The 110,425-nt window shown below is 72.3% G+C and carries 120 protein-coding genes, 2 tRNA genes and 1 pseudogene (2 of these 123 running past the window's edge); 77 read left to right on the plus strand and 46 right to left on the minus strand.

Translation table 11 applies throughout. The features are described 5' to 3' along the window. Both QQZ14_RS22410 and QQZ14_RS22415 read left to right on the plus strand, forming a co-directional pair. Positions 1–203, plus strand: the end of a protein-coding gene (locus QQZ14_RS22410) for a kynureninase (protein WP_284536645.1). Its footprint begins 1,018 nt before the window's first position; the window shows 203 of its 1,221 coding nt (coding positions 1,019–1,221); its start codon lies off the left edge, out of view; the stop codon is at positions 201–203. 5 nt (positions 204–208) lie between these two features. After that, positions 209–1,222 (plus strand): S66 family peptidase, encoded by a 1,014-nt coding sequence (locus QQZ14_RS22415; protein WP_284536646.1) that lies wholly within the window; start codon positions 209–211, stop codon positions 1,220–1,222. Positions 1,223–1,404: 182 nt separating this feature from the next. On the opposite strand, the gene QQZ14_RS22420 is transcribed toward QQZ14_RS22415, so the two are convergent. After that, positions 1,405–1,755 (minus strand): UBP-type zinc finger domain-containing protein, encoded by a 351-nt coding sequence (locus tag QQZ14_RS22420; RefSeq protein ID WP_284536647.1) that lies wholly within the window; start codon positions 1,753–1,755, stop codon positions 1,405–1,407. 22 nt (positions 1,756–1,777) lie between these two features. On the opposite strand from QQZ14_RS22420, the gene QQZ14_RS22425 reads away from it, so the two are divergent. The 10 genes from QQZ14_RS22425 to efeB all read left to right on the plus strand — a co-directional run bounded on the left by QQZ14_RS22425 (position 1,778) and on the right by efeB (position 12,105). After that, a complete protein-coding gene (locus QQZ14_RS22425; protein ID WP_284536648.1) occupies positions 1,778–2,488 on the plus strand; it encodes a GNAT family N-acetyltransferase in 711 nt (236 codons plus the stop codon). 388 nt (positions 2,489–2,876) lie between these two features. Then, entirely contained in the window at positions 2,877–3,293 is a 417-nt protein-coding gene (locus tag QQZ14_RS22430) for a VOC family protein (protein WP_284536649.1), read from the plus strand. Next, positions 3,290–3,988 (plus strand): VOC family protein, encoded by a 699-nt coding sequence (locus QQZ14_RS22435; RefSeq protein ID WP_284536650.1) that lies wholly within the window; start codon positions 3,290–3,292, stop codon positions 3,986–3,988. The genes QQZ14_RS22430 and QQZ14_RS22435 overlap by 4 nt, the downstream gene beginning before the upstream one ends. A 234-nt stretch (positions 3,989–4,222) precedes the next feature. After that, entirely contained in the window at positions 4,223–5,980 is a 1,758-nt protein-coding gene (locus QQZ14_RS22440) for an acetolactate synthase large subunit (protein WP_446740516.1), read from the plus strand. Next, on the plus strand, positions 5,977–6,534 hold the full coding sequence (gene ilvN / locus QQZ14_RS22445; RefSeq protein ID WP_284536652.1) for an acetolactate synthase small subunit: 558 nt from the start codon (positions 5,977–5,979) through the stop codon (positions 6,532–6,534). The genes QQZ14_RS22440 and ilvN overlap by 4 nt, the downstream gene beginning before the upstream one ends. A gap of 65 nt (positions 6,535–6,599) precedes the next feature. Further along, complete coding sequence (ilvC, locus tag QQZ14_RS22450) at positions 6,600–7,628, plus strand: ketol-acid reductoisomerase (protein WP_284536653.1); 1,029 nt, start codon at positions 6,600–6,602, stop codon at positions 7,626–7,628. 309 nt (positions 7,629–7,937) lie between these two features. After that, a complete protein-coding gene (locus QQZ14_RS22455; protein ID WP_284536654.1) occupies positions 7,938–8,645 on the plus strand; it encodes a DsbA family oxidoreductase in 708 nt (235 codons plus the stop codon). Positions 8,646–8,726: 81 nt separating this feature from the next. Continuing rightward, entirely contained in the window at positions 8,727–9,587 is an 861-nt protein-coding gene (gene efeU / locus QQZ14_RS22460; RefSeq protein ID WP_284536655.1) for an iron uptake transporter permease EfeU, read from the plus strand. Positions 9,588–9,625: 38 nt separating this feature from the next. Then, positions 9,626–10,792: an iron uptake system protein EfeO gene (gene efeO / locus QQZ14_RS22465; protein WP_284536656.1), complete on the plus strand. Its 1,167-nt coding sequence runs from the start codon at positions 9,626–9,628 to the stop codon at positions 10,790–10,792. Further along, positions 10,789–12,105 (plus strand): iron uptake transporter deferrochelatase/peroxidase subunit, encoded by a 1,317-nt coding sequence (gene efeB, locus QQZ14_RS22470; protein WP_284536806.1) that lies wholly within the window; start codon positions 10,789–10,791, stop codon positions 12,103–12,105. The genes efeO and efeB overlap by 4 nt, the downstream gene beginning before the upstream one ends. Positions 12,106–12,112: 7 nt before the next feature. Here the strand turns inward: efeB and QQZ14_RS22475 are convergent, their stop codons facing one another. Genes QQZ14_RS22475 through QQZ14_RS22490 form a run of 4 tightly spaced genes read right to left on the minus strand, consistent with a single transcriptional unit; the run spans position 12,113 to position 14,955 of the window. Further along, positions 12,113–12,463 carry a hypothetical protein gene (locus QQZ14_RS22475; RefSeq protein WP_284536657.1) on the minus strand — a complete coding sequence of 117 codons (351 nt, stop codon included), beginning with the start codon at positions 12,461–12,463 and terminating at the stop codon, positions 12,113–12,115. Positions 12,464–12,474: 11 nt separating this feature from the next. Continuing rightward, positions 12,475–12,855 (minus strand): class I SAM-dependent methyltransferase, encoded by a 381-nt coding sequence (locus QQZ14_RS22480; protein ID WP_284536658.1) that lies wholly within the window; start codon positions 12,853–12,855, stop codon positions 12,475–12,477. Then, complete coding sequence (locus QQZ14_RS22485; protein WP_284536659.1) at positions 12,852–13,382, minus strand: GNAT family N-acetyltransferase; 531 nt, start codon at positions 13,380–13,382, stop codon at positions 12,852–12,854. The genes QQZ14_RS22480 and QQZ14_RS22485 overlap by 4 nt, the downstream gene beginning before the upstream one ends. Positions 13,383–13,395: 13 nt before the next feature. Then, a complete protein-coding gene (locus QQZ14_RS22490; RefSeq protein WP_284536660.1) occupies positions 13,396–14,955 on the minus strand; it encodes an ABC-F family ATP-binding cassette domain-containing protein in 1,560 nt (519 codons plus the stop codon). Positions 14,956–15,172: 217 nt separating this feature from the next. On the opposite strand from QQZ14_RS22490, the gene serA reads away from it, so the two are divergent. Continuing rightward, positions 15,173–16,765 carry a phosphoglycerate dehydrogenase gene (gene serA / locus QQZ14_RS22495; RefSeq protein ID WP_284536807.1) on the plus strand — a complete coding sequence of 531 codons (1,593 nt, stop codon included), beginning with the start codon at positions 15,173–15,175 and terminating at the stop codon, positions 16,763–16,765. Positions 16,766–16,772: 7 nt separating this feature from the next. Here serA and QQZ14_RS22500 read toward each other — a convergent pair whose 3' ends face one another. Continuing rightward, positions 16,773–17,915: an epoxide hydrolase family protein gene (locus tag QQZ14_RS22500; protein WP_284536661.1), complete on the minus strand. Its 1,143-nt coding sequence runs from the start codon at positions 17,913–17,915 to the stop codon at positions 16,773–16,775. Positions 17,916–17,980: 65 nt separating this feature from the next. On the opposite strand from QQZ14_RS22500, the gene QQZ14_RS22505 reads away from it, so the two are divergent. The 3 genes from QQZ14_RS22505 (at position 17,981) to QQZ14_RS22515 (ending at position 20,878) form a co-directional block, all read left to right on the plus strand. Continuing rightward, on the plus strand, positions 17,981–18,970 hold the full coding sequence (locus tag QQZ14_RS22505) for a helix-turn-helix transcriptional regulator (protein WP_284536662.1): 990 nt from the start codon (positions 17,981–17,983) through the stop codon (positions 18,968–18,970). 29 nt (positions 18,971–18,999) lie between these two features. Then, a complete protein-coding gene (locus QQZ14_RS22510) occupies positions 19,000–19,125 on the plus strand; it encodes a hypothetical protein (protein ID WP_284536663.1) in 126 nt (41 codons plus the stop codon). A gap of 73 nt (positions 19,126–19,198) precedes the next feature. After that, complete coding sequence (locus QQZ14_RS22515; RefSeq protein WP_284536664.1) at positions 19,199–20,878, plus strand: formate--tetrahydrofolate ligase; 1,680 nt, start codon at positions 19,199–19,201, stop codon at positions 20,876–20,878. Between the two features lie 11 nt (positions 20,879–20,889). On the opposite strand, the gene QQZ14_RS22520 is transcribed toward QQZ14_RS22515, so the two are convergent. From QQZ14_RS22520 to yczR, 4 genes are all read right to left on the minus strand, one after another. Further along, the gene (locus QQZ14_RS22520; RefSeq protein ID WP_284536665.1) at positions 20,890–21,240 is read right to left on the minus strand and encodes an MmcQ/YjbR family DNA-binding protein; all 351 of its coding nucleotides are present in this window, start codon (positions 21,238–21,240) and stop codon (positions 20,890–20,892) included. Positions 21,241–21,645: 405 nt separating this feature from the next. Further along, positions 21,646–21,819, minus strand: coding sequence for a hypothetical protein (locus QQZ14_RS22525; RefSeq protein ID WP_284536666.1), 174 nt, complete (start codon positions 21,817–21,819; stop codon positions 21,646–21,648). Positions 21,820–21,928: 109 nt separating this feature from the next. After that, positions 21,929–23,017 (minus strand): saccharopine dehydrogenase, encoded by a 1,089-nt coding sequence (locus QQZ14_RS22530; RefSeq protein ID WP_284536667.1) that lies wholly within the window; start codon positions 23,015–23,017, stop codon positions 21,929–21,931. Between the two features lie 64 nt (positions 23,018–23,081). Further along, a complete protein-coding gene (gene yczR, locus QQZ14_RS22535) occupies positions 23,082–24,518 on the minus strand; it encodes a MocR-like transcription factor YczR (protein WP_284536668.1) in 1,437 nt (478 codons plus the stop codon). A 61-nt stretch (positions 24,519–24,579) separates the two neighbouring features. Between yczR and yczE the strand changes: the two genes are divergently transcribed. Both yczE and QQZ14_RS22545 read left to right on the plus strand, forming a co-directional pair. Beyond that, positions 24,580–25,281, plus strand: coding sequence for a membrane protein YczE (yczE, locus tag QQZ14_RS22540; RefSeq protein ID WP_284536669.1), 702 nt, complete (start codon positions 24,580–24,582; stop codon positions 25,279–25,281). Positions 25,282–25,330: 49 nt separating this feature from the next. Next, positions 25,331–25,774 carry an iron chaperone gene (locus QQZ14_RS22545; protein ID WP_284536670.1) on the plus strand — a complete coding sequence of 148 codons (444 nt, stop codon included), beginning with the start codon at positions 25,331–25,333 and terminating at the stop codon, positions 25,772–25,774. 1 nt (position 25,775) lies between these two features. Here QQZ14_RS22545 and QQZ14_RS22550 read toward each other — a convergent pair whose 3' ends face one another. Beyond that, positions 25,776–26,342, minus strand: coding sequence for an O-methyltransferase (locus QQZ14_RS22550; protein ID WP_284536671.1), 567 nt, complete (start codon positions 26,340–26,342; stop codon positions 25,776–25,778). A 384-nt stretch (positions 26,343–26,726) separates the two neighbouring features. Here QQZ14_RS22550 and QQZ14_RS22555 point away from each other — a divergent pair, with 384 nt between their 5' ends. The 9 genes from QQZ14_RS22555 (at position 26,727) to QQZ14_RS22595 (ending at position 35,343) form a co-directional block, all read left to right on the plus strand. Then, positions 26,727–26,864, plus strand: coding sequence for a hypothetical protein (locus QQZ14_RS22555; RefSeq protein ID WP_284536672.1), 138 nt, complete (start codon positions 26,727–26,729; stop codon positions 26,862–26,864). Between the two features lie 10 nt (positions 26,865–26,874). Continuing rightward, positions 26,875–27,951, plus strand: a complete 1,077-nt coding sequence (locus QQZ14_RS22560) for a 3-isopropylmalate dehydrogenase (RefSeq protein WP_284536673.1) — start codon at positions 26,875–26,877, stop codon at positions 27,949–27,951. A gap of 163 nt (positions 27,952–28,114) precedes the next feature. After that, positions 28,115–29,200, plus strand: coding sequence for a branched-chain amino acid aminotransferase (locus tag QQZ14_RS22565; protein WP_284536674.1), 1,086 nt, complete (start codon positions 28,115–28,117; stop codon positions 29,198–29,200). A 51-nt stretch (positions 29,201–29,251) separates the two neighbouring features. Next, on the plus strand, positions 29,252–29,611 hold the full coding sequence (locus tag QQZ14_RS22570; RefSeq protein WP_284536675.1) for a cupin domain-containing protein: 360 nt from the start codon (positions 29,252–29,254) through the stop codon (positions 29,609–29,611). Positions 29,612–29,630: 19 nt separating this feature from the next. Then, positions 29,631–30,692, plus strand: a complete 1,062-nt coding sequence (locus QQZ14_RS22575; protein WP_284536676.1) for a FecCD family ABC transporter permease — start codon at positions 29,631–29,633, stop codon at positions 30,690–30,692. Further along, entirely contained in the window at positions 30,689–31,747 is a 1,059-nt protein-coding gene (locus QQZ14_RS22580; RefSeq protein ID WP_284536677.1) for a FecCD family ABC transporter permease, read from the plus strand. Before QQZ14_RS22575 ends, QQZ14_RS22580 begins: the two co-directional genes overlap by 4 nt. Beyond that, entirely contained in the window at positions 31,744–32,580 is an 837-nt protein-coding gene (locus QQZ14_RS22585) for an ABC transporter ATP-binding protein (RefSeq protein ID WP_284536678.1), read from the plus strand. The genes QQZ14_RS22580 and QQZ14_RS22585 overlap by 4 nt, the downstream gene beginning before the upstream one ends. 100 nt (positions 32,581–32,680) lie before the next feature. Further along, positions 32,681–33,685 carry an iron-siderophore ABC transporter substrate-binding protein gene (locus QQZ14_RS22590; RefSeq protein ID WP_284536679.1) on the plus strand — a complete coding sequence of 335 codons (1,005 nt, stop codon included), beginning with the start codon at positions 32,681–32,683 and terminating at the stop codon, positions 33,683–33,685. A 71-nt stretch (positions 33,686–33,756) separates the two neighbouring features. Then, positions 33,757–35,343, plus strand: a complete 1,587-nt coding sequence (locus QQZ14_RS22595; RefSeq protein ID WP_284536680.1) for a serine/threonine-protein kinase — start codon at positions 33,757–33,759, stop codon at positions 35,341–35,343. Here QQZ14_RS22595 and QQZ14_RS22600 read toward each other — a convergent pair. Beyond that, complete coding sequence (locus tag QQZ14_RS22600; protein WP_284536681.1) at positions 35,328–37,421, minus strand: GH92 family glycosyl hydrolase; 2,094 nt, start codon at positions 37,419–37,421, stop codon at positions 35,328–35,330. The two genes, QQZ14_RS22595 and QQZ14_RS22600, sit on opposite strands and share 16 nt — an antisense overlap. 195 nt (positions 37,422–37,616) lie before the next feature. On the opposite strand from QQZ14_RS22600, the gene cimA reads away from it, so the two are divergent. The 3 genes from cimA to QQZ14_RS22615 all read left to right on the plus strand — a co-directional run bounded on the left by cimA (position 37,617) and on the right by QQZ14_RS22615 (position 40,843). Then, entirely contained in the window at positions 37,617–39,221 is a 1,605-nt protein-coding gene (cimA, locus tag QQZ14_RS22605; RefSeq protein WP_284536682.1) for a citramalate synthase, read from the plus strand. 235 nt (positions 39,222–39,456) lie between these two features. Then, positions 39,457–40,272 (plus strand): phosphatase PAP2 family protein, encoded by an 816-nt coding sequence (locus tag QQZ14_RS22610; protein WP_284536683.1) that lies wholly within the window; start codon positions 39,457–39,459, stop codon positions 40,270–40,272. Between the two features lie 139 nt (positions 40,273–40,411). Further along, the gene (locus tag QQZ14_RS22615; protein ID WP_284536684.1) at positions 40,412–40,843 is read left to right on the plus strand and encodes an NUDIX domain-containing protein; all 432 of its coding nucleotides are present in this window, start codon (positions 40,412–40,414) and stop codon (positions 40,841–40,843) included. A gap of 10 nt (positions 40,844–40,853) precedes the next feature. On the opposite strand, the gene QQZ14_RS22620 is transcribed toward QQZ14_RS22615, so the two are convergent. Then, positions 40,854–41,507, minus strand: a complete 654-nt coding sequence (locus tag QQZ14_RS22620) for a hypothetical protein (RefSeq protein ID WP_284536685.1) — start codon at positions 41,505–41,507, stop codon at positions 40,854–40,856. Between the two features lie 100 nt (positions 41,508–41,607). Then, complete coding sequence (locus tag QQZ14_RS22625) at positions 41,608–41,919, minus strand: DUF6054 family protein (RefSeq protein WP_284536686.1); 312 nt, start codon at positions 41,917–41,919, stop codon at positions 41,608–41,610. Between the two features lie 95 nt (positions 41,920–42,014). Here QQZ14_RS22625 and QQZ14_RS22630 point away from each other — a divergent pair, with 95 nt between their 5' ends. After that, the gene (locus tag QQZ14_RS22630; RefSeq protein WP_284536687.1) at positions 42,015–42,716 is read left to right on the plus strand and encodes a VOC family protein; all 702 of its coding nucleotides are present in this window, start codon (positions 42,015–42,017) and stop codon (positions 42,714–42,716) included. Between the two features lie 25 nt (positions 42,717–42,741). Beyond that, positions 42,742–45,108, plus strand: coding sequence for an excinuclease ABC subunit UvrA (gene uvrA / locus QQZ14_RS22635; RefSeq protein WP_284536688.1), 2,367 nt, complete (start codon positions 42,742–42,744; stop codon positions 45,106–45,108). 3 nt (positions 45,109–45,111) lie between these two features. Here the strand turns inward: uvrA and QQZ14_RS22640 are convergent, their stop codons facing one another. Continuing rightward, positions 45,112–45,723 (minus strand): TetR/AcrR family transcriptional regulator, encoded by a 612-nt coding sequence (locus tag QQZ14_RS22640; protein ID WP_284536689.1) that lies wholly within the window; start codon positions 45,721–45,723, stop codon positions 45,112–45,114. 75 nt (positions 45,724–45,798) lie between these two features. Here QQZ14_RS22640 and QQZ14_RS22645 point away from each other — a divergent pair, with 75 nt between their 5' ends. Both QQZ14_RS22645 and QQZ14_RS22650 read left to right on the plus strand, forming a co-directional pair. Beyond that, on the plus strand, positions 45,799–46,347 hold the full coding sequence (locus tag QQZ14_RS22645; RefSeq protein ID WP_284536690.1) for an NAD(P)H-dependent oxidoreductase: 549 nt from the start codon (positions 45,799–45,801) through the stop codon (positions 46,345–46,347). Between the two features lie 28 nt (positions 46,348–46,375). Next, complete coding sequence (locus QQZ14_RS22650) at positions 46,376–47,776, plus strand: amidase (RefSeq protein WP_284536691.1); 1,401 nt, start codon at positions 46,376–46,378, stop codon at positions 47,774–47,776. A gap of 4 nt (positions 47,777–47,780) precedes the next feature. On the opposite strand, the gene QQZ14_RS22655 is transcribed toward QQZ14_RS22650, so the two are convergent. Then, the gene (locus QQZ14_RS22655; RefSeq protein ID WP_284536692.1) at positions 47,781–48,929 is read right to left on the minus strand and encodes an ROK family transcriptional regulator; all 1,149 of its coding nucleotides are present in this window, start codon (positions 48,927–48,929) and stop codon (positions 47,781–47,783) included. Between the two features lie 85 nt (positions 48,930–49,014). Here QQZ14_RS22655 and QQZ14_RS22660 point away from each other — a divergent pair, with 85 nt between their 5' ends. The 7 genes from QQZ14_RS22660 (at position 49,015) to QQZ14_RS22690 (ending at position 55,462) form a co-directional block, all read left to right on the plus strand. Then, the gene (locus QQZ14_RS22660) at positions 49,015–50,349 is read left to right on the plus strand and encodes an extracellular solute-binding protein (RefSeq protein ID WP_284536693.1); all 1,335 of its coding nucleotides are present in this window, start codon (positions 49,015–49,017) and stop codon (positions 50,347–50,349) included. Between the two features lie 2 nt (positions 50,350–50,351). After that, positions 50,352–51,287 (plus strand): carbohydrate ABC transporter permease, encoded by a 936-nt coding sequence (locus tag QQZ14_RS22665; RefSeq protein WP_284536694.1) that lies wholly within the window; start codon positions 50,352–50,354, stop codon positions 51,285–51,287. After that, on the plus strand, positions 51,284–52,138 hold the full coding sequence (locus QQZ14_RS22670; RefSeq protein ID WP_284536695.1) for a carbohydrate ABC transporter permease: 855 nt from the start codon (positions 51,284–51,286) through the stop codon (positions 52,136–52,138). The genes QQZ14_RS22665 and QQZ14_RS22670 overlap by 4 nt, the downstream gene beginning before the upstream one ends. 5 nt (positions 52,139–52,143) lie before the next feature. Then, on the plus strand, positions 52,144–53,133 hold the full coding sequence (locus QQZ14_RS22675) for an SIS domain-containing protein (RefSeq protein WP_284536696.1): 990 nt from the start codon (positions 52,144–52,146) through the stop codon (positions 53,131–53,133). Next, positions 53,130–54,077 (plus strand): carbohydrate kinase family protein, encoded by a 948-nt coding sequence (locus QQZ14_RS22680; RefSeq protein WP_284536697.1) that lies wholly within the window; start codon positions 53,130–53,132, stop codon positions 54,075–54,077. Before QQZ14_RS22675 ends, QQZ14_RS22680 begins: the two co-directional genes overlap by 4 nt. Positions 54,078–54,261: 184 nt before the next feature. Beyond that, positions 54,262–54,786, plus strand: a complete 525-nt coding sequence (locus QQZ14_RS22685) for a GNAT family N-acetyltransferase (RefSeq protein WP_446740517.1) — start codon at positions 54,262–54,264, stop codon at positions 54,784–54,786. A gap of 19 nt (positions 54,787–54,805) precedes the next feature. Then, complete coding sequence (locus QQZ14_RS22690) at positions 54,806–55,462, plus strand: SDR family oxidoreductase (protein ID WP_284536699.1); 657 nt, start codon at positions 54,806–54,808, stop codon at positions 55,460–55,462. Between the two features lie 34 nt (positions 55,463–55,496). On the opposite strand, the gene QQZ14_RS22695 is transcribed toward QQZ14_RS22690, so the two are convergent. From QQZ14_RS22695 to QQZ14_RS22705, 3 genes are read right to left on the minus strand one after another with little or no spacing between them, the layout of a single operon-like run. Continuing rightward, the gene (locus QQZ14_RS22695; protein ID WP_284536700.1) at positions 55,497–56,669 is read right to left on the minus strand and encodes an NAD(P)/FAD-dependent oxidoreductase; all 1,173 of its coding nucleotides are present in this window, start codon (positions 56,667–56,669) and stop codon (positions 55,497–55,499) included. Then, a complete protein-coding gene (folE, locus tag QQZ14_RS22700) occupies positions 56,666–57,301 on the minus strand; it encodes a GTP cyclohydrolase I FolE (protein WP_284536701.1) in 636 nt (211 codons plus the stop codon). The genes QQZ14_RS22695 and folE overlap by 4 nt, the downstream gene beginning before the upstream one ends. Before the next feature lie 8 nt (positions 57,302–57,309). Further along, a complete protein-coding gene (locus QQZ14_RS22705) occupies positions 57,310–57,756 on the minus strand; it encodes a hypothetical protein (protein ID WP_284536702.1) in 447 nt (148 codons plus the stop codon). Positions 57,757–57,850: 94 nt separating this feature from the next. On the opposite strand from QQZ14_RS22705, the gene QQZ14_RS22710 reads away from it, so the two are divergent. Next, a complete protein-coding gene (locus QQZ14_RS22710; protein ID WP_284536703.1) occupies positions 57,851–58,531 on the plus strand; it encodes a helix-turn-helix transcriptional regulator in 681 nt (226 codons plus the stop codon). Between the two features lie 116 nt (positions 58,532–58,647). Here the strand turns inward: QQZ14_RS22710 and QQZ14_RS22715 are convergent, their stop codons facing one another. Genes QQZ14_RS22715 through QQZ14_RS22725 form a run of 3 tightly spaced genes read right to left on the minus strand, consistent with a single transcriptional unit; the run spans position 58,648 to position 60,576 of the window. Continuing rightward, on the minus strand, positions 58,648–59,262 hold the full coding sequence (locus QQZ14_RS22715) for an energy-coupling factor transporter transmembrane component T family protein (protein ID WP_284536704.1): 615 nt from the start codon (positions 59,260–59,262) through the stop codon (positions 58,648–58,650). After that, positions 59,259–59,951: an energy-coupling factor ABC transporter ATP-binding protein gene (locus QQZ14_RS22720; RefSeq protein ID WP_284536705.1), complete on the minus strand. Its 693-nt coding sequence runs from the start codon at positions 59,949–59,951 to the stop codon at positions 59,259–59,261. Before QQZ14_RS22720 ends, QQZ14_RS22715 begins: the two co-directional genes overlap by 4 nt. Positions 59,952–59,958: 7 nt before the next feature. After that, positions 59,959–60,576, minus strand: a complete 618-nt coding sequence (locus QQZ14_RS22725; RefSeq protein ID WP_284536706.1) for a biotin transporter BioY — start codon at positions 60,574–60,576, stop codon at positions 59,959–59,961. Between the two features lie 125 nt (positions 60,577–60,701). On the opposite strand from QQZ14_RS22725, the gene QQZ14_RS22730 reads away from it, so the two are divergent. Continuing rightward, positions 60,702–61,259: a TetR/AcrR family transcriptional regulator C-terminal domain-containing protein gene (locus QQZ14_RS22730; protein ID WP_284536707.1), complete on the plus strand. Its 558-nt coding sequence runs from the start codon at positions 60,702–60,704 to the stop codon at positions 61,257–61,259. Positions 61,260–61,320: 61 nt separating this feature from the next. Here the strand turns inward: QQZ14_RS22730 and QQZ14_RS22735 are convergent, their stop codons facing one another. From QQZ14_RS22735 to QQZ14_RS22770, 8 genes and pseudogenes are all read right to left on the minus strand, one after another. Then, the gene (locus QQZ14_RS22735; RefSeq protein WP_284536708.1) at positions 61,321–61,923 is read right to left on the minus strand and encodes a pentapeptide repeat-containing protein; all 603 of its coding nucleotides are present in this window, start codon (positions 61,921–61,923) and stop codon (positions 61,321–61,323) included. Next, on the minus strand, positions 61,920–62,189 hold the full coding sequence (locus tag QQZ14_RS22740; RefSeq protein WP_284536709.1) for a DUF2087 domain-containing protein: 270 nt from the start codon (positions 62,187–62,189) through the stop codon (positions 61,920–61,922). The genes QQZ14_RS22735 and QQZ14_RS22740 overlap by 4 nt, the downstream gene beginning before the upstream one ends. After that, complete coding sequence (locus tag QQZ14_RS22745) at positions 62,186–62,755, minus strand: M23 family metallopeptidase (RefSeq protein ID WP_284536710.1); 570 nt, start codon at positions 62,753–62,755, stop codon at positions 62,186–62,188. The genes QQZ14_RS22740 and QQZ14_RS22745 overlap by 4 nt, the downstream gene beginning before the upstream one ends. Positions 62,756–62,759: 4 nt before the next feature. After that, positions 62,760–63,281, minus strand: a complete 522-nt coding sequence (locus tag QQZ14_RS22750; RefSeq protein ID WP_284536711.1) for a 2'-5' RNA ligase family protein — start codon at positions 63,279–63,281, stop codon at positions 62,760–62,762. Between the two features lie 34 nt (positions 63,282–63,315). Further along, on the minus strand, positions 63,316–64,041 hold the full coding sequence (locus QQZ14_RS22755) for a peroxiredoxin (protein WP_284536712.1): 726 nt from the start codon (positions 64,039–64,041) through the stop codon (positions 63,316–63,318). A gap of 80 nt (positions 64,042–64,121) precedes the next feature. After that, positions 64,122–65,161: pseudogene (locus QQZ14_RS22760) on the minus strand (SLAC1 anion channel family protein). Between the two features lie 98 nt (positions 65,162–65,259). Beyond that, the gene (locus QQZ14_RS22765; RefSeq protein ID WP_284536713.1) at positions 65,260–65,934 is read right to left on the minus strand and encodes a DUF6518 family protein; all 675 of its coding nucleotides are present in this window, start codon (positions 65,932–65,934) and stop codon (positions 65,260–65,262) included. Positions 65,935–66,012: 78 nt separating this feature from the next. Beyond that, positions 66,013–66,183, minus strand: coding sequence for a DUF6767 domain-containing protein (locus QQZ14_RS22770; protein WP_284536714.1), 171 nt, complete (start codon positions 66,181–66,183; stop codon positions 66,013–66,015). Positions 66,184–66,359: 176 nt separating this feature from the next. Here QQZ14_RS22770 and QQZ14_RS22775 point away from each other — a divergent pair, with 176 nt between their 5' ends. Further along, positions 66,360–66,827, plus strand: a complete 468-nt coding sequence (locus QQZ14_RS22775) for a CoA-binding protein (RefSeq protein WP_284536715.1) — start codon at positions 66,360–66,362, stop codon at positions 66,825–66,827. Positions 66,828–66,833: 6 nt separating this feature from the next. Here the strand turns inward: QQZ14_RS22775 and QQZ14_RS22780 are convergent, their stop codons facing one another. Both QQZ14_RS22780 and QQZ14_RS22785 read right to left on the minus strand, forming a co-directional pair. Continuing rightward, positions 66,834–67,685, minus strand: coding sequence for a 3-methyladenine DNA glycosylase (locus tag QQZ14_RS22780; RefSeq protein WP_284536716.1), 852 nt, complete (start codon positions 67,683–67,685; stop codon positions 66,834–66,836). 27 nt (positions 67,686–67,712) lie between these two features. Further along, positions 67,713–69,146, minus strand: a complete 1,434-nt coding sequence (locus tag QQZ14_RS22785; protein ID WP_284536717.1) for an MFS transporter — start codon at positions 69,144–69,146, stop codon at positions 67,713–67,715. Between the two features lie 47 nt (positions 69,147–69,193). Between QQZ14_RS22785 and soxR the strand changes: the two genes are divergently transcribed. Continuing rightward, on the plus strand, positions 69,194–69,634 hold the full coding sequence (soxR, locus tag QQZ14_RS22790; protein ID WP_284536718.1) for a redox-sensitive transcriptional activator SoxR: 441 nt from the start codon (positions 69,194–69,196) through the stop codon (positions 69,632–69,634). Between the two features lie 23 nt (positions 69,635–69,657). After that, complete coding sequence (locus QQZ14_RS22795; RefSeq protein WP_284536719.1) at positions 69,658–70,392, plus strand: MBL fold metallo-hydrolase; 735 nt, start codon at positions 69,658–69,660, stop codon at positions 70,390–70,392. Positions 70,393–70,404: 12 nt separating this feature from the next. Here QQZ14_RS22795 and QQZ14_RS22800 read toward each other — a convergent pair whose 3' ends face one another. Together QQZ14_RS22800 and QQZ14_RS22805 are read right to left on the minus strand one after the other, a co-directional pair. After that, the gene (locus QQZ14_RS22800) at positions 70,405–71,034 is read right to left on the minus strand and encodes a hypothetical protein (RefSeq protein WP_284536720.1); all 630 of its coding nucleotides are present in this window, start codon (positions 71,032–71,034) and stop codon (positions 70,405–70,407) included. Continuing rightward, positions 71,031–71,564, minus strand: coding sequence for a SigE family RNA polymerase sigma factor (locus QQZ14_RS22805; RefSeq protein ID WP_284536721.1), 534 nt, complete (start codon positions 71,562–71,564; stop codon positions 71,031–71,033). Before QQZ14_RS22805 ends, QQZ14_RS22800 begins: the two co-directional genes overlap by 4 nt. Positions 71,565–71,650: 86 nt before the next feature. Between QQZ14_RS22805 and QQZ14_RS22810 the strand changes: the two genes are divergently transcribed. From QQZ14_RS22810 to QQZ14_RS22845, 8 genes are all read left to right on the plus strand, one after another. After that, positions 71,651–72,418, plus strand: a complete 768-nt coding sequence (locus QQZ14_RS22810) for a M15 family metallopeptidase (RefSeq protein ID WP_284536722.1) — start codon at positions 71,651–71,653, stop codon at positions 72,416–72,418. Positions 72,419–72,445: 27 nt separating this feature from the next. Continuing rightward, on the plus strand, positions 72,446–74,830 hold the full coding sequence (locus QQZ14_RS22815) for a penicillin acylase family protein (protein ID WP_284536723.1): 2,385 nt from the start codon (positions 72,446–72,448) through the stop codon (positions 74,828–74,830). Between the two features lie 26 nt (positions 74,831–74,856). After that, positions 74,857–75,666 carry a fumarylacetoacetate hydrolase family protein gene (locus QQZ14_RS22820; protein WP_284536724.1) on the plus strand — a complete coding sequence of 270 codons (810 nt, stop codon included), beginning with the start codon at positions 74,857–74,859 and terminating at the stop codon, positions 75,664–75,666. Further along, the gene (gene gltX, locus QQZ14_RS22825; RefSeq protein ID WP_284536725.1) at positions 75,663–77,126 is read left to right on the plus strand and encodes a glutamate--tRNA ligase; all 1,464 of its coding nucleotides are present in this window, start codon (positions 75,663–75,665) and stop codon (positions 77,124–77,126) included. Before QQZ14_RS22820 ends, gltX begins: the two co-directional genes overlap by 4 nt. A gap of 16 nt (positions 77,127–77,142) precedes the next feature. Next, positions 77,143–78,099, plus strand: coding sequence for a CPBP family intramembrane glutamic endopeptidase (locus QQZ14_RS22830; protein WP_284536726.1), 957 nt, complete (start codon positions 77,143–77,145; stop codon positions 78,097–78,099). Between the two features lie 55 nt (positions 78,100–78,154). Beyond that, positions 78,155–78,226, plus strand: a tRNA-Gln gene (locus tag QQZ14_RS22835). Between the two features lie 104 nt (positions 78,227–78,330). Further along, positions 78,331–78,406: transfer RNA gene (locus QQZ14_RS22840), tRNA-Glu, on the plus strand. A 161-nt stretch (positions 78,407–78,567) separates the two neighbouring features. After that, positions 78,568–78,711, plus strand: coding sequence for a Wadjet anti-phage system protein JetD domain-containing protein (locus QQZ14_RS22845; protein WP_284536727.1), 144 nt, complete (start codon positions 78,568–78,570; stop codon positions 78,709–78,711). Positions 78,712–78,726: 15 nt separating this feature from the next. On the opposite strand, the gene QQZ14_RS22850 is transcribed toward QQZ14_RS22845, so the two are convergent. The 5 genes from QQZ14_RS22850 to QQZ14_RS22870 are packed head-to-tail and all read right to left on the minus strand — an operon-like array spanning position 78,727 to position 81,799. Then, a complete protein-coding gene (locus tag QQZ14_RS22850; protein ID WP_284536728.1) occupies positions 78,727–79,527 on the minus strand; it encodes a siderophore-interacting protein in 801 nt (266 codons plus the stop codon). A 56-nt stretch (positions 79,528–79,583) separates the two neighbouring features. Beyond that, positions 79,584–79,922 carry an ArsR/SmtB family transcription factor gene (locus QQZ14_RS22855; RefSeq protein WP_284536729.1) on the minus strand — a complete coding sequence of 113 codons (339 nt, stop codon included), beginning with the start codon at positions 79,920–79,922 and terminating at the stop codon, positions 79,584–79,586. Between the two features lie 53 nt (positions 79,923–79,975). Further along, entirely contained in the window at positions 79,976–80,284 is a 309-nt protein-coding gene (locus QQZ14_RS22860; protein WP_284536730.1) for a DUF202 domain-containing protein, read from the minus strand. Continuing rightward, a complete protein-coding gene (locus QQZ14_RS22865) occupies positions 80,284–80,658 on the minus strand; it encodes a YidH family protein (RefSeq protein ID WP_284536731.1) in 375 nt (124 codons plus the stop codon). Before QQZ14_RS22865 ends, QQZ14_RS22860 begins: the two co-directional genes overlap by 1 nt. 4 nt (positions 80,659–80,662) lie before the next feature. Further along, positions 80,663–81,799, minus strand: coding sequence for an MBL fold metallo-hydrolase (locus QQZ14_RS22870; RefSeq protein ID WP_284536732.1), 1,137 nt, complete (start codon positions 81,797–81,799; stop codon positions 80,663–80,665). 148 nt (positions 81,800–81,947) lie between these two features. On the opposite strand from QQZ14_RS22870, the gene QQZ14_RS22875 reads away from it, so the two are divergent. The 5 genes from QQZ14_RS22875 to QQZ14_RS22895 are packed head-to-tail and all read left to right on the plus strand — an operon-like array spanning position 81,948 to position 88,235. Next, on the plus strand, positions 81,948–82,412 hold the full coding sequence (locus QQZ14_RS22875) for a DsrE/DsrF/DrsH-like family protein (protein ID WP_284536733.1): 465 nt from the start codon (positions 81,948–81,950) through the stop codon (positions 82,410–82,412). A gap of 47 nt (positions 82,413–82,459) precedes the next feature. Beyond that, complete coding sequence (locus QQZ14_RS22880; RefSeq protein WP_284536734.1) at positions 82,460–82,705, plus strand: sulfurtransferase TusA family protein; 246 nt, start codon at positions 82,460–82,462, stop codon at positions 82,703–82,705. 6 nt (positions 82,706–82,711) lie between these two features. Continuing rightward, the gene (locus QQZ14_RS22885; protein WP_284536735.1) at positions 82,712–84,229 is read left to right on the plus strand and encodes a 4Fe-4S dicluster domain-containing protein; all 1,518 of its coding nucleotides are present in this window, start codon (positions 82,712–82,714) and stop codon (positions 84,227–84,229) included. Further along, a complete protein-coding gene (locus QQZ14_RS22890) occupies positions 84,226–87,105 on the plus strand; it encodes a molybdopterin-dependent oxidoreductase (protein ID WP_284536736.1) in 2,880 nt (959 codons plus the stop codon). The genes QQZ14_RS22885 and QQZ14_RS22890 overlap by 4 nt, the downstream gene beginning before the upstream one ends. Further along, on the plus strand, positions 87,102–88,235 hold the full coding sequence (locus QQZ14_RS22895; RefSeq protein ID WP_284536737.1) for an Mrp/NBP35 family ATP-binding protein: 1,134 nt from the start codon (positions 87,102–87,104) through the stop codon (positions 88,233–88,235). The genes QQZ14_RS22890 and QQZ14_RS22895 overlap by 4 nt, the downstream gene beginning before the upstream one ends. 22 nt (positions 88,236–88,257) lie before the next feature. Here QQZ14_RS22895 and QQZ14_RS22900 read toward each other — a convergent pair whose 3' ends face one another. Next, positions 88,258–89,334 carry an LCP family protein gene (locus QQZ14_RS22900; protein ID WP_284536738.1) on the minus strand — a complete coding sequence of 359 codons (1,077 nt, stop codon included), beginning with the start codon at positions 89,332–89,334 and terminating at the stop codon, positions 88,258–88,260. 138 nt (positions 89,335–89,472) lie between these two features. On the opposite strand from QQZ14_RS22900, the gene QQZ14_RS22905 reads away from it, so the two are divergent. Both QQZ14_RS22905 and QQZ14_RS22910 read left to right on the plus strand, forming a co-directional pair. Continuing rightward, complete coding sequence (locus QQZ14_RS22905) at positions 89,473–90,969, plus strand: DNA-3-methyladenine glycosylase 2 (RefSeq protein WP_284536739.1); 1,497 nt, start codon at positions 89,473–89,475, stop codon at positions 90,967–90,969. 1 nt (position 90,970) lies between these two features. Then, complete coding sequence (locus QQZ14_RS22910) at positions 90,971–91,450, plus strand: methylated-DNA--[protein]-cysteine S-methyltransferase (RefSeq protein ID WP_284536740.1); 480 nt, start codon at positions 90,971–90,973, stop codon at positions 91,448–91,450. Positions 91,451–91,529: 79 nt separating this feature from the next. On the opposite strand, the gene QQZ14_RS22915 is transcribed toward QQZ14_RS22910, so the two are convergent. Then, the gene (locus QQZ14_RS22915) at positions 91,530–92,252 is read right to left on the minus strand and encodes an IclR family transcriptional regulator (RefSeq protein WP_284536741.1); all 723 of its coding nucleotides are present in this window, start codon (positions 92,250–92,252) and stop codon (positions 91,530–91,532) included. A 111-nt stretch (positions 92,253–92,363) separates the two neighbouring features. Here QQZ14_RS22915 and leuC point away from each other — a divergent pair, with 111 nt between their 5' ends. From leuC to QQZ14_RS22930, 3 genes are all read left to right on the plus strand, one after another. Further along, entirely contained in the window at positions 92,364–93,764 is a 1,401-nt protein-coding gene (leuC, locus tag QQZ14_RS22920) for a 3-isopropylmalate dehydratase large subunit (protein ID WP_284536742.1), read from the plus strand. 26 nt (positions 93,765–93,790) lie between these two features. Continuing rightward, on the plus strand, positions 93,791–94,399 hold the full coding sequence (gene leuD / locus QQZ14_RS22925) for a 3-isopropylmalate dehydratase small subunit (RefSeq protein WP_284536743.1): 609 nt from the start codon (positions 93,791–93,793) through the stop codon (positions 94,397–94,399). 229 nt (positions 94,400–94,628) lie between these two features. Further along, on the plus strand, positions 94,629–95,255 hold the full coding sequence (locus QQZ14_RS22930; protein WP_284536744.1) for an HU family DNA-binding protein: 627 nt from the start codon (positions 94,629–94,631) through the stop codon (positions 95,253–95,255). A gap of 71 nt (positions 95,256–95,326) precedes the next feature. On the opposite strand, the gene cofC is transcribed toward QQZ14_RS22930, so the two are convergent. Continuing rightward, complete coding sequence (gene cofC, locus QQZ14_RS22935) at positions 95,327–95,950, minus strand: 2-phospho-L-lactate guanylyltransferase (RefSeq protein ID WP_284536745.1); 624 nt, start codon at positions 95,948–95,950, stop codon at positions 95,327–95,329. 92 nt (positions 95,951–96,042) lie between these two features. Between cofC and QQZ14_RS22940 the strand changes: the two genes are divergently transcribed. Together QQZ14_RS22940 and QQZ14_RS22945 are read left to right on the plus strand one after the other, a co-directional pair. Next, complete coding sequence (locus QQZ14_RS22940) at positions 96,043–96,801, plus strand: lysophospholipid acyltransferase family protein (protein ID WP_284536746.1); 759 nt, start codon at positions 96,043–96,045, stop codon at positions 96,799–96,801. After that, entirely contained in the window at positions 96,798–97,805 is a 1,008-nt protein-coding gene (locus QQZ14_RS22945) for an NAD(P)H-dependent glycerol-3-phosphate dehydrogenase (protein WP_284536747.1), read from the plus strand. Before QQZ14_RS22940 ends, QQZ14_RS22945 begins: the two co-directional genes overlap by 4 nt. Positions 97,806–97,997: 192 nt before the next feature. On the opposite strand, the gene QQZ14_RS22950 is transcribed toward QQZ14_RS22945, so the two are convergent. Further along, on the minus strand, positions 97,998–99,071 hold the full coding sequence (locus QQZ14_RS22950) for a trans-sulfuration enzyme family protein (protein WP_284536748.1): 1,074 nt from the start codon (positions 99,069–99,071) through the stop codon (positions 97,998–98,000). A 32-nt stretch (positions 99,072–99,103) separates the two neighbouring features. Between QQZ14_RS22950 and QQZ14_RS22955 the strand changes: the two genes are divergently transcribed. Continuing rightward, positions 99,104–100,225: a D-alanine--D-alanine ligase family protein gene (locus QQZ14_RS22955; protein ID WP_284536749.1), complete on the plus strand. Its 1,122-nt coding sequence runs from the start codon at positions 99,104–99,106 to the stop codon at positions 100,223–100,225. A gap of 7 nt (positions 100,226–100,232) precedes the next feature. Here the strand turns inward: QQZ14_RS22955 and QQZ14_RS22960 are convergent, their stop codons facing one another. Then, the gene (locus QQZ14_RS22960; RefSeq protein ID WP_284536750.1) at positions 100,233–100,685 is read right to left on the minus strand and encodes a DUF3515 domain-containing protein; all 453 of its coding nucleotides are present in this window, start codon (positions 100,683–100,685) and stop codon (positions 100,233–100,235) included. Positions 100,686–100,753: 68 nt separating this feature from the next. Continuing rightward, the gene (locus QQZ14_RS22965; protein WP_284536751.1) at positions 100,754–100,990 is read right to left on the minus strand and encodes an Lrp/AsnC family transcriptional regulator; all 237 of its coding nucleotides are present in this window, start codon (positions 100,988–100,990) and stop codon (positions 100,754–100,756) included. Positions 100,991–101,097: 107 nt separating this feature from the next. On the opposite strand from QQZ14_RS22965, the gene QQZ14_RS22970 reads away from it, so the two are divergent. Continuing rightward, on the plus strand, positions 101,098–102,048 hold the full coding sequence (locus tag QQZ14_RS22970; RefSeq protein ID WP_284536752.1) for a thiamine-phosphate kinase: 951 nt from the start codon (positions 101,098–101,100) through the stop codon (positions 102,046–102,048). Between the two features lie 206 nt (positions 102,049–102,254). Here the strand turns inward: QQZ14_RS22970 and rpmB are convergent, their stop codons facing one another. Further along, complete coding sequence (gene rpmB, locus QQZ14_RS22975; RefSeq protein WP_011756723.1) at positions 102,255–102,440, minus strand: 50S ribosomal protein L28; 186 nt, start codon at positions 102,438–102,440, stop codon at positions 102,255–102,257. Positions 102,441–102,624: 184 nt separating this feature from the next. On the opposite strand from rpmB, the gene QQZ14_RS22980 reads away from it, so the two are divergent. The 9 genes from QQZ14_RS22980 to QQZ14_RS23020 all read left to right on the plus strand — a co-directional run. Next, entirely contained in the window at positions 102,625–104,295 is a 1,671-nt protein-coding gene (locus QQZ14_RS22980; protein ID WP_284536753.1) for a DAK2 domain-containing protein, read from the plus strand. 18 nt (positions 104,296–104,313) lie between these two features. Next, positions 104,314–106,554: an ATP-dependent DNA helicase RecG gene (locus QQZ14_RS22985; RefSeq protein WP_284536754.1), complete on the plus strand. Its 2,241-nt coding sequence runs from the start codon at positions 104,314–104,316 to the stop codon at positions 106,552–106,554. A 10-nt stretch (positions 106,555–106,564) separates the two neighbouring features. After that, positions 106,565–107,137 (plus strand): 16S rRNA (guanine(966)-N(2))-methyltransferase RsmD, encoded by a 573-nt coding sequence (gene rsmD, locus QQZ14_RS22990; protein WP_284536755.1) that lies wholly within the window; start codon positions 106,565–106,567, stop codon positions 107,135–107,137. 42 nt (positions 107,138–107,179) lie between these two features. Beyond that, the gene (gene coaD, locus QQZ14_RS22995) at positions 107,180–107,677 is read left to right on the plus strand and encodes a pantetheine-phosphate adenylyltransferase (protein WP_284536756.1); all 498 of its coding nucleotides are present in this window, start codon (positions 107,180–107,182) and stop codon (positions 107,675–107,677) included. 108 nt (positions 107,678–107,785) lie between these two features. Next, the gene (locus tag QQZ14_RS23000; protein WP_284536757.1) at positions 107,786–108,310 is read left to right on the plus strand and encodes a YceD family protein; all 525 of its coding nucleotides are present in this window, start codon (positions 107,786–107,788) and stop codon (positions 108,308–108,310) included. Positions 108,311–108,358: 48 nt separating this feature from the next. Further along, complete coding sequence (rpmF, locus tag QQZ14_RS23005; protein WP_284536758.1) at positions 108,359–108,544, plus strand: 50S ribosomal protein L32; 186 nt, start codon at positions 108,359–108,361, stop codon at positions 108,542–108,544. Beyond that, the gene (gene rnc / locus QQZ14_RS23010; RefSeq protein ID WP_284536759.1) at positions 108,499–109,317 is read left to right on the plus strand and encodes a ribonuclease III; all 819 of its coding nucleotides are present in this window, start codon (positions 108,499–108,501) and stop codon (positions 109,315–109,317) included. The genes rpmF and rnc overlap by 46 nt, the downstream gene beginning before the upstream one ends. Before the next feature lie 13 nt (positions 109,318–109,330). Then, positions 109,331–110,215 carry a bifunctional DNA-formamidopyrimidine glycosylase/DNA-(apurinic or apyrimidinic site) lyase gene (gene mutM / locus QQZ14_RS23015; protein ID WP_284536760.1) on the plus strand — a complete coding sequence of 295 codons (885 nt, stop codon included), beginning with the start codon at positions 109,331–109,333 and terminating at the stop codon, positions 110,213–110,215. A gap of 76 nt (positions 110,216–110,291) precedes the next feature. Continuing rightward, positions 110,292–110,425, plus strand: partial view of a hypothetical protein gene (locus QQZ14_RS23020; protein ID WP_284536761.1) — the 5' portion only. 76 nt of this gene lie beyond the right edge of the window; the window shows 134 of its 210 coding nt (coding positions 1–134); its start codon is at positions 110,292–110,294; its stop codon lies off the right edge, out of view.

Here is a 110,425-nt window from a genome sequence, read left to right on the forward strand (position 1 = left end):
CCGCGCTGCGCGGCGGCCACGTGACGCTCAACCACCCGCTGATGCGCGAGGTGACCGCGGCCTTGTGGCAGCGCGACGTGATCCCCGACTACCGCGACCCGCACGGGCTGCGGATCGGCCTCTCGCCGCTGTCGACGTCGTTCGCGGAGGTGCGCCGCGGTCTCGAACTCGTTCGCGAGACCCTCGAGCAGATGACAGCCTGAGGGGCATGCGCTTCCCTCGGCCCCTCCGTCCCGGCGACACCATCGGCGTCACGGCGCCCTCGAGCGGGATCCGGCCGTCCTACCGTCCGCGGCTCGGCGCCGCCGTGCGCGCGCTGGAGGAGCGCGGGTACTCGGTGGTGCTCGGCGAGTGCCTCGGCACCGACGGCGTCGTGTCGGCGCCGAAGGGGCAGCGCGCCGCCGAGCTGACCGCGATGCTCGCCGACCCCGCGATCCGGGCGGTCGTGCCGCCCTGGGGCGGGGAGCTCGCGATCGACCTGCTCGACCGGATCGGCTGGTCCGAGCTCTCCGACGCCGAGCCCACCTGGTTGGTGGGCTTCAGCGACCTGACCACACTGATGGTGCCGGTGACGCTCGAGCTCGGCTGGGCGACCCTGCACGGCAGCAACCTGATGGACACCCCCTACGCCCCGCCCGAGGGCCTCCTGCACTGGACCGACGTCGCGTCCGCCACGGCGCCATTCACGCAGACCAGCCCGGGGCGCTACCGCGCGAGTGGCTGGGACGACTACGAGGCCGAGCCTGGCGTCTGCCGCTGGACGTTGGAGAGCGCCGGCACGTGGCGGGTGCTGGACGGGTCGGCGGTGGACGTGACGGGTCGGCTGATCGGCGGCTGCATCGAGACCGTGGGTCCGGTCGCGGCCACGCCCTGGGGTGACGTGCGGGCGTTCGGCCGGGAGCATGCGGCCGAGGGACTGGTCGTCTATCTCGAGGCCTGCGAGGACAACGCCTACACGATCGCGCGCACCTTGCACGCGCTGCGGCACGCCGGCTGGTTCGAGCACGCGAACGCCGTGCTGATCGGGCGGACGCACGCGCCCGACATGCCCGACCTGACCCAGACCGGCGCGGTTGCCGACGCACTCGGCGACCTTGGCATCCCGATCGTCCTCGACGTCGAGTGCGGGCACGTCGCGCCGTACCTGCCGCTGGTCAACGGCGCGCTCGCGCGGGTCGTGGCCGACGACGACACTCGGCAGATCACGCAGACGCTGGCGTAGGCCGGTCGCGCCCAGTGCCGACGCTCACCAGCCGTGACAAACGCGAGGCACCGCCCCGGGAAGGGGGACGGTGCCTCTGGAGACATCGGCTGTGGCTCAGACGCCGCGGCCTCCGCGGACGCGGCCGAGGATGAACAGCACGAGCGCGATGATGGCCAGGGTGCCGCCCCAGGTGGGAGGCGCTACGTGTGGAGGTGCGCCCGCCAGTCGGCGGGGACGCGGCCGGCGGGGCCTGGCGCCGGCTGGTCCTCGGGGTGGGAGCCGGGCGCGGCGAGGGCGAGGCCCTCGAAGCCCTCCGCCGTCGTGTAGTCCCAGAACCACTCCTCGCCCGGCTCGAAGCTCTGGATCACCGGGTGGCCGGTCTCGCGGAAGTGCGCGGTCGCGTGCTGGGCCGGCGAGGTGTCGCAACACCCGATGTGCCCGCACTGGGCACAGCGGCGGAGGTGCACCCACCAGCCGCCCGCGGCGTCGCACTCCACGCACCCGGTCCCACTGGGTGGCACCGTCGGATCGATCCCCGCGCGCTCGGTCATCCTCCGAGACTAGGGTCGCGGCGTGCCCTGGACCAACGACTACGGCCAGCAGGTGGGCGACCCGGTGCCGGCGTGGACGACCCGGCCGGCCCCGCAGCCGGTGCTCCTCGAGGGGCGCTACGTGCGCCTCGAGCCGCTCGCCGTCGACCACGCCGCCGACCTCCACGCAGCGCTGTGCAACCCGGGTGACGAGCCGCTGTGGACCTATCGGCCGACCGACCCGCCCGCCGACGTACCGGCCATGAAGGAGCTCGTCCGCGCCCACCTCGAGTCGCCCACCCTGGTGACGTTCGCGCTGGTGCCGAAGGGAGGTACGGCGCAGGGCATCGCGTCGTACCTGCGCATCGACCCGGCCACCGGGCAGGTCGAGATCGCCGGGGTGCTCTACTCCCGCGCGCTCCAGCGCACCCGGGCGGCGACCGAGGCGATCCACCTCGCGATGCGCCACGCGTTCGACGACCTCGGCTACCGCCGGTTCGAGTGGAAGTGCGACAGCCTGAACGAGCCGTCCCGGCGGGCCGCCATCCGGCTGGGCTTCACCTACGAGGGCCGGTTCCGCCACCACATGATCACCAAGGGGTTCAACCGCGACACCGACTGGTTCTCGGTCACCGACGCCGAGTGGCCACAGGTCAAGGCCGCCCACGAACGCTGGCTCGACCCCGCCAACTTCGCCCCCGACGGGCACCAGCTCACGGCCCTCTCCGAGCTCATCCGGAGCGGTACTCCCTGACGATCGGGCCCCTCGCCCGCCGGATTCGGGGCCCGATCGTCAGGGAGTACCCCACAGTCCTCACACCCCCAGTCGATCTGGCTCGATGCCTGGATCCCGACGACGCCGGCCAGGCCGGCCGCCGCGCCGACGAGTGCCCAAGGTCCGGCTGACGGCGGGAGGGATGCGCCACGGACGGGCCTCGACCTCGTCGCGGGCGGGGGAGCGGCCGGGAATGCTGGTGGTGCTCGCGGTGGATCTCCTCGGGATGCGTTCGATGACGGCACCAGGCTCGGACGCCCGGCGTCCCGGCCGTCAGGGCGGCGCGTCCCGACATCCCGGGAACCTTCCGCAGGGCCTCGTCCCCGCGTGGTGGAACGGTGTCGGTGGCCTGTGCCAAGGTTGCGGGATGGACCAGCGGATCAGCTTCGTCACCCTGGCGGTGCGCGACCTGGACGCCTGCCGGCGCTTCTACCTCGACGGTCTCGGCTGGACCGCCGCCCTGGACGTGCCCGGCGAGGTGCTGATGCTCCAGGTGGGTGAGCACGTCGTGCTGTCGCTCTGGGTCGACTCCGCGTTCGAGGCCGAGGTCGGCCCGATCGTGCGGGGTCCCGGCGTCGCCCCGATCACGCTCGCGCACAACGTCCCCACCCGCGAGGAGGTCGACGCCGTGCTCGCCACCGCGCGGGCCGCGGGCGCCGACCCGGTGCACGAGGCGGTCGAGCGCGATTGGGGCGGCTACACCGGTTACTTCGGCGACCCCGACGGCTACCGCTGGGAGGTCGCCTTCAATTCCGGACCGATCGGACAGGTGGTGCTGCCATGAGCGACCTCGGCAACAGCGAGCAGAACGACCAGACCGTGCTGAGCTACGAGCGGGTCAAGGAGGAGAAGCTCGGGCACTGGCGCTGGCTGGTCGGGGGCCTGCACGCGCGGTTCGCCACCGGCGACTTCAAGACCGGGCTCGCCCTCGTCGACGAGATCGGCGCCGCGGCCGAGGCGGCGGGCCACCACCCCGACCTCGACCTGCGCTACTCCTTCCTCGCGGTCAGGCTGGTCAGCCACGACGCCGGTGGCGTCACCGGGCGCGACCTGCGGCTGGCCGCGCGCATCAGCGAGCTGGCCGCCCGGGCCGGCGTCCGCGCGGCACCCGAGGACCTCCAGGTGCTCGAGCTCGGGCTCGACACCGCCGACCACACCCGGATCGTGCCGTTCTGGCGCGCGCTCCTCGGCTACGACGACAGCCCGGTCCACGGCGACAAGGAGGTCGTCGACGCCGGGGGTCGACAGATCACCCTGTGGTTCCAGGAGACCCAGCCGCACGAGACCCCGCGCCAGCGCTTCCACGTCGACGTCGTCGTCCCGATCGAGCAGGCCCGCGCCCGCATCGACGCGGCCCTCGAGGCGGGGGGCACGCTGGTGACCGACGAGCACGCGCCCGCGTTCTGGGTGCTGGCCGACGCCGACGGCAACCACGCCTGCGTCTGCACGCCGGAGGCGCGCTCGAAGCAGGGCAGCTGACCGGATGCCGGGACCACTGTCCCGGATGCTGGGACGCCTGTCACACTCGGATGCGGGCGGCAGGCCCTGCGGCTACGGTTGGCCCATGCGCATGGACATCCTTGTACGCACGCGACGTGTGAGCTGAGTCGACACCGACCACAGCGCGCACGTCACCCCTCGCCGCCCACCCGGGCCGAGGGGTTTTTTGTTGGGCAGGGCACGGCACCAGGTAGCGAGACAGGACAGACATCGATGAGCGAGCAGATGACAGGCGCCCAGAGCCTGGTCAGGTCGCTGGAGGCCGCGGGCACCGAGCACATCTTCGGGATCCCGGGCGGCGCGATCCTCCCGGCGTACGACCCCCTGATGGACTCCTCGATCCGGCACATCCTCGTGCGCCACGAGCAGGGCGCCGGCCACGCCGCCCAGGGGTACGCCGCCGCCACCGGCCGGGTGGGGGTCTGCATGGCCACGTCCGGCCCTGGCGCGACCAACCTGGTCACGCCGCTGGCCGACGCGCACATGGACTCCGTGCCGATCGTCGCGATCACCGGGCAGGTCGGGGCCGCACAGATCGGCACCGACGCGTTCCAGGAGGCCGACATCCGCGGCATCACGATGCCGATCACCAAGCACAACTTCCTGGTCACCGACCCCGCAGACATCCCGCGCACGGTGGCCGAGGCGTTCCACATCGCCTCCACCGGCCGCCCCGGCCCGGTGCTGGTCGACGTCGCGAAGTCCGCGCTCCAGGCGATGACGACCTACGCCTGGCCGACCGAGCTCAACCTGCCCGGCTACCGGCCGGTGACCCGGCCGCACTCGAAGCAGATCCGCGAGGCCGCCAGGCTCATCCTCGAGTCGCGCCGCCCGGTGCTGTACGTCGGCGGCGGCACGATCCGCGCCCGCGCCTCCCGTGAGCTGCGCGTGCTGGCCGAGCTGACCGGCATGCCCGTCGTCACCACGCTGATGGCGCGCGGCGCGTTCCCCGACAGCCACCCGCAGCACCTCGGCATGCCCGGCATGCACGGCACCGTGGCCGCGGTCATGGGGCTGCAGCGCAGCGACCTGATCATCAGCCTCGGCGCTCGCTTCGACGACCGGGTCACCGGCAACCTCGACTCGTTCGCGCCCGGGGCGCGGGTCATCCACGCCGACATCGACCCGGCCGAGATCGGCAAGAACCGCGCCGTCGACGTCCCGATCGTCGGCGACTGCCGCGAGGTGATCAGCGACCTGATCGTGGCGCTCAAGGCGGAGGCCGACGCCGGCCACACCGGCGACTACGAGGGCTGGGTCGACTTCCTCGCCGGGGTGAAGAAGAAGTACCCGCTCGGGTACGACACCCCCACCGACGGCGGACTGGCCCCGCAGTACGTGCTCGAGCGGCTCGGCGCGATCGCCGGCCCCGAGGCCATCTACTGCGCCGGCGTCGGCCAGCACCAGATGTGGGCGGCGCACTTCGTCGGCTACGAGAACCCCAACACCTGGATCAACTCCGGCGGCCTCGGCACGATGGGCTTCTCGGTGCCCGCGGCGATGGGCGCCAAGGTCGGCCGTCCCGACGCGACCGTGTGGTCGATCGACGGCGACGGCTGCTTCCAGATGACCAACCAGGAGCTCGCGACCTGCGCGATCAACGACATCCCGATCAAGGTCGCGATCATCAACAACGAGTCGCTGGGCATGGTCCGGCAGTGGCAGACGCTGTTCTACAACGAGCGCTACTCCAACACCGACCTGCACTCCAAGCGCATCCCCGACTTCGTCAAGCTCGCCGACGCCTACGGCTGCGTCGGCCTGGCCTGCGACAGCCCCGGGGAGGTCGACGCGACCATCCAGAAGGCGATGGAGATCAACGACCTCCCGGTCGTCGTCGACTTCCGGGTGCACCGCGACGCGATGGTGTGGCCGATGGTCGCCGCCGGCACCAGCAACGACGACATCAAGTACGCCCGGGACATGGCGCCCCGGTTCGACGACGACACCGAAGTGGACCTCCGAGCATGAGCATGCCCTCCAACAGCCGGCACACGCTGTCCGTCCTGGTCGAGAACAAGCCCGGCGTGCTCGCCCGGATCGCCGGACTGTTCAGCCGCCGCGGCTACAACATCGACTCCCTCGCCGTGGGCCCGACCGAGCACCCCGAGGTCTCGCGGATGACGATCGTCGTCAACGTCGAGGAGTCCCCGCTCGAGCAGGTCACCAAGCAGCTGAACAAGCTCGTCGAGGTGATCAAGATCGTCGAGCTCGACACCTCCGCCTCGGTCAACCGCGAGCTGTTGCTGGTCAAGGTCAAGGCCGACGTCGAGACCCGGGGCCAGGTGCTCGACACCGTGCAGCTGTTCCGTGCCAAGGTGGTCGACATCGCACCCGACGCGGTGACCATCCAGGCGGTCGGCAACGCCGCCAAGCTCTCCGACCTGCTGCGGGTGCTCGAGCCGTTCGGCATCCGCGAGCTCGTCCAGTCCGGCATGGTCGCGATCGGGCGCGGCTCCCGCTCCATCTCCGAGCGCAACCTGCGCCCGGTCACCATCCCTGCCCCGCCTGCCGTCGGTGGTTGAGGAGGGACGAAGTCCCGTCTCGAAACCACCAGGACTTAGGAAACCAACCAGAAGGAGAAGCCCCCGTGGCTGAGATGTTCTACGACGACGACGCCGACCTGTCCCTGATCCAGGGCAAGAACGTGGCGGTCATCGGCTACGGCAGCCAGGGCCACGCCCACGCGCTGTCGCTGCGGGACTCGGGCGTCGACGTCCGCGTCGGCCTGCAGCCCGACTCCAAGAGCCGCGCGAAGGCCGAGGCCGAGGGCCTGCGGGTCCTCACCCCCGCGGAGGCGGCCGAGGAGGCCGACGTCATCGTGATCCTCGCGCCCGACCAGCACCAGCGGAAGCTGTACGCCGAGGAGATCGAGCCGAACATCACCGAGGGCGACACCCTCGTCTTCGGCCACGGGTTCAACATCCGGTTCGGCTACATCACCCCGCCCGAGGGCGTGAACGTCTTCATGGTCGCCCCCAAGGGCCCGGGCCACCTGGTCCGCCGCGAGTACGTCGACGGCCGCGGCGTCCCGGTCCTCGTCGCCGTCGAGAAGGACCCCTCCGGCGACACCTGGGGCCTCGCGCTCTCCTACGCGAAGGCGATCGGCGGTCTGCGTGCCGGCGGCATCAAGACCACGTTCACCGAGGAGACCGAGACCGACCTGTTCGGCGAGCAGGCCGTGCTGTGCGGCGGCGCCTCGCAGCTGGTCATGTACGGCTTCGAGGTCCTCACCGAGGCCGGCTACCAGCCCGAGGTCGCCTACTTCGAGTGCCTGCACGAGCTGAAGCTGATCGTCGACCTCATGTACGAGGGCGGCATCGCCAAGCAGCGCTGGTCGGTCTCCGACACCGCGGAGTACGGCGACTACGTCTCCGGCCCGCGGGTGATCACCCCCGAGGTGAAGAAGAACATGGAGGCCGTCCTCGCCGACATCAAGAACGGCTCGTTCGCCAAGCGCTTCATCGACGACATGGACGCCGGCTCCCCGGAGTTCAACGAGCTGCGCAAGAAGGGCGAGCAGCACCCGATCGAGCAGACCGGCCGCGAGCTGCGCAAGCTCATGGCCTGGGTGAAGTCGCACGACTCGGACTACACCGAGGGCACCGCCACCCGCTGATCCACCTCCACGTCGACAAATGACGTTGACCCGCCCGAAACTTTCGGGCGGGTCAACGTCAATTCCAGGCTCCGTGAAGGGGGCGGCGGCCTCCCGGTGCTGGATTGTCCGTCCTGGGCGCCGGCCGTCAGGGTCCGCTTCGCCGGCTTCGCCGCCCTTGACCGCCGACGCCCAGGACAGGAAGGACGCACCTATCGGGATGCCGCCGAGGTCTGGTCACCGCGGGGCCTCGACTGACCCATCGACGACGAGTCCGGCCGCCCGGTCAGGGCTCGGGAATGGGGCAGTCTGGTGGCTGGTTCCAGCACCATGCGCATCGAGATCTGGAGTGACGTCGTCTGCCCGTGGTGCTACGTCGGCAAGCGCCGCCTGGAGAAGGCCCTGGCGGGCTTCGAGCACGCCGACGACGTCGAGGTCGTCTACCGCTCCTTCGAGCTCGACCCGACCGCTCCGAGGCACGGCCACGAGCTCTCCACCGGGGTGATCGCGCGCAAGTACGGCCGCACCGAGGACGAGATGCGCGACATGCAGCAGCAGCTGATCGACCTCGCCGCCCAGGACGGGCTGGACTTCAAGCTCTTCGAGACCGTGCACACCAACACCGTCGACGCCCACCGCGTGCTGCACCTCGCACTCGAGACCGGGGGACCGGCACTCCAGCGCGAGCTCAAGGAGGCGCTGCTCGCGGCGTACTTCCTCCAGGCCCGCAACGTCGGCGACCACGACGTGCTCACCGAGGTGGCCGCCGCGGCGGGGCTCGACGAGGCCCGGGTGCGCGAGGTCCTCGCCGGCACCGAGTACGCCGCCGACGTGGCGGCCGACATCGCCCAGGCGCGGGCCTACGGCGCGACCGGCGTGCCGTTCTTCGTCGTCGACCGCTTGTACGGCGTCTCCGGTGCCCAGCCCGCCGCGGTGTTCTCCCAGGTGCTCGAGCAGGCGTGGACCGAGTCCCACCCCGTGCTCCAGACCGTGGGCGGCGACGCCGAGGCGTGCGGACCGGACGGCTGCGCGATCTGACCGGCCGGCCCCCGGTCCGCCAGGTGAAATCCGCCAAGCATGGTTAGGCAAACCTAAGTAGGTGCGCGTAGCATCTGCTGCGTGTTCGCGAACTACCTGATCGGCCTGCGTGAGGGCCTCGAGGCGGCGCTCGTCGTCAGCATCCTCGTGGCGTACCTGGTCAAGTCCCAGCGCCGGGAGCTGCTGCCCCGCATCTGGGCGGGCGTCGCGCTCGCCGTCGGAGTCTCGCTGGCCTTCGGCTTCGCGCTGTTCTACGGCCCCCGCGGGCTGACCTTCGAGGCCCAGGAGGCGATCGGCGGCACGCTGTCGATCGTCGCGGTCGCGCTGGTCACCTGGATGATCTTCTGGATGGCGCGTGCGGCGCGCACGCTCAGCGGCGAGCTGCGCGGCCAGATCGACAAGGCCGCCGAGGGCGGCTGGTTCGCGCTGGTGCTGGTCGCGGTCCTCGCGGTCGGCCGTGAGGGCCTCGAGACCGCGCTGTTCCTGTGGTCGGCGACCGAGGCGGTCACCCGCGACAGCGGCGGGACCTGGCAGCCGCTGGTCGGCGCCGCGCTCGGCATCGCGACCGCGGTGGCTCTCGGCTACCTGCTCTACCGGGGCGCGATCACGATCAACCTCAGCAAGTTCTTCGCCTGGACCGGAGGCTTCCTGATCGTCGTCGCCGCCGGCGTGCTGTCCTACGGCGTCCACGACCTGCAGGAGGCCGGCATCCTGCCCGGCCTGCACACCATCGCCTGGGACGTGTCCGGCGTGATCGACCCGTCGACCTGGTACGCCACCCTCCTCAAGGGCGTCTTCAACTTCTCGCCGGTCACCACGGTCCTCGAGGCCGTCGCCTGGCTGCTGTACGTCGTCCCCACGATGACGCTGTTCGTCCGCGGCGTCCGCCGCCGGAGCGTGGCCCCGGCGCGGGCCGCCGCCCCCACCCCTGTCAGCCACTGAGCCTCCCCAGGCCGTCTGCGAAGGATCACTCGACAGCGATGCGCACCCCCTTGCTCGTGACCCTGCTCCTGGCGACGCCGTTCGTCGCCGCGTGCACCGAGAACACCGACGGCGACACCGCCGGCGACTCCGGCGACGCCCGCACGATCAAGGTGAGCTCCACCGCCGACGCGTGCGACCTGTCCGCCAGCGAGGCGCCGGCCGGCCACCTCACCTTCGAGGTCACCAACGACGGCTCGCAGATCACGGAGTTCTACCTCCTCGGCGAGGACGGGCTGCGGATCGTGGGCGAGGTCGAGAACATCGGCCCGGACCTCTCGCGCCAGCTCGTGGTCAACGCCCCGGCCGGCTCCTACGTCGCGGCGTGCAAGCCGGGCATGAAGGGCGACGGCATCCGGTCGGACTTCACCGTCACCGAGTCCAAGGACGCCCCGAGCACGTCGGCCGACGACCAGCAGCTGGTCGAGAGCGCGCTGGACAACTACGGCGCCTACGTCCAGGAGCAGTCCGACCAGCTGCTCGACAAGACCCGCCAGTTCGTCGAGCTCTACCAGGCCGGCAAGGACGACGAGGCGCGGGCGATGTACCCCGAGGCCCGCACCCACTGGGAGCGGATCGAGACGGTGGCGGAGTCGTTCGGCGACCTCGACCCCAAGATGGACGCCCGCGAGGCCGACCTCGAGCCCGGCCAGAAGTGGACCGGCTGGCACCGCATCGAGAAGGACCTCTGGCCGGAGGAGGCCGAGGACTACACGCCGCTCACCGCCAAGCAGCGCGCGACGTACGCCGACGACCTGCTGAAGAACACCGAGGTCCTCGACGGCCGGGTGCAGAAGCTCACCTACACCATCGACCAGGTCGCCAACGGCTCGCGCGGCCTGCTCGAGGAGGTCGCCAACGGCAAGGTCACCGGCGAGGAGGAGTTCTGGTCGCACACCGACCTGTGGGACTTCCAGGCGAACGTCGACGGCGCCCGGGTGGCGTTCGAGGGCGTCGAGCCGATCGTCGCGCAGAACGACCCCGAGCTCGCCGAGACCCTGGAGACCCGGTTCGCCGACCTGCAGGGGCTCCTCGACGAGCAGAAGACCGCCACCGGCTTCACGTTCTACGACGACCTCGCCCAAAACGAGATCAAGGCCCTGGCGAACGCCGTCAACGCGCTCGCCGAGCCCCTGTCCCGGCTCACCGCGGCGGTCGTGTCCTGACCGAGCAGCCCACCACCCAGCACTCCGTCCCGGACGAGCCGACCGGGCGGCGCGGCCTCTCGCGCCGCGGACTGGTCGGCGGCGGCGTCGCAGCCGCCGGCCTCGCGGCCGGTGCGTTCGCCGCGGGCCGCGCCACGGCCGCGGACGCCGACCCGCCCGCACGCGGGCGTGACGCGTTCGCGTTCCGCGGCCCGCACCAGGCCGGCATCGTCACCCCCGCCCAGGACCGGCTGCACTTCGCGGCCTTCGACGTCACGACCGGCTCCCGGGCCCAGCTGATCGCGCTGCTCAAGGCCTGGACCGAGGCGGCCGACCGGATGACCCGCGGCCTCCCCGCCGGCGAGGTCGGCCCGACCGAGGGTGCGAGCGTGCTGCCCCCCGACGACACCGGCGAGGCGATCGACCTCCCCGCCAGTGGCCTGACGATCACCTTCGGCTTCGGGCCGACGCTGTTCCGCGACGCCGACGGACGCGACCGGTTCGGCCTGGCCGGCCGGCAGCCCGACGCGCTGCGGACCCTCCCGCACTTCCCGGGCGACCTGCTCGACCCCGAGCGCTCGCACGGCGACCTGTGCGTCCAGGCGTGCGCGGACGACCCGCAGGTCGCCGTGCACGCGATCCGCAACCTCGCCCGCATCGGCTTCGGCACGGTCGCGGTCCGCTGGTCCCAGCTCGGCTTCGGACGTACGTCGACGACCTCGACGTCGCAGTCGACGCCACGCAACCTGTTCGGCTTCAAGGACGGCACCGCCAACGTCAAGGCCGAGGAGCCCGAGGCCCTCGACGACCACATCTGGGTCGGTGCCGACGACGGCGACGCCACCTCCAGCTGGCTCACCGGTGGGTCCTACCTGGTGACCCGGCGGATCAACATGACGATCGAGGTCTGGGACCGCCAGCCCCTGGGCGACCAGGAGGCCTTCGTCGGCCGCACCAAGGGCAGCGGCGCGCCGCTCTCGGGCGGCGACGAGTTCACCGAGCCGGACTTCTCCATGCCCGGCAGCGACGGGCCGGTCATCCCGCGCGACTCCCACGTCCGGGTCGTCCACCCCGACTTCAACGGTGGCGCCCGGATGCTCCGCCGCGGCTACAACTTCGTCGACGGCAGCGACCCCCTGGGCGGGCTGAACGCGGGCCTGTTCTTCATCGCGTTCGTCCGCGACCCCGACACCCACTTCATCCCCATCCAGAACAAGATGGCCAAGTCCGACGCGATGATGGAGTACCTCAAGGTCACCGGCTCGGCGCTGTTCGCCGTACCCCCCGGCATCGCAGAGGGCGAGTACGTCGGTCAGGCGCTGTTCGAGGCCTGAGAGAGGTTCAGACCCGGCGGGCCAGGTGGACGCCGACGTCCTGGGCCAGCTCGACCGAGGGCGGGAGCGCGGCCCGCACCCGCCGCAGGGTCTCGGTGCGCACGGCCGGGTCGAGCACGAGGTAGGCCGACACGGTCGCGAGGTGGCGCACGAAGTGCTCGGTGCCGTGCGTCGAACGCCGGGGGAGCACCAGGTGGCGGACCTCGGTGAGCTCGGGCACCTCGTCGATCTCCGTGTACGTCGTCGAGAGCTGCGGCGGGTCCGCGACCGTGCCGAGGAGCTCGTCCTCGATCGCCTGGACCCGGGCGGCCAGGTCCGCGTCGGCGAGCACCGTCTGCGATCCGAAGACCGCGGCCACACCGCCCGGCCTCAGCACCCCGCCACCCGCTGCCAGCGGGTCGCCGGGTCGGTCCAGTGGAAGGACGCCGCCGCGAAGCACAGGTCGACCGGCGCGACGCCGGCCAGGTCGACCGTCTCCCACGTCCCGGCAACCACCTCCACGGGCAGGTCGCGCGTCTCCTCGGTGAGCACGGCGCGCATGCCGGCGTCCGGCTCGACGGCCACGACCTCGATGCGTCGCCGGGCGAACAGCGTGGTGGCCTTGCCGGTCCCGGCGCCGACCTCGACCGCCCGCCGGACCGGCCCGGTGGCGTGGCCGAGGACGACGTCGACCAGCTCGTCGGGGTACCCGGCGCGGTAGCGGTGGTAGTCGCCGGCCGCGGCCCCGAAGCTCAGTGCCCGCTCGGTCACGACTGCGCTGCCCACCGCTCCGCGGTCATCACGAACAACGCCGACTCCTCCTCGTACCACCTGTCGGTGATGCCCCGGTCCTCCATGCCGAGCCGGCGCATCACCGCCTGCGAGGCCCCGTTGTCGGTGTGGCTGACCGCGATCACCTCGGGCAGCCCGGCCGCGAACGCGTGGCCGAGCACCGCCCGCGCCGCCTCGGTCGCGTAGCCCCGGCCCCACGAGTCGGGGTGCAGGTGCCAGCCGATCTCGACCTCGCCGTGCTCGGCGTTCGGCAGCGTCATCAGCAGCACGGTGCCGACGACCACGCCGTCCTCGACCCGCTCGACCGCCCACATGCCGAGCGGCGGCACGTCGCGCTCGACGTACTTGTCGATGCGCTCGTGCGCCTCGTCGAGGTCCCTCATCAGCTCCGGCTCGCCGTCGCCGAGCCACGTCACGACCTCGAGCCGGCTCAGCAGGTCGAGCAGCCGGGGCGCCTCCTCGTGGCGCCAGGGGCGGATCAGCAGGCGGTCGGTCGCGAGGTGCACGAGCGCCAGCCTCTCAGTCGCCCTGGTCGTCCGCACCGGGGTTTGCGAGGTCCAGGACGCGCTCCACGCCGATGTCCTCCAGGAAGCCCCCGTCGTGGCTGGCCACGAGGAGCGCGCCGCGGTACGACGCCAGCGCCGAGACCAGCGCGTCGTACGACGCGAAGTCGAGGTTGTTGGTCGGCTCGTCGAGCAGCAGGAGCTGTGGGGCCGGGTCGGCCAGCAGCAGGGTGGCCAGCGTCGCGCGGAACCGCTCGCCGCCGGACAGGTCGCCGGCCCGCCGGTCCGCCGCCGAGCCGCGGAACAGGAACCGCGCGAGCCGGGCGCGCACCGCGTTGGCGTCGGCACCCGGGGCCCGCCGCCTGACGTTCTCGTAGACGGTGGCGTCGTCGTCGAGCACGTCGAGCCGCTGGGGGAGCAGCCCGACCGGGACCTGCGCGTGGTCGACGAGCGCGTGCAGCAGCGTGGTCTTGCCCGAGCCGTTGGGCCCGACCAGCCCGATCCGGTCGGGTCCGCTGATCGCGAGGCCGCCCGCGGCGCCGGCCTCGAGCACCACCCGGCCGCGTGGGACCTCGGTGCCGGGCAGGTCGATGCGGATCTCCCGGTCCTCGCGCAGCCGGGTCTCGGCCTCGCTGAGCCGCTCGCGGGCGACGGCCAGCCGGGAGTCGTGCACCCGGCGGTACTTCGCCGCCGACTCCTCCGCGGCGCGCTTCTTCGCGCCGATCACGATCCTCGGCAGCCCCCGCGTCTCGGCGGCCTTCGCGCCCTGCCGCCGGCGCTGAGCGAGCACCCGCTCGGCCTCGACCCGGTCGTTGCGCTGCCGGCGTACGTCGGAGCGCGCGCTGGTCACCGCCTGTCGCGCGGCCTCCTGCTCGGCGGCGACCTGGGCGGCGTACGCCGAGTAGCCGCCGCCGTACCAGCGGACCCCGCCGTCGCGCAGGTCGCCGATCCGGTCCATCCGCTCGAGCAGCTCCCGGTCGTGGCTGACCACGAGGAGCGACCGGGTCCAGCCCGCGACCACGTCGTAGAGCCGCTCGCGGGCCCGGGCGTCGAGGTTGTTGGTGGGCTCGTCGAGCAGCAGCACGTCGGGGCGCCGCAGCAGCAGCCGCGCGAGCCCGAGCTGGGTGACCTCGCCGCCGGAGAGCTGCCCGAGGCGGCGGTCGAGGACGTCGGTGGGCAGGCCGAGCCGTCCGAGCTCGGCGACGGCACGGTCCTCGACGTCCCAGTCGTCGCCGATGGTGTCGAAGAGCGCCTCGTCGACCGCGCCGTCCTCGACCGCGCGGATCGCGCGGCGGACGGGGCCGATGCCGAGGAAGTCCTCGACGGGCTGGTGCACGTCGAGGGTGAGGTCCTGGGGGAGGTAGCCGACCTCGCCGGAGACCTGGACGTGCCCGGCGGTGGGCCGCAGGTCGCCGGCGACGACGCGCAGCAGCGTCGACTTGCCGGCGCCGTTGAGGCCGACCAGGCCGGACCGGCCCGGGCCGACGAGCAGGTCGAGGCCGTCGAGGACGGGGGTGCCGTCGGGCCAGGTGAAACCGAGGCCGGACGCGCTGATGACAGGGGTGGGTGCAGGCATGGCGAGCTCCGTACGAGGTGGCGGGATGGGGCGGCGACCTCAGAGCTTCAAGTGGACCTGCCTGCGGGAGGGGGTAGGACGGCTCCCAGCGTAGGTCGGTCGCTGGCGCGGACGCGAGCGATTAGTTCATCGCGGTCGGGTAGAGTGCCCGCGCAGCACAGCGTCGTGCGCCCACCGACACATCGCACACCCCCCGCAAGGACCCCCCGCTGTGACCATGCCCGTCAGCCGGCCCGTCGTCCTCATCGCCGAAGAGCTCAGCCCGGCGACCGTCGAGGCGCTCGGCCCGGACTTCGAGATCCGGTACTGCGACGGTGCCGACCGCGGCGAGCTGCTCGCCGCGATCGCCGACGCCGACGCGCTCCTGGTCCGCTCCGCCACCAAGGTCGACGCCGAGGCGCTCGCGGCCGCCCGCCGGCTCAAGGTGGTCGCCCGCGCTGGGGTGGGCCTCGACAACGTCGACGTGCGCGCCGCGACCCAGTCCGGCGTGATGGTGGTCAACGCGCCGACGTCCAACATCGTGTCCGCCGCCGAGCTCGCCGTCGCGCTGATGCTCGCCGCCGCGCGGCACGTCTCGCCGGCCCACGCGGCGCTCAAGAACGGCGAGTGGAAGCGCGCCCGCTACACCGGCACCGAGCTGTACGAGAAGACCGTCGGCATCGTCGGCCTGGGCCGCATCGGTGTACTCGTGGCCCAGCGGCTCAGTGCGTTCGGCATGAACGTCATCGCCTACGACCCCTACGTGCAGGCCGGCCGGGCCGCGCAGATGGGCGTGCGGCTCGTCGACCTCGACACGCTGCTCACCGAGGCGGACTTTATGTCCGTGCACCTGCCCAAGACCCCCGAGACCGTCGGCCTGATCGGCACCGAGCAGCTTGCGAAGGTCAAGCCGTCGCTGGTGCTCGTCAACGCCGCCCGCGGCGGCATCGTCGACGAGCCCGCGCTCTACGCCGCCCTCAAGGAGGGCCGGGTCGCGGCCGCGGGCCTGGACGTGTTCGCCCAGGAGCCGTGCACCGACAGCCCGCTGTTCGAGCTCGAGAACGTCGTCGCCACGCCGCACCTCGGCGCCTCGACCGACGAGGCCCAGGAGAAGGCCGGCATCGCGGTCGCCAAGTCGGTGCGCCTCGCGCTCTCCGGCGAGCTGGTCCCCGACGCGGTCAACGTCCAGGGCGGTCTGATCGCCGAGGACGTCCGTCCCGGGATCCCGCTCACCGAGAAGCTCGGCCGGGTCTTCACCGGCCTGGCGGGCGAGGTCGCGCTCTCGATCGACGTCGAGGTCCGCGGCGAGATCACCGACTACGACGTCAAGGTGCTCGAGCTGGCCGCCCTCAAGGGCATCTTCACCGACATCGTCGAGGACCAGGTCTCCTACGTGAACGCGCCGCTGCTCGCCTCGGAGCGGGGCATCGCCGTCCGCCTCGTCTCCGACCCGGAGAGCCCCGACCACCGCAACCTGATCACGATCCGCGGCACCCTCGCCGACGGCTCGCAGGTCTCGGTGAGCGGCACGCTGATCGGGATCAACCAGAAGGAGCGGCTGGTCGAGGTCAACGGCTTCGACGTCGACCTCGAGCCCACCGAGCACCTCGCGTTCCTCACGTACGGCGACCGCCCCGGCATGGTCGGCACGGTCGGGGTGATCCTGGGCGACGCCGGCATCAACATCGCCGGCATGCAGGTCTCCCGCGATGCCAAGGGCGGCCGCGCCCTGGTCGCGCTCTCCGTGGACACCGCGATCCCCGGCGACGTGCTGGCCGACCTGCAGCACGCGATCTCCGCGGTCTCCGCCCGCGCGGTCAACCTGGTCTGACTGCGGCTCAGCCCGCGGCGCCGAAGAACGCCCGCAGGTCGGCGACCACCGCGCCGGGGTTCTCCAGCACGGCGAAGTGCCCGCCGCCGTCCAGCTCCGACCAGTGCTGGATGTTCGCGTTGTCGCGCTCGGCCAGCGACCGGATCGTCTGGAAGTCGTGCTCGAAGACCGCCACGCCGAGCCGTCCGGTGCTCACCACGGGCTCGCGCTGGGCGTGCGCCTCCTCGTAGTGGTAGCGCACCGACCCGGCCGAGGTGTTGGTCAGCCAGTACAGCGTCACCTGCTCCAGCACCTGCTCGGGCGTGACCAGCGAGGTGCCGTTGCCGAAGCTCTCGAACAGCTCGGAGTAGGCGAGCTGGCCGACCGGGCTGTCGGAGAGCCCGGCGGCGATCGTCTGTGGCCGCGAGCCGTTCATCGCGTTGTAGCCGCCGACCGACTGGAACCACTGCAGGTGCTCGAGGGCGGCGTACTCCTTGGGGCCGAAGCCCTCGAACTCGGCCGGGTCGCCGGAGGGGAACGAGAAGAGCTGCAGCACGTGGGCGCCGAGGAATCCCTCCGGGTCGAGGATCGCCAGCTCGCGGCCGACCATCGCGCCGCCGTCCGAGCCATGCACGCCGTACGACGAGTAGCCGAGCCGGCGCATCAGCGTGTCCCAGGCGCGGGCGGTGCGGGCCATCGTCCAGCCACCCTCGGCGACCGGCGTGGAGAACCCGAAGCCGGGCATCGAGGGGATCACGACGTGGAAGGCGTCCTCGGCCCGGCCGCCGTACGCCTCGGGGTCGGTGAGCGGACCGATGAGAGGCAGGAACTCCAGGAACGACCCCGGGTAGGTGTGCGACAGCACCAGCGCCCGCGCGCCCGGCACCGCCGAGCGGGCGTGCACGAAGTGGATCGTCTGGCCGTCGATCTCGGTCGTGAAGTTCGGGTGCGCGTTGATCCGCGCCTCGACCGTGCGCCAGTCGAAGCGCTGCCAGCGCTCGACCATCTCGCGCAGGTAGGAGTCCGGCGTGCCGTACTCCCAGGAGTCGCCGGGCGCGGGCCGGGCGAACCGGGTGGAGGCGAGCCGGCGGCTCAGGTCGTCGAGGTCGGCCTGCGCGACCTCGACGGTGAACGGGTGGAGGGCGGTGGGGGAGGCGGGGTTCGTGGTCATGTCCCTGACGCTAGGGTGGGTTGCGGAAGATATGGTTCCTGAATCGCAACCCGGGAGAGATGCTCATGGGAGAGACCGCGACCCGCACCCTCGCCCTCCTCTCGCTGCTCCAGAGCCGCTCGGACTGGTCCGGCGCCGACCTCGCCGAGCGGCTCGGCGTCTCGGACCGGACGATCCGGCACGACGTGGCGCGGCTCCGCGACCTCGGCTACCCGGTCGACGCCGTCCGCGGCCCGGGAGGTCGCTACCGCCTCGGCGTCGGCGCCAAGCTGCCGCCGCTCCTGCTCGACGACGAGGAGGCCGTCGCGGTGGCGGTCGGCCTGCGCGCCGCCACCGGTGTCGCGGGGGTCGAGGAGACCAGCGCCCGGGCGCTCGCGAAGCTCGAGCAGGTGCTGCCCGACCGGCTGCGGCGCAAGCTCAACGCCCTGGTCCGGGCCACCTCGGCCGGTCCGGTCAACACCGACAGCAACGTCGAGGACCCCGAGGTCGACGCCGAGGTCCTCCAGACCGTCTCGGTCGCGATCCGCGACCACGAGGGCCTGCGCTGCGACTACCGCGGCGAGCCGCGCGAGCTCGAGCCCTACCACCTGGTCGCCTGGCAGCGGCGGTGGTACCTCGTCGCCCGCGACCCGCGGACCGACACCTGGGATCCGTACCGGGTCGACTGGCTGCGGCTCAAGACGCCGGGCGGGCGGCGGTTCACCCCGGTCGACCTCCCCGAGGACCTCACCGAGCTCGTGGTGCGCGAGGTCGCCCGCACCGGCTGGGCCGTGCACGCGCGGATCCTGGTCGACGCCCCGGCCGAGGCGGTGGTCGCCCGCATCAACCCCGCCGTCGGCACGGTCGAGTCCCACCCGGACGGCGGCAGCGTCCTGGTCACCGGCGGCGACAGCCTCGAGGTGGTCGCCGTCTGGATCTCGATGCTCGGCCTCCAGTTCCACGTCACCGACCCGCCCGAACTGGTCGAGCACGTCCGCGAGCTGGCCCGGCGGTACGCCGCCGCGCTGCCGGCACCGTTCCCAGGATCGACCTCCACGGCGGCCGCACCGCGCTAGCGTCGCCCGATGCGCGCCCGATGCGCCCGATGCGCGCCCGATCCGTCTGCGACCCGTTCGGCCGGCTGCCGGCGTCGATCCCGCGTCCGGGCGGCACCGGCGAGCTGTTCGACCTCGGCCACGGACCGGGCGTCGGACGGGACGATCAGCGCTGAGGAGAGGCCGTTTGGCACTTTTCTGCGGTGAACGCCGCGTTAGCGTGCAAAGAGGTACGAAGGGAGGCCGACAGTGTTGTCGGACATCGAGATCGCCAACGCCGCCACGTTGCGGCCCATCACCGAGGTGGCCGTCGAGTCACTCGGCATCGACGCGGAGCACCTGGTGCCGTACGGCCACGACAAGGCGAAGGTGGACCCGGTCTACCTGACCTCGTTGGCCGACCGGCCGCTCGGGAAGCTGATCCTGGTCACCGCGCTGTCGCCGACGCCACCGGGGGAGGGCAAGACGACCACGTCGGTCGGCCTGACCGACGCCCTGCACGGGATGGGCCACCGCGCCATCGCCTGCCTGCGCGAGCCCTCGATGGGCCCGGTCTTCGGGATGAAGGGCGGCGCCGCCGGCGGCGGCTACAGCCAGGTGGTGCCGATGACCGACATCAACCTGCACTTCACCGGCGACTTCGCGGCGATCGCCGCGGCCAACAACCTGCTCGCGGCGCTGATCGACAACCACGTCCACCACGGCAACGAGCTCGACATCGACGTGCGCACCGTGACCTGGAAGCGGGTGCTCGACACCAACGACCGCGCGCTCCGCGAGGTCGTCGTCGGTCTCGGCGGCCCGATCAACGGCTTCCCGCGCGAGGACGGGTTCGACATCGTGGTCGCCTCGGAGCTGATGGCGATCTTCTGCCTGACCGAGTCGTGGGCCGACCTCAAGCGCCGCATCGGCGACATCGTCATCGGCTACTCCCGCGCGGGTGCCCCCGTGACCGCGCGTGACCTCGGCGCCACCGGCGCGATGGCGGTCCTGCTGCGTGACGCGATCGCGCCCAACCTCGTGCAGACGCTCGAGGGTGCGCCGGCGTTCGTGCACGGCGGGCCGTTCGCGAACATCGCGCACGGCTGCAGCTCGGTGATGGCCACCCGCGCCGGCCTGCGGCTGGCCGACTACGTCGTCACCGAGGCGGGCTTCGGCGCCGACCTGGGCGCGGAGAAGTTCGTCGACATCAAGTGCCGCATGTCCGGCCTGCGCCCCGACGTCGCCGTCGTGGTCGCGACCGTGCGCGCCCTGAAGTACCACGGTGGCGTGGCGCTCGCCGACCTCGACACCGAGGACCTCGACGCGGTCGAGGCCGGCATGGACAACCTGCGCCGCCATCTGCACAACCTCCGCGAGGTGCACGGCATCCCGTGCGTCGTCGCGGTCAACCGGTTCCCGAGCGACACCGACGCCGAGGTGACGCGCGTCGTGGAGCTCAGCGAGGCGGCCGGCGCCACGGCGTACCCCGCCACGCACTTCACCGACGGCGGCATCGGCGCCCAGGACCTCGCCAAGGGCGTGCTGCAGGTGCTCGACGAGCCGCCCTCGTCGACGTTCGCGTTCACCTACCCCGACGAGCTGTCGCTCACCGAGAAGGTCGAGGCGGTCGCGACCCGCATCTACGGCGCCGGCCGGGTCACCTGGGACGGCAAGGCGAGCAAGCGGCTCGCCCGCATCGAGCGGGACGGGTACGCCGGGCTCCCGGTGTGCATCGCCAAGACGCAGTACTCCTTCTCCACCGACCCGACCGTCCTCGGCGCCCCCACCGGCCACGAGCTGCGGGTCCGTGAGGTGCGGCTGTCCGCGGGCGCCGGCTTCGTGGTCGTGGTCTGTGGCGACATGATGACGATGCCGGGGCTCCCCAGCCACCCGGCCGCGCAACGGATCGACCTCGCCGACGACGGGACGATCATCGGGCTGTCGTAGCCATCGGGTTCTCAGCCCAGGTGCTCGGCGACCAGTCGCTTCGGCGCCTGGGCCGCCCACGCCTCCCGGACGAGGGCCTCGAGCCGGTCGTCGGGCACACCCGCCAGCTGGACCTCGAGGCCGAGGAAGCTGCGTGGGGGATCGGAGCGGCGCACCGCTGTTGCGTGCTCCGGGTCGGCGGTCGCCGCTGCCTGCGCCGACTCCTCGGAGACGCAGAACACGGCCGTGGTCTCGTCTCGACCCATGCCCAGGAAGGTCGTGCCGCGGACCTGCCACAGCGGGACCCTGAACCGGAAGTGCTGCTTCTCGGTGACCTCGGGGAACTCCATCGCCCAGGCCCGGATCTGATCGGTGGTCGCCATGGCACCAGGTAGCCACACGGGACCCGGCGTCGTCCAGGACGACGCCGCTCAGGTCCGTGACCTCCACGTCGCTCGGTGCCGCGTCGCGCCTGACGGAGACTGTCGGTCCGCGCGCCTAGAGTTCGTCGGGTGAACGAGCGATGAGCAAGGAAGCAGCGGTCCGGGCGATGCGAGAGGCCAGGTACAACGAGAGGTCGGCTGCGCCGACCGCCGCCGCGACGCCGGCCAGGCCGGCGGCGCGACGCCCGAAGGCGACTCCGACGACGGCTGCTGCGGCTGCCCCGGGCCCGTCCGTCGATGGCCTGTGTGGTCACCGTTCGATGAACGGACGCAGCTGCACCCGCGAGCTGGGCCACGCGGCGAAGAGTCACCGCTACTCGTGACGCGCTCGGGCAGCCGTCGAGGTCAGTCGCGGGTCGGGGAGGTGCTGGCGAAGGTCGGCGGCCGCAGCTTCGCCAGCGCCGAGAGCTCGCTGGCCGTGAGCATGGGGGTCCGGGAGAAGTCCCCGGCGTAGTACCCGTTGTGCCGGCGGCGGCGAGGTCCGGTGTAGGTGCCGCTCTCTTCCTCGATCGTGAGCATCTCGGTGATCTCCTGTGGTCTGGGGCGACCGCCGGGGATGGCGGTCTGCTGTACCTGGTCTCACCAAGACCACGAACGGCACCGACCGAGATCGACAGCCCAGGTCCGGTCAGCTCCGCGACCCTCTCGGCGCCTCGAGTCTCTCGACCGCCTGCTCGAAGGCGCGGCCCGCCGCCGCCCACGGCCCCGCGGGTTCGCCGTCGCGGACCAGCGTCAGCAGGTGCGGCGTCAGGTCGGCGCTGAAGCTCTCGCTGGCCTCGCGGGGGAGCAGCGAGGGCAGGTTGTCGATGGCGATGACGTCGAGCGGCGCGCTGCCGTGCTCCGGATCGCCCGCGTGCAGGCGCCGTACCGGCTCCTCCCAGGTGGTGATCCTGTTGTTCACCGGGAGCATGTTGGTGGGACCGGTGACGTCGCAGGTGACGTCGGCGAGCACCCGGAGCCGGCGCTCGCGGTCCAGGTCCTCCGGCTCCACGAACGGCGTCGTCGGGGTGTGCGTGACCACGCAGTTCACCAGCAGGTCGTGGCCGAGGAGCGCCTGCTTGTGCAGGTCCTGCGTCTCCTGGCGATCCCACCGGGTCGTCGGCACGCCGGCGGTCGTCAGCGCGTCCTGGGCGCCGCGACCGGACCGGCCGAGCGCGCCCGTGACCAGCGCCAGCAGCCGGTCCGCTCCGGCCCTCCCGGCGCGCTCCAGCTCGGCGTCGAGCTCGGGCCTGGCCATCGGAGCGAGCGGCGCGGTCAACGAGCCGGCGAGGTGCAGCAGCCCGAGACCGGCGCCCACGTAGCCCGCCCAGTAGCCGAACGCGACAACGCGCCTGCCGCTCTCGTCGACGAGGTACTCGATGTCGAGCAGCCGACCGCCGCCCCGGACGAAGCGCTCCAGGGTGCGCCGAGCGTCCGCCTGACCCTTGAACGCGTGGGCGAAGTAGATGTGCCGGTGGCGCAGCGACTCCGGCTCGTCGGGCAGCTCCTTGATCCCCAGGACGTAGGCGTCGTCGGGCGCGTCGACCCAGCTGCCCTCGGCGGCGACGGACGCCCCTGCCGCGACGTATTCCTCGGTGGGGAAGATCCGCTGGGCCGACGCCTCGACGGTCACCTGCAGCCCCGCGTCCAGCAACGGCCGGACATCGGCAGGTACGACGGGCGCACGCCGCTCGGTGCCGCGGGACTCGGATCGGATCCAGACGTGGACGGGCTGCATGCGGTCAGGATGTCACCGACGCCGCGGTGCTCGGGCGGAGCCGGGCCTGCGCGCTGACGGGCTGTCAGGCCACCATCACCCGACCGGACGAGCCGGCCGACGACGTGGGCCGCTCCCGCACGACCGCCCAGGCCGCGGCGATCCGGCGTACGCCCTCGGCCAGCTCGTCGGGCCGCCGGCCCCAGGGGATGCGGACGAACGAGTCGAGGCCGCCCTCGGCGGCGAACATCGGGCCGGGCACGATCGCGACCCCCTGGCGCTCGGCCTCGGCGGCGAGCGCGGAGCCCAGCGGCGCTGGCAGCCGGCACCAGAGAGCGAGTCCTCCGGACGGCACCCGGAACGTCCATTCGGGCAGCTGCTCGCGGACCGCGGCGACGAGAGTGTCCCGCTGGGTGCGGAGCGTCTCGCGGTTGGCCGGGAGGATCTCGTCGGCCTCGGCCAGGAGCCGGACGAGCACGAGCTGCTCCATCACGGGGGCGCCGAGCTCGAGCGAGACCCGCGCCTTCGTGAGCCGCTCCATCTGCGAGCGCGGGGCCCGGATCCAGCCGAGCCGCAGGCCGCCCCAGAACGCCTTGCTCGCGCTCCCGATCGTGATCGTGTCGGGGGCGTACGACGCGAACGGCCGCGGCATCTCCTGCCCCTCGAGTGCCAGTGCCTGGTGGGACTCGTCGACGATCGGGGTCGCGTGTGCCCGGCGCAGGCAGCCGGCGTACTCCTCGCGCTGCGCGTCGCTCATCAGGTGCCCGGTGGGGTTCTGGAAGTCCGGGATCAGATAGGCCAGCCGCGGCGCGGTCTGGCGGATCGTGGCCGCGACGGCGTCGAGATCCCATGCCTCGGGATCGACCGGCACCGGGATCAGTCGCGCTCCCGCGTGCCGCAGCGCGTCGGTGGCGTTGGGATAGACCGGCGACTCGACCAGCAGCCGGTCACCGGGCCGGGTGAACGCCTGCGCGACGATCGAGGCGGCGGCCAGGGCGCCCGACGTCACCATGATCTGGTCGGGCTCGGTGCTCAGCCCGCGCGCGTCGTACGTCGTGGCGATCGCGCGCTGCAGGTCGGGCAGTCCGACGGGGAAGTAGCCGTGTCCACCGAGGTACGCCGGCAGGTCGGCCGCGGCCTCGGCGTAGGCCTTCGCGATGCCGACCGGGGCTCCCGGAGCCGCGCAGCCGAGGTCGATCACGTCGTCGTCACCGGACCGCGGGAACAGTGCCCGGTCGTGTGCGCGCGCCCGGCCGCCGGGCACCCGCGTGAACGTGCCGGCGCCGCGCCTGGCCTCGGCGTACCCCGCCTCGCGCAGCGCGGCGTAGGCGCGGGTCACCGTGGTGCGCGAGACGGCGAGCGCCTCGGTCAGCTCCCGCTCGCTCGGCAGTCGGGTGTCGAACGCGATCCGCCCGTCGCCGATCAGCAGCGTCAGCGCGCGGGCCAGCCCGGCGTAGGCAGGGGCGCGGTCGAAGTCGCCGACCAGGGTGGCCACGCGGGCGGCACTCACGATGCGCGTCATGCAGGCCACTCTTCCACGATTGGCTATTTCCGAGAAGGCCAATCGCCGCCACCATGGTGGGGTGACCCTGACCGCCGCCCGTCCCGGGCTCACCGACCTCGGCCCGATCGCCCAGCTCCGCGCCGGGCGTCTCGCCCGCCGGCTGCCCCAGCTCTTCCTCGGCCTGGTGCTGTACGGCGTGTCCCTGGCGATGATGTTCCGCGGCCACCTCGGGCTCGCCCCCTGGGACGTGCTCCACTCCGGCCTGATCCGCCACGTGCCGATCACGATCGGCCAGGCCGTGGTCGTGATGAGCTTCGTGGTGCTGATCGCGTGGATCCCGCTGCGCGAGACCCCTGGCATCGGCACGATCTCCAACGCCTTGGTCGTCGGGTTCTCCGCGGACGCCACGCTGGCCGTGCTCGACCGGGCCGACGGGCTGCCGCTGCGGATCGCGCTGATGGTCGGCGGCGTGCTGCTGTGCGGGCTGGCCAGCGCGCTCTACATCGGCGCCCAGCTCGGCCGGGGCCCGCGCGACGGCCTGATGACCGGCCTGGCCCGGCGTACCGGCCGCTCGCTGCGCCTGGTCCGCACCGGCCTCGAGGTGGTCGTCGTGCTGATCGGGCTGCTGCTCGGCGGCACCCTCGGCCTCGGCACCGTGCTGTACGCGCTCGCGATCGGGCCCCTGACCCAGCTCTGGCTGCCGGCATTCACCGTCGACGTGCGCGCGCCCGCCTCCCGATCGATCAGGAATCGAGAAGCACGGGTGTCGGAGCCGAACTAGGTTCGGTCCTGCCCGGCGGCGAGCCGGGGACGAGCTTCCAGGAGGAACCATGACCACGACGCAGACCGGCAGCGACGGCTTCACCGAGGCGGAGCGCGCCGCGATCAAGTCCCGTGCGGCGGAGCTGCGCGCCGAGGGCAAGAAGGGCGCGAAGCGGGCCGACGGGCTCGAGCAGCTCCTCGAGTCGACCGAGAAGATGGCGCCCGAGGACCGCGCGCTCGCCGAGCGCGTGCACGTCACCGTGACCGAGCACGCGCCCCAGCTCGAGCCGAAGACCTGGTACGGCATGCCGGCCTACGCCAACGCGGACGGCAAGGTCGTGCTGTTCTTCAAGAACGCCGGCAAGTTCAAGGAGCGCTACTGCACGCTGGGCTTCGAGGGTGCAGCGAACCTCGACGACGGCGACATGTGGCCGACCGTCTTCGCCCTCACCGCGTGGAACGACGTCGTCGCCGACCAGGTCGCCGCCTTGGTGCGCCGGGCGGTGTCCTGACTCAGCGCTTGGTGGCGATCAGCGCGGAGGCGTCCGGGGCGACCATCACCTCGACCGAGGTGAACCGCTCGTCGGTCAGCCACTGCTCGCGCAGGGTGTCGACCCGTCCGTAGGCGATCGGCGGCCACACCTCGCACGGGGTGAAGTCGTCGAGCACCACGATGCCGCCGGCCTCGACGAGGTCAGCGATCGAGTCGACGCCCACGTCGCCCGGCTCGCCCGAGTCGAGGAACAGCAGCGAGAACGGGCCCTTGTCCAGCAGCGTCGACCAGTCCGCGGAGAGCACCTCGACCTGCGGGTCGTCGACGAAGATCTCGGCCGCGGCGTCGGCGAGCTTGGCGTCGAGCTCGGCGGTGATGATGCGTGCGTTGCCGCGGACCCCCGAGCGCAGCCAGGCGGTGCCGACCCCGCATCCGGTGCCGAACTCCGCCATCACGCCCTCCCGGGTGGCGGCCAGGGCCGCCAGGAGGCGTCCGGTCTCGTTGCGGCAGAACGACACGTATCCCGCCTTGCGGGAGACGGCGAACGCACGGGACACGACGTCGGGGAGGTCGGGCGGGGCGCTCATGGGGCGAGTCTCTCATTGCGGGACTTCCGTCTCGCATCGCGAACAGTCTGTGGAATGTCGTCGCGCGGACGCACGTGCTGTCGTACGGTGAGCGCACCATGCGGAACGTCTTCGTACTTATTGACTGCCGCGGCGAGGCTTCTTAAGAGAGGCCACCTCGCCGCGGTGTTCGGCGTTGACGGTCTCTCGGTACATCTGAGTCGAAGATGTCTCCGCGCGAGACCCGCCGCCAGCAGCACGGCGTGATCCGCATCCTGATGGTTCTCTCCCTCGCTCGTGCGATCCACGAGCGATCGCGTATCCCGCGCCGGGCCATCTTCGTCTCAGGTGTATCGGGGCCGCACGGCCAACCGCACCCGACACGACACCAGAGAGAACACCGCCATGTACGACATGTATCCCGACTGGGGACCCGCCAGCCACCACCCGGACAACCCCCGCAGCTACGAGAACGTCAGCGCGGCGCTGCAGGCCTCGCTCGACCTGCGGGACAACGGCGGCCAGCGTCCCGACGACAACTAGCCTCGGACGCATGACCACCGACTCTCCTGCCACGTCCGGATCCCTGCGCCTAGCCGTCATCCCTGGCGACGGCATCGGGCCGGAGGTGACCGCCGAGGCCCTCAAGGTCCTCGAGGTCGCGTCCCCCGCGGGCGTGAAGTTCGAGCAGACGCGCTACGACCTCGGCGCCGAGCGCTACCTCGCCACCGGCGAGGTGCTGCCCGACTCGGTGCTCGACGAGGTCCGCGCGCACGACGCGATCCTGCTCGGCGCCGTCGGTGGCAAGCCCAACGACCCGAACCTGCCTCCGGGCATCCTCGAGCGCGGGCTGCTGCTGCGGCTGCGCTTCGAGCTCGACCACTACGTGAACCTCCGCCCGTCCCGGATCTTCCCGGGCGTCGCGTCGCCCCTCGCCAACCCGGGAGAGGTGGACTTCGTGGTGGTCCGCGAGGGCACCGAGGGCCCCTACACGGGCAACGGCGGAGCTCTCCGCGTCGGCACGCCGCACGAGGTCGCCACCGAGGTCTCGGTCAACACCGCGTTCGGGGTGGAGCGCGTCGTCCGCGACGCCTTCGCCCGCGCCCAGCGGCGTCCCCGGAAGAAGCTCACGCTGGTCCACAAGACCAACGTGCTCGTCAACGCCGGCTCGGTGTGGTGGCGGCTGTTCCAGGACGTGGCCCGGGAGTACCCCGAGGTCACGACCGACTACATGCACATCGACGCGGCGATGATCTTCATGACCACCGACCCCGCGCGCTTCGACGTGATCGTCACCGACAACCTGTTCGGTGACATCATCACCGACCTCGCCGCCGCCATCACCGGCGGCATCGGCCTGGCGGCCTCCGGCAACGTCAACCCCGACCGGACCACGCCGTCCATGTTCGAGCCCGTCCACGGCTCGGCGCCCGACATCGCGGGCCAGCAGAAGGCCGACCCCACCGCCGCGATCCTCTCCGCGTCCCTGCTGCTCGACCACCTCGGGTACGCCGACGCCGCCGCGGCCATCGAGACCGCCGCCATCGCCGACCTCGCCGCGCGCGAGCCGGGCGCGACGCGCCGTACCGCCGAGGTCGGCGACGTCATCGCCGCGCGAGTAGCCGGCTAGCCGGCGGGCTGCGGGGTTCGGCTGTCAGCAGCCGAAACCCGCACGACACGCCGGCGGCCCTCGGCGTGTCGTGCGGGTTTGGGCTGCCAGCAGCCGAACCCGACGACGCTCCGAGGCCTCCGACCGACTGCAACTACCTGGAAGGCCTACTAAGTTGTCCCCCATGGAGATCAGCACCACCCCGTCGACCACCGCAGTCTCCGACGAGCGCCTGGCGGAGATCCTCGCCAATCCGGGCTTCGGTGTGCACTTCACCGACCACATGCTCACGGTCGAGTGGACGCCCGACGCGGGCTGGCATGCGGCGCGTGTCGAGCCCTACGGGCCGCTGACGCTGGACCCGGCGACGGCCGTCCTGCACTACGCGCAGGAGATCTTCGAGGGGATGAAGGCCTACCGCCACGAGGACGGGTCGATCTGGTCGTTCCGCCCCGAGGAGAACGCCGCGCGGATGGTGCGCTCGAGCAAGCGGCTCGCGCTGCCCGAGCTCGACGTCGCCGACTTCGTCCAGGCCGTCGACGCGCTGGTGGCCGTCGACCAGCGGTGGGTCCCCGACAGCACTGAGCCGGGGGCGGGGGAGAAGAGCCTCTACCTGCGGCCGTTCATGTTCGCCTCCGAGGCGTTCCTGGGCGTCCGGCCCGCGCAGCACGTCACGTTCATGGTGATCGCCAGCCCCGCCGGCGCCTACTTCAAGGGCGGCGTCAAGCCGGTCACGCTGTGGCTGACCGAGGAGTACACCCGGGCCGGCCGCGGCGGCATGGGCGCGGCGAAGACCGGCGGCAACTACGCCAGCTCGCTGGTCGCCCAGCAGGAGGCGACCGCCAACGGGTGCGACCAGGTCGTGTTCCTCGACGCCCAGGAGGGCAGGTACGTCGAGGAGCTCGGCGGCATGAACATGTACTTCGTCCACGACGACGGCACCATCGTGACCCCCGAGATCGGCACGATCCTCGAGGGCATCACCCGATCGAGCATCATCGAGCTCGCCGGCAAGCTCGGCCACCAGGTCGAGGAGCGGAAGTTCTCCATCGACGAGTGGCGCGAGGGCGTCACGAGCGGCCGGATCACCGAGGTCTTCGCGTGCGGCACCGCCGCGGTCGTCACCCCGGTCGGCGCACTCAAGTGGGACGGGGGAGAGGTGCCCGCGCCCGCGAGCACCGACCTCACCATGCGCATCCGCCAGGCCCTCGTCGACATCCAGTACGGTCGCGCCGAGGACACCTTCGGCTGGATGCACCGCATCGTCTGACCGAAGGGCCGTGCTCGGCCGGCCGCGCACGGATCGCCGTAGTCTCACCACATGGCGAAGCCGTCTCCTGTCTCAGATTCCTCCGCTCATCTGGAGCTGATCGACGCGCTGCCGGTCGTGGCGGAGTCGACCACCTCGCGGGTCCTGGTCACGAACGACGTGATGCGGATCGTGCAGTTCACCTTCGACGCGGGGGAGATGCTCACCGAGCACACGTCACCGCGCGCCGTGGCAGTCCAGCTGGTCAGCGGCCGGATGCGGTTCACGGTCGACGGCACGGAGCACGTGATGGGGGATGGTGACGTCATCTACCTCGCGCCCGGTGCCACCCACGCGGTGGTCGCCGAGACGGCGTGCCGGATGACCCTGGTGATGGTGGACCTCCCGGCCTGGTCACCGACCAAAGGATAGGTGAGGCTACCCTAAGTGAGTGGCCCTTCTCCTGTGCGCGCAACCGACGTCCACCGCCGCGGCGGCCGGGTCGGAGCGGGCCACGTCGAGGCGAGGGCTCGCCGCGGTCGTCGCGCTGCTCGGGCTCCTCGCGCTGGCCCTGCTGGCCAGCCTGATGTGGGGCGCCCGCGAGATCGCGCCGGGCCAGGTCTGGGCGGCGCTGGTCGACCCGGTGTCGGGTGACGCCGACCACCACGTCGTCCGCGACCTGCGGGTGCCGCGCACGCTGATCGGCCTGGTCGGGGGCGCCGCCCTGGGTGCCGCGGGCGCACTGATGCAGGGGGTGACCCGGAACCCGATCGCCGACCCGGGTCTGCTCGGCATCAACTCCGGCGCCTCCCTGGCCGTCCTGGTGGCGATCTCGGCGCTCGGCGTGACGTCGGTGTCGGGCTACGTCTGGTTCGCGTTCGCCGGTGCCGCGGTCGCCGCCGTGGTCGTGTACGGCGCCGCCTCGCTCGGCTGGGAGGGCGTCACCCCGGTCAAGCTCGCCCTGGTCGGCGCCGCGTTCACCGCGACCGCGACCTCGGTGATCACCGTCGTGCTGCTCACCGACCAGCGGGCCCTGGACGACTACCGCTTCTGGCAGGTCGGCTCGCTCGCCAACCGGCCGATCGGCGTGCTGACGGCGGTGCTGCCGTTCGTGGCGCTCGGCCTGGTGCTCGCCCTGGCGGCCGGCCGGGTGCTCAACGCGCTGGCGCTCGGCGACGACGTGGCTCGCGGGCTCGGCCAGGACGTGGTCCGCGGGCGGCTGCTGGTGGTGGCCGCCGTCGTGCTGCTGTGCGGGTCGGCCGTCTCGATGGTCGGGCCGATCGCCTTCGTCGGGCTCGCGGTGCCGCACCTGGCGCGGGTCCTCGTGGGCCCCGACTACCGCTGGATCGTCGTGCTCTCGATGCTGCTCGGGCCGGTGCTGCTGCTGACCGCCGACATCGCCGGGCGCCTGGTGGCCCGGCCGGGCGAGCTCGAGGCCGGCCTGGTGGTCGCGGTGGTCGGTGCCCCGGTGCTGCTCGCGATCGTGCGCCGCTCACGCGGGATCGCCGCATGAGCGGCGCCGTCGCGGAGGCCGGGTACGCCGTCGCCGCGTCCGGGCTGCGCCGGGCCCGCCGGCGCCGGCGGGCCCGGCGCACGGCCGTGCTCGTGGTGCTCGCCGGGCTGGCCACCGTCCTGTCGGTCGCGGCCCTGATGATGGGGGAGTTCCGGCTCTCGGCCGGGCAGGTGCTGGGTGCCCTGGCCGGGTCGGACGACCCGTCGGCCCACTTCGTCGTCGTCGAGCTCCGCCTGCCCCGGCTGCTGCTCGGTGTCCTGGTGGGGATCGCCTTCGGCCTGGCCGGCGCGCTGTTCCAGTCCGTCCTGCGCAACCCGCTGGCGAGCCCCGACATCATCGGCATCTCCCAGGGCGCCAGCGCCGGTGCCGTCGCCGCGCTGCTGGTCGGCGGCGCGACCGGTGCGGTCGTGTCGGCGGCCGCCCTGGCCGGCGGGGCGGCGGTGGGCCTGCTGCTGTACGCCGTGGCCTGGCGCGGCGGCATGACCGGCCACCGCTTCGTGCTCTCCGGCATCGGCGTGGCCTACGTGGCCTCCGCGGTCGTGGGCTACCTGCTCACCCGCAGTGACGTGAAGCAGGCCCAGGTCGCGCTGCGCTGGATGACCGGCAGCCTCGCCCAGGCCGAGTGGTCGCTGGTGCGGGTCCTCGCGGTGGCCCTCGCGGTCCTGGTGCCCGCGGTCGCGCTGCTGGCCCGGGGGCTGGAACTGCTGCTGCTCGGCGACGACCAGGCCGGCAGCCTCGGGCTGCGTCCGGAGCTGGTGCGCGCCCTGGTGGTGGCGACCGGGGTCGCGCTGGCCTGCACCGCGACCGCGGCCGCGGGCCCGGTCGCCTTCGTCGCGTTCGTCGCCGCCCCCGTGGCGCGGCGGCTGCTCGGCGACGGCACGCTCGCGCTCGTCGAGGCCGCGCTGGTGGGCGTGGTCCTCGTCGTCGGCGCCGATCTCGTGGCCCAGCACCTGCTGCCCGCCGACCTGTCGGTGCCCGTCGGCGTCGTCACGGGGGCCGTCGGCGGCCCCTACCTGATCTGGCTGATGGCCACCGGAGGGAGAAGGACGACATGAGGGACGACAGCGGCCGGACGGGTACGACCTCGCTCGTGGCGCGCGGTGTGCACCTGGCCTACGACCAGCGGCGGGTCGTGCACGGCGTCGACCTCGCCGTACCGACCGGGCAGGTCACGGTGATCGTCGGTGCCAACGGGTGCGGCAAGTCCACGCTGCTGCGCGGGCTCGGGCGGATCCTGCGGCCGGTGGAGGGCTGCGTCGAGCTCGACGGCCGCGACCTGCAGAAGACCCGCCCCCGTGACGTGGCCGCGGTGCTGGGGCTGCTGCCCCAGCAGCCGGTCGCGCCCGAGGGCATCACGGTCGCCGACCTGGTCGGCCGCGGTCGCCACCCCCACCAGGGCGCCTTCCGCCGGTGGAGCGCCGGCGACGCCGACGCGGTCGCCCGGGCCCTGGCCCTCACCGACACCCAGGACCTCGTCGCCCGGCGGGTCGAGGAGCTCTCCGGCGGTCAGCGGCAGCGGGTCTGGGTGGCGATGATGCTCGCCCAGGACCCGCGCATCCTGCTGCTGGACGAGCCCACGACGTACCTCGACATCGCCCACCAGGTCGACCTCCTCGACCTGCTGGCCGAGCTCAACGAGCAGCGGGGGACCACCGTCGTGATGGTGCTGCACGACCTCAACCTCGCGGCCCGCTACGCCCACCACCTGGTGGTGATGGCAGAGGGACGGGTGATCCGCGAAGGTGCGCCCGCGGCGGTGCTCGACGCCGCCTGCGTGCGGGAGGCGTTCGGACTGGAGGCGCGGGTGATCGAGGATCCGGTCGCCGGCTGCCCGCTGGTCGTCCCGCTCGGACGGACCCGGGTGCGGCCGGCTGTTACGGCTGTGTAAGGTAAGGCTTACCTAACCAACGACCGCGTCGGCGGTCCCGCACCCCCGAGGAGTGGACGTGTCGTCCCTTCGCCCCCCGTCCCGGTCCACGCTGTCCCGCGTGGCCCTGCCCCTGGCCGTCGCCCTGCTCGCCCTGCCCCTGGCCGCCTGCGGCGCCGACGACTCCGCCGACGCCGCCACCGACACCGACGAGAGCACCGGCGAGGCGGCCTTCGAGCCGGTCACCGTCGAGCACGCCTTCGGCAGCACCGAGATCAGCGAGAAGCCGGAGCGGGTCGCGACCTGGGGCTGGGGCTCGCCCGACGCCGTGCTGGCCCTCGGGACGGTCCCGGTCGCGATGGAGGCGCTGACGTACGGCGCCGACGACGACGGCTTCATGCCGTGGCAGGTAGAGGCGTTCGAGGAGCTGGGGGAGACGCCGACGGCGCTGACGCCCGGCGAGGCGCCGCCGTTCGAGGAGATCGCCGCGGCCGCGCCCGACGTGATCCTGGCCAACTACTCCGGCATCACCGAGGCCGACTACCAGAAGCTGTCGAAGATCGCGCCCACCGTGGCCTACCCCGACCAGCCGTGGTCGACCCCGTGGCGCGACGTGATCACGACCGTGGGCGAGGTGCTCGGCGAGGCCGACGAGGCCGCGGAGGTGCTCGCGGAGATCGACGCCGAGGTGGCCGAGGCCGCCGCCGAGCACCCGGAGTTCGAGGGCAGGACGATCGCCGCGGTCGCGATCGACCCGAGTGCGTTCTACGTCTATCGCGGCGCCGACCCGCGGGTGCAGTTCCTCGAGGACCTCGGGTTCACGCTGGCGCCCAGCGTGGACGCGCTCGACACCGAGGAGAGCACGTTCTACTACACGATCAGCACCGAGAACGTCGACAAGCTCACCTCCGACGTGCTGCTCTCGTACGCCGCCGACCAGGCGCGGGCCGACGAGATCGCGGCGGACCCGACGTACCAGGCCATGGAGCAGTTCGCCGACGGCCGGGTCGCCAGCGTGGTCGGCGAGGACATCGTCTCCTCGGTCTCGCCGCCGACGGCGCTGTCGCTGACCTACAGCCTCGACACGTTCGTCGACGCGCTCGCCGAGGCCGTGCCCGCCTCCTGACGTCCACGTCCGTGGCGACCCTTCGACCGAGCCTCTCGGTCGGAGGGTCGCCGCACTTGTAGCCTCGCTACGTGACGACCTCGCCCCGTGACGACGCCGTGGCCACCGTCGGCGGCTACACGCTGCTCGCGCGGCTCGGCGAGGGCGGCATGGGCGTGGTGCACCTGGCTCGCCGCGGCCCCGCCGGCCAGCGGGTCGCGCTCAAGGTGCTACGCCCGCACATCGTCGGCGACGAGGAGGCACGCCGGCGGCTGGCCCGCGAGGTCGGGTCGCTGACCCGGGTCCGCAGCCAGTGGGTCGCCGAGATCGTCGACGCCGACCCGTGGGCGGAGGTGCCGTACGTCGCGACCCGCTACGTGCCCGGTCTCTCGCTGCACGACCTCGTGGTCGAGGAGGGCCCGGTTACCGGCGCCGACCTGCTCTGGCTGGCGTCCTGCCTGGCCGAGGGCATCGCGTCGGTGCACGCCGTCGGCGTGCTGCACCGCGACGTCAAGCCCTCCAACGTGCTGATGGAGGGACGCACCCCGATCCTCATCGACTTCGGGCTGGCCCGGGTCGCCGACGACCCCAAGCTCACCCACACCGGCTGGCTGCTCGGCACGCCGGGCTACCTCGCGCCCGAGATCCTGTACGGCGACGACGCGACGCCCGCCACCGACGTCCACTCCTGGGCGGCGACGGTCGCGTACGCCGGCACCGGCCACCCGCCGTTCGGCCGTGGCCCCTCGATGGCGATCATGGACCGGGTCCGGCGCGGCCAGTTCGACCTCGACGGTCTGCCCCCCGAGCTGCGCGAGGTGGTGGCCGCCGCGCTCGCCCCCGACCCGCTCGAGCGGCCCACGCTCGAGCAGCTCCTCGCCTGGCTGCGCCCGCTCACCACCCGGCCCGGCGAGCGGCGCACCCCGCCCCCGACCGCCCCGCCGCACGACCCCTACACCGTGCCGCTCGCGCTGGCCTCGCAGGCCGCCGCCGACGACACCACCGACGTGTGGCCCGGCCACGGCACCGCCGAGCCGCACACGCTCGCGCTCACCTCCTACCAACCGGGCTACCAACCGGGCGAGCCCGGCGAGCAGGCCCCGGCGCGCGTCCCCTGGGGGGAGCGGCTGCGCCGCGGCACCCTGCTGGCCGGCCTGGCGCTGGTGGCCGGCGCCGGGTGCGCGGCGTACCCCTGGATCGCCGTCATCCTGCTGCTCGTCCTGGTGTGGCTGCTGCGCAGTGGCTCGCTGGCCGGGTCCGCACGCGACCAGCGCCGCGACCTGCGCGGCCGCAAGTGGTACGACGGGGTGCAGCTGCTCGTCGCCACCCCGTGGCACCTCGTGCAGTCCGTGCCGGGCACGCTGCTGCTCGCGCTGTGGAGCGTCGGGCTGGCCCTGGCCGCGGCCCTCGTCTGCTACGCGGTCGCCGCCGGCCTCTCGCTGGCGCTGTTCGTGTGCGGGACCGCGCTGACGGTCTCGCTCTGGCTCGGGCCGGGTGGCTCGCGGGTCCGCGGACCGGTCTCGCGGGTGGTGAACCCGCTCGCCGCCGACCCGCGGCGCTGGATCGTCGCGCTCCTCCTCGTGGTCGCCGCCGCCGTCGGGCTGGGCCTGCGCGCCGACCTCTCCGGCACCACCTGGACGCCGGCCGACGGCCGGCCCAGCGCTCAGCTGCCGGGATAGGACGGGGGGCGGTCCGCCGGAGCCGTCCCCCACGAGGGCTCGACGTCGTCACTCGTGACGACCTCGATCAGCCGGGGGCGGGTGCCGAGCCACGACGACGTCCGCGGGACGCCGTCGACCAGCAGGGCCGCGGCGTGGCGTCCCGGGCCGGACCGGACGATCCGGGTCGCGTGGCCACCCCGGGGACGAAGCACCACGGAGTCGAACGCCGGCACCCCGGCGGCGAGGTTCGGCGTCCCCGGGGTGAGCGGGTAGAGCCCGATGGAGGACCACACGTACCAGGCCGACAGGCTCCCGAGGTCGTCGTTGCCCGGCAGGCCGTCGGCTGCCGGAGACCACAACTCCGCGCGGGCGCGGTCGACGACGTCCTGGGTGCGGGCGGGCTGGCCGAGCCACTGGTAGGCCCACGGGGTCAGGAAGGAGGGCTGGTTGCCGAGCCAGGCGTGGGGGCCGTCGCCGGCGTTGAGCTCGGTGAAGAACTCGTCGAGCCGCGCGGCGACCTCGTCGGCCGGGCCGAGGGAGCCGAGCAGTCCGGCCATGTCCTGGGGCACTCCGCCGAACGTGTACTGCACCGGGCTGCCCTCCTCGAAGCCTCCGACGACCGAGGACCCGTCGGCGTCGCGGGCACGGAGCAGGTCGCCGTCGAGCAGTGAGCGCCAGGTCGTGCTCCGGTCGACCAGGCGCTGGGCGAGGTCGCGGTGGCCGGCGGCCGCGGCGAGCCGGGAGATCGCGAAGTCGGCGGCGGCGTACTCCAGCGTGGTCGAGGCCCCGAACCGCTCGCCGGGCGTCGGGACCCAGCCGAGGCGGAGGTAGTCATCGAGCCCCGTCCGTGGCTGGCGTGCGAGGCGCTCGACGACCTCGTCGAGCGGGAAGTCACGAGCGCCGAAGGCCCAGGCGGCTGCGGCGATCGGGCCGGCGGGGTCGCCGCCCATCACCCCGCTGTCCTCCGCGACGACCGGCCACCGCGGGAACGCGCCGCCCTGCCGCGCGTCGCGCAGCAGCGACCGCACGACCTGGGACGCGACGTCGGGGCGCAGCCAGGCCAGCAGCGGGACCTGGGTGCGGTAGACGTCCCACCCCGAGATCGAGCTCAACTGGACGTCACCCGCGGCGAGTCGGTGCACCCGGCCGTCGAAGCCGGGGTAGCGCCCGTCGGCGTCGCTGACCGGCGTCGGGTGCAGGAACGCGTGGTAGACGGCCGTCCGCAGCAGCGCCCGGTCGGTCGCGTCGCCTCCGGTCGCCGCGACCCGGTCGAGCTCGGTGTCCCAGGCGGCGGCCGCGGAGCCGGCCAGCCGGTCGACCGACCAGCCGATGCCGGAGCGGTCGAGGTTGCGCCGGGCGCCCGCGGCGTCGACGAAGGAGATCGCCACCTGCGCCCGGACCCTGCGCTCGCGCCCGAACCCGACGCCGGCGCCGCCGTCCCACCTCGCGCGGGAGCGGATCGGCCGGTCGAAGCGGTAGAGCACGTTCACGACGTACTCGCCCGGCCGGTCGCAGAAGCCGCCGCTGCGCACGCGCACCGCGACCTCGCGGTCGCCCGGGAACCACACGCCGTGGCCGCGGGTGCCGTTCAGGCTGCCGTCGGCCTTGACCAGGACGGTCGCGCGCCGGCCGGCGGGGTAGGTGAAGCGCATCAGGCCGGCCCGCGTCGCCGCCGCGAGGTCGACCCCGACCGCGCCGGCCCGGACGGAGTAGCGCCCGGGCACCGCCCGCTCGGTGTCGGCGCGGATCGGGACGGTCGCCGTCGCCGGGTCGCGGGGGGCGGTCCCCGCGATGGGCAGGAGCGGTGCGTCGCCGAAGACCGGGCAGCCGGCGCCGGAGAGGTGGGTGGGGGAGAAGCCCCGGACCGCCGGCTCGCCTGCGGCATACCCGGACGAAGCGCCGCCGGTCGTGTCCGGGCCGAGCTGGACCATCCCGACCGGCACCGTCGCCGCGGGCGTGGTGTTGCCGCTGAACCACGGGCGCGGCCCGCCGGTGCCGACGAACGGGTCGGCGGGCTCGGCCGCGACCGGCGCGATGGTGCCCCCGATCCCGGTGAGCAGCCCGAGGCCGAGGAGGACGAGACGGCCGGGGCGCATCAGCCCAATCTAGGCGCAGCCCGTGATCCGGATGTCGAGATCGCTCGCTCGCGATGTGGTCGCCGTGGCACCATGAGTCCGTGCACCACCAGCAGATCATCATTTGCTAGCGCGTCGAGCCTCCCGCCCGACGCGCCGACCTCTCGTACTCCGAGAGGTTTTTTCATGTCTGGCCCACCCAGCCGAGAGAGAACCATGGACCTGCACGGCGCCTTCCACGTCTACGACACCACCCTGCGCGACGGCGCCCAGCAGGAGGGGCTCAACCTCTCCGTCGCCGACAAGCTCTCGATCGCCCGGCAGCTCGACGGGCTCGGGGTGGGCTACATCGAGGGCGGCTGGCCGGGCGCGAACCCCAAGGACACCGAGTTCTTCCGCCGCGCCGCGCAGGAGCTGGACCTCGAGCACGCCCGGCTGGCTGCGTTCGGCGCCACCCGACGTGCCGGTGTGAAGGCGGCCGACGACCCGCTCGTGGCCGCGCTGCGCGACAGCGGCGCCTCGGTGGTGACGCTGGTCGCGAAGTCCCACGACCGCCACGTCGAGCTGGCGCTGCGCACCACGCTCGAGGAGAATCTCGCGATGGTCCGCGACACCGTGAGCCACCTGCGCGCCGAGGGGCAGACGGTGTTCCTCGACGCCGAGCACTTCTTCGACGGCTACCGGGCCAACCGGGCCTACGCGCTCGAGGTGTTACGCACGGCGTACGACGCGGGCGCCGAGGTGATCGCGCTGTGCGACACCAACGGCGGCATGCTGCCGGCCTGGGTCGCCGACGTCGTGCACGACGTGCGCGAGAACGCCGAGGTGCGGGTCGGCATCCACTGCCACAACGACACCGGCTGCGCGGTCGCCAACACGCTGGCGGCCGTGGACGCCGGCGCCACGCACGTCCAGGGCACGATCAACGGCTACGGCGAGCGCACCGGCAACGCCGACCTGATCGCGGTGGTCGCGAACCTCGAGCTCAAGCTGGACCGCCGGGTGCTGCCGCCCGGCCTGCTCACCGAGGCCACCCGGATCGCGCACGCGGTCGCCGAGGTGACGAACTTCCCGCCCGCATCGCGGCAGCCGTACGTCGGCAGCTCGGCCTTCACCCACAAGGCCGGCCTGCACGCGAGCGCGATCAAGGTCGACCCCGACCTCTACCAGCACATGGACCCCGCGGCCGTCGGCAACGACATGAGGCTGCTGGTCTCCGACATGGCCGGGCGGGCCTCGATCGAGCTGAAGGGCCGCGAGCTCGGCTTCGACCTCTCGGGCGACTCGCCCGACGACAAGGCCCTCGTCACCAGGATCACCGAGCGGGTCAAGCGCCTGGAGAACCGCGGCTACACGTTCGAGGCCGCCGACGCGTCCTTCGAGCTGCTGCTGGCCGAGGAGGTCGAGGGGGTTCGCCCGTCGTACTTCGAGGTCGAGTCGTGGCGGGTGATCACCGAGACGCTCACCAAGCGGAGTGCGGACGAGGAGGCGGTCTCCGAGGCGACCGTGAAGCTCAAGGCCGGAGGCGTCCGCTACGTCGTCACCGGCGAAGGAAACGGGCCGGTCAACGCCCTCGACCACGCACTGCGTGAGGCGATCGTGCAGGCCTACCCGCAGGTCGCGAAGTTCGAGCTGATCGACTACAAGGTGCGCATCCTCGACCAGGGGCACGGCACCGACGCGATCACGCGGGTGCTGATCGAGACCAGCGACGGCGAGTCGTCCTGGGTCACCGTGGGCGTCGGCGCCAACGTGATCGAGGCGTCGTGGGGCGCGCTGGTCGACGGGCTGACGTTCGGGCTGCGCAAGCACGAGGTCTGAGCGCGTCCCCCTTCCTCTCCGACGAGCTCCGAGGTTCAGTCGTGACTTCTGACGCTCGAGTCCGGAGTCTTGTCCCGACTCAACCGTCAGAACTCCCGACTCAACCTGCCCGGCGGGGTCGTCCGCGTCAGCGGCCGGTCGAGCCGTCCGGTCGTCGACTGGGCAGGCGGGCTCGGTAGGGTCGGTGAGTGGCACGGTGGTTGCCGACTGGCGCCGCCTCCGCACCCTGATGACCATGCTCGACGACCCTGACAGCCCTCCGCGAACGGCCGACCCTGCGCCGTCGTACCGGCCCGCCGTCGCCCGTGCTGCCCGCGTCGCGCACGGCACCCGCGCGGCCCGAGCGGCGCGCGAGCTGATCCTGGTCGTCGCCCTGTTCGGCGTCTACAAGCTCGGCCGCGCGCTCGTCGCCGACCAGGAGGGCGTCGCCCTGCGCCACGCCGACCTGGTGCGTCGGCTCGAGGACGTCCTGCGGCTGCCCTCCGAGGCGGCCCTCCAGGCGGCCGTCGGCTCGGATGCCCTGTTCCGCGCCGCGAACGTCTACTACACCGGCGTTCACTTCCCGCTGATGGTGCTGTTCCTCGCCTGGGGCTTCGCCCGGCGCGCGCCGCACGAGTACGCGTGGGCCCGCAACCTGCTGGTCCTCCAGACCGGGTCCGCGCTGCTCATCCACCTCGCCTTCCCGCTCGCGCCGCCTCGGATGTTCCCCCAGTGGGGCTTCACCGACACCATGACGATCCTCGGACCCTCGCCGTACGACGGCGCCAGTGGTGCGATGGCCAACCAGTTCGCGGCGATGCCGAGCCTGCACGTCGGCTGGGCGGTCCTGATCGCCTACGTCGTCGCCCGCACCGGACCGCGCTGGCTGGCGGTGATCACCGCGGTGCACGCGGTGGTGACGGTGCTCGTCGTGGTCGTCACCGCCAACCACTGGTGGGTCGACGGCATCATCGGGGTGCTCCTGCTCGTGGTCGCCGACCTCGTGTTGAGCCGGGCCGGCCGAGGCCCGGAGCCGCTGCCGGCGGCGTCCACGCCGACACAGCCGCGCTAGGGACGCCGGGCCGTCGCCTGGCGGGCATCATCGCGGTGTGGAGACGCTGAGAAGCAGTGAGGTGTTCGCGAACCGGTGGTTGTCGGTCCGCGAGGACGCGGTCCGGCGACCGGACGGATCGACCGGTCACTACACAGTCGTGGACTCTCCCGACATCGCTCTGGTGATCCCCTCCGACGGAGACCGCCTGCACGTGGTCGAGCAATACCGCCATGCGGTCGCGGGCCGGCGGTGGGAGTTCCCATCCGGGAGCGTCGACGGCAACGATGCCGATGCGGAGACGTGCGCCGACCGAGAGCTGCGCGAGGAGACCGGTCTGTCGGCCGGTTCCCTGACGCTGCTCGGCACGCTCGATGCGGCGCCGGGGACCCTCCGCCAGCGCTGCAGCGTCTTCCTGGCCACGGAGCTCACGCCGGGCGTGCCGCGGCGGGACGCCGCGGAGCAGGACATGCGATCAGCGTGGTTCGGCGTCACGGACGTCGAGCGCATGCTCCGCGACGGGAGCATCACGGACGCGAAGTCCGCCGCGGCGTACGCGTTGCTGCTCGTGCATCAGCACGTCCGGCACTGACACGACGACCTCACAGCCGGTCCAGCCACGGGTGGTCGGGGACCATCGACCCCAGGGCGGTCCGCAGCCAGGCGCGGGCCCGGTCGTCCAGCACCGGCAGGGTCGCCGCGAAGTCGGGCTCGTCCTTCGGGCGGCGCAGGCGGGCCTTGTAGGCGAGCACGATCTCCGGCCGGAGGTAGTGGATGCCGTCGGCGGCCCGCCAGGTGACCTGCTCCCAGGGCGCGACGTGTCCGTCGAGGAACTTGTTGCTCCACAGCCCGTCCACATCCGGCGTCAGCGGGATGTCGACGACCCAGGGCGAGGTGGCATCAGCGCGCAGCCACAGCTGACTGGCCGGCTCGTCGACGGTGCGCCAACGGCCTCCCAGGGGGTGCAGGACCCCGCCGACGTTGTTCCAGACGTGCCACCGGTCGCGGACGAGCTCCACGAACGCAGGTACGTCGCACACGAGCAGCGAGATGTCGGTGTCCTCGTGCTCGCGCCGGTAGCCGGTCGCCGCCTCGATCGCCCAGCCGCCGACGACCCACCACGGCCGGTCGAAGCCGGCCAGCTCGCGTGCGAGCTCCGCGGGCCCCAGCGGTGCCCACGGTCCGTAGAGCGCGAGGAACGCCTCGTCCTCGGCGTGCTCCTCGGCGGTCTTCTCGAGCGGGACCCTGGTCGGCACGCGTCCACCCTGCCCCGGCTGCGCGTTCAGCGACCGTCCTCGTCCAGGTAGCTCGGCGCGGGCCTCGTGCCGGACCGGTCGATGAAGTCCTCGAGCCCCCTCAGTGCCAGGTCGAGGAACGTCTCCTCGCCGAGGGTGTTGAGCTTGAAGAGGAGCGCGTTGGCGCCACCGGCGGCCACGAGCGGACCGAGAGGTCGGTGCCGACGGCGAGCACGCTGATGGACAGGCTGAGCCGGTTGCCGCCGGCGGCGCTGTACCGCTCGTACACGCGCACCAGCATCCGGGCGTCGCCGATGGTGTGGTCGACGGCGTGCTCCAACGTGGCGGTCATGCTGCCGGAGACGATCGTCTCGTCGAGATGGGCGACGAGTGCGTCCGCGTCACCGGTCAGCCGCTGGTCGTGGTGTGCCATGGATCGTGTCCTTCCCCCGTGTCTCTCGGCACGCTAGCGCGACGGCACGCAGAAATGGGATGCGCCGTTCCGCGGCCCGTGCCTACGGTGCCGAGATGTCCTTGGAACTCGTGGCGGTGACGTACGACGCTCGGGACCCGGCCGGTGTGGCGGCGTTCTGGGGTGCCCTGCTCGGCCGGGAGGCCGTCGACGGTCCGGACGGGGTCCTGCTGCCCGGTGGCGGCGGCCAGGTCGGGCTCGAGTTCGTCGCCTCCGACTCGGTGAAGGCCGAGCCGGACCGCTACCACCTCCACGTGACCAGCGCCGCTCCCGGGGACCAGGAGCGGATGGTCGAGACGGCGCTCGGTCTCGGGGCCCAGCACCTGGACGTCGGCCAGCTGCCCGAGGAGCGCCACGTGGTGCTCCGCGATCCGGGCGGCAACGAGTTCTGCGTGATCGAGCACGGCAACAACTTCCTCGCCGGGTGTGGTCTGCTCGGCGAGGTCACCTGCGACGGCACCCGTGACGTCGGCCTGTTCTGGCACGAGGCCCTGGGATGGCCGCTGGTCTGGGACGAGAACGAGGAGACCGCGGTCCAATCGCCCGACGGTGGCACGAAGGTCTCCTGGGGTGGCCCGCCGGTGGCCCCGAAGCTCCGGCGCAACCGGCAGCGCTTCCACCTCGCGGCGACGGGCCTCGCGGCCGACATCGCCCGTCTGGTGGCACTCGGGGCGACCGAGGTCGGACCGGACCGGGGTGGCGTCGAGCTCATCGACCCGGACGGCAACGAGTTCCTCGTCACGTCGTCCGCTACGTAGCGCCCAGGCGGGGTACCGCTCACGAGTGACCTCCGACGCGCCCGACCAGATGGTCCGCGTCCGCGGCGCCAGCGAGCACAACCTGCGCAACGTCGACGTCGACATCCCCCGGGACGCGATGGTCGCGTTCACCGGGGTCTCCGGCTCGGGCAAGTCCTCGCTGGCCTTCGGCACGTTGTACGCCGAGGCGCAGCGACGGTACTTCGAGTCGGTGGCGCCGTACGCCCGACGGCTGCTCCAGCAGGTCGGCGCCCCGCACGTGCAGGAGATCACCGGCCTGCCCCCGGCCGTCGCCCTCCAGCAGCGGCGCGGCGCCGCGACATCGCGCTCGTCGGTCGGCACCATCACCACGCTGTCCAACCTGCTGCGGATGCTCTACTCGCGGGCGGGCGACTACCCGGCCGGTGCCGAGCACCTCGCCGCGGAGGCGTTCTCGCCCAACACCGTCGCGGGCGCGTGCCCGCGCTGCCACGGTCTGGGCGTCGTGCACGACGTCACCGAGGAGCTGCTCGTCCCCGACCCGTCGCTCAGCATCCGCGAGGGCGCGATCGCGGCCTGGCCCGGCGCCTGGCAGGGCGCCAACCTGCGCAGCATCGTCACGGGTCTGGGCATCGACGTCGACACGCCGTGGCGCGAGCTGCGCAAGAAGGACCGGGACTGGCTGCTGTTCACCGACGAGCAGCCCTCGGTGCTCATCAAGCCCGAGCGTGACCGCATCGACTACGGCTACTACGGCAAGTTCTGGAGCGCCCGCAAGCACGTCATGCACGTCCTGGCCGACTCCAAGAGCGAGCGGATGCGCGAGCGCGCGCTGCGGTTCGTCGAGGACGCGCCGTGCCCCGACTGCCACGGCAGCGGGCTGCGGCCGGAGGCGCTCGCGGTCACCTTCGCCGGGCACTCCATCGCGGAGGTCAACCAGCTCCCGTTCACCGAGGTCGTCGCGCTGCTGAGCCCGGTCGCGGACCTGCCCGAGGAGACCCACGAGGTCGCCGTGCGGATCTGTGCCGACCTGGTCGCCCGGGTCCGGGTGCTGCTCGACCTCGGCCTCGGCTACCTCAGCCTCGGTCGCAGCTCGACGACGCTCTCGCCCGGCGAGGCGCAGCGCCTGCGGATCGCGACCCAGCTGCGCTCCGGGCTCTTCGGTGTGGTCTACGTCCTCGACGAGCCCTCTGCGGGGCTGCACCCCGCCGACGCGGAGCCGCTGCTCGACGTGCTCGACCGCCTGAAGGCGTCCGGCAACTCGCTGTTCGTCGTGGAGCACGACCTCGACGTCGTACGGCGTGCCGACTGGGTCGTCGACATCGGCCCGGGCGCCGGCGAGGCGGGCGGCCGGGTGCTCTACAGCGGTCCGGTCGCGGGCCTCGAGGACGTCACGGAGTCGGCGACCGGTGCCTACCTGTTCGGTCGGGCCGAGCGGCTCGAGCACGACGTGCGCGACCCGCAGGGCTGGGTGAAGCTCGCCGGAGTGTCCCGGCACAACCTGCGCGACGTGTCGGTCGACGTCCCCCTGTGCGTGCTGACCGCGGTCACCGGCGTGTCCGGATCGGGCAAGTCGACCCTGGTCAGCCAGGTGCTCGCCGAGGACCCGACCGCGATGGAGTCGTTCGACCGTCTGGTGCTCGTCGACCAGCGGCCGATCGGGCGGACGCCGCGGTCCAACCTCGCGACCTACACCGGGCTGTTCGACGCGGTGCGCAAGGTGTACGCCGCGACCGACGAGGCGCAGGCGCGTGGGTACGGCGCCGGGCGCTTCTCATTCAACGTCGCCGAGGGTCGCTGCGAGACCTGCCAGGGTGAGGGCTTCGTCGCGGTCGAGCTGCTGTTCCTGCCCGGCACCTATGCGCCGTGCCCGGCCTGCCACGGCGCCCGCTACAACGACGAGACGCTCGAGGTCGCCTATCGCGGCAGGAACGTCGCGGAGGTCCTCGCACTGTCCGTCGACGAGGCCGCCGCGTTCCTCGCCGACGTCCCGGCCGCCGCCCGGAGCCTGGAGACGCTGCGCGACGTCGGCCTGGGCTACCTGCGGCTCGGGCAGCCGGCGACCGAGCTCAGCGGCGGTGAGGCCCAGCGGATCAAGCTCGCGACCGAGCTGCAGCGGGCGCGCCGCGGGCACGCGCTGTACCTGCTCGACGAGCCGACCTCGGGCCTGCATCCTGCGGACACCGCGCTGCTGCTGCGCCAGCTGCACCGGCTCGTCGACGCCGGCAACACGGTGGTCCTGGTGGAGCACGACCTCGACGCGATCGCCACCGCCGACTGGGTCATCGACCTGGGTCCGGGCGGGGGAGACGCGGGCGGCCGGGTAGTCGCGACCGGCACGCCGGTCGAGGTCGCGCGGGTCGAGGCGAGCGTGACCGCGCCGTACCTCGCGCGCCGGCTCGCCCGGGCCTGAGCGTCACCGCGGGGGAGCGGCGTCGCCGACGATCCGCCGGGCCAGGTCGACCCACCCCGCGTGGACCCGGTCGATCGGGAACCCGTCGTTGTGCAGCTGCTGGTCGAGGATCGGTATCTCCATCGGCGCCAGGAGCGCGGTCGCGAGCAGTGGCAGGTCGCCGGTGACGCCCAGCTCGGCGAGGAGGTAGCGCACGTGCATGGCGACCAGGGAGTACGCCGCCGAGGACCGGGTGCCGGCCGCTCCCGCGGCCCGGATGAGGTCCGCGTGCAGGAGCGTCGTCTCCAGCCGCGACCGCCCGAAGGCGACCAGCCGCTCCCACGGCGGCGCGCCCGGTCCGAGCGGCGGGGGGCCGAACAGCAGCAGGCGCTGCCACTCGGTCTCCGAGTGGTCGAGGACGGCCGCCATCAGGCCTTCCTTGGACCGGAAGCGACGGAAGACCGTGCCCTTGCCGACGCCGGCCGCCGCAGCCACCGCATCCATCGTCACGGCCTGCACGCCGTCGCGCTCGACCAGCTCCCGGGCCGCGACGAGCAGCGCCTCGCGGTTGCGCGCGGCGTCGCGCCGCTCCGGGGGCGGACCGGTGAGCAGGGGCAGCAGCTGGTGCTCGGACATGGCGGGCCCAGCCTAGGGAGCCACTCCTTGAGATGCCTGGGAATAGAAAACGGACCATGGTCCGTTTCGTCCGGCATGACCACAACCATCGCTGTCCTCGTCGGCAGCCTCCGCACCGACTCTGTCAACCGCCGCATCGCCCAGGTCCTGCGCGACCAGGCCCCCGAGGGCGTGACCGTCGATATCGTCGACGGCCTCGGAGAGGTCCCGTTCTACAACGAGGACATCGACAACCCCACGGCGATCCCGGCCTCGGCCGCCCGGCTGCGGGAGCGGGTCGGGGCCGCCGACCGCGTGCTCGCCGTGACCCCGGAGTACAACGGCACGATGCCGGCCGTTCTCAACAACGCCATCGACTGGCTCTCCCGCCCGTACGGCGCCGGCGCGATGGTCGGCAAGCCGTTCGGCGTCGTGGGCGCCACGCCCACGCCGTACGGCGGCAAGTGGGCGCACGCCGACGCGGCCCGGTCCGCGGGTGTCGCGGGCGCGGTCGTCGTCGAGGACGTGACCGTGTCCCAGTCGGCGGTCGACGTCGACCCGCTGACCGACGCGCACGTGCTGGAGAAGCTCCACCGCGCGGTGCGGACCCTCGCGGAGTACGACGTCGACGGCGCCGCTGCCTGACTCGCGCGAGGAGCGCTAGCGTCGGGTCGTGGCCGAACTCCATGACCTGACCGCCGTCGAGCAGGGCGGGCTCGTGCGACGCCGTGAGGTGTCGCCCCTCGAGCTCGTCGACCACTACCTCGAACGCGCCGACCGTCTCGACACGGTCGGCGCGTTCGTCACGCTCACGCCCGAACGGGCGCGTGAGCAGGCCCGGGCGCTGGGTGACGTGCCGGAGGGAGCGTCGCCTCTGTGGGGGGTGCCCACCGCGATCAAGGACCTCAACCTGACCGCGGGGGTGCGGACGATGTTCGGGTCTGCGGCGTTCGCGGACTTCGTGCCCGAGGTGTCCGACAACGTCACCCTCTCGGTCGAGGCCGCCGGGATGGTGAGCCTCGGCAAGACCAACACCCCCGAGTTCGGCTCGCCCTGCTACACCGAGCCGGACGTCGGGCCGCCCGCGGTCACGCCCTGGGACCGCACCCGGACCGCCGGCGGCTCCTCGGGCGGCGCCGCGGCCGCCGTGGCGGCCGGCCTGGTGCCGCTCGCCCCCGGCTCCGACGGCGGCGGGTCGATCCGGATCCCCGCCTCCTGCTGCGGGCTGGTCGGGCTCAAGCCGACTCGCGGCCGGATCAGCGGCTCCCCGATGTACGGCGACGCGGTGGGCCTGGCCACGGCCGGGCCGATCGCCCGGACCGTGCGCGACACCGCCGCACTGCTCGACGTGCTCGCCGGTCGTCGCGTGGGCGACCCGTTCTGGGCGCCACCTCCGTCGGAGACCTTCCTCGCCTCCTGCGACCGCGACCCGGGCCGGCTGCGGATCGCCCGCTTCGTCGAGCCGGTGATCACCGACACCGACGTCGACCCCGACTGCGTGCGCGCGTGGGAGGACGCCTCCCGGCTGCTCGAGTCGCTCGGCCACGAGGTCGTCGACGTCCCGGTGCCGCTGCCGCGCGAGGCGGTCGCGGACTTCGAGACCTGCTGGGCGGTGCTCACCGCGATGTCGGTCGTGCCGCCCGAGCGCGAGCACCTGCTGCGGCCGCTGACCCGGTGGCTGAGCGCCCGCGGCCGGGCCGTGGACGGACCCGACTTCGGCCTCACGGTCGGCGCGGTGCGGCGCCACGCCGCCGGTGCGCTGGCCGCGCTCGCGGCGTACGACGCCGTGCTCACGCCCACGCTCGCCAGCCCTCCGGTGCTGGTCGGGGCGATGCGCAACGATCAGGACCCGAACGCCGACTTCGAGGCACAGAAGGCCTTCACGCCGTGGACGTCGGCGTGGAACGTCACCGGCATGCCGGCGGTCTCTTTGCCGCTGCACTGGACCGAGAGCGGCCTGCCGGTCGGGGTGATGCTCGCCGCCCGGCCGGCGGAGGAGGAGCTGCTGCTCGCGCTCGCCGCGCAGATCGAGGCGGCCGCACCCTGGGCCGATCGGCGGCCGCCCGGCTGGTGACCGGTCAGCCGGTGACCTCCATCAGGGCGAGTCTCGCGGACTGTGCCGCCAGGTACACCGCGCCGATGACACTGGCCCGGTCTCCGAGGCCGGACCTGATCACCGAGGGCGGGAACGGGATCATCGCCTCCGCCAGGTGGGCGGCCCGCGCGATCAGCCGGTCGTTGTCGCCCACCCCGCCGGTGAGGACGACCGCCTCGGGGTCGATGACCGCGCAGATCGAGGCCACCACCGACGCGATCCGCGCACACTCCTCCTCGACGAGCGCCACCGCCGGCTTCTCGCCGGCCGCTGCTCGACGGAACAGGTCCTCGACCGTGGTGGGCGGCTCCCCGGCCCAGCCTGGGCGCGACCGGGCATCGTGCAGCAGGCTCAGGCCCCCAGCCTCGTCGTGGGCGCGCGCGTCCACCTTGCGGCGCTTCCCGAACGGAGGGAGGAACGCGACCTCGCCCGCCGCGCCGTGCGCCCCGCGCATGACCCGGCCCTCGTGCACGATGCCAGCGCCGATGCCGGCGCCGACGGCCACCACGGCGAACGTGCTGAGCTCGCGGGCGACGCCTCGCCAACGCTCGCCCATCGCGGCCAGGTTGACGTTGTTGTCCAAGACGACGGGGACGTGGAAGGCGTCCGCGAACGGCGTGTGGAAGTCGAAGGGCTCGAACTGGTCGATGTTCGAGGCATAGCTGACGGTGCGTCCGTCGTGGGACAGCACGCCCGGGACGGAGACGGCGATCGTGTGGAGCGGAACGGCGGCCAGCCGCGAGGCGAGCAGCGTGGAGCGGAGCAGCTCGGTCGCCTGGCCGACGATGGCCGGCCCGCCGGGGCGGGCGGTCGGCTGGTGCTGCTCGGCCACCAGCGTCCCGCGCAGGTCGGTGAGGACGACCCGGACGTTGCTGCCGCCGATGTCGACGGCCGCCAGCGCCCCGGCCTCCTCGGGGACCTCGTACAACGTGGCCGACCGCCCGGGTGCGCCGCTCTGCTGGCCGACCGCGTGCGCGAGCCCGCGTTTCTCCAGCTGCTGGATCGCGGTGAAGATCGTCGGACGGGACAGGCCGCACGCCGAGGCGAGGAACGGACGCGTCACCGGCTCCTCCTGGTCGAGAAGGAGCCCGAGCACCTGGTCGGTGCTCGATCCGTGTGCTGGTGCAGTCACAAATCTCCCCTGTCGCCCTTGACGCCCTCCTGGCACGCTGAGAATATCCATTCAATAAGCAACCTGCCTAACAAATGGAGACGTCATGAAGCCCACATCACCCTCCTCGGGCTCGATCGCCGGGATCATCGCGCCCCGGCCCACGCGACGCGGACTGCTCGTCGGCGGCAGTGCTCTCGGGCTCTCCGGCCTGCTCGTCGCCTGCGGGGTCGGCGGCGGGGGTGGGAAGAAGGGCGGCGGCGGCAGCGGCAGCGGCAGCATCCGGGCCCTGTTCATGCAGCAGGCCGGCTACTCCGAGGAGAACATCCAGGAGATGACCGCTGCCTTCATGAAGGCCAACTCGGGCATCAAGGTCACGGCGGACTTCGTCTCCTACGAGGCGCTGCACGACAAGACGGTGGCGGCGGCCCCGGCCGGGACCTACGACGTGGTGCTGATCGACGTGATCTGGCCGGCCGAGTTCGGCACGAAGAACATCGTCGCCGACGTCACGGACCGCTGGCCCGACGACTGGAAGCAGCAGATGCTCGGCGGCGCGGTCACGACGCCGCAGTACGACGGCAAGTTCTACGGGGTCCCGTGGATCCTCGACACCAAGTACCTCTTCTACAACACTGCCCAGCTCGAGAAGGCCAAGGTGGACGCCGCGGAGCTCGACACCTGGGACGGCGTGCTCACGGCCGCTCGTGCGCTCAAGGAGAGCGGGGTGAAGTACCCGCTGATCTGGTCCTGGCAGCAGGCAGAGGCGCTGATCTGCGACTACACCCAGCTCCTCGGTGCGTTCGGTGGCACCTTCCTCGACGACGCCGGGCAGCCGGCGTTCAACCAGGGCGGCGGCGTCGCGGCCCTGGAGTTCATGAGGCAGACCATCGTCGACGGCCTCACGAACCCGGCGTCGACGCAGTCGCTCGAGGAGGACGTGCGGCGGGTGTTCTCCTCGGGTCAGGCCAGCATCGCCCTGAACTGGACCTACATGTACGGGCTGGCGAACGACCCGAAGGAGAGCCAGATCCCGGGCGACGTCGCCGTGCTGCAGACGCCCGCCGGGCCGGTCGGCCGTCCAGGCGTCAACGGGAGCATGGCCCTCGCGCTCACCGCGACCAGCGAGAACCAGGACGCGGGCTGGAAGTACATCGAGTACCTCACCAGCCAGCCCGTGCAGGACAAGTACGCGCTGAGCTCCCTCCCGGTCTGGGAGAGCTCGTACGACGACCCCAAGGTCGTCGAGACGAACCCCGCCGTCGTGCCGCAGGCGAAGAAGCAGCTCGGCGACATGATCCTGAGGCCCCAGGTCGCGAGCTACAACGCGATGTCCCAGGTCCTCCAGGCCGAGATCCAGAAGGCGCTGCTGGGTGACAAGGAGCCCCAGCAGGCCCTCGACGACGCAGCCTCCGAGGCCGCCAAGCTGCTGGAGTCCTGACGGTGAGGTCGACCGTCCGGGAGGCCGACCGTCCCTGGGCACGCCAGGGCGCGGGACAGCACGAGGGGCGCTTCGCGCTCCTCCTGCTGCTGCCCGCGGCCGTCGTCGTGTTCGGGGTCGTGATCTGGCCGGTCGTCCGGACCCTGGTCGTCTCGCTGTACGACGTCGACAGCGCGATGCCGGGCTCCTACCCGTTCGTCGGTCTCGACAACTACGTCCGGGTGTTCCAGGACGACCGGTTCTACACCGTCCTCGGGCACACGATGTACTTCACGCTGGTGTCGACGTTCCTCGAGCTCGCCCTGGGGATCGCCGTGGCGCTGCTGCTCAACGCGCCGTTGCGGGCCCGGTGGCTGTGGCGCAGCATCGTGGTCCTGCCGTGGGCGCTGCCGACGATCGTCAACGGCGCCCTGTGGCGGTGGATCTACAACGGCCAGTACGGCGCGCTCAACGGCCTCCTGGACACGCTGGGCATCTCGGAGACCCCGACGCAGTGGCTCGGCGAGCCCTTCCTCGCGCTCAACATGGTGATCATCGCCGACGTCTGGAAGAACACCTCGATCGTCGTGTTCTTCATCCTCGCCGGCCTGCAGACCATCCCCAGCGACCTCTACGAGGCGGCCCGCGTCGACGGCGCGGGTCCCTGGCGGGCGTTCTGGCGACTCACGATCCCGATGCTGGCGCCCTCGATCGCGGTCGTGCTGATCCTGCGCACGATCGAGGCGTTCAAGGTCTTCGACATCATCTACGTGATGACCGGCGGTGGGCCGGCGAGCGGGACGCAGACGATCGCGTTCTACACCTACCTCCAGGCGTTCTCCAACCAGCTCTTCGGCTACGGCGCCGCGCTGGCGTACCTGATCGTGCTGGCCGTGTTCGCCCTCGCGATGGTCTATCTGCGGATCCTCAAGCAGAACCAGTTGGCGGGTGTCGAATGAGACCGAGTCGGGCCTACCTGATCTGGATCCACGTGGCGGCGGTGGTCATGGCCCTGGTGGTGCTGGCGCCGTTCGCCTGGTTGGTGATCTCCAGCATCTCGCCGCCCGCGGAGCTGCTCTCGCCGCACCCGCACTGGTGGCCGGACCACCCGACCCTCGAGAGGTACCGGGCGATCTTCGGCTCCGAGGGCGGCGGCGGCGACGTCGCCGCCAACTTCCGCAGCGCCATGCTCAACAGCTTCGTGGTCGCGTCGGCAACGACCGCCGTGTCGCTGGTCGTGGGGGTGCTCGGCGGATATGCGTTCGCGCGGTTGACGTTCCGCTTCCGGCGGACCTCGCTGTTCGGCTTCCTGGCGATCTACATGCTGCCGCCGATCGCCCTCGTGATCCCGCTGTACCTGGCGCTCGCCAACCTCGGGCTGCTCGACACGAAGATCGGCCTCATCGTCACCTACAGCTCGATCGTGACGCCGTTCTGCCTCTGGACGATGAGCAACTACTTCCTCAGCCTGCCTCGGGACCTCGAGGACGCGGCCCGGGTCGATGGCTGCAGCCGGATGGGCGCGCTCGTCTGGGTGATCCTCCCGCTCGCGAGGCCGGGCATCCTGACCACCGGCATGTTCGGGTTCCTGCTCGCCTGGGACGAGTTCCTCTACGCCCTGATCTTCACCTCCAGCACGCAGTCGAAGACCATCCCCGTCGCGATCGCCGAGTTCACCGGCAAGCACTCCTCGGACTTCGGGCTGATCGCCGCCGGCGGGGTGCTGGCGACGATCCCGCCCGTCCTCCTCGCGCTGGCCTTCCAGCGTTACATCGTCGGAGGCCTGACCTCCGGAGCAGTGAAAGGTTGATCGACATGCGATTCCCCGACGGCATCGAGGCACAGCCGGAGGTGCTGCGGACCAGTGCGGCGTCCGTGCGCGGCACGCTCGACCACATCGCGCCGCTCGACGAGGGTGCCGTGGTCGCGCTCGTGGGCATCGGCGCCAGCGAGCACGTGGCGAGGAGCGCTGCTCCGGTCTGGCGCAGGCTCGGCCTCAGGGCGTTCGCGCTCTCCGCCACCGAGCTCGCGGACGCGCCCGGTCGTGTCGCCGACGTCGTGGTCGCGATGAGCGAGTCCGGGCGTAGCACCGAGACCGTGGCGGCGCTCGAGAGCACGAGCGGCCGACGGATCGCGATCACGAACTTCGCCGACTCCCCGCTCGCCGGCCTGGTCGACGAGGTCATCGCCCTCGAGAGCGGGCCGGACAGCCCGGTGTACACGACCGGGTACACCGCGACCCTGCAGGCCATCGGGCTGCTCGGCGAGCACTGGGCGGGACGGGGATCCGACTGGTCCGCGCTGCCGGACCAGGCGGGGCGGGTGATCGCCGACGCGAGGCCGCTCGTCGACTCGGTCGTGCAGCGGTTCGACGAGGCCAGGATCATCGACGTCGTCGGGTCCGGCGCATCGCTGACGACGGCGGGCGAGGGCGCGCTGCTCCTGCGCGAGGCCGCTCGTGCCCTCACCGCTGCTCACGAGACCCACAACTACCTGCACGGGCCGATGGAGCCGCTCGACCCGAGCGTCGCCTGCGTCGTCGTCGGTGCAGGGCGGGAGCTCCGGCTTGCTCGAGAGGTGAGCGACCTCGGCTGCTGCACGCTCTTGGTCACGACCGACACCGACGTGGAGGGCGGCGACGGGCTCATCCCGATCCGGCTCCCCGAGCCGGCCTCGTCCCTCGCCCGCAGCGTGCTGGAGATCCTTCCGCTGCAGCTGCTCGGCTGGAGCCTGGCGAGTCGGCGAGGGCTGCGTGCGGACGGCTTCCGCTACCACCAGGACGACATCAAGCTGGGCAGCCGATGACCCGATCGGTCCATGTGCTCGGCAACGTCCAGCTCGACGTGATCGCCAGCCCGGTCACGCGGCTGCCGGACCCGGGGGGCGACGACGTCATCGACCACATCGCGGTCCGGCCGGCCGGGGCCGCCGGCAACGTCTCGCTCGCGCTGGCAGCGCTCGAGGTGCCGCACCGCCTGTTCGGTGCCGTCGGGGACGACCAGGCGGGACGCTGGGTCGCCGACGAGCTGCACCGGGCCGGCCTCGGGGGCGACCTGCAGGTGGTCGCCGGCCAGGAGACGGGCATCTCGATCGCCCTCGAGGCACCCGGTCGCGAGCGGGCCTTCCTCACTGCACACGGGGTGCTGGCGGGGTACACCCGAGACGACGTCCCGGCCGAGGCGACAGCGGCGGACATCGTGATGCTGACCGGCTACTTCTCGCTGCCGGGGCTTCGCGGTACGGGCACGCTCGACCTGCTCGGTCGCGCCCGCGCCGGCGGTGCGCTCACCGTCTTCGACACCGGCTGGGATCCCGACAACTGGAGTGGCGGCGCCGGGCAGGAGGTCCTGGCGATCCTGCCGTCGGTCGACATCTTCCTGCCGAACGAGCCCGAGGCCCAGGCCCTGACCGGTGAGCCCGACTCGGAGACGGCTGCGGAGTCCCTGCAGCGACGCTGCGGCGGATGGGTCGTCGTCAAGCTCGCCGAGCGCGGGCTGGTCGCCCGCGGACCGGAGGGGGCGCGGCTCCGGATCGCCGCGCCGCAGGTCGTCGCGAAGGACACCACCGGAGCCGGGGACAGCCTGGCCGCGGGGATGCTGGCCGAGCTCGTCGAGCATGACGACATGTCACGAGCGCTGGCGACCGGCGTACGCGTGGCGTCCACGGTGATCGGACGCGACTCGCTGGCGCGGTACCCCGCTCGCGACGAGCTCCTGCTCGGTGCCGGACCACTCACCGCACCGTCCTGACCCCACGACCGCAACCGACGTCGCGAGCCCGGTCGGGCCGGGTCCCGAGTCCTGAGGGTCGGGCCCTTGTGCCCTGCGCGCCGGGGCCGGTGGGCGGGACGCTGGCGGGTGGACCGGGTGTCGGGCCGGGGTCCGAGGCCGGCCCGCTGCCCGTCCGGTCCGTCGTCGTTGTGGCAGGGTCGGGATCGTGCTGCGTCGCTGTCACACCGCTGAGCTGACCGCGTCCGAGCTCGCCGGGGCCCGGGCGCTCCTGGACCTGGCCTTCCGCGACTTCACCGACCACGACTGGGCACACGCCCTCGGCGGCATGCACGCGCTGGTCGTCGAGGAGGGCCGCCTGCTCGCCCACGGATCCCTGGTGGCACGGCGGGTCCACCACGGCGGGTGGTCGCTGCGCTGCGGGTACGTCGAGGCCGTCGCCGTCCACCCCGACGCCCGCCGACGAGGGCTGGCGTCGCAGGTCATGGCCTCGCTGGAGGAGCTCGCGCCGGCGTACGACCTGCTGGCGCTGAGTGCCTCGGAGCTCGGCATCCCGCTCTACCTCTCCCGTGGCTGGCAGCGGTGGCGTGGGTCGTCGTACGTCCTGGCGGCCGACGGCCCGACGCCGACGCCCGAGGACGACGACTCGATCTACGTGCTGCCCGGCAGTGCTCGGCTCGACCTCGACGCGCCGATCGCCTGCGACTGGCGCGACGGCGACGTCTGGTGAACGGCCTAGGCTGAGCCGCATGAGCCGTCCCGTGATCGTGGTCGTCGGAGCAGGACCGGGCGTCAGCGGGTCGGTGGCCCGCGCGTTCGCCCGCGAGGGGTACGACGTGGCGCTGCTGGGCATCGACGAGGCCCAGCTCCTCACCCTGGCCGGCCAGTGCGAGCAGCTCGGCGCGACGGTCGGCCATGCGGTGGCCGACCTGACCGACGCCGCCGCGGCCACCGCCGCGATCCGCCGCTTTGGAGAGCACACGGAGCGGGTCGACGTCCTGCACTTCAACCCCAGCGCCTACCGCGAGAAGGACCCGCTCGAGCTCACCGTGCCCGAGCTGCTCGAGGACGTGACGCTCGGCGTCGGTGCGCTGCTGGTGGTGGTGCAGGCGGCCCGGCCGTTCATGTCCGCCGGCGGTCGGGTGACGGCGACCGGCAGCATGGCCGCCGACCAGCCCTCGCACCGCGCCGCGTCGCTCGGCGTGCAGAAGGCCGGCCTGCGCAACCTCGTGCAGAGCCTCGACGCGACGCTCGCGCCCGACGGCATCCGCGCGGTCTCGGTGACGGTCCGGGGCACGCTCGCCAAGGAGGGGCCGTTCACCCCCGACCGGGTCGCGGAGGCGATCCTTGCCGCCGCCCGGCAGGACGAGACCGACTGGCGCTCCGAGATCCCGTACACGGGCTGAGCCTCGACCTCGATTCGCCGACGAGGCTCAGGGGCTACCCCAGATCGGCCACCCGTGCCCCGACGGCCGTCCGCAGCGAGTCGCTCGCGGACCAGTCGTTGACGTGCATCGCGGCGACCACGGTGCCGCTCGCGACCCAGAACGCCCGGAAGACCCGGCCCGCGACGTCGCCGCGGAGCACGACCTCGTCGTAGCCGTCCGGGCCGACGGCGCCGACGTACTCCATGCCGAGGTCGTACTGGTCGGTGAAGAAGTACGGCAGGTCCCGCAGCTCGTCGTCGACGCCGGCCATCGTGTGCCCGGCGACCCGGCCCTGCCGGATCGCGTTGTCCCAGTGCTCGACCCGCAGCGACCGGCCGAGCACGGGGTGGCGGGCACGCGCGACATCGCCCGCGGCGAACACGTCGGGGTGGGAGGCGCGCATCCGCTCGTCGACCACGATCCCGTCGTCGACGGCGAGGCCGGCGGCCTCGGCGAGCGCGACGTCGGGGGCGGCCCCGATGCCCACCACCAGCAGGTCGGCGACGACGTCGCCGCCGGCGACCTCCATCCTGGCCCGGGGCCCGTCGGCCTCGATCGCGCCGACATGGGCGCCGAGGCGGAGGTCCACGCCGTGCTCGCGGTGCAGGTCGGCGAAGACCGCCCCCACCTCGGGTCCGAGCACGCGCAGCAGCGGCTGCTCCAGCGACTCGAGCACGGTGACCTCCGCTCCGGCGGTCCGGGCGGCGGCGGCGACCTCGAGGCCGAGGAAGCCGCCGCCGAGGATCGCGACCCGCCGGCCCGCGGCGAGCGCCGAGCGGATCCGGTCGCTGTCCTCGCGGGTGCGCAGGTACGCGATCGGGGCGCCGCTCTCGTCGGCGGACCGGAGGTGCCGCGGCGAGGCGCCGGTGGCGAGCAGCAGCCTGTCGTAGGGCTGGGTCGCGCCGCCGGCGGTGACCGTGTGCGCGTCCGGGTCCACCGACTCGACGCGACAGCTCGTGCGCACCTCGACATCGTGCTCGGCGTACCACGCCGGCGGGTGGACGAGCAGGCTGTCGGCGTCCTTCTCGCCGGCGAGGTAGCCCTTGGAGAGGGCGGGCCGCTCGTAGGGCAGGTGCGGCTCCGCGGCGTAGACGACCACCCCGCCGTCGTACGCCGAGTCGCGCAGCGCGGCCGCGGCCGTGGCCGCAGCCAGTCCGCCGCCGACGATCACGATGGGCGCGCTCATGGCCGACCGCCCTGCTCGCGCGCCAGCGAGAGGAACTCCGCGCGCGCGGCGGCGTCCCGCAGGCTGCCGCGGAGCGCCGAGGTGACCGTGCGGGTGCCGGGGGCGCGGGCACCCCGCAGGCTCATGCAGGTGTGCTCCGCCTCGATCACGACGCCCACGCCGCGCGGGTGCAGGTGGGTGGTCAGCTGCTCGGCGACCTGGGTGGTGAGCCGCTCCTGGGTCTGCGGGCGCCGGGCCACCAGGTCGACCAGTCGCGCGAACTTCGACAGGCCGAGGATCCGCTCGTCGGGCAGGTAGCCGACGTGCGCGACCCCCACGAACGGCAGCATGTGGTGCTCGCAGATCGACCGCACCGGGATGTTGGCCACGAGCACGAGCTCGTCGTACCCCTCGGTGTTGGGGAACGTCGTCAGGTCGACGTCCGGGCCGCTGGTCAGCTCGTGGTACGCCGCCGCCAGCCGTCGTGGCGTCTCCGCCATCCCGTCCGTGTCCAGGTCGAGGCCGAGGGCACGAAGCAGGTCGGCGGCGGCCTGCTCGGCCGCGGCCAGGTCGACCTCGCTCGCCGGCGGGGACACCCGCGGGCGCCAGCGGGCCGCGGCCTCGTGCGCGGCGTTGCTCATCGACAGGCTCATCGGTTGGCTCATCGAAGGGTCCAGCCGCGGCGGCCGGGGGTGGTGGCCAGCTGAGCGAGCGCGAGCGCCCCGACGAGCAGACCGAAGTCGCGCAGCGCGATGTCGTAGTAGTCGCCCATCGACACGAGATCGACGATGATGCCGGCCAGCCAGAGCGCGACGACGTACCCACCGATCCGCGGTGCGAGCGCCACCAGCACGCCGGCCACCACCTCGATCACTCCGACGAGCAGCATCGCGTCGTGGCCGGAGCCCGGGACGAGGTCGTTGATCCACGGCGCCAGGTAGTCGTCCCAGTCGGTGAGCAGGCCGGCGAACTTGTCCAGGCCGAAGGCGATCGGCGCGACGGTGAAGACCGTGTGCAGCAGCAGGTAGGCGCGCTGGGCGCCGGGGTCGGCGGCGGGGTCGGCCGTGGCTGCTCTCGATGAGGTGGTGGGGATGTGGGTGTCGGGCATCGGAGGCTCCGTCTCTAAAGGACTGTTGCTTTGACGTTAGAGATGCGATGCTTCTTTTGTCAATGGATCGTTCTCTTAGAGATAGGGTCGGCTCGTGAGCCAGGACTTCGAGGCCGCGGTGAGCGGGGTGGGTGCGCTGGTCGAGCCCGCCCGCCGGGCCCTCTACCTGTACGCCGCGGCGCAGCCGGAGCCGGTCAGCCGCGAGCAGGCCGCGGCCGCGTGCGAGCTGCCGCTGCACTCGGCGAAGTTCCACCTCGACCGGCTGGTCGCCGAGGGGCTGCTCGAGGTGGAGTACCGCCGGCTCTCCGGCCGCACCGGGCCGGGCGCGGGCCGCCCGTCGAAGCTCTACCGCCGGGCCGACCGCGAGGTCTCGGTCACGCTGCCGGAGCGCCACTACGACCTGGTCGGCGACGTCCTGGCCGCGGCGATCGACGAGTCGACCCGCAGCGGCGTCCCGGTCCAGCAGGCGGTGGTGACGGTCGCGGCGCAGCGCGGACGGGCGATGGCGGCGACGGCCGAGACCCGCGTCGGCGGAGATCTGGACCGGACGGCGGACGTGCTCGCCGGCCACGGCTACGAGCCGCAGCAGCGTGAAGACACCCTGTGTCTGTCCAACTGTCCCTTCGACCGGCTCGCCCGCGACCACGTCGAGCTGGTGTGCGGGATGAACCTCGGCCTGGTCGGCGGCGTGCTGGACGGCCTGGGCGCCGAGTCGCTCGACGCGGTGCTCGAGCCCGAGCCGGGGCTGTGCTGCGTGAAGGTCCGCCCGCGCTGACCATCCAGGTTGACCCGCCCGAAACTTTCGGGCGGGTCAACATGATTTGTCGACATCTTGCGTTGAGCCGTCGTGAACTTTCGGGCGGGTCAACGGTGTCGTTGGTCGGGCTCGGCTCAGTCGTCCCCGACGCCGCGGGCGGCGAGGGCGTCGCCGGTCTCGTGGGCGCGGGCGACCACCCGGATCACGAACGGCGTGAGGTAGGCCCGCGGGTGCCGGCCGAGCCCGCGGGCGCGGGCCGCGTCGCGGGTCTCGAGCGCGAGGGCGACCGTCCCGGGGAGCGCCTGGACGGCCAGCCCGATGGTCATCGCGACCCGGTCGGGGTCGACACCGATCCGGCGCAGCGGGGAGATCCAGCGCACCAGGGAGTCGAGGATCGCGTTGACCGGCGTCGTCGCCGAGACCGCGATCGCGGCGAGCGCGAGGGAGACCAGGTCGAGGAGGGTCTCGACGGCCTTCGCCGGTCCGCTGACCCACCACTGGACGGCGCCGGCGATGACGGCGATGAGGAGGACGCTGCGTGTGGTCCGCGCCAGCATCCGCAGGCCGATCCGGCCGACCAGGGCCAGCGCCACTGCGACCGCGAGGAACACGACGGCCGCTCGGGCGTCCCGCACGGCCACGATCGTGAGGGAGAGGACGCCGAGGCCGCCGAGCTTGGCGCCGACCGGCAGCCGGTGGAGCAGGGACGTCCCCGGCTGGTAGACCCCGACGAGCAGCGGGTTGCTCACGCGGTCACGCTCTGCAGGTAGTGGTCGACGGCCGCGTCGGCCGGACCGTCGTACCGCACCGCCGCGTCGGCGACCACGAGCACGCGGTCGCAGCGCCGGGCCAGGTCGAGGTCGTGGGTGACGAGCACGACCTGCTGGTCCAGGCCGAACAGCAGGTCGGCGACCCGCCTCGTGTTGGCCAGGTCGAGCAGCGTCGTCGGCTCGTCGGCGACCAGCACCGCCGGCTCGACGGCGAGCACGCCCGCCAGGGCCAGCAGCTGCTTCTGGCCGCCCGAGAGCGCGTGCACGCTGACGTCGGCGTGCTCGGCCAGACCGTGCCGGGTGAGCACGTCGAGGGCCCGCTGACGGCGCTGCCGGGCGTCCTTGACGGTCCGTCGCAGCGACAGCTCGACGTCCTCGACACAGGTCGGCATCACCAGCTGGGCCGCCGGATCGGTGAAGCAGAACCCGACCCGGCGGCGTACCTCGCGGCCCTGGCGAGTGACGTCGTACCCGTCGACCACCACCTGGCCGGTCGACGGTGTGACGAGGCCGTTGATCATCCGGGCGAGCGTGGACTTGCCAGATCCGTTCGCCCCGATCACGCCGATCCGTCGTTCGACGAGCTCGACCGTCGTGGGCTCGAGGATGACCCGAGGGCCGTCCGGAGCCTCGACGGTCAGGCCGGCAGCATCGAAGACGATCGGCACGGCGCGGTCAGCCGCGCCGCAGCAGCTGCGGGAACGCCTTGTGCACCTCGGAGGCCACCAGCGCGACGACGAGGATCTTCACGATGTCGCCCAGCCAGTACGGTGCGTCCCACGTGAAGGCCGTCTGCCACGAGATGTCGAAGAAGACCTTCATGCCGAACGCGCCCGCGAGGTGGTTGATCACCATCCCGGGCACGGCGCACAGGAACACCCAGAGCGCGACGGTGCGACGGGACCCGGCGACGTACTGCACGAGCAGCCCCGTCACGAGAGCGGCGACCGGGAAGGTCCAGAGGTAGCCCGCGCTCGCACTGGTGAAGGTGCCGAGACCCGAGCTGTGCTCGGCGAAGACCGGGAGCCCGGCAGCGCCGAGGCCGAGGTAGAGGCTCACGGCCAGGAATCCGCGCCACGGGCCCAGCAGCGCGCCGGCGAGCATCACGCCGAAGGTCTGGAGGGTGATCGGGACCTGCCCGCCGCCGGCCGGGATGCCGCCGATGTAGGCGCACGCGGCGATCAGCGCGGCGAAGGCCGAGATCAGGGCGATGTCGGTCGTCGAGGACCGCCGGCGCGCGGGCGCGTCCGTCGTGTCGGTGGTCGTGGGGTCGGTCGTCTCGGCCATGGCCATCGTGGGTTCCTTCGGTGTGCGGACACGCACCTGAACGGTGGTCAGGTGAACGGCGTTCAGGTTAGGCTGCGGGTCGCGGGTCGGTCAACGGACCATCGACCCCAGTGGACCAGGAGAGGTGTGACATGCGCTACCACCGCGCGGACGTGGTCGACCGGGCGGTCGGTGTGCTGGACGCCTACGGGCTCGCCGACCTGACCATGCGGCGCCTCGGCTCCGAGCTCGGCGTCCAGCCCAGCGCGCTCTACCACCACTTCGCCAACAAGCAGACCCTGCTGGCCGCCGTCGCCGACGAGGTGCTGGCGCGCGGCACGCACGCACCGCGCCCGGCCGCCTGGGACGACCGGGTCGCCGCCGTCTGTGGGGAGCTGCGCGACGCGATGCTGGCCTACCGCGACGGCGCCGAGCTGGTGGCCACGGCGTACTCCTTCGGGCTCGGCGCCGCCGGGCCGTACGACGAGCTGGTCGCCGCTCTCGCGGACGGTGGCCTGGACCCGGCGCTGGTGCCGACGGCGGCGCGCACGCTGCTGCACTTCGTGTTCGGTCACGTCACCGACGAGCAGACGCACCTGCAGGCGGGCTCGGCCGGTGCGATCGACGACCAGCCGCGGGAGTCGTCGGACTTCGCGCTCGGGCTCGGCCTCGTGCTCGACGGGATCAGGCTGCGCCAGCGGGTCGGCTGACCGCGGGACGTCATGCGGACGGAGCAAGCGGTAGCACCCTCCGTATGACCTCCTGGAGCAGCTATGGCTCCACGACCGCTCCGTGCAGTTCGGCGAGCTGCACCGCGCCGACCAGGTCGAGCCTGGTGTTCTTGAGCCGCGCGACCGTGAGGTCGACGCCGGCGAGGTCCGCGCCGCGCAGGTCGACGTCGGTCAGGACGGCCTCGCGCACCGTCGCCCCGGCGAGCCGGGCGCCGCGCAGCGAGGCGCCGGTGAGGTCGCACATCGAGAGGTCCGCCTCGCGCAGGTCGAGGTCCGTGAGGTCCAGGCCGGACAGGTTGGTCCCGCGCAGGCTCACGCCCAGCCACTGGCCGCCGCGCACCGCGAGCGGCCGCATCGTGCACTCCGAGAACACCGAGCCGGTGAGCTTGCAGCCGTCGAGCATCGCGTCGAAGAAGCTGGTGCGCCGGAAGTCGCACGCGACGAACGCCGTCGCCACATGGGTGGAGGAGTTGAAGCGGCAGTTGTGGAACGTGCAGCCCTCGAACGTCGCCCCCCTGGTGACCGTCTCGCTGAGGTCGACCTCGGTGAACGTGACGCCGACGTGCGACGCCGCGCCGAGGTCCTCGCCGTACCAGTCCAGGCTCTGCAGATGCTTGGGGAGGTGCTGTGGCTGCTCGGTCATACCTCGACCGTCCCGCCGCTGCGCCAGTAGACGCCGTCCTCGCGGGTCAGGAAGAGGTTCTCGACCAGGTAGCGGCGCAGTGCGGCGTGGTCGGGGTGGAACCGCTGGAGGATCTCGTTGACCTCGGCCTCGCGATAGCGCTGACCGGGCTCGAAGCTCTGGGCGAGGTGGTCGAGCACGACCAGCAGCTTGGCGTGCTTGGAGGGGATCGTGTGCAGCCGCCCCTCGTCGGTGAGGAACGCGCGCAGCACGCGGTCGTCGCTCACCGGGACTCCCGTCGCGGCGTCAGTGCCAGCAGCGCGCGCGGCTTGACCGCGGTCGAGAGCCCACCGCCGACCGCGCGCCTCTCGAAGTGGAGGTGGCAGCCGTCGGGCGCGCCGCGGTCGTTGGCGCGGGCGAACATCGTGCCCTTCGCGACCATGTCGCCCGGCTTCACGTAGACCTTGCGGGTGTGGCCGATGACGAGGTCGAAGCCCCGCTTGCGGTTGCGCAGCAGCACCGGATTGTCGCCGTACGCCGACCCCAGCGAGTCGTGCGGCATGGCCCGCAGCCGGACCGCGGCGTACAGCGGGGTGCCGCACGGCATCGCGACGTCGAGGCCGTGGTGGAAGCCGCGGTCGTTGCGGCAGCGCGGGTCGGGGGAGTAGTAGGGCGCGGTCGTGCAGCCGAACGGGATCATGATCCGGTGCGCGCCCTTGAACCACGGGGACGTGTAGTGCGTCTTGTCCGTGGTGTAGAAGACCCAGCGCGGGTCGCCCGCGGTGGCCGAGCCCGTCAGTGTGGCGACCAGTGCCAGAGCGAGCAGGAGCGGGGCGACACGTCCGAGGCGCATGGGGTCACGCTAACGGCCAGGACCGACGTACGCCGGTCGCGTGCGGCTCGTACCACGCGAGGTCGAGCCGGGTCGCCCGGCAGCGGGCCGGCAGCACGCCGTCGAGCAGTGCGCGCGTCGAGGCCTCGGTGACGTCCTCGGAGAGCAGGTCGAGGGTGAGGTGCGGCGCGACGTCGCCGTACCTGCCCTCGTACGGCGGGTGCTCGGGGAACTCCGCCGCGAGCCGCGCGGTCAGCTTGCGGAACGGCTCGTCCGGCTCCGGGACGAGGTGGATGATCCCGTCCCGGAACCGGCCGATCCGCTCGAGCACGAAGTCGAACGCCGGCGTCTCGGCCGCGACCGCCGCCACGCGGCGCTCGATGTCGGGCGTGAGCTCGCTCGCGAACGGCCCCAGCGCGGTCACGTGGGCGTGCACGTACGCCGAGTCCGTCGACAGGTACGTCGCGTCGTAGTGGACGGTCCGCGCACGGACGAACTCCTCCAGCGGCGGCACCGGCACCTGGAGCACGCTGTGGCCGGGGAACACCCGCCCACCGTAGGGCGACCCGCGTGCTGCCGCGTCAGCTGGTGCGGATCTTGGTGTCGATGTCGGCCTCGGAGATCTCCTTGGTGCAGAAGAACCAGTCGACGCACTCGACGCCCTCCTCGGTGCCCGCCATCCGGTCCTTGGCGGTGCCGCACGAGCCGGCCGGCGGGACGATGACCCGCTCGCCGGGCCGCCAGTCGGCGGGGGTCGCCACGCCGAAGGCGTCCGCGGTCTGGAGCGCCTTCACCACGCGCAGCAGCTCGTCGAAGTTCCGCCCGAGGCTGAGCGGGTAGTACAGCACCGTGCGGACGATGCCCTGGGGGTCGATCACGAACACGGCTCGCACGGCCTGGGTGGTGGCCTCGCCCGGCATGATCATGCCGTAGAGCGTGGCGACCTTCATGGACACGTCGTCGATGAGCGGGAAGGTCACCTCGACGTTCGATATGTCGCGGAAGGTGATCTTCTCCTTGATCGTGCGCAGCCAGGCGATGTGGCTGTAGAGCCCGTCCACGGAGAGCCCGACGAGCTCGGTGTTGTAGGCCTTGAACTCGTCCTGCATCGTCGCGAATGTCATGAACTCGCTGGTGCACACCGGTGTGAAGTCGGCGGGGTGGGAGAAGAGGATGACCCACGTGCCGGCGTAGTCGCCGGGGAAGTGGATCTCTCCCTGCGTGGTGACCGCGGTGAACTCGGGTGCGGGGTCGCCGATCCTCGGCATCGTGCTGACGGGTGCGGGCTCTGCCACGGGCTGGGTCATGTCTCTCTCTTCCTTCCGGAACGGGTCTGTCACCGCTCACGACCATACCCAGGGGGGTATATGGGCCGACCTGGCCGGGGCTACTCCGGCACGCAGATCTCGCCGCGGACCATGCCGGTCGCCGTCCGCGCGACCAGCAGGGCGACCAGAGCGCTGACGGCGACCAGGAACGCCCATGCGGCGGCGGTGAGGAACCAGCCGTCGATCACGTCGGCCATCACGGTGGTCGCGGCGCTGAGGGCCGCGAGCGGGAATGCGTAGGCCCACCAGGACAGGAAGAACGGCAGCCTGCGGAGCCGGTTCGCCTGTGCGGCGAAGAGCAGGGCGAAGAACAGCGCGGCGTAGTAGAGCACCCGCGGCACCGGGCCGTCGGTGCTCTCCGGGGCGAGCCGGAGGTAGGCGATCGCGGCGACCGCGGGCGGCGCGATCAGCACCGCGAGCGTCGGCAGCAGCCGGGGCGGCACCGGCCGCTCGTGCAGGAACAGCCGGACAGCACCACCGCCAGCAGGGGCAGCCAGAACGTCACCCCGACGGCGAAGAAGAACCACGACACCTCGTCGTCGGCGAACGAGACCCCGGCCAGCGGGACCACGATCATTCCGACGACGGGGATGAACCAGGCCGGGGTGACGTGGTCCGCCGTGAACGTCGGCCGGTTGATCCACGCCGACAGCACGTAGAGCGTCAGCGCCAGCTGCCCGCTCGCACCCACCCACCACAGCGCCTCGGCGAGCGTGGGCGAGATGTGCTGACCGGCGGTGGCGACCAGCAGCATGCCGATGGTGATGGTCGGCACGAACGACAGCCGCACCGGGTGTGCGAGCTCCTCCCGGACGGCGTCCGGGTGGCGGACGAGCTTGGCGAGGTAGGCCAGCAGCACGGCCCCGTAGACGACGAGCGAGAGCCAGAACAGCCCCTTGCCGACCCAGTCCGGGACGTCCAGCACCTCCGCGGCCCGCGCCCAGGCCAACGAGAGCCCGGCCAGACCCATGACCGTGGCGAAGAACGTCACCGGGAAGTGGGCGAGCCGCGGGCCGGTCCCGGTGTCGGGCTCGACGTACGCCGTCGGGGCGGTGCTCCGCTCGGGCGGGTGGCTCTCGGGGACGGTCGGAGTCCGCATGGGTCGACCGTCTCGCTGTGGTGCGAGACGCGGAAGGGTCAAATTGCCCAGGTGCGCGGTGATCGGAGTCTCATCCCACGTGTCCGCGCGCTCGGCGGTCAGAGCACGACGCCGGTCCCCACGAAGCACGCGGCGACCGCGACCGTGAGCGGCGCGCAGAGCACGAGCGCGCCGAGCGTCACCAGCGGGCGGCGCAGCGAGGCGAGGAGCACGGCCACCCCGAGGAGTGCCAGGATCCGGGCCTCGGGCTCGGTGCCGCCGTACGAGAGCTGCCAGAGCTGGAGCGCGTCGCCGAGCAGGAGTGCCGCGCCCAACGCGGTGCCGGGCGCGGCCAACCACGTTGACCGGCCCGCGGCCCAGGCGCCGGCCGCGCCGAGGGTCGACCCGACGAGGATCGCGAGCACCAGCCAGTAGTGCGCGACCGGCGAGGTGACGATGCTCGGATCGTCACCGAGCCAGACGACGCCCGCCACGTAGTAGGCCTCGACGGCCACGCCGAGCATCACCACGCCGCTGGCCGCGGCCGTGGCCGCGCCGGTGCGCAGGACCAGAGTGAGGAGCGCGCCGAGCACGAAGGGCGCGATCGCCCAGCCCGCGCAGGAGTTGGCGACCGTGGCCCATGGCCCGGGACTGTTGATGTTCCACCACAGGTCGCCCACGCCGAGCAGCACGCCCGCCGCGGCGGAGATGGGTACGGCGGCGGCCGCACGCGGCCACGAGACGGTGGGGGAGACGGGGGTGGTGGCGAGGCCGGGCGCCTGCATCGTGGTCATGGCCACGAGCCTGGTCCGCCGCGCGGCCGTGGACCTCCACCTGAGGTGCCGTCCTGGGCGCCTCGGGTGCCGCGTCGGTCAGCCGGCGGGCGCGTGCTCGCGCCAGATCTCGTCGAGCCGGGCCTTGAGGTCCGGGTCGCTGAGCACGAGCGCGACGAGCTGGCAGTCCTCGGGTCCGTGCGCCCCCGGCTGGCACATCCGGCACCAGTCACCTGGCCGGAGCAGGCACTGCGGTTCGGGTGCTCCCATGGCTGCGACGCTACGCCCGACACTTTGGTCTTTCTAGGGCCGAAGGTCACCCCGTGGGACATTCGACTCTGGTCCGCCACGAGGACGACGGCCAGCATCGAGAGCGGAGGCGGGAGAGCCGGCCCGGCCCCGTGCCGACGTGACCCGCCCTGTTCCGGAGGTGTCTCGTGGTCACGATGAAGGATGCGGCGACGGAGTTCCTGTCGCACAAGCGGATCGCCGTCACCGGCGTGTCCCACGCCGCGAAGGGCCATGGCGCGAACGCGGTCTACCAGCGGCTGCGCGACCGTGGATACGAGGTGTTCGCGATCAACCCGAACGCCGAGCGTGCCGAGGGCGACGTGTGCTACCCGGACCTCAAGTCCGTGCCGGGCGGCGTCGAGGCGGTCGTCATCGGCACCCGCCCGTCGATCGCCGAGTCGACCATGCACGAGTGCGTCGACCTCGGCATCAAGCACGTGTGGATGCACCGCGGTCCCGGCGCCGGCAGCGTCTCGGAGAAGGCCGCGGCGTACGGCCGAGAGAACGGCGTGTCCGTGATCCCCGGCGGCTGCCCGTGCATGTTCGACCCCACCGCGGACGGCGGCCACAAGGCGATGCGCTGGATGTTCGGGCTGACCGGGCACGTGCCGAAGCGGGTCTGACCGACCTCAGCCGACCAGCCGCTCGCACTCGGCGACGAGCCTGGCCCGCAGCGGAGCCCCGCGCTCGGCGAAGCCGCGCTGCGCCTCGACGTACTCCGCCTTGCCGGCGGCCGTCTCGACGCGCACCGGCTCGAACGCGCCGTCGTCCAGGCCGGAGAGGTCGTACGGCGCGGCGCGCATGTCGAGCACCCGGATGTCCCACGCCAGCTCGAAGCAGTCGGCCACCAGGTCGGAGCTGATCATCGGCGTGAGCCGGAAGGCGTGCTTGTAGAGGTCCATGCCCGCGTGCAGGCAGGCCGGCTGCTCGTACGCCGGCCGTTCGGCCGCCGTGGGACGCAGCGTGTTCATCGGGGCGGCGGCGGGGGTGAAGAACCGGTAGGCGTCGAAGTGCGAGCACGCGATCCGGTGCGACTCCACGACCGTGTCGGTGCCAGCCGCGCCGAGCCGCAGCGGCCAGGCGGAGTGGCGGGTCTCGTCCTCGGAGAGCCGGTAGACCATCGCCCACTCGTGCATGCCGAAGCAGCCGAAGTTCGCCGGCCGCTCCGCGGTCGCGCGAAGCAGTCGACGCAGCGACTCCAGCAGCGGCCGCTGGGACGCGACGAACTCGTCGGTGACCGTCCCGTCGGCGTACCCCTTGAGCCCGGCGTACTCCGGCGCATCGGCGAGCGCCACGCCGTACCCCGGATGCCAGAGCCGCAGCTGGGCGGGGCGGTGGGAGTAGTAGGTGAACAGGAAGTCGTGGACCGGGTGCCGGACGCCGCTGCGTCGTCGCTGTAGGTGCGGCCCGACATACGGGAGCAGGCGATCACCGTGGGCGGCTGCCTGCTGCTCCCACTCCTTGCGACTCAACCACTCCACGGGTCGAGCCTAGGCGTTCGCGGTGGCTCAGCCGGCGGTGCGGCCTCCCTCGTCGAGTGCGCGCAGTGACGCGCGCGCCGCGACAGTCCCGAGGGCGGCGACCATCCCGAGCCCGAGGAAGAGGTTGCGTGCGGCGTCGGTGGTCGAGGGCAGACCCGCGTTGACGAGGAGACCGCCGAACGCGGCGCCGACCGTCTGTGCGATGAGGCCAACGGTGGGGATCGCCGCGGCCGCCTTGCCGGCCTCGGTCTCGTCTCGGCTGCTGCTCATCGCGGCGACGGTCAGGTGCGGGAACGCGAGACCGATCCCGACGCCCGCGACGACCAGAGCGACACCCCAGCCCGCCACGGTGGAGGAGGAGTCACCGCCGACGACCTGAACGACGCAGGCGGCCAGCAGTCCGGCAGCGACGAGGGCGGCGCCGCCGCTGATCATCGAGCGCCGTGCTTTCACGGAGTCGGTGTGGGCACTGAACAGGCCGGTGAACGCCCAACCGGCGGAGATCGTCGCGCCGAGGAAACCGGCGGCAAGCGGGGGAAGGCCGGCGATGCGTTGGCCGAACATGGGGGTGAACGCCTCGGTCACCACGGCCACGGTCGTGAGCGCGTTGGCGAGGAGGACCCACCGCAGGCTTGAGGAGGAGAGATAGGTCGCCGCTGGGAGGATCCGTGCGTCAGTGCCGCGGTCCCACCGGAGGAACGCGACCAGCAGCACTCCCGAGAGGGCCAGGAGGGTCACCACCGCGCCCCTGCCGTCGACGATGCCGGCGAGGCTGAGCCCAGTCGTGGCGGCCAGCAAGAGCAGCAGCGAACCCGCCGGAAAGGGTTCGACTCGGAGTGCCGAACCGGCGCGAGGCAGGACCCGCGGCACCAACGTCGCCAGCGCGAGCGTCACCACGGCCATGGTGGCGAACGCACCGCGCCACGCGTCCCATTCGGCGAACAGTCCGCCGACGGCGGGGCCGACGAGGGTTCCGATGCCGAACATGGCGGAGATGACCGCGGAGCCGCGACCCCACAGCCGCTCCGGCAACGCGCTGCGCACGAGTGCGAAGGCGAGTCCCGCGAGCAGGCCGCCGCCGAGGCCTTGGAGGGCACGCCCGACCAGCATCGTGGCGATGTTCGGCGCGAGCGCGCAGACCAGCGAGCCCGCGGCGAAGCCGCCCAATCCGACCAGGTAGGCCCGCACGCCCCCGAGCCATGCCAGCACACGGCTCACCAAGGTCGCGGACACCACACTGCACAGCAGGTACGCCGTCGTCACCCAGGCGTAGACGTCCTGCCCGCCGATGTCGGACACGGTCGAGGGGAGCAGGCTCGCTGTCAGATAGATGGTCAGCGCCTGGGTCAGGATGCCGCCGGCCAGCACCGTGACCGAGCCGGCGTACGGGCGCAGCTCGGCCCAGCCTGTGGGGGGCGTGGGCGGCCGGGCGGACAGGTCGGTGTCGGTGTTCGTCGTCATAGCCGTGACGCTAGAATCTCAAGTGAACTTGAGGTCAAGGAGGCTGCGTGGTGGCGCACCCGGACGACGCGCTGTCCGTCGGCGAGGTGTCGCGGCGCACTGGCGTCGCCGCGTCGGCGCTGCACTACTACGAGTCGCTGGGCCTGATCTCGTCGCATCGGTCTCCGGGGAACCAGCGGAGATATGCCCGGCACATGGTGCGACGGATCTCGCTGATCCTGGTCGCCAAGCGGCTGGGCATCCCACTCTCCGACGTCCGGGACGCGTTCGAGCCGCTGCCGCACGACCGGCGACCGACGGCGCACGACTGGCGGCGCGTGTCGACCCGGTGGAAGCGGACGCTCGAGGAGCGCCGATCGCAGATCGAGCGACTCGAGAAGGAGCTCAACGGGTGCATCGGGTGCGGCTGTCTGTCGATGAAGGCCTGTCGACTGTTGAATCCCGAGGACGCGCTGGCCGACTACGGCCCCGGTCCGCAACGGCTCTGAGAGGGATGCGACAGGATCGGGGCATGGACACCCGCACCCAGCCGCCGACCCTGATCCACGTGGGCGGCCCGACCGTCCTGGTCGAGCTCGCCGGAGTCCGCTTCCTCGTGGACCCGACGTTCGACCCGCCCGGCGACTACCCGGTCGGCAGCCGGTCGCTGACCAAGACCCGCCCACCGCGGATGTCGGCCGAGGATCTCGGTCGGATCGACGCGGTCCTGCTCTCGCACGACCAACACCCCGACAACCTCGACACGTCGGGCCGGGCCCTGCTGACCACGGTGCCGCAGGTGCTCACCACCACCGTCGCGGCCGGTCGCCTCGAGGCCCCGGTCCGCGGGCTCGAGCCCTGGAGCGCGACCGAGGTCGGTCCGGTGACCGTGACCGCAGTTCCCGCCCAGCACGGTCCGGACGGGACCGAGCACCTGACGGGCCCGGTGATCGGCTTCGTACTCACCGCGCCGGGAGAGTCGACGGTCTACGTCAGCGGCGACAACGCCTCGCTCGACGTCGTCGCCGAGGTCGCCCGCCGGGTGCCGGCCGTCGACCTTGCGGTGCTGTTCGCGGGTGCGGCCCGCACCCCGCTCGTCGACGGCTTCCTCACGCTGACGGCTCCCCAGGTCGTCGAGGCCGCTCGGCTGCTCGGCGAACCCGAGGTCCTGGTCGTCCACGCCGACAGTTGGGCGCACTTCACGCAGGGCGAGGAGGACGTGCGCGCCGCGTTCGCCCGGAGCGGGCTCGAGCACCTGCTGGTGTGAGCCGAGGCGGCGTCAGCCCATGCCGAGCTGCGCGGTGTCGCCCACGTGCACGCTGGCCAGGAACGCCAGCATCGAGTCCTCGTCCCAGCCCGCGTCGCGCGGGTACTGGATGCGCACCACCCCGGCCGGCTCGTCGCCGCGGGTGCGGGTGGCCATCGTGGTGTAGCCGCCGCCTGAGTCCGACACCCAGAACGTGCGGCCGTCGTGCTCGACCTCCCGACCGTCCGGCGGGTTGGCGTCGAACATGATCACGAGCTTGCCGACGAAGTCGTCGGGGTGGCTGGACGTCGAGCCGTCGTCGGGTGCGATCGTCACCGTCTGCGGCCGCTGGCCCTGCACCGACCACCCGCGTGGTGTGAGGTCGAAGGAGTACGGCGCGGCGTCGAACCGCTCCGCGACGAGCTGGACACCTCCGGGCGAGACCTGGGTCGTCCGCTGGTCGGTGCCGTCCAGCAGGGTCGCGCTGCCGACGCCGAGCACCGAGACGACCGCGAGGCCGGCGAGGCCGACGCGGAACCGTCGCCGGGTGCGCGCGCGGGCCGCGCCCTGGGCGCGGGCGAGGTCGTCGCCGGGGTCGGGCACCGGCCGGCCGGTCTCGGCGACCAGCCCGAGCGCGTCCTTGAGGTCGTGGGTCGGGGTCATGGGGATACCTCCAGCAACAGGTGGTCTGCCGCGCCGAGCACGGCGCGCAGGTGGGCGAGGGCCCGGGCGTTCTGCGACTTCACAGTGCCGGGCGAGCAGCCGAGCACCCGGGCGGTCTCGGCGACGTCGAGGTCGTGCCAGTGCCGCAGCACCACGACGGCACGCTGGCGCGGGCCGAGCGAGGTGAGCGCCGCGAGCACGACCGCCCGGACGTCGGGATCCGCACCCGGTACGACGGGCTCGGTCACCAGCTCGCCCGCGGGGTCGGCCGAGGTGGTCTCCCGCCGCCGGTGCGCACGACGGGTCTCGTCGATGAACACGTGGGTGAGGCTGCGACGGGCGTAGGCCAGCGGGCTGTCGGCCCGGCGTACCCGTGCCCAGGAGAGGTAGAGACGGGTCAGCGTCGTCTGCACCAGATCCTCGGCCATCGCGTCGTCGCCGGCGCACAGCAGCGTCGCCGTCCGCATCAGGTCGCGGCGGTGGTCGCGGGTGAACGCGACGAACTCGGTGGTGCGATCAGCGGTGCGCACATGGGCCTCCCTTCACCCACCTGACGGGTGTCGGCCCACCAACGGTTGCATGCAACCGCCGGGGAGGCCGCACCGGTCAACCGAGCGTGGGGAACACCAAGCTCGCTGCGGCGGCCGTCGCGACCGTCGGTGCCGTCGTCGGCGCCGGTCTGCTCGTCCAGAGCCTGTCCGACGGTGCCGCACTGCCGACGCCACCGCCGGACCCTCCGGCGGCCGGATCCGCCGGCCGCGGCCACCACCGCTGCCCGCCCGACGACGGGGGGTTCGACACGGGCGCGCACTCGACCACCGACCCCGGCAGCATCTGGGTGGTCGTGAACAAGACCCACCCCGTCGACCCCTCGGACTTCCGGCCCGAGATCGCGCTGGTGCGCGGCTACCAGGTCGCGACCGCGGCCGCCGAGCCGCTCGAGCAGCTCCTCGCGGCGGCCGACCGCGAGGGCCTCGGGTTCAAGATCGCCAGCGCGTTCCGGTCCTACGACTACCAGCTCGCCGTCCATGCGGCGCACGTCGCGGAACGCGGGCAGGCCGAGGCGGACCGGGTCTCGGCCCGGGCCGGCTACAGCGAGCACCAGACCGGGCTCGCGGTCGACCTGGTGACGCCCGCCGACCCGGGGTGCGACTTCGACGAGTGCTTCGCGGACACGCCCGGCGGGCGGTGGCTTGCGGCCGAGGCGTGGCGCTACGGGTTCATCGTCCGCTACCAGGCAGGCGGCACCGACGTCACGGGCTATGCCCCCGAGCCCTGGCACCTGCGCTTCGTGGGCACCGAGCTGGCCGCCGAGCTGCACCGCACCGGGGTGACGACGCTGGAGGAGTTCTTCGGGGTGCCGGGAGGTGATTACCTGTCGTAGGGCCCCGTCGCGCACTAGGTTGCGCAGGTGCATCTTCCGTATGTCCGGCGTCACACCCGCGGACACCTCCTCCTCGCGACCCTGCTCCTGCTCCCGGTGGCCGTGGCAGCCGTGCCCGCGGACGCGGCGCCTCCGCCGCGGGCGGCGGCGCCGGCGCGGACCACGCCGTACGACGTCACGATCAAGATCACCGAGCACGGCATCCCGCACGTCCGCTCGGCCACATTCCCGGGCGTGGCGTACGGCGCCGGCTGGATCACCACCGCCGAGGCGACCTGCACCCTGATGGACACGCTGGTCACCGCGCGCGGGCAGCGGTCCCTGCACTACGGCTCGGACGCGACGTACCGGGACAACGTCGGCGGCTCCGCGACGAACCTCGAGTGGGACACGCTCGTCACCGACCTCCACGACCGCCGCGTCGTGGAGAAGCTCCTCGCCGACCCGGTCGCCGGGCCGAGCGCCCGGGCCAAGGCGATGGTCGTCGCCGAGACCGCCGGCATCAACGACTGGCTGCGCGACCACGAGGTCACCGACCCCGCCTGCGCGGACGAGGAGTGGATCAGGCCCGACGTCACCACCACCGACGTCTGGTACGCGTTCTACCTCGCGCAGCTGATCTCCTCGACGAGCCGGCTGCTGCCGCAGATCACCAGCGCCACGCCGCCCGCCGCCGGGGCGAGGCCCGCGCCGCGGCCGACCCGCGCCGAGGTCCGAGAGGCCCTCGAGCAGGATGACGCGTTCGGGTCGAACGCGACGGCCGTCGGCGGCGCCGACACCTCCACGCGCCGCGGGATGATCCTCGGCAACCCGCACTTCCCGTGGCTGGGCCGCTACCGCTTCACCCAGCTGCACCTGACCGTGCCGGGCAAGATGAACGTCGCAGGCGGGGCACTGACCGGCTTCCCGGCCGTCAACATCGGGTTCAACAAGGACGTGGCGTGGAGCCACACGGTCTCGACCGGCTACCGGTTCACGCCGTACCAGTACACGACCGCCGGCACGCCGACCAGCTATCGCACCGCCGGCGGGCAGACCGCCGAGCTCGAGCGCCGCGACGTGCAGGTCGACGTCGGCACCGACACCGGCGTCGAGACCGTGACCCGCACGCTCTGGCGCACGCCCGAGGGCTACGTGCTGAACGCACCCAGCCTGTTCATGGGCTGGACCAACGACAGCTTCTGGGCCTTCCGCGACGCCAACGTCGAGCACCTGCGCACGTTCGACACGTTCCTGTCGATGGACATGGCCAGCTCGGTGGGCAACCTGCTGCGCCGCCAGGACCGGGGCGGCGGCATGCCGTGGGTGAACACCATCGCCGCCGACCGCACGGGCGACGTCCTGTACGCCGACCACGCGGTCACCCCGAACGTCACCGACCAGCTCGCGGACCGGTGCATGACCGGCGCGGGCCGGCTGATCTTCGGCATCGCCGGCCTCCCGGGCCTCGACGGCACCCGGGCGGGCACCACCTGCGCATGGGGCACCGACAAGGACGCCCAGCGGCCCGGGATCCTCGGCCCCTCGCACCTTCCCGAGGTGGTCCGCCGCGACTGGGTGATGAACGCCAACGACTCCTACTGGATGCCGAACGACCGGGTGCGGCTCACCGGCTACCCGCGCATCATCGGCTGCGAGTCCTGCGAGCGCACGATGCGCACGAAGGTCGTGATGGCCTACGTCCGCGACCGGCTGAAGGTGGGCAAGGAGAACCCGGCGACGCTGGCCTCGCACGAGCACGCCAACCGCGTGTATGCGGCCGAGGTCGCCCGTGCCGGTGGCCGGCTCGACCAGGTCTGCGCCGCGACCGGCCTCGCGGAGGCCTGCCGGGTCCTGCACGACTGGGACGGCCACTCCGACGCGACCTCGTCGGCCGGGGCGGCGATCTTCCAGGAGTTCGTCGCGCTCGCGGACCAGCGCGACGTGCGCCTCTGGGAGGTGCCGTTCTCGGCCGCGCAGCCGCTGACCACGCCGCGCACGCTGTCCACCTCGCAGCCGGTCGTCGACGCGATGGCCGCCGCCATCGCACGCGTCACCGACCGCGACCCCGACCTGACCGCCACCTACGGCGAGCTGCACCGCTCGGGCGACCGCGGCTCCGCCGGCTGGCCACTCGGTGGCGGCCTCGGCGATCTCTCCGGAGACGCCAACGCGGTCAGCAGCACGCTCGGCGACCCCGTGCTCGACCCGGTCACCCGCGGGTCGTCGTACATCCAGGCGATCGCGTTCCGCGGGACCGAGGAGGTGGTGGCCCGCACGATCCTCACCTACAGCCAGTACGAGGACCCGGCGTCACCCTGGTCGGACGACCAGACGCGGATGTTCTCGCAGGAGCGGTGGGTCCGCTTCCCGTGGACGGCCGCCCAGATCAAGGAGCAGCTGGTGACGACGCTTCACCTCACCGGGGACTGAGCCGAGTCGCTGGGTAGGCTCGCCTGGTGCGCATCGCTAGGTTCACCACGGGAGAGGACCCGCTGTACGGCGTGGTCACGGGCGAGGTCGACGAGTACGGACAGCCTGATCCCGACAGCGTGATCGTCGCGCTCGCCGGCGACCCGCTGTACGTCGGCGTCAAGCTGCTCGAGCAGGAGCACCGGCTCGAGGACGTGCGGCTGCTCGCACCCGTGCTGCCGCGCAGCAAGGTCGTCGGGATCGGCCGCAACTACGCCGCCCACGCCGCGGAGATGGGCAGCGACGTCCCGACCGAGCCGCTGATGTTCCTCAAGCCGAACACCAGCGTGGTCGGCCCGGGGGACCCGATCTTCTACCCGCCGCAGACCCAGAACCTCCACTACGAGGGCGAGCTCGCGGTCGTGATCGGCCGGATCTGCCGCGACGTACCCCCCGAGCAGGCGACGGACGTCATCCACGGCTACACGATCGCCAACGACGTCACCGCCCGTGACCTGCAGAAGAGCGACGTGCAGTTCACCCGCGCCAAGGGCTTCGACTCCTTCTGCCCGCTCGGGCCGTGGATCGAGACCGACCTCGACCCGCACGACTTCGCCGTGGGCCGGCAGCTGCAGACCCACCTCAACGGCGAGCTCATGCAGGACGGCTCGACGAGTGATCTGATCTTCGACATCCCCACGCTGGTCGCCTATGTCTCCAGCGTGATGACGCTGCTCCCCGGCGACGTCATCCTCACCGGCACCCCCGAGGGTGTCGGACCCATGAACGTCGGCGACGAGGTCGAGGTCTCGATCGCCGGCATCGGCACCCTCACGAACAAGGTGGCATCCAGGTGACCAACGTCCGCGTCCGCTTCTGCCCGTCCCCGACGGGCTCGCCGCACGTCGGCTTCGCCCGCACGGCGCTCTACAACTGGGCGTTCGCGCGTCACCACAAGGGCACGTTCGTGTTCCGCGTCGAGGACACCGACCGTGAGCGCAGCACCCGGGAGTCCTACGACGCCATGATCGGCGCGATGCGCTGGCTGGGCCTCGACTGGGACGAGGGCCCCGAGGTCGGCGGCCCGCACGGGCCCTACCTCCAGTCCGAGCGCGGCGACATCTACCGCGACGTGCTCGCCCGGCTCGCGGAGTCGAAGTACACCTACGAGTGCTACTGCACCACCGACGAGGTCGACGCGCGGCGCAAGGCCTCCGGCTCCAAGGTGATGGGGTACGACGGCTTCTGCCGCGACCTGACCGACGAGCAGGTCGCGGCGTTCCGCACGCTCGGCCGCGAGCCCGTCGTCCGGTTCCGGATGCCCGACGGCTCGATCACCTGGCACGACCTGGTCCGCGGCGACATCACGTTCGAGACCCAGTTCGTGCCCGACTTCGCGCTCGCCCGTGCCAACGGCGACCCGCTCTACACGCTGGTCAACCCGGTCGACGACGCGCTGATGGAGATCACCCACGTGCTCCGCGGCGAGGACCTGCTCTCCAGCACGCCCCGCCAGATCCCGCTGCACGCGGCACTGGTCGAGCTCGGCATCGGCAAGGTGATGCCGGAGTTCGGCCACCTGCCGTTCGTGATGGGGGAGGGCAACAAGAAGCTCTCCAAGCGCGACCCCGAGTCCCACCTGTTCCTCTACCGCGACCAGGGCTTCCTGCCCGAGGGCCTGCTCAACTACCTCGCGCTGCTCGGCTGGGCGATCGCGGCGGACCGCGACGTGTTCGACCTCGAGGAGATGGTCGAGGCCTTCGACATCAAGGACGTCAACCCCAACCCGGCGCGCTTCGACCTCAAGAAGGCCGAGGCGATCAACGCCGCGCACATGCGGATGCTCTCGCTCGACGAGATCACCGAGCGGGTGCTGCCGTTCCTCAAGGACGCGGGCGTGCTGTCCGACCCGGTCAACGCCGCGGACACCCAGCTGCTCGAGCTCGCGATGCCGCTCGTGGCCGAGCGCATCAACAAGCTCACCGAGTCGGTGGACATGCTCGGCTTCCTGTTCGTCGACGAGGACGCGTTCACCCGCGACGAGGCCGACGTGGAGAAGCTGCTGAACGACGACGGCCGCGCCGTCGTACGCCGCTCGCTCGACGCGCTGGAGCACCTCGGCGAGTGGTCGGCCGGCGCGATCCAGGCGGCCCTCCAGGCCGAGCTGGTCGAGGGGATGGGACTCAAGCCGCGCAACGCGTTCGGCCCGGTCCGGGTCGCCGTGACCGGTCGTCGGGTCTCCCCGCCGCTGTTCGAGTCGATGGAGCTGCTGGGCCGCGAGCGATCGCTGCAGCGGCTGCAGAGCGCCCTTGCCTGAGGTTGGGGGACCGACGGTGCCGGACGTGCCCGGCCGGCCCTACCACCTGATCCACCGCGGGGGGTGGCGCGGCTCCTGGCGGCCGATCGTGGGCGTGCTGAGCCTGGGACTGGCGTTCCTGGTCGTGATCCCGGTGCTGGTCCAGCTGCCGTTCGCGCTGGGGCTGGCGCTCGCCGGCCGTGATGTCGTCGACGGCATCGACCGGCTGCTCGACCTCGACGACCCGACCCCGCTCGGGCTGGCGTACCTCAACGTGGTGCTGGCCTGCGCGATCCCGGCGGTGTGGCTGATCTCCCGGGTGCTGCACGGGTTGCGGCCCGGGTGGCTCGCGTCGGTACGGCCCCGGATGCGCTGGGGCTGGTTCCTCACCTGTTTCGGGTTGTCGATGATCGCGCTGGTGGCGACGCTCCTCGTGTCGGTGGTGGTGCCGTCCCAGGGCGAGGGGACCGAGGTCAGCGGTCAGCTCAACGACTTCACCTCGACGACCCGCGACTTCCTGCTCGTCGTGCTGCTGCTCACGCCGCTGCAGGCCGCGGGGGAGGAGTACATGTTCCGCGGCTACCTCACCCAGGCGTTCGGCGGGCTGTTCGGCCGCGCCTGGGCCGCCGTCCTCTTCCCGGCGCTGCTGTTCGCCCTCGCGCACGGCGCCCAGAGCGCGCCTGTGTTCTTCGACCGCTTCGCGTTCGGGCTCGTCGCGGGCCTGCTGGTGGTCCTGACCGGGGGCCTCGAGGCGGGCATCGCGATGCACGTGCTCAACAACTGGCTCGCCTTCGGCCTGGCGCTCGCGTACGGCGACATGGCGTCCACGCTGAACCCCACCGGCGACAGCTGGTGGTCGATCCCGGTGACGCTCACCCAGTCGCTCGTCTACCTCGCGCTGGTGCTGCTCGTGGCGCGGCGTATCGGCCTGCGCACGACCACCGAGACCCCTGCAGGGGCAGGCGAATTGGTCGCTCCGAGAGGTCGCGTGTAGTCTTCTCCACCGTGCCCAACCGCCTCGGCGGGACGGCATAAGACTGGTAAGTCAGTGGGATATGGTGTAATTGGCAGCACGACTGATTCTGGTTCAGTTAGTCTAGGTTCGAGTCCTAGTATCCCAGCGAGATCGCGGCCCGGAGTTCGCCACGGAGCCGCGATTTTGAGCGAGTAGCCCGGGTCCGATAAGGTCTCTCGGGTTGCTCGCAGAGCGACAACTGAAACACTTGCCCCGTTCGTCTAGCGGCCCAGGACGCTGGCCTCTCACGCCGGAAGCACGGGTTCGAATCCCGTACGGGGTACCACCGACGAAGGCCCGGTCGCCAGACCGGGCCTTCGTCGTCTTCGCGGTGTGCTGGCACGCCACCCTGCGCGGCAAGGCGGTAGCACCGATTCGGCATCTCGGCCCGAACCACGTGCGGGCACATTGCGGCAGCCTGTCTGAAGCCTGCCGACGAGGGCGAGGTTGACACGGCTGTCGGCGCAGGAGGTCGACCTCTACGACGACCTGGTCACCGACCGCCTCGGCGACCGGGTGCGGCTCGAGCAGGAGCGCATCGACTGGGCATGGGCCGAGGCGCGGATCAAGACGGCGGCGGCGGACCTGTAGCCCCCAGCACTGCCGTCAGGCGACGTCGGCCTCCATGGCGGCGACGTACTCGCGCTTGACCTCACGCCACACCTCGTCGGACATCGATCGCCGCCAGTACGGCGAACAGGACATGTCGGAGCGCGACAGTCCGCGGTCCGCGAGCAGGTGCCGCCGGAGGGCGCGGACCTCGTCCGCCTCGCCGTGGACGAACGCGTGCACCCGCCCGGCGGGGAACGCGAGGTCATGCACGCTGGCCGGCAGCAGGTCGGCGTCGCTGTCGGCGCCGGTGCGGTGCAGCCACACCCGGTCGACGGACGCTGGGGAGGGGAGCGACAGCTCGTGGGCGGGGCCGTCGCACACGAGACGCACGACGGCGACCGCGCCGCTCGGAAGCGCCTCGAGCGACGCGGCGATCGCCGGGACGGCCGACTCGTCGCCGAGCATCAGGTGCCAGTCCGCGGCGGGGTCGGGGCGGTACCCGCCGCTCGGTCCCTGGAGGACCAGCACGTCGCCGGGCCGCGCGGATGCGGCCCACGGGCCGGCGACGCCCGCGTCGCCGTGGACCACGAAGTCGAGCGTCAGCTCCCCGGCCGCCGGGTCCCAGCGGCGCACGGTGTACCGGCGCCGGACCGGCCAGAGCTCGCGGGGGTGCTCGTCGCGCACCCGGGCCGGGTCGAAGGCGCCGCCGTACGGCGCGTCCGGCGGCGCGAACGCCAGGTTGACGTAGGCGTCGGTGGCATCGGGTATCGAGAACCCCGCGAGACCGGGGCCGCCCAGCACCACCCGCACCAGCCCGGGCGTCAGCCGCTCGGTCCTCATGACCTGCCCGTGCATCCCTGCTCCTCGCGTCGTTGGTTAGGTGAGCCTAACCCAGAGCGGAAGGGCGGAGATCAGCCGCCGACCTCGCTCCCGAGGACGCGGCCGCGCTCGGCCAGGTCCTCGGCCAGGAACTCGCGCAGCAGGTCGACCGCCTGCAGGACCTTCTGCCCCCGCAGGCTGTAGAGCACGCTCGTGCCCACCCGCCGGGTGGACACGACCCCGCGCTCGCGCAGGATCGCCAGGTGCTGGCTGACGTTCGACTGGCTCAGGTCGAGCGCCTCGCACAGGTCGCCCACGCTGAGCTCCTGCTCGCGCAGCTCGTTGATGATCAGCAGCCGCTTGGGGTCGGCGATCGCCTTGCAGATCCGTGCGTGCAGCTCGTGCAGCTCGGCCGCTACCTGCCTGTCCACGCGTCCTCCGACCTCGGCGCCGTCCACACTGCGTCGTCGTCACGATTGTAGGTTCAACCCACCTGGCCCAGGACCACGGCGACCGACGCGAGCGAGAGCAGGACGGTGGCGGTGGAGAGGGCGCGCACCGCGCCGCGTCCCATCGGGCTGTTCTCCCGCTCGTCGCGGTGCCGTTCGTGGTGGACCTCCACGAGGACCAGGGTGACCAGCGCGACCAGCATGCCGACGACTCCCGGGATCGAGGCGCCGAGGCGCCCGTCCGCGTGGTGCAGGAGCATCGCAGAGACACCGCCGAGGCCGAGCACGGTGCGCTGCCAGGCCATCACCGTGCGCTCCGGCTGCAGGCCGCGGTCGTCGCTCATCACTCCACCAGGTCGACGATCGTGACCACGACGGCGACCGCAGCGGTCATCGTCAGTGCTGCGGCGACGAGCCTGGGGATGGGCGAGTGCGGCAGCCGCTCCCCGAGGCGCATGGCCCGCTCGTTGCGCTCCCAGTGCGCGTAGGAGACCCCGGCCAGCAGGCCGCCGAGCAGGATGAGGAGCACGCCGAGCACGTGCCGGACCAGGTCGAGGCCGGTGACGAACTGCACGACGGCCACGCCCGCGGCCATCATGGCCAGCGCGGTGCGCACCCAGGCGAGGAACGTGCGCTCGTTGGCCAGCGTGAACCGGTAGTCGGGCGCCTCGCCGACCTCGTGGAGGGGCGTGCGGCCCGGGCCTCGTGGAGCCAGCATCAGGTCACGCCAGCGAGGTCGACGCGGCGCACTGGTTGCGCCCGACGTCGAGGATGTCGATCTCGTCCTCGGGCGGCTCGAGCCGGCCGGAGTTGACGAGCCGGATGAGGTCGTAGCTCTCCGGCGCCGCCGGGAGCGAGGTGACGATCTCCTCCACGAACCTCTCCATCGCCCGCTCGTTGAGCAGGGTCGCGGTGAACACGTCGTCGAGCGTCGTGACGACGAGGCCGTCCCCGTTGATCTCCTCCGAGGTGGACCAGTGGGCCGGGGCGATGATCGTCCGGGGGTCGAGCGGGCGCAGTCGTTCGTGGACGCTGCGGAACAGGTCGCGGGCCAGCTCCTCCGCCTGGCCGGTGAGGTCCGGCCGGCCGAGCCCGCGCACGAACACGGTGTCGCCGACCAGCAGCACCGCCTCGCTGACGAGCAGGGCGATCGTGCCCGGGGTGTGACCCGGCAGGTGCATGCTCATCACCCGCACCTGGGCGGAGCCGAGGTCGAGCACGTCGCCGTCCTTGAGCGGCCGGTTGGGGAAGGGGACGATGCCTCCGCAGTCCTCGGGCGGCAGGTGGTACTCCACCCCCAGGTCGGCGGCCAGCGCCGGCCCGCCGCTGATGTGGTCGGCATGCACGTGGGTGTCGACGACGTGGCTCACGACCATCCCGTGCTCGGCGGCCAGGTCGAGGTAGGGCTGCGGCTGCCGGGTGGGGTCGATGACGATGCACTGCTCGCCGGGCACGCCGACGACGTACGACAGGCAGGCCTTGGCCGGGCGCTGGAACTGCCAGACCCGCACCGGCGCCGGCACGCCGCTGATCTCGAACGGCACCAGCAGCCGGTTCCAGGCGTCGGTCCCGCCCTCGAGGGACCGCACGGTGCGGCCCAGCTGCTCGAACTCCTCGGCGACCAGCTCCGAGCCGTTGCCCTGGCCGCAGATCACCACGGCGTCGTCGAGGGTGCGTGCGCACTCGTCCTCGAGATCCTCGAAGACCCGGTACACGGGCACGTTGCGGGTCGGTACGGGACGTGAGCCCTCGACCTGGCCGGCCTCGAACTCGTCGATGTTGCGGACGTCGAGGATCTCGGTGATCCGTCCCTCGGCGATCTCCTGGAACAGCTGAAGCGGTGTCACGGTCTGGGCCACGGCCCCTCCTCGAATTGGACTTAGGCAAGGCTCTTGTTATATGCGCAAATGCGAATGTAGTGTCCGAGATCACACATGGCAACGCCTGTCTCGAGCGAAGGGAATCCGTCCTGTGTCGGATCACGAAAGCCCGGATGCACCGCAGAGCATGACGATCATCGCCTGGAGCGGCGACCTGGACCGGATGTGGCCGACCCTCATCCTCGGGTCGACCGGAGCCGCCTACGGCATGCAGACGACGATCTTCTTCACGTTCTGGGGGCTCTTCCCCCTGGTGCGTGACGACGTCCGGATCACCGGCACCAACGCCATGACCAAGGCCCTGGCGGCGATGAACCGGCCGGGGATGAGCCACATGAAGCTCTCGAAGCTGCAGATGGCGGGCGCCGGCGCCTGGATGATGAAGAAGCTGGCTTCCGACCAGTCGGTCTCCAGCCCCACCGAGCTCATCGAGATGTGCCGTGACCTCGACGTGAACCTCTGGCCCTGCGAGATGACCATGGAGCTCCTGGGCCTCCGCCGTGACCAGCTCATCGAGGGGGTGGGCGAGCCGGTCGGCGCCGCCACCGCGCTCTCCGAGATGGGCAGGTCGCAGATCAACCTCTTCATCTAGGAGCGAGACCAGTGGACTCAGCAATGGAGCGAGCAATGGAGCGAGCAATGGAGCCGGCAGTGGAGTACGAGATCGACCTGACCATCGACGCCAAGGGCAAGAAGTGCCCGATGCCGGTGCTGATGACCTCCCAGGGGATCAAGAAGATCGAGTCGGGCCAGATCATGCTGGTGGAGGCCACCGACGGCGGCTCCCGCAGCGACATCCCGTCGTGGGCCAAGGACACGGGCAACGAGCTGCTGGACGCCTCCAGCGGCGACGGGTTCTACCGCTACGTCATCCGGAAGAAGTGAGGCCGGGTGCAGTACGGCTTCGCGATCGACCAGCGCACCTGCATCGGGTGCCACGCCTGCACCGTGGCGTGCAAGACCGAGCACGAGGTGCCCGTCGGCCAGTTCCGCACCTGGGTCAAGTACGTCGACTCCGGGTCGTTCCCGGACACCACCCGCTCGTTCGGGGTGATGCGGTGCAACCACTGCACCGACGCCCCGTGCGTCAAGATCTGTCCCACCCAGGCGCTCTACAAGCGTGAGGACGGCATCGTCGACTTCGACAACGAGCGCTGCATCGGCTGCAAGAGCTGCATGCAGGCCTGTCCGTACGACGCGATCTACATCGACGCGGACACCCACACGGCGGCGAAGTGCAACCTGTGCGCGCACCGGGTCGACGAGGGGCTCGAGCCCGCCTGCGTCGTGGTGTGCCCCACGCACTCCATCTGGGTGGGCGACCTCGAGGATCCCGAGAGCGGGATCGCCAAGCTGGTCGCCACCCAGCAGACCGCCGTACGCAGCCCGGAGCAGAACACCGGGCCCAACGTGTTCTACCTCGGGGCGGACCGCGCCGTCCTCGACCCGCTGGTCGCGCCGGTCGACGACACCTACATCTGGGCCAAGCCCGACGCGCAGCGGCTCCGCAACGCCGGCGACCTCACTCCGGACCCGGTGACCAACGCGCGCACCACGTTGAACACCGCCCACCCCCGGCCCTGGGGCTGGAAGGTCGTCACCTACCTGTGGACCAAGGGCGTCGGCGCCGGTGCTCTCGGACTCGCGCTGCTGGCCCACCTCATGGGCATCGGCCTCGGCGGGGTCGGTGACTACGTCGCCCCGGCGCTGGGCCTGTTCGGCGCCGCCACGACGGGCGCGCTCCTGGTGTGGGACCTCAAGCGCCCGGAGCGGTTCCTCTACATCTTCCTGAAGTCGAACTGGACCTCCTGGCTGGTGCTCGGCGCCTACGTCCTCACCGTGTTCTCCGGGGGTGCGATCCTCTGGATGCTCGCGGTCGCACTCGACATCGGCTGGGCGATGACCGTCCTGGCCTGGGTCGGGATCCCGGTCAGTGCCCTGATGGCGGCGTACACCGCGTTCCTCTTCGGCCAGGCCGAGGGCCGGGACCTGTGGCAGTCGCCGCTGCTCTTCTGGCACCTGATCGTGCAGGCCGTGATGGTCGGCAGCGGCGCGCTCGCGGTCGCCGGGCTCTTCGCCGACCTCTCCGACGACGCGTGGCGGCTGCTGGCCGTGGCGTTCGTCGTCTCCACGGTGGGGCACCTGCTGATGCTCGGCATCGAGTACGCCGGCAGGCACTCCAGCCGTCAGGCGACCATGGCCGCACACATCATCACGTCCGGCCGCTACTCGCGGCTGTTCTGGGTGGGCGCGGTCGGGCCCGCCGCCGCGGCGGCGGTCCTCGGTGCGCTCACCTGGGGCGGGCTGCCGGTCGCGCTGCTCGCGATGGCGGGCCTCGTCGTCCAGCCGGCGCTGGTCGCCTACGAAAGCGTCTTCGTCCGCGCTGGGCAGGACCCGCCTCTCTCATGACCACGAACGGAGCACCCGTGAACCCCGTGAACCCGCCCGTGAACATGCCCGGCGCCCGCCGGCACGAGGGCCTGCGCAACTACCCGCCCGTCGAGGACTGGGACCACCACGTCGAGTACGACGCCAAGGCGCACCCGCGCAAGGTGCCGCACACCTACTCGCTGATCCCGACGATCTGCTTCAACTGCGAGTCGTCGTGCGGGCTGTTGGCCTACGTCGACCACGAGGACCTCTCGATCAAGAAGTTCGAGGGCAACCCGGCCCATCCGGGGTCGCGTGGACGCAACTGCGCCAAGGGCCCGGCCACGATCAACCAGGTCCACGACCCGGAGCGGATCCTCCACCCCCTCAAGCGGGTCGGGGAGCGCGGGTCGGGCCGGTTCGAGCGGGTCGACTGGGACGAGGTGCTCGAGGACATCGCGGCCCGGGTCCGCGCGGCCATCGTCGAGGACCGCCGGGACGAGGTGATGTACCACGTCGGGCGCCCCGGGGAGGACGGGTTCGCCGAGCGGGTGCTGCAGGCGTGGGGGATCGACGGGCACAACAGCCACACCAACGTCTGCTCGTCGGGCGGCCGGAGCGGCTACACCCACTGGATGGGCTACGACCGGCCGTCGCCGGACTACGCCAACGCGAGGACGATCCTGCTGCTGTCCTCCCACCTCGAGACCGGGCACTACTTCAACCCGCACGCCCAGCGGATCATGGAGGCCAAGCAGAACGGCGCCAAGGTCGTCGTCCTCGACCTGCGGCTGTCCAACACGGCCTCGCACGCCGACCTCTGGATCTCGCCGTGGCCCGGCAGCGAGGGCGCGATCTTCCTCTCGGTGGCGTCGTACCTGCTGCGCACCGGCGCGATCGACCGGGCGTTCATCCGGCGCTGGGTGAACTGGGAGACCTACCTCCAGCGGCTGCACCCCGACGCCGAGCCCGAGTTCGAGGTGTTCCTGGAGCGTCTCACCGAGGACTACGCGCACTACTCCTTCGAGTTCGCGGCCCAGGAGGCCCACGTGCCGGTCGCGCAGATCGAGGAGCTCGCACGCCTGGTCGCCCAGGCCGGCACCAGCCTCGCCACCCACACGTGGCGCTCGGCCGCCGCCGGCAACCTCGGCGGCTGGCAGATCGCGCGCAGCCTCTTCTTCCTCAACGTCCTGACCGGCAGCGTCGGCACCGTCGGCGGCACCCACCCCAACGGCTGGGACAAGTTCATCGCGCACTTCCCGGACATGCCCGAGGCCAACGACAGCTGGAGCGAGAAGCTCTGGCCGATCGAATACCCGCTGACCACCAACGAGATGTCGATCCTCCTGCCGCACCTCCTCAAGGACGGCCGGGGCAAGCTGGACGTGTACTTCAGCCGGGTCTACAACCCGCTCTGGGTCAACCCCGACGGGTTCACCTGGATCGACGTGCTCAAGGACGCCAGCAAGATCGGCCTGCACGTCGCGCTCACCCCGACCTGGAGCGAGTCCGCCACGTTCGCCGACTACGTGCTGCCCATGGGGCACGCGTCGGAGCGCCACGACACCATGTCCTTCGAGACCCACACGTCGAAGTGGCTGGCGTTCCGCCAGCCGGTGACGCGGGTCGCGATGGAGCGCCGCGGCATCCCCTACCGGGACAGCCGGGACACCAACCCGGGCGAGGTCTGGGAGGAGAACGAGTTCTGGTTCGCGCTGTCCTGGAAGATCGATCCGGACGGCTCGCTCGGCATCCGTCGGTACTTCGAGTCGAAGGACCGACCCGGCGAGATGATGACGCAGGACGAGTACTACGAGACGCTCTTCGCCCACAGCGTCCCCGGCCTGCCCCAGGCGGCGGAGCAGCAGGGCCTGAGCCCACTGGCCTACATGCGGAAGTACGGCGTCTTCGAGATCGCCAAGGACGTCTACCGGCTCGACGAGCGCCCGCTCACCGAGGCGGAGCTGGACGGGGCGGTCGCCGACCAGAACGGCGTGCTTCGCAAGCCCGTCACCCTCGACTCCGCCCCGCCTCTCGTGGGCGAGGCCGGAGCGGTGGGGGTGGTGCACGCGGACGGCTCGAAGACGGCGGGCTGGCTCTCGCCGTCACGTAAGCTGGAGCTCTACTCCACGACGCTCGCGGACTGGGGCTGGCCGGAGCAGGCCACACCGGGCTACATCGAGTCCCACGTCTCGGCCCGGAAGATCGACCGGGCGAACGACGAGTTCGTGCTGATGCCGAACTTCCGGCTTCCGACGCTGATCCACACCCGGTCGGGCAACGCGAAGTACCTCAACGAGATCGCCAACACCCACCCCCTGTGGTTCAACCACGGGGACGCCGACGCGCTCGGCGTGGCGACCGGCGACCTGGTGCGCGTGACCACCGAGATCGGCCACTTCGTGGCCCGGGCGTGGGCGACCGAGGCGATCCGGCCCGGCGTGGTCGGGCTCTCCCACCACATGGGCCGGTGGATGCAGGAGGGCCACCCCGGCAGCCGCTGGGTGATGGGCAAGGTCGACCTGAACAGGTCGGACGACGGCATCTGGAGGCTCCGCTACCTCGAGGGGGTCAAGCCGTTCAAGAGCGACGACCCCGACTCCGAGCGCATCTACTGGGACGACCCGGGTGTGCACCAGAACCTCGCGTTCCCGGTCCAGCCGGACCCGATCTCGGGGATGCACTGCTGGCACCAGAAGGTGCGCATCGAGAAGGCGCACGAGGGTGACCAGTACGGCGACGTCGAGGTCGACGTGACCAGGTCGCGCGAGGTCTACCGGCGGTGGCTGGCGATGACCCGGCCGGGCCCGGGCCCCGACGGCCAGCGCCGCCCGGAGTTCATGATGCGGCACGTCACTCCGAAGCGGTCCGCCTACCGGATGGCTGCCGTCACCCCGAGCGGGGACGACCAGTGAGGGTCCTGCCGCGCCACCAGGTGTTCGCGACGGTCGACCTCGAGGCCGCGCGCAGCGCCGTCGGTGCCGTCCGAGACCCGGAGCTCGGCCTCACGCTGGCCGAGGCCGGCATGCTCGCCGACCTGCGGGTCGGCCGCGGCGGCGTCCTCCACGCCACGGTGCGGCTCACGACGCCGACCTGCCCGATGCGCGAGCAGATCGGCGGAGACGTCGCCACGGCCGCGGGCGCCGTGGCCGGCGTGACCCGGGTCGAGGTGCGGTTCGAGGCGATGACCGATCCCGAGCGGATGAGCCTGTCCGCGCGGCTGCGCGGAGGGCGCGAGTCAGGCCACCCGTTCGGGCCCGACTCCGGCACCCGCGTCTACGCGGTCGCCAGCGGGAAGGGCGGGGTCGGCAAGTCGACGGTGACGGCCAACCTCGCCGTGGCGCTCGCCCAGCAGGGCAAGCGGGTCGGTGTGCTCGACGCCGACGTGTGGGGCTGGTCGGTCCCGCAGCTCTTCGGCGTACGCCGGCCGCCGGTCGCGCTGAAGGGGTTGATGCTGCCGCTGCAGGCCCACGGCGTCGCGTTGATGTCGGTCGGCTTCCTCGTCGACGGCGACGAGCCGGTGGTCTGGCGCGGGCCGATGCTGCACAAGGCGATCGAGCAGTTCCTCGGTGACGTGCACTGGGGAGAGCTCGACGTGCTGCTGATCGACCTGCCTCCGGGCACCGGTGACGTCACGTTGACGCTGCTCGAGCTGCTCCCCGACGCGCAGCTGCTGGCCGTCACCACGCCGCAGGTGGCGGCGCAGACCGTGGCCGCGCGGGTGGGCCGGATGGCCCTGGACGCGCGGATGCCGGTGGCCGGGGTGATCGAGAACATGTCGGCGCTCGTCTGCTCCTCGTGCGACGCGCACACCCCGCTGTTCGGCGAGGGCGGTGGGGAGCGCCTCGCCGCCGGGCTGGGGACGGCGCTGCTCGGCCAGGTGCCCCTCGACCTCCCGCTCCGGACCGCCGGGGATCTCGGCACGCCGGCCATGGTGGCTGCCCCGGACGCCGCGTCCGTCGTGGAGCTGCGCAGGATCGCCGCAAGCCTGCCGGTGGTCCGCCGCAGCCTGGTCGGGCGTTCGCTGTCGCTGACCGTCGTGTGAGGACGGAGGTCGGGCGCAGCGGTCAGGCGCATAGCCCGTTGGCGGCGGCGGCGTCCTTGGAGCCGTTGGGGTTGCTGCCGCTGACGGCACCCTTGCCGAGCTTGCCCAGCGGCTCGTCGTCGGTCACCTTCTGCCACAGCTGCTCGGCGTCCGGGGTGAACCGCAGCCGGCCCCAGTTGGGGTCGCCGACCGGGAAGTCGGTCGTCGGCGCGGTGACGAACTTGATGTGCTGGAGGTCGGCGCCGTTGACCGACATCGCGAGCTTGACGAGCTTGCCGGCGCTGGCCAGGTCGGGGCTGGTCTCGATCGAGCCGGTGAGGGCCCGGGCGAAGCTGTAGAGGCGGTCCGGCCTGGTCAGTGTGTCGGCGGACTTCACCTTCCCGATCATCGAGGCGATGAACGCCTGCTGGCGCTTCATCCGGCCCAGGTCGGAGTTCGCCGTCGAGTGCCGCTCCCGCACGTACTGCAGGGCCCGGTCGCCGTCGAGGGTCTGGGTGCCCGCGTCGAAGTGGATGTGCGCCAACTCGTCGTCGATCGGCTCCGGGATGCAGACCTCGACGCCGTGGACGGCGTCCACCATGCCCTTGAAGCCGCCGAAGTTCAGCGTGATGTAGGAGTCGACGTAGATGCCGGTCACGGCCTCGAGCTGCTTGACCGTGCACTCCGGCCCGCCCAGGGCGAACGCCTCGTTCCACGGCACGTCCTGCGCGCCCGGCACGGTCTCGCTGCCGTTGGTGCAGTCCGGTCGGTCGACGAGGATGTCGCGCGCGATCGAGATGCCGTACGCCGACTTCCGGCCGTCCTCGACATGGATCAGCATCGTGGTGTCCGAGCCGCCCTCGCCCGCTTCCTTGTCGATGTCGCAGCCCTCGCAGTCGCGGGCGTCGCTGCCCATGACGAGGATGTTGAGCTCCGAGGTGTCCAGCACCGGCTTGGGGCGGCTCACCTCGTGGTCGATGGGCTCGCCGGCGGTGATCCCGCTGTCGATGCGGTTGTAGGCGAACACCACGGTCGCGGCGGTGACCATCGCGATCACGAGCTCGGCCACGACGATCACCCGCAGGGCGGTGCGGCGGTGGTGGCGAGCGACTTCGGGCACGTCGGGATCCTTCCAGAGGACTCCCGAGATCCGTGGGCTTCCAGCGTACGTGCCCACCGGAAGTCGACCCCGGGATAGGCTCGTGGTCGTGTCCGATTCCCGCCAGAGGATGTCGGCGGCGCCAGTCAGGATGGTGCCATGACCAGCACCGAGAGGCACGACGCGCGACTCGACCGCGAGTCCTGCTACCGCGCCGTCAAGTCGCGCGACCGGCGGTTCGACGGCGTCTTCTACACCGCGGTGAGCACCACCGGCATCTACTGCCGGCCCTCCTGCCCGGCGCGGACCCCGGCGTTCCACAACGTCACGTTCCACCCGAGCGCCGCCTCCGCGCAGGGCGCCGGCTACCGCGCCTGCAAGCGCTGCCTGCCCGACGCGACCCCGGGCAGCCCCGACTGGGACGTCGCCGCCACGGCAGCCGGCCGCGCGATGCGCCTAATCGCGGACGGCGTGGTGGACCGCGAGGGCGTCGAAGGCCTCGCCCGGCGGGTCGGCTACACCCCGCGCCACCTGACCCGCATCCTCACGTCCGAGCTCGGCGCGGGACCGCTCGCGCTCGCCCGGGCCAAGCGGGCGCAGACCGCGCGAGTGCTCATCGAGACCACCGAGCTCACCTACGCCGACGTCGCGTTCGCGTCCGGCTTCTCCAGCGTCCGGCAGTTCAACGACACCATCCGCGAGGTCTACGCCGCGTCACCCACCGACCTGCGCGGCCGCCGCGGCGGCCACGCCGCCACCACCGGCACGGTGACGATGCGGCTCGCGGTGCGCACGCCGTACCTTGGCTCCGCACTGCTGTCGTTCCTCGCCACCCGCGCGGTGCCGGGGGTCGAGGCCGCGGGGCCGGGCTGGTACGCCCGGACGCTCGCGCTCCCGCACGGGTCGGGCACGGTCCGGCTCGAGGTGCCCGACAGCAAGGAGCCCGGGCAGACCGCCTTCGCGGTCGCGACGTTCGCGCTCGACGACCTGCGCGACACCGCCGCGGCCACCGAACGGGTGCGCCGGATGCTCGACGCCGACTGCGACCCGCTGGCGGTCGCCGACGCGTTCGCCGGCGACCCGGTGGTCGGGCCGCTCGCGCGGACGTGGCCGGGGCTGCGCGTGCCGGGCCACGTCGACGGCCACGAGATCGCGGTCCGCGCCGTGCTCGGCCAGCAGGTCAGCGTCGCCGGGGCGCGCACGGTCGCGGCCCGGCTCGTCGAGACCCATGGCCGGCCGGTCGCCCACCCGACCGAGGGACTCACCCACCTGTTCCCCGACGCCGGGACGCTCGCCGGCCTGTCGCCCGAGGACCTGCCGATGCCGCGCGCCCGCGGGCGGGCGCTGATCGCCCTGTGCGAGGCACTGGCGAGTGGAGACCTCGCGCTCGACCGTGGGCCCGACCGCGACGACGTACGCCGGGCGCTGCTGGCGATCCCCGGCATCGGGCCGTGGACTGCCGACTACATCGCGCTGCGCGCGCTCGGCCATCCCGACGTGTTCCTGCCGACCGACGTCGGCATCCGCGACGCCCTGGCCGGCCTCGGCCACGACCCGTCGACCGCGGACGAGCTGGCCCGGGGCTGGTCGCCCTGGCGCTCGTACGCCCAGCTGTACCTCTGGCAGACCCTCGTGGCCCTCGGGAAGGAGAACTGAGATGTGGACCGTGATCGACTCGCCGATCGGCGAGCTGCGACTGGTCGAGCACAACGGCGCGATCACCGCGATCGAGTTCTCGCCGTTCCGTGACTCAGACGGGCGTCCCCGGGGCGACCGCGACGATGCCCACCCGCTGCTCGTCGAGGCGGCCCGCCAGCTGCGGGCCTACTTCGACCGCGACCTCAAGGAGTTCGACCTGCCGCTGGCCCCTGCCGGCAGCGCGTTCCAGCAGCGGGTGTGGGCCGAGCTGCTCGGCGTCGCGTGGGGCGAGACCGCGTCGTACGGCGAGGTCGCGCACCGCCTCGGCATGACCAACGCCGCCTCGCGGGCCGTCGGCCTGGCCAACGGCCGCAACCCGATCCCGATCGTGATCCCGTGCCACCGCATCATCGGCGCCAACGGCACCCTCACCGGCTACGCCGGCGGCCTCCCCCGCAAGCAGCTGCTCCTCGAGCTCGAGCAGGATGCTTTGTTCTGAAAGACGTTGACCCGCCCGAAACTTTCGGGCGGGTCAACGTCACGAGCTCGAGCCGCCCGAAAGTTTCGGGCGGGTCAACCTATTCGGCGGCAGCCCGCCGCAGTGACTCGCTGAGCCGCTCGGCGGCGGCGAGTACGGCGGGGGCGTGCATCCGGCCGGGCTGGCGCGAGAGCCGCTCGAGCGGGCCGGAGACCGACACGGCGGCGATCACCTTGCCGCCGGGGGAGCGGACCGGGGCGGACACCGAGGCGACGCCCTGCTCACGCTCACCGACGGACTGCGCCCAGCCACGGCGGCGGATGCCGGAGAGCGCGGCCGCGGAGAACGCGGCGTTCTGGAGGCCGCGGTGCATCCGCTCTGGGTCCTCCCAGGCCAGCAGGATCTGCGCGGCCGACCCGGCGCGCATGGTGAGCTGCGAGCCGACCGGGATCGTGTCGCGCAGGCCGCTGGGCCGCTCGGCGGCGGCGACGCAGACTCGGTGCTCGCCCTGGCGCCGCCACAGCTGGGCGGACTCGCCGGTGATGTCGCGCAGGCGGGCGAGCACGGGGCCCGCGGTCGCCAGCAGACGGTCCTCGCCGGCCGCGGCCGAGAGCTCCGCGAGCCGCGGCCCGAGCACGAAGCGGCCCTGCATGTCGCGGGCCACGAGACGGTGGTGCTCGAGGGCGACGGCCAGCCGGTGGGCGGTCGGCCGGGCCAGTCCGGTGCCGGCGACCAGGCCCGCGAGCGTCGCCGGACCCGCCTCGAGGGCGGTGAGCACGAGGGCGGCCTTGTCGAGGACGCCCACTCCGCTGGAATTGTCCATATGGCAATACTGGCGTCTCAGATCATGGGACGCAAGCGTTAGCATCTGTGATGTTGTCGAAGGAGGCGGCCCGATGAGTCGGGCCATCGCGAGCGCACGAGGGAGAGAGTCATGGGCAAGACCTTGGCCGAGAAGGTCTGGGACGAGCACGTCGTCCGGTCGACACCAGGGGAGCCGGACCTCCTCTACATCGACCTCCACCTGATCCACGAGGTCACCTCCCCGCAGGCGTTCGACGGGCTCCGTCTCGCCGGCCGCACGGTGCGCCGGCCCGACCTCACCATCGCGACCGAGGACCACAACGTCCCCACCCTCGACTGGGACAAGCCGATCGCCGACCCGGTGTCCAAGACCCAGGTCGACACGCTGCGCCGCAACTGCGAGGAGTTCGGGGTCCGGCTGCATCCGCTCGGCGACGTCGAGCAGGGCATCGTCCACGTCGTCGGTCCCCAGCTCGGGCTCACCCAGCCCGGCATGACGATCGTCTGCGGCGACAGCCACACCAGCACCCACGGTGCGTTCGGCGCGATCGCGTTCGGCATCGGCACGTCCGAGGTCGAGCACGTGCTCGCGACCCAGACGCTGATGCAGGCCAAGCCCAAGACCATGGCCGTGACCATCGAGGGCAGCCTGCCGCCGGGCGTCACCGCCAAGGACATGGTGCTGACGCTGATCGCGCACACCGGCACCGGCGGCGGCCAGGGCTACATCGTCGAGTACCGCGGCCAGGCCGTCGAGGAGCTCTCGATGGAGGCCCGGATGACGGTCTGCAACATGTCGATCGAGTGGGGCGCCAAGGCCGGCCTCATCGCGCCCGACCAGACGACCTTCGACTACATCGAGGGCCGGCCCGAGGCGCCGAAGGGCGCCGACTGGGACGCCGCCGTCGCCCACTGGAAGACGCTGGTCACCGACCCCGACGCTCACTTCGACAAGGAGATCGTGCTCGACGCGAGCACGATGACCCCGTTCGTCACCTGGGGCACCAACCCGGGACAGGGCGTGCCGCTGGGCGGTGCCGTCCCCGACCCTTCGCAGTACGACGACGACTCCGACCGCATCGCCGCCGAGAAGGCGTGCGAGTACATGGGCCTCGAGCCCGGCACGCCCATGCGCGACATCAAGGTCGACACGGTCTTCATCGGCTCGTGCACGAACGGCCGCATCGAGGACCTCCGCGCCGCCGCCGCGATCATCAAGGGCCGCCAGGTCGACAAGGACACCCGCCTGCTGGTGGTGCCCGGCTCGGTGCGGGTGCGCCTGCAGGCCGAGGAGGAGGGCCTCGACGTCATCTTCAAGGAGGCCGGCGCCGAGTGGCGTGGTGCCGGCTGCTCGATGTGCCTGGGCATGAACCCCGACACCCTGTCGCCGGGGGAGCGCAGCGCGTCGACCTCCAACCGCAACTTCGAGGGACGGCAGGGCAAGGGCGGCCGCACCCACCTGGTCTCGGTGCCGGTGGCCGCGGCGACCGCGATCCGCGGCACGCTCTCCTCGCCCGCCGACCTCGACTGACTCCTGCACCGAACGGAACAGCTGACATGGACAAGTTCACCACCCACACCGGCGTCGGCGTCCCGCTGCGCCGCAGCAACGTCGACACCGACCAGATCATCCCGGCGGTCTACCTCAAGCGCGTGACGCGCACCGGCTTCGAGGACGGGCTGTTCGCCGCCTGGCGCAACGACCCGGGTTTCGTGCTCAACAACGAGGCGTACGCCGGCGGTTCGGTCCTGGTGGCCGGTCCCGACTTCGGCACCGGCTCCTCGCGGGAGCACGCCGTCTGGGCCCTGCAGAACTACGGCTTCAAGGCCGTGATCTCGCCCCGGTTCGCCGACATCTTCCGCGGCAACTCCGGCAAGGCCGGCCTGCTCGCAGCGCAGGTCGACGAGAAGGTCGTCCAGAGGCTGTGGGACCTCCTCGAGGAGCACCCCGGCACCACGGTGACGGTCGACCTGGAGTCGCGCACGGTCCGCGCTGGTGAGGGAGCCGACGCGATCGAGGACTCCTTCGACATCGACGACTACACGCGCTGGCGGCTGCTCGAGGGCCTCGACGACATCGGCATCACCCTCGGGCACGCCGACGAGATCGCGTCCTACGAGTCGACGCGGCCCAGTTGGAAGCCCGCGACGATCCACGCGATCTAACGGTCGGCCAAGACGCTCCAAGAGGGCGGAATCCCAAGCAGGCTTGGGATTCCGCCCTCTCTGTTTGCCCAATCCCGCTCTGCTGACCGGATTCCGCGAAGAGAAGATTCAGAAAAACACGGGCGAAAACACCCTGTGGTGATTGTGAGTGAGGCCACGAATACCTAGCGTGCGTTGAAGAAAGTCGGGCACGAGCTCGACCACTTGTCGTTCATTGGAAGGGAAGACAGTGAACAAGTCAGAGTTCATCGACGCGCTGGCTGCGCGTTACGAGGGGAACCGCAAGGCTGCGGCGCACGCTCTCGAGTCCGTGCTGGACACGATCACGCGCGAGGTCGCGAAGGGCGAGAAGGTCGCCATCACGGGCTTCGGGTCCTTCGAGAAGCGGGTGCGTGAGGCTCGTTGGGTGCGTAATCCGCAGACCGGTGCGCGCATCAAGGCGAAGAAGACCGCCGTTCCGAAGTTCACCGCCGGCGCAGACCTCAAGAACGTCGTCTCGGGTGCCAAGAAGCTCCCGAAGCTGACGTTGGCTGCCGGTCCGGCCGCGGCGAAGAAGGCCTCGGCCGCCGCGAAGAAGGCGTCGCCGGTCAAGGCCTCCGCGTCGGCCAAGAAGGCCGCGCCGGCCAAGAAGGCCGCTCCGGCCAAGAAGGCTGCTCCGGCGAAGAAGGCGCCTGCTGCCAAGAAGGCTCCGGCCAAGAAGACGGCGGCGAAGTCGACGCCTGCCAAGAAGACGACGACCGCCAAGGCCGTCGCCAAGAAGACGCCCGCCAAGAAGGCGCCGGCCAAGAAGGCGCCTGCTGCGAAGAAGGCTCCGGCCAAGAAGGCCCCTGCCAAGAAGACGGCCAAGAAGGCCTGACGCTCAGCGCTCGACGGGCCGCCACCCTCGCGGGTGGCGGCCCGTCGTCATGTCCGGGTCGTGGAGCGGGGTCAGGTCGGGGGGACGACGGCCGCGGTGTAGCGGCCGACTCCGAGGGCGACGGCATCCCGCAGGTCGTCGAGGTCGTCCACGTCTCGTCGCAGCGAGGGCGCCACGTCGACCAGCTCCTGGGCCCCGGCGCGCCGGTGCTCCCGCCGCGAGGCCGGCCCGAAGCGTGGGTCGAACTCGTCGACGGCCGCGGCGTACATCGTGGTGCCGACTCCCGCGGCGTCCGGCACGAACCACGGGTGCGCGGTGAGGACCCGCGCCAGGGTGTCGTCGAGGTCGGCGACCCGCAACGCGGGCAGGTCGGCGCAGAGCGCCACCGGCCGCAGGTGCGGCCAGCGTCGTCCGGCCTCGGCCGCGGCCTGTCGCAGGGTGCCGTTGAGGTCGCCGCTCACCCCGTCGGGCAGCGACGCCGCGCCGAGCTCGCCGACCAGGGAGGCGACGTGCACGTCGTCGGTGACCACCAGCACCCGGGCGACCGCGACCGACGCCACGCAGGCCGCGACCGTGTCCAGGGCGAAGGCCTCCGCCAAGGCGCGTCGCGACCCCGGGCCCAGACCCACGAGCCGGGACTTGCCGACGGCGGGAGGCTTCACCGGGATGAGCGCGGCGTACTGCTGGTCGGACATCCCCACGATCCTGTCAGGTGCGTCCGGCCGGCCCGGCGCGGCGTCCCCGCGATGGGACGGGTGGCAGCGGGGCGACCGAGTAGCCTGCGTCCGTGACGGTACGCAAGCTCCAGCAGAGGCGCGGATGGGCGTGGAACCTCGCGGTTCCCATCATCAAGCCGCTGCTGCTGGCCACGACCACGCGTGAGTGGATCGGTGGCGAGAACATCCCCGAGTCGGGCGGGTTCATCCTCGCGCTCAACCACGTCTCGCACGTCGACCCGTTGACTGCTGCGCACATCGTCTACGACCACGGACGGCTGCCGCGCTACCTGGCCAAGTCCGGCCTGTTCAAGAGCCGCGCGGGCGCGTGGTTCTTCACCGCCGCCGGCCAGATCCCCGTCGAGCGGCTCACCAAGAACGCCGTGGGCGCCTACGACGCCGCGGTCGAGGCGGTCCGTCGCGGCGAGTGCGTGGTGGTCTACCCCGAGGGCACCATCACCCGCGACCCGGGCGGCTGGCCGATGACCGGCAAGTCTGGGGCTGCGCGGATCGCGCTCGCGACCGGCTGCCCGGTCATCCCGGTCGGGCAGTGGGGCGCGCAGCAGCTGCTGGCGCCGTACACGAAGAAGCCCGACCTGTTCCCGCGCAAGAAGATCACCATGAAGGTCGGCACGCCCGTCGACCTCTCCGACCTGGTCGACCAGCCGCGCACAGGCGCGGTGGTCCAGCAGGCGACCGACCGGATCATGGCCGCGATCACCGCGCTCGTCGAGGACGTGCGCGGCGAGACCGCGCCGGCCGAGCGCTTCGACATGAAGAAGGCCGGGGTGCGCCAGATCGGCAACCCGAACAAGAAGGACCGCGCATGAGCACGGGCAAGGTCGCGGTGTTCAGCGCCGGGTCGTGGGGCACCGCGTTCTCGCTAGTGCTCGCCGATGCCGGCAACGACGTGACGATGTGGGCCCGCCGCGAGGAGGTCGCCTCGGCGATCAACGAGCAGCGGGAGAACCCCGAGTACCTCCCCGGCGTCGAGCTCCCGCCGCACGTCTCCGCGACGCACGACGTCGAGAAGGCGCTGCACGGCGCAGACGTCGTCGTGCTCGCCACCCCGTCGCAGACGCTGCGGGGCAACCTCACCGAGTGGGCGCCGTACGTCGAGCAGGACGCGGTGTTCGTCTCGCTGATGAAGGGAGTCGAGCTCGGCACCCTGGAGCGGATGAGCCAGGTGATCGCCGAGGTGACCGGCGCCGGCCCGGAGCGGATCGCGGTCGTCAGCGGCCCCAACCTCGCCAAGGAGATCGCCCGTCGCGAGCCCGCGGCGTCGGTCGTCGCCTGCGAGGACGAGGCGGTCGCGAAGCTGCTCCAGGCGCGGATCCACTCACCGGCGTTCCGTCCCTACACCAGCGTCGACGTGCTCGGCTGCGAGCTCGGCGGTGCCTACAAGAACGTCGTCGCCCTCGCGGTCGGCATGGCCGTGGGGCTCGGGTTCGGCGACAACACGACCGCGTCGGTGATCACCCGGGGCCTCGCCGAGACCGCGCGGCTGGCGATGGCGCTCGGCGCCAACCCCCTCACGCTGATGGGCCTGGCGGGCCTGGGCGACCTGGTCGCCACCTGCTCCTCACCGCTCTCGCGCAACCGCACGTTCGGGGAGAAGCTCGGCCAGGGCTTGACGGCCGCGGAGATCTACGCGACGACCCGCCAGGTCGCCGAGGGAGCCAAGTCGTGCACGTCGCTGCTGGCCCTCGCCGACCGCACCGGCATCGACGCCCCGATCGCCCACCACGTCACCGCGGTCGTCGACGGCCGGATGACCGCGCAGGAGATGATGGACGCCTTCATCGCCCGCGACACCAAGGCTGAGACGGACTGAGACGAGCAGCGTCGCGCGAGGAACGAGCGCGGCGCGTGGGCTCGGCCAGATCGAGCAAGCGACGCGACTGAGGAACGAAGTCGCGCGAGCGCGTCGAGATCCAGTGAGGTGCGTAGGGCATCGTGGGTCTCGATACGCCGTGGCTCGTCCCTCGCCACGGCTACTCGACCACCGAACCGCGGTTGGCCGGTGTCAGCCCAGGTCGTCGAGCGCGGCCCGCAGGTCGTCCCACAGGTCGTCGACGTCCTCGATGCCGACCGACAGCCGCACGAGCCCGTCGGGGATCGTGGCCGGCTCGGCCTTCCAGCGGCGGCGTCGCTCGAACGTCGACTCCACCCCGCCGAGCGAGGTGGCGTGCACCCACAGGCTGGTCGAGCGGGTGAGCAGGTCCGCGGTGTCGGCGCCGCCGGCGACCACGATCGCGACGATGCCGCCGAAGCCCGGGTAGCGCACCTCGGCGACCGCAGGGTGCCCCTCGAGGCGGCGGACGAGCTCGGCGGCGTTGGCCTGCGCGCGCTCGACGCGCAGGTGCAGGGTACGCAGGCCGCGCAGCGCGAGCCACGCCTCGAGCGTGCCGGGCGTCGAGCCCATCAGGTCGCGCCGGCCCTTGAGGACGGTGTAGAGCTCCTCGTCGCCGGCGACGATCGCGCCCATCAGGACGTCGCTGTGCCCGGCGAGGTACTTGGTGACGGAGTGGACGACGAGGTCGGCGCCCATCGTGAGCGGGCGCTGCAGGATCGGGGTCGCGAACGTGTTGTCGACCACGACGTACGCCCCCGCCTCGCGCGCGGCGGCGGCGATCGTCGCGATGTCGGCGAGCTCGAGCGCCGGGTTGGTGGGGGACTCCAGCCACACCAGCGCCGCGTCCGCCGCGGCGGCGACGACCGCGTCGGTGTCGGTGATGTCGACGAGCAAGGTGTGCACCCGGCCGCGGCTCTCGAGATCGGCGAGCTGGAGCAGCGTGCCGGTATAGGCGTGCACGGGTGCGACGACCAGCCCGTCGTGCCCGACCAGGTCGAGCACGGTGGTCACCGCGGCCATGCCCGACGAGAACGCCAGCGCGCGGCCGCCCTCCAGCGACCCGAGCACGTCCTCGAACGCCGACCAGGTCGGGTTGCCGTAGCGGCCGTACTCCACGCCGCCGGTGGCGACGTACGTCGAGGCCATCGTGATCGGCTCGTTCAGCGGCCGGTCCGGCTCGCGCGCGGGCCGTCCGGCGGTGACGGCGATCGTGGCCGGCTGGTGGTTCCGCGAGGCGCTGCTCATGCCACCACGCTAGACGGATAGGGTCGGGCGCGATGAACGAGTCTCGCCGCAGGCCCCGGGTCGCCGTCGTGTTCGGCGGCAAGTCCAGCGAACACGCGATCTCCTGCGTGACGGCCGGCAGCGTGCTGGCCGCGATCGACCGTGAGGCGTACGACGTCGTGCCGATCGGCATCGCGACCGACGGCCGCTGGGTGCTGGAGTCCGGCGACCCCGAGCGGCTGCGCATCGAGGGACCCGACAAGCTGCCCCAGGTCGACGGCGACCGCGCGGCCATCGCGCTCGCGCCCGAGAGTGCGTCGACCTCGCTGGTCGTCACCGAGCCGACGCAGCCGCCCCGCGCGCTCGGAGAGGTCGACGTGGTCTTCCCGTTGCTGCACGGGCCGTGGGGCGAGGACGGCACCATCCAGGGCCTGCTGGAGATGGCCGGGGTCCGCTACGTCGGCGCGGGCGTGCTCGCCTCCGCCGTGAGCATGGACAAGGCGTACATGAAGGTCGTGCTGGCCGCCGCCGGGCTTCCCGTGCTGCCGTCGACCACGGTGAACAGGCGCGAGTGGACGCGCGACCCGGAGCGTTGCCGCACCCGCGCCGACGTGCTCGGCTACCCGCTGTTCGTCAAGCCCGCCCGCGGCGGCTCGAGCATGGGCATCTCCAAGGTGCACGACCGCTCCGAGCTCGACGACGCGGTCGCGGAGGCGCTGCGCCACGACCCGAAGGTGCTGGTCGAGGCCGCCGCCGTCGACGCCCGCGAGATCGAGTGCGGTGTGCTCGAGTCGCTCGACGGCAGGCCGCAGACCAGCGTCCCCGCGGAGATCCGGTTCTCGGAGGAGCACGAGTTCTACGACTTCGCGGCCAAGTACCTTCCCGAGGAGCACACCGAGCTCGACGTGCCCGCCGACCTGCCCGACGCGCTGACCCGTCAGATCCAGGAGCTGTCCGTGCGCGCGTTCGAGGCGGTCGGCTGCGAGGGCCTCGCCCGGGTCGACTTCTTCGTGCTGCCGGGGGAGCGGGTGGTGGTCAACGAGATCAACACGATGCCCGGCTTCACCCCGACCTCGATGTTCCCGCGGATGTGGGCGGCCTCGGGCGTCGACTACCCGGCGCTCGTGGACCGGCTGATCCAGCTGGCCTTGCAGCGCGACACCGGCCTGCGCTGACGCGGTTCTAGACGCACTCGTCCTGGAGCGTGAGGTGCCGCTTCACCAGGGCGGCGAGCGTCGCGAGCGCGTCCGCCGACGGGGCGCCGCGCTGCTCGGCCGGCACCCGGAGCGAGACCCGGGGCGCGTAGCCGACCGCGGTCAGCACCGCGTCGGAGTCCTGGTCCTGCTCCTGCTCCGGTGGCACGAACCAGCCGACGCCGGAGACGTCGGTGCAGGCGGAGAACTGGTCGAACTCCTCCGGTACGCCGACCCCGCAGGTCAGCACGATCGCCGGGTCGCCCCAGGCGGCGCCGTACGCCGTGTCGCCGGTGATCTCGCGTGCGTCCAGGCCGGCGAGCGTGTCGGGCAGGTCGTCGACGAACCCCTCGCACGCCGTCCGGTCGGCGGCCGAGAGCGCGGGCGCGTCGATCTCGACCGGGCCCGCGGAGCAGCCGGTCGCGAGGAGCGCCAGAACCACCGCAGACACGACAGCGCCCCGGGTCCGCGGGGACCCGGGGCGCCGACGACGTGCGGCGGGGGTCACCCTCAGATGTGGACGACCGGGCAGGTCAGCGTGCGGGTGATGCCCTCGAGGTTCTGCACCTTGGAGACGACCAGCTTGCCGAGCTCGTCGACGTTGCGGGCCTCGGCGCGCACGATCACGTCGTAGGGGCCGGTGACGTCCTCGGCGAGGGTCACGCCCTTCACCTGGGCGATGGCGGAGGCGACCTCGGCGGCCTTGCCGACATCGGTCTGGATCAGGATGTACGCCTGGACGACCATCGAGCTCTCCCTGAGGTTTGGGGCGGTCTGGGGATCTTCGTGCTGCGGGGCTGTGCCACGCCAACCTACCGTGCGGTACCCGCCGCCGCATCTGGTGGGATGGGTGCATGCCGTTCCCCCCTGACGCGACGCTGTCCGACGCCGGCGAGTTCGGCCTGATCCGTGCGCTGGTCGACCTGTTCCCGCAGGGCGAGGAGGTGCTGGTCGGCCCCGGCGACGACGCCGCGGTGCTCCGGGTGCGCACGGGACACGTGGTGGTCTCCACAGACCTGATGGTCGAGGGGCGGCACTTCCGCCGCGAGTGGGCCGACGCCGCAGACGTCGGTCACCGGGCCGCCGCGCAGAACATCTCCGACGTCAACGCGATGGGTGGCCGGGCCACCTCGCTGACGATCGGGCTGGCCGCGCCGGCCGAGCTGCCCGTGCAATGGGCGCTGGACTTCGCGCGCGGCTTCGCCGAGGAGTGCTCGCTCGTCGGCGCCAGCGTCGTGGGCGGCGACCTGAGCCGCGCCGACGAGATCGTGATCGCCGTGACCGTGCTCGGCGCCTGCACCCAGGCGCCGGTGCTGCGCTCCGGGGCGCGGCCCGGTGACGTGCTGGCGCTGCGCGGGCGGCAGGGCTGGGCCGCCGGCGGGCTGACCGTGCTCGGCCGGGGCTTCCGCTCCCCGCGGGTGCTCGTGGAGGCCTACCGGCGCCCGGAGCCGCCGTACGACGCCGGCCGGGAGGCCGCCGAGGCGGGCGCCACCGCGATGATCGACGTCTCCGACGGCCTGCTCGCCGACGCCGGCCACGTCGCCGCCGACTCCGGGGTCGCCATCGACGTGCACACCGCGGCGTTCGAGATCCCCGAGCCGCTGCGGGCCGTCGGCGCGGCCCTGGGCGCGGACCCGATGCAGTTCATCCTCGGCGGAGGCGACGACCACGCGCTGCTCGCGACGTTCCCCGACGTCGCGTCGGTGCCGGCCGGCTGGTCGGTCGTCGGCGCGGTCACCGAGGGTGAGGGCGTCACCGTCGACGGGGCGGAGTACGTCGGCCCCACGGGCTGGACGCACTATTAGGTGCCTGCGTCGCCCAGAGCTTGCTCGGGGCGACGCAGACGCAGCACCAAGGTCGAGTAGCCGCGCGGCTGAGGGACGAAGCCGCGACCGGCGTATCGAGACCCTGTACCTCTGCGGTCTCGATACGCTCGCTGGCGCTCGCTACTCGACCAACGAAAGGAAGGCCCCGACCGTGACGGTCGGGGCCTTCTCGAGAAGAGCTGGGCTCAGCGGGTGACCTTCCCGGCCTTGAGGCAGCCGGTGCACACGTTGAGGCGCTTGGGGGTGCCGTTGACGGTGGCACGCACGCGCTGGATGTTGGGGTCGAAGCGGCGCTTGGTGATCTTGCGCGACCACGGACGGTTGTTGCCGAAGCCCGGCTTCTTGGCGCAGATGTCGCAGACGGCAGCCACCGTGTGCTCCTTAAACGATCGAGGGTGTGGAACTTGATTCGCATGTGGGGCCCGCTGAGCGGGCAACCGCACAAGAGTATCCGATGGGCCCGGGCACGCGGAAATCGAGCGGACGCACTAACCTGTGGCACTCATCTTCCCGAGCAACGACTTCAGCGAGCAGTCTCCACGATCGAGGACGGCGATGGAAACTCCCCGCAGCGGCGCCATCACGCTGGAGGTGGTGCTGCGGTTCGTCGACATCGCCACGGACGCGCTGGCCGACGCCCGCGAGGAGATCGACGCGCTCAACGTCTATCCCGTGCCCGACGGCGACACCGGCACCAACATGTACCTCACGGTCTCGGCCGCCCGTGACGCGGTGCGCGAGGCCACCGGCGGTGACGGCGCCGTCGGCCCGGCAGCCGACCTCGGTACGGCGCTCGCCGCGTTCAGCCGGGGCGCGCTGCTCGGCGCTCGCGGCAACTCCGGGGTGATCCTCAGCGAGATGCTCGGGGCGATCGTGCGCCGGATCGCGCACGCCGACCCGGGGGAGCGCAACGCCCAGGTGATGGCCGACGCGCTGCGCCGGGCCACCGACGCGAGCTACGCCGCGGTCGGCACGCCGGTCGAGGGCACCATGCTCACCGTGACCCGTGCCGCCAGCGAGGCGGCCGCCGAGGTCGCCAAGGACTCGACCGCCCGCGCCCGGGACGTGTTCACCGCGGCCGCGGCCGCCGCCCGGGAGGCGCTGGCGCACACCCCCGAGCAGCTCCCCGCACTGCGCGCCGCCGGTGTCGTGGACGCCGGTGGCCGAGGGGTCAGCGTGATCCTCGACGCGGCGGAGACCGTGCTGACGGGCCGCCGGCCCACGCCGGTGACCGCGCCGTTCGGCAGCCACCACATCCCGGTCCCGGTGACCGCGACCGAGGGCGACCTGACGCCGGGCGGTCCCTCCTACGAGGTGATGTACCTCCTGGACGCCGACGACGCCGCGATGCCCGCTCTGCGCACGACGCTCAGCGCCCTCGGCGACTCGCTCGTCGTCGTCGGCGGCGAGGGTCTGTGGAACGTCCACGTGCACGTCGACGACGTCGGTGCCGCGATCGAGGCCGGCATCGCGGCCGGCCGTCCCCACCGGGTGCGGGTCACCCACTTCGCCGAGCAGATCGCCGCGGCCCGCAGCCGCACCGCCGCCCGCGACGGCCGCGCGGTCGTCGCGGTCGCGGCCGGTCCCGGCCTCGCGTCCCTGTTCGAGGAGGCCGGCGCGGTCGTCGTCCACGGCGGGCCCGGCCGCCGGCCCTCCACCGGGCAGCTCCTCGAGGCGATCACGTCGTGCGGGGCGTCCGAGGTCATCGTGCTGCCCAACGACCACGACTCGGTGCGGGTGGCGCAGATCGCGGCGAGCACCGCCGAGGCCGACTCCGACGGCGCGGTCCGGGTCGCGGTGATCCCCACGCAGGCGCAGGTCACCGGCCTCGCCGCGGTCGCCGTCCACGAGCCCGGCCGCTCCTTCGACCAGGACGTGCTCGAGATGACCGCCACCGCACGCCACGCCCGCCAGGGCGCGGTCACGGTCGCGGCCAAGCAGGCGATGACGATGGCGGGACCCTGCGAGCCCGGCGACGCGCTCGGCGTGATCGCCGGCGACTTCGCCGTCGTCGGCGACGACCTGTACGCCGTCGCCGTCGAGGTGCTGGACCGCCTGCTGGGCGGCGGCGGCGAGCTCGTCACGATCGTGGCCGGGGCGGAGGACGCCGAGGGGTCGCTCGCGACCCGGTGCGCGGGGTACGTCGAGGAGCACCACCCCGCTGTCGACGTCGTGGTGTACGACGGTGGGCAGGAGCGCTACCCGCTCCTCATGGCCGTCGAGTAGGAGTGAGTGGGAGATCCGGTGATCAGCCTCGACTCGCCCGTCGTCGCCGTCCTCGGCGACCACAAGAAGAAGCGTGCGGCGATCGAGGAGCGGCTCGGGCTGCGCTCGGTCGACGACCTGCTGCGCCACTTCCCCCGCCGCTACGTGAAGACCGGCGAGCTGACCCAGGTCGACGAGCTCCACGACGGCGACATGCTCACCGTGGTCGGCCAGATCGCCCGCAGCGAGCTCGCGACCTACAAGGACAGGCGGACCGGGCGCCCGGCGTACCGAGTGGACGTGACCGTCCGCACCGACGGACCGTCGTTCCGCATCTCGATGTTCGCCAAGAACCAGCACATGGGGGAGTGGCAGCAGCAGAAGCGGCTGCCGGTGGGACGCCGCGGCATCTTCGTCGGCAAGGTCAGCAGCTTCCGCGGCCAGTGGCAGCTCACCCACCCGCAGGTGGTGCTCTTCGGCTCACCCGACGAGGACGCGGCGCAGCTCTCGCTGGACGCGATCGGCGAGCTCTACCCGATCTACCCGCTCACGAAGGGCGTCGACTCCTGGGACCTCCAGCGGGCGGTCGCGTTCGCGCTGACGGTGGTCGAGGACGTCCCCGACGTGGTGCCGCCCGAGGTGCGCGAGGAACACGGTCTCCTCGACGTGCGGACCGCGCTGCGGCGGATCCACAACCCCGACGACTGGGGCCAGGTCACCAGCGCCCAGCGCCGGTTCCGGTTCGAGGAGGCGCTGGTCACCCAGCTGGTGCTCGCGCGCCGCCGGCGGGCGCTGCGCGGGCTGGGGGCGCAGGCGAGGACCGGTGCCGAGGGCGGCCTGCTGGCGGTGTTCGACGACCGGCTGCCGTTCGAGCTGACCGCCGGGCAGCGCGAGGTCGGCGCCCAGATCGAGCACGACCTCGCCCAGCCGCACCCGATGAACCGTCTCCTGCAGGGCGAGGTCGGCGCGGGCAAGACGCTGGTGGCGCTCCGCGCGATGCTGCGCGTCGTGGACTCCGGGGGGCAGGCGGCACTGCTGGCGCCCACCGAGGTGCTCGCCCAGCAGCACCACCGCTCGATCACCGCGATGCTGGGCGACCTGGCCGCCGGCGGCATGCTGGGCGGCGCCGCCGAGGCCACCAACGTGGAGCTGCTCACCGGGTCGATGACCAAGGCGCAGCGCACCGCGCCGATGTCGCGGATCGCCACCGGCGAGGCGGGCATCGTGATCGGCACGCACGCGCTGCTGGAGGAGAAGGTCGTCTTCGCCGACCTCGGCCTGGTGGTCGTCGACGAGCAGCACCGCTTCGGCGTGGAGCAGCGCGCCGCGCTCACCGACAAGGCCGGCACCCCGCCGCACGTGCTGGTGATGACGGCGACGCCGATCCCACGCACCGTCGCGATGACGGTGTTCGGCGACCTCGAGGTCTCCACGCTCACCGAGCTGCCGGCCGGCCGTGCGCCGATCCAGACCAACGTCGTGCCCCTCGCCGAGCACCCCGGCTGGCTCGAGCGGGTGTGGGAGCGGGTGCGCGAGGAGGTCGCGAAGGGCCACCAGGCCTTCGTGGTGTGCCCGCGGATCACCGGCGACGAGCAGGAGCAGGGTGAGTCCGACCAGCTCGACCTGGACGAGGACGGCAACCCCGTCGACCGTGCGGCGCCCGGCGACGGGCTCGCCGCCGTCGAGGAGGTGGCGCCCCTGCTCGCCGACGGACCGCTCGCCGGGCTCCGCGTCGAGCCCCTGCACGGCAGGATGGCGCCCGACGACAAGGACCGCGTCATGCGTGCCTACGCCGCCGGCGACGTCGACGTCCTCGTCGCCACCACCGTCATCGAGGTCGGCGTCGACGTGGCCAACGCGACCGCGATGGTGCTGCTGGACGCCGACCGGTTCGGCGTCTCCCAGCTGCACCAGCTGCGCGGCCGGGTCGGCCGCGGCAGCCACCCCGCGATCTGCCTGCTGGTCTCGCGGGCCGAGCCGGATACGCCCGCGCGGGAGCGGCTCGACGCGGTGGCCCGCACCACCGACGGCTTCGAGCTCAGCCGCGTCGACCTGGAGCAGCGCCGCGAGGGCGACGTGCTCGGCAAGTCGCAGTCGGGGTTCAGCTCGGGCCTGCACAATCTCCGCGTGCTCCGTGACGAGAAGACGATCATCGAGGCCCGCGAGGCCGCCGTCCGGCTGCTCGACGCCGACGAGGACCTGCGCCACGCCCCCGACCTCGCCCAGGCCGTCCACCGGCTCGAGGCCTCCGTCCAGGCGGACTTCCTGGAGAAGGGATGAGGCCGCGCCCATGACCCGGATCATCGGGGGCGCGGCGGGCGGACGCCGCATCCACACCCCGCGCGGCGCCGCCACCCGGCCCACCAGCGACCGGGTGCGGGAGGCGCTGTTCTCGGCGGTCGAGTCCTGGTGCGGCTCCCTGCACGGGCTCCGCTTCCTGGACCTCTACGCCGGCTCGGGCGCCGTCGGGCTCGAGGCGTGGTCGCGCGGCGCGGGCGTGGTCACGCTCGTCGAGCACGAGCGCCGGACCGCGGCCCTGATCGGCGACAACGCCCACGCGATCGGCTTCGCCAAGCCCCACGTGCTCGCCGGGTCGGTCGCCGCCGTGCTGCGACGGCCGCCCACCGCGCCGTACGACGTCGCGTTCCTCGACCCGCCCTACCCCCTCACCGAGGAGGCGCTCGCCGACGACCTCGCGGCGCTCGCGACCGAGGGCTGGCTGGTCCCCGGCGCGCTGGTGGTCGTCGAGCGCTCGTCCCGCAGCCCCGAGCCCACCTGGCCCGCCGGGTTCACCGAGACCCGCAGCAAGCGCTACGGCGAGACCACGCTCTGGTACGCCGAGTCCGCGGACCACGGTCGCTAGCACGTCGCTGGCGCCGCACGGGCGAGGCGATAGCCTCCCGGCATGACCCGCGCGGTGTGCCCCGGCTCGTTCGACCCGGTGACCAACGGCCATCTCGACATCGTGCGGAGGGCCGCCGCGATCTTCGACGAGCTCGTCGTCGCGACCGGGACCAACCCGTCGAAGTCCCGGCTGTTCGAGCCCGAGGAGCGCCTGGAGATGCTGCGCGAGGTGTGCGCGGACCTGCCGAACGTGACGGTGATGGGCTTCAGCGGGCTGATCGTGGACTTCTGCCGCGACCTCGGTGCGCCGGCGATCGTGAAGGGCCTGCGCGGCGGGAACGACTACGAGTACGAGCTGCCGATGGCCCAGATGAACGTCCACCTCACCGGTGTCGAGACGGTGTTCCTGCCGACCAACGCGTCCTGGGGCTACGTCTCCTCGAGCCTGGTCAAGGAGGTCGCCACGCTCGGCGGGGACGTCTCGTCGCTGGTGCCGCCCGTGGTGCACGCGCGGCTGGTCGCCCGGCTCGCCGAGCGGGCGGCGCAGGACGGTGCCTGACCAGCCGTTTTGTCCCTACCCCGGGGCGCCGGTACGCTTGCCGACGATCTGTTTGTGCCCGGACCCGGAAGTAGACCCCTGAGCAGCCTGGACCCGAGAGCGCCGCTCGTGCTCGATACCCGCGAGCTCGGCCGCCGCCCGGGGTCCCAGCGCGAGGAGAAGCGGACGGTTCCGGCACCCGCAGATCTGGGCATCGAAGTCCTCCGTGTCCCGGAAGGCTCGCCGGTCGACCTCGACCTGCGGCTGGAAGCGGTCATGGAGGGTGTGCTGGTCACCGGTTCGGCCTCGGCCGAGCTCGCCGGTGAGTGCGCGCGGTGCCTGGAACCGATCGCCGACGAGATCGACGTCCGGTTCCAGGAGCTGTTCGTGTACGACGACCAGGACTACTCCTCCGAGGAGGACGACGGTGTCAGCATGCTCGAGGGCGACCTGCTCGACCTCGAGCCCCTGCTGCGGGATGCGGTGGTGCTCGCACTGCCGTTCCAGCCGTTGTGTGAGGACGACTGTCCTGGCCTGTGCCCCGAGTGTGGGGCACGCCTGGCCGAGGACCCCGGCCACACGCACGACGCGGCGATCGACCCGCGGTGGGGAAAGCTGCAGCAGCTCCAGCAGGACACCGACCCTCAGCAGTAGACCGAGCACGAGACCCGAGCACGTAGAACCGAGCAGTAGGAGAGAACAGTGGCTGTCCCGAAGCGGAAGATGTCGCGCAGCAACACGCGTCACCGTCGTTCGGCCTGGAAGGCCGTCGCCCCGACGCTGGTGACCTGCGCGAACCCCGCCTGCGCCGCCAAGCACCTGCCGCACCGTGCGTGCGGCGAGTGCGGCCAGTACGGCGCCCGCGCCGACCGTCGTCAGGTCCTCTGACCACGCCCGGTCCACTGACCAACTACGCAGAGCTGCGAGCAGCGCTCGGGGATCCCACGCTGGACCCCGAGCTGCTCGAGCGCGCCCTCACCCACCGCTCGTTCGCGTACGAGAACGGCGGCCTGCCCACCAACGAGCGGCTGGAGTTCCTCGGGGACTCCGTGCTGGGCGTGGTGGTCACCGAGACGCTCTACCGCACCCACCCGGACCTCTCCGAGGGCCGGCTGGCCAAGTTGCGGGCCGCGGTGGTCAACGCCCGCGCGCTCGCCGAGGTCGGCCGCCGGATCGGCGTCGGTGAGCACGTCAAGCTCGGTCGCGGCGAGGAGTCGACCGGGGGCCGCCACAAGGCCTCGATCCTCTCCGACACCGTCGAGGCGGTGATCGGCGCGGTGCACCTCAGCGGCGGCTTCGCCACCTCCGCGGTCGTCGTGCACCGCCTGTTCGACCCACTGATCGAGGCCGCCTCCGCGCTGGGCGCCGGCCTCGACTGGAAGACCTCGCTCCAGGAGCTGTCCGCCGAGCACGGTCTCGGTGTCCCCGAGTACGTCATCGAGGACGACGGCCCCGACCACATGAAGACGTTCACCGCCCAGGTCCGCGTGGGCGACGGCCTCTACGGCAACGGCGTGGGCCGCTCCAAGAAGGAGGCCGAGCAGGCCGCCGCGGAGACGGCGTACGGCGAGATCGCCACCGACCTCGGCATCGAGGACCCGGCGATCGGCACCGCGATCGAGGCCGCCGCGCACACCTCGCTGCGCTCCGCCGAGAACTAGCCGAAGACACGCCTTGCCCGAGCTGCCCGAGGTCGAGGTGGTCCGGGCCGGCCTGGAGCGGCACGTGCTCGGCGCCACGATCACCCGCGTCGAGGTCCTGCACCCGCGGCCGGTCCGCCGCGACCTGCGCGGCCAGGCCGGCTTCGCCGCAGCACTGACCGGCCGCCGGATCGAGGCCGCCCGCCGGCGCGGCAAGTACCTCTGGCTGCCGCTCGACAACGGCGACGCGCTGCTCGGCCACCTCGGCATGAGCGGCCAGCTGCTGGTGCAGCCGCCCGATGCCCCGCCCGAGCGGCACCTGCGGGTGCGGATCGCGCTCGCGGGTGCCGCCGAGGGCCGCGAGCTCCGCTTCGTCGACCAGCGCATGTTCGGCGGCCTGTCGGTCTCGGCCGGCGGTGCCGAGCTGCCGCCCGAGATCGCGCACATCGCCCGTGACCCGCTCGACCCCGAGTTCGACGACGACGCGTTCGTGCGCAAGGTGCGCCGCCGTACGTCGGGGATCAAGCGGCAGCTGCTCGACCAGAACCTGGTCTCCGGGGTCGGCAACATCTACGCCGACGAGGCGCTCTGGCGGGCCCGGATCCACGGCGACCGCCCGGGTGACCGGCTGACCGCGACCCAGGCCCGCGAGCTGCTGCGGCACGCCCGCGAGGTGATGGTGGCGGCGCTGGGGGAGGGCGGTACGTCGTTCGACGCGCTCTACGTCAACGTCAACGGCGAGTCCGGCTACTTCGACCGCTCCCTGCACGCCTACGGCCGCGAGGGCGAGGCGTGCGAGCGGTGCGGCACGCCGATCCGGCGGATCGCGTTCATGAACCGGTCGAGCTACTTCTGCCCGGTCTGCCAGCCGGCCCCGCGCAAGCGTCGTGCCGTGGTGCCGCGGGTCGCCGCAGATTGACCTGACGCCTCGCTGGTGGGACTCTTGAAGACGGCCCGCTGCCGCGGGTTTCCCACCCACCCGGAAGGCTTTGTCCATGGCCAAGGCGCTGATCGGATACATGAACAGCGACCTGCGGACGCCCGCCGCCCTCGTAGCCGAGAACCACCGGCTTCGCGCGCGCGTGCGTGAGCTGGAGGCACTCGCTCTCCGGCTCAGCGAGCAGAACGA

It is taken from the genome of Nocardioides sp. T2.26MG-1, from assembly GCF_950101795.1.
GTDB lineage: Bacteria > Actinomycetota > Actinomycetes > Propionibacteriales > Nocardioidaceae > Nocardioides.

Bases quoted from the DNA above. Each gene is read 5' to 3' on its own strand.
- yczR (WP_284536668.1), bottom strand. From the start codon at position 24,518: ATGACGCGCATCGTGAGTGCCGCCCGCGTGGCCACCCTGGTCGGCGAC.
- QQZ14_RS22875 (WP_284536733.1), top strand. From the start codon at position 81,948: ATGACGATCATCGCCTGGAGCGGCGACCTGGACCGGATGTGGCCGACC.
- QQZ14_RS22860 (WP_284536730.1), bottom strand. From the start codon at position 80,284: ATGAGCGACGACCGCGGCCTGCAGCCGGAGCGCACGGTGATGGCCTGG.
- QQZ14_RS22950 (WP_284536748.1), bottom strand. From the start codon at position 99,071: ATGAGCAGCGCCTCGCGGAACCACCAGCCGGCCACGATCGCCGTCACC.
- QQZ14_RS22560 (WP_284536673.1), top strand. From the start codon at position 26,875: ATGACCACCGACTCTCCTGCCACGTCCGGATCCCTGCGCCTAGCCGTC.
- QQZ14_RS22640 (WP_284536689.1), bottom strand. From the start codon at position 45,723: ATGTCCGAGCACCAGCTGCTGCCCCTGCTCACCGGTCCGCCCCCGGAG.
- QQZ14_RS22455 (WP_284536654.1), top strand. From the start codon at position 7,938: ATGCGCATCGAGATCTGGAGTGACGTCGTCTGCCCGTGGTGCTACGTC.
- QQZ14_RS22970 (WP_284536752.1), top strand. From the start codon at position 101,098: ATGCCGTTCCCCCCTGACGCGACGCTGTCCGACGCCGGCGAGTTCGGC.
- QQZ14_RS22800 (WP_284536720.1), bottom strand. From the start codon at position 71,034: ATGACCCCGACCCACGACCTCAAGGACGCGCTCGGGCTGGTCGCCGAG.
- QQZ14_RS22705 (WP_284536702.1), bottom strand. From the start codon at position 57,756: ATGCCCGACACCCACATCCCCACCACCTCATCGAGAGCAGCCACGGCC.
- QQZ14_RS22440 (WP_446740516.1), top strand. From the start codon at position 4,223: ATGAGCGAGCAGATGACAGGCGCCCAGAGCCTGGTCAGGTCGCTGGAG.
- QQZ14_RS22695 (WP_284536700.1), bottom strand. From the start codon at position 56,669: ATGAGCGCGCCCATCGTGATCGTCGGCGGCGGACTGGCTGCGGCCACG.
- QQZ14_RS22680 (WP_284536697.1), top strand. From the start codon at position 53,130: ATGACCCGATCGGTCCATGTGCTCGGCAACGTCCAGCTCGACGTGATC.
- rsmD (WP_284536755.1), top strand. From the start codon at position 106,565: ATGACCCGGATCATCGGGGGCGCGGCGGGCGGACGCCGCATCCACACC.
- QQZ14_RS22550 (WP_284536671.1), bottom strand. From the start codon at position 26,342: ATGAGCGCCCCGCCCGACCTCCCCGACGTCGTGTCCCGTGCGTTCGCC.
- QQZ14_RS22500 (WP_284536661.1), bottom strand. From the start codon at position 17,915: ATGACCACGAACCCCGCCTCCCCCACCGCCCTCCACCCGTTCACCGTC.
- efeO (WP_284536656.1), top strand. From the start codon at position 9,626: ATGCGCACCCCCTTGCTCGTGACCCTGCTCCTGGCGACGCCGTTCGTC.
- serA (WP_284536807.1), top strand. From the start codon at position 15,173: ATGCCCGTCAGCCGGCCCGTCGTCCTCATCGCCGAAGAGCTCAGCCCG.
- QQZ14_RS22850 (WP_284536728.1), bottom strand. From the start codon at position 79,527: ATGCACGGGCAGGTCATGAGGACCGAGCGGCTGACGCCCGGGCTGGTG.
- coaD (WP_284536756.1), top strand. From the start codon at position 107,180: ATGACCCGCGCGGTGTGCCCCGGCTCGTTCGACCCGGTGACCAACGGC.
- QQZ14_RS22670 (WP_284536695.1), top strand. From the start codon at position 51,284: ATGAGACCGAGTCGGGCCTACCTGATCTGGATCCACGTGGCGGCGGTG.
- QQZ14_RS22510 (WP_284536663.1), top strand. From the start codon at position 19,000: ATGCGCGCCCGATCCGTCTGCGACCCGTTCGGCCGGCTGCCGGCGTCG.
- leuD (WP_284536743.1), top strand. From the start codon at position 93,791: ATGGACAAGTTCACCACCCACACCGGCGTCGGCGTCCCGCTGCGCCGC.
- QQZ14_RS22525 (WP_284536666.1), bottom strand. From the start codon at position 21,819: ATGCTCACGATCGAGGAAGAGAGCGGCACCTACACCGGACCTCGCCGC.
- QQZ14_RS22565 (WP_284536674.1), top strand. From the start codon at position 28,115: ATGGAGATCAGCACCACCCCGTCGACCACCGCAGTCTCCGACGAGCGC.
- QQZ14_RS22645 (WP_284536690.1), top strand. From the start codon at position 45,799: ATGACCACAACCATCGCTGTCCTCGTCGGCAGCCTCCGCACCGACTCT.
- QQZ14_RS22775 (WP_284536715.1), top strand. From the start codon at position 66,360: ATGAAGGATGCGGCGACGGAGTTCCTGTCGCACAAGCGGATCGCCGTC.
- leuC (WP_284536742.1), top strand. From the start codon at position 92,364: ATGGGCAAGACCTTGGCCGAGAAGGTCTGGGACGAGCACGTCGTCCGG.
- QQZ14_RS22530 (WP_284536667.1), bottom strand. From the start codon at position 23,017: ATGCAGCCCGTCCACGTCTGGATCCGATCCGAGTCCCGCGGCACCGAG.
- QQZ14_RS22625 (WP_284536686.1), bottom strand. From the start codon at position 41,919: ATGGCACACCACGACCAGCGGCTGACCGGTGACGCGGACGCACTCGTC.
- QQZ14_RS22660 (WP_284536693.1), top strand. From the start codon at position 49,015: ATGAAGCCCACATCACCCTCCTCGGGCTCGATCGCCGGGATCATCGCG.
- QQZ14_RS22785 (WP_284536717.1), bottom strand. From the start codon at position 69,146: ATGACGACGAACACCGACACCGACCTGTCCGCCCGGCCGCCCACGCCC.
- QQZ14_RS22690 (WP_284536699.1), top strand. From the start codon at position 54,806: ATGAGCCGTCCCGTGATCGTGGTCGTCGGAGCAGGACCGGGCGTCAGC.
- ilvN (WP_284536652.1), top strand. From the start codon at position 5,977: ATGAGCATGCCCTCCAACAGCCGGCACACGCTGTCCGTCCTGGTCGAG.
- QQZ14_RS22865 (WP_284536731.1), bottom strand. From the start codon at position 80,658: ATGCTGGCTCCACGAGGCCCGGGCCGCACGCCCCTCCACGAGGTCGGC.
- QQZ14_RS22755 (WP_284536712.1), bottom strand. From the start codon at position 64,041: ATGACCCAGCCCGTGGCAGAGCCCGCACCCGTCAGCACGATGCCGAGG.
- QQZ14_RS22570 (WP_284536675.1), top strand. From the start codon at position 29,252: ATGGCGAAGCCGTCTCCTGTCTCAGATTCCTCCGCTCATCTGGAGCTG.
- QQZ14_RS22585 (WP_284536678.1), top strand. From the start codon at position 31,744: ATGAGGGACGACAGCGGCCGGACGGGTACGACCTCGCTCGTGGCGCGC.
- QQZ14_RS22610 (WP_284536683.1), top strand. From the start codon at position 39,457: ATGCTCGACGACCCTGACAGCCCTCCGCGAACGGCCGACCCTGCGCCG.
- cofC (WP_284536745.1), bottom strand. From the start codon at position 95,950: ATGTCCGACCAGCAGTACGCCGCGCTCATCCCGGTGAAGCCTCCCGCC.
- QQZ14_RS22730 (WP_284536707.1), top strand. From the start codon at position 60,702: ATGCGCTACCACCGCGCGGACGTGGTCGACCGGGCGGTCGGTGTGCTG.
- QQZ14_RS22675 (WP_284536696.1), top strand. From the start codon at position 52,144: ATGCGATTCCCCGACGGCATCGAGGCACAGCCGGAGGTGCTGCGGACC.
- QQZ14_RS22490 (WP_284536660.1), bottom strand. From the start codon at position 14,955: ATGCCTGCACCCACCCCTGTCATCAGCGCGTCCGGCCTCGGTTTCACC.
- QQZ14_RS22980 (WP_284536753.1), top strand. From the start codon at position 102,625: ATGGAAACTCCCCGCAGCGGCGCCATCACGCTGGAGGTGGTGCTGCGG.
- QQZ14_RS22435 (WP_284536650.1), top strand. From the start codon at position 3,290: ATGAGCGACCTCGGCAACAGCGAGCAGAACGACCAGACCGTGCTGAGC.
- QQZ14_RS22915 (WP_284536741.1), bottom strand. From the start codon at position 92,252: ATGGACAATTCCAGCGGAGTGGGCGTCCTCGACAAGGCCGCCCTCGTG.
- QQZ14_RS22580 (WP_284536677.1), top strand. From the start codon at position 30,689: ATGAGCGGCGCCGTCGCGGAGGCCGGGTACGCCGTCGCCGCGTCCGGG.
- QQZ14_RS22945 (WP_284536747.1), top strand. From the start codon at position 96,798: ATGAGCACGGGCAAGGTCGCGGTGTTCAGCGCCGGGTCGTGGGGCACC.
- QQZ14_RS22795 (WP_284536719.1), top strand. From the start codon at position 69,658: ATGGACACCCGCACCCAGCCGCCGACCCTGATCCACGTGGGCGGCCCG.
- QQZ14_RS22905 (WP_284536739.1), top strand. From the start codon at position 89,473: ATGACCAGCACCGAGAGGCACGACGCGCGACTCGACCGCGAGTCCTGC.
- QQZ14_RS22520 (WP_284536665.1), bottom strand. From the start codon at position 21,240: ATGGCGACCACCGATCAGATCCGGGCCTGGGCGATGGAGTTCCCCGAG.
- QQZ14_RS22600 (WP_284536681.1), bottom strand. From the start codon at position 37,421: ATGCGCCCCGGCCGTCTCGTCCTCCTCGGCCTCGGGCTGCTCACCGGG.
- QQZ14_RS22890 (WP_284536736.1), top strand. From the start codon at position 84,226: ATGACCACGAACGGAGCACCCGTGAACCCCGTGAACCCGCCCGTGAAC.
- QQZ14_RS22415 (WP_284536646.1), top strand. From the start codon at position 209: ATGCGCTTCCCTCGGCCCCTCCGTCCCGGCGACACCATCGGCGTCACG.
- QQZ14_RS22735 (WP_284536708.1), bottom strand. From the start codon at position 61,923: ATGACCGAGCAGCCACAGCACCTCCCCAAGCATCTGCAGAGCCTGGAC.
- QQZ14_RS22545 (WP_284536670.1), top strand. From the start codon at position 25,331: ATGACCACGACGCAGACCGGCAGCGACGGCTTCACCGAGGCGGAGCGC.
- QQZ14_RS22880 (WP_284536734.1), top strand. From the start codon at position 82,460: ATGGAGCCGGCAGTGGAGTACGAGATCGACCTGACCATCGACGCCAAG.
- QQZ14_RS22770 (WP_284536714.1), bottom strand. From the start codon at position 66,183: ATGGGAGCACCCGAACCGCAGTGCCTGCTCCGGCCAGGTGACTGGTGC.
- QQZ14_RS22630 (WP_284536687.1), top strand. From the start codon at position 42,015: ATGTCCTTGGAACTCGTGGCGGTGACGTACGACGCTCGGGACCCGGCC.
- cimA (WP_284536682.1), top strand. From the start codon at position 37,617: ATGGACCTGCACGGCGCCTTCCACGTCTACGACACCACCCTGCGCGAC.
- QQZ14_RS22555 (WP_284536672.1), top strand. From the start codon at position 26,727: ATGTACGACATGTATCCCGACTGGGGACCCGCCAGCCACCACCCGGAC.
- QQZ14_RS22910 (WP_284536740.1), top strand. From the start codon at position 90,971: ATGTGGACCGTGATCGACTCGCCGATCGGCGAGCTGCGACTGGTCGAG.
- QQZ14_RS22965 (WP_284536751.1), bottom strand. From the start codon at position 100,990: ATGGTCGTCCAGGCGTACATCCTGATCCAGACCGATGTCGGCAAGGCC.
- QQZ14_RS22420 (WP_284536647.1), bottom strand. From the start codon at position 1,755: ATGACCGAGCGCGCGGGGATCGATCCGACGGTGCCACCCAGTGGGACC.
- QQZ14_RS22765 (WP_284536713.1), bottom strand. From the start codon at position 65,934: ATGACCACGATGCAGGCGCCCGGCCTCGCCACCACCCCCGTCTCCCCC.
- QQZ14_RS22955 (WP_284536749.1), top strand. From the start codon at position 99,104: ATGAACGAGTCTCGCCGCAGGCCCCGGGTCGCCGTCGTGTTCGGCGGC.
- QQZ14_RS22725 (WP_284536706.1), bottom strand. From the start codon at position 60,576: ATGGCCATGGCCGAGACGACCGACCCCACGACCACCGACACGACGGAC.
- QQZ14_RS22430 (WP_284536649.1), top strand. From the start codon at position 2,877: ATGGACCAGCGGATCAGCTTCGTCACCCTGGCGGTGCGCGACCTGGAC.
- folE (WP_284536701.1), bottom strand. From the start codon at position 57,301: ATGAGCCTGTCGATGAGCAACGCCGCGCACGAGGCCGCGGCCCGCTGG.
- QQZ14_RS22505 (WP_284536662.1), top strand. From the start codon at position 17,981: ATGGGAGAGACCGCGACCCGCACCCTCGCCCTCCTCTCGCTGCTCCAG.
- QQZ14_RS22745 (WP_284536710.1), bottom strand. From the start codon at position 62,755: ATGCGCCTCGGACGTGTCGCCCCGCTCCTGCTCGCTCTGGCACTGGTC.